This is a genomic window from Streptomyces aculeolatus, assembly GCF_020400605.1.
Taxonomy (GTDB): Bacteria; Actinomycetota; Actinomycetes; order Streptomycetales; family Streptomycetaceae; genus Streptomyces; species Streptomyces aculeolatus.
Genome location: NZ_JAINRD010000010.1, coordinates 1 through 115,343, shown reverse-complemented (window position 1 = coordinate 115,343; position 115,343 = coordinate 1). Strand labels below are relative to the sequence as shown.

Sequence of the window (115,343 nt, the reverse complement as noted above, 5' to 3'; positions counted from 1 at the left end):
TCGACGGGGTCGAGCTGGGCACGGTCGTCACCACCACGGCGCTGTCCGCCGCCAACGCCCGGCGCAAGTTCGGCTTCGCCGAGGCCACCACGGATCTCGACGCCGTGCTCGGCGACCCGTCCGTGGACGCGGTGTTCGTGGTCACCCGGCACAGCTCGCACGCGGAACTGACCCGCAGGGCGCTGCTGGCCGGCAAGGCCGTGTTCGTGGAGAAGCCCCTGGCCCTCACCGGGGACGAGCTGGCCGGGGTGCTCGCGGCGGTGGAGGAGTCCGGCAACGACCGGCTCCAGGTGGGCTTCAACCGCCGGTTCGCGCCCCTGCTGCGGGAGGCCAGAGAGCAGTTCGGGGCCCGGAAGGGCCCGGCGAGCCTCCGCTACCTGGTCAACGCCGGCCGCCTGGAGAACGGCAGCTGGTACCTCCGGCAGGACACCGAGGGCACGCGGTTCGCCGGCGAGGGCGGGCACTTCGTCGACACGGCGAGCTGGCTGCTCGCCGCCGACCCCGTCTCGGTGCACGCGGCCGGCCCGCCCGGCGGCGAACACCTCCGGGTCCTGCTGCGGTACCCGGACGACTCCACCGCCGGCATCGACTACGTCACCACGGGACCGCCCGGCTTCCCCAAGGAGACGCTGGACCTGGTCGCCGACGGCAAGGTGCTGCGGCTCGACGACTTCGTCCGCGCCGCCGTGTACGAGGGCCGCCGCAGGCGGTGGGTCGGCTCGCGGCTGCCCAGGACCCGCGACAAGGGCCAGCGCGCCGAACTGGAGGCGTTCCTCACGGCCGTACGGACCGGTGGCCCGATGCCCGTACCGCTCCAGTCGCTCGTCGCCACCACGGCGGCCACCCTCGCGGTGCGGACCGCCCTGGCCGCCGGCGCGGCCGTGTCCCTGGCGGGGGCGCGATGACCATGAGCGCGGGCTGGTACCTGCGCCGGCTGTCCCGGATGGGGCCGCGGGAAGTCGGCAGCCGGGCGGTCGACGGAGTCCGCAGACGGCGATGGCGGTCCGCGCTGCCGGACTGCCCGAGCGTGACCGGCGCCCGGTTCACGGCCGTACTGCCCGGAGGGGCGATCGCCGCCGTGCCGCCGGACGCCGCGAAACGCCTCGTCGCGGAGGCGGACCGGCTGATGGACGGGCACGGCGGGTACTTCGGGGTGGCCCGCGACGACCTCGCCGAGCCGGACTGGTCGTACGACCCGAGGACCGGGCGCAGGGCCGCCCCGGGCCACGCCTTCGACGTGCCGTACCGCGACGAGGACGCGGTCGGGGACGTCAAGCAGCTCTGGGAGCTGTCCCGGCACCAGTACCTGACGGTGCTCGCCGCCGCGTACGCGGTCACCGGCGACGACCGGTACGCGGTGCGGGTGGCCGCCCATCTGCGGTCGTGGTGGGCGGCCAACCCGCCGCTGCGCGGCGTGCACTGGACCAGCGGCATCGAGCTGGGCATCCGGCTGCTGTCCTGGGTGTGGACGCGCCGCCTGCTCGACGGCTGGCCGGGCGCGGCAGGGCTGTTCGAGGACGACCCGGTGGCGCGGCGCCAGATCTGGTACCACCAGCGCTGGCTGGCCGCCTTCCCCAGCCGGGGGTCCTCGGCGAACAACCACGTCATCGCCGAGGCCGCCGGGCAGTTCGCCGCGGCCTGCGCGTTCGGCTGGTTCCCCGACTCCGCGCGCTGGCGGACCGGCGCGCTCGCGTCGCTGGCGCGACACCTGCGCGCCAACACCTTCGACTCCGGCCTCAACCGCGAGCTGGCCACCGAATACCACGGGCTGGTGCTGGAACTCGGCCTGGCCGCGGTGGCCGAGGCGGATGCCGCGGGCGTACCCGTGCCCGCATCGATACGGCTGGTGCTGCTGCGCATGACCGACGCGCTCGCGGCCGTCGTGGACGGCCGGCTGCGGCCGCCCCGCCAGGGGGACGCCGACGACGGGCACGGGCTCGTCGTCGACGGGGCGGGGACCGACCGCTGGGCGTCCCTGCTGGCCACCGGCGACGCCCTGTTCGGCCGGCTCGCCTGGTGGCCGGCGGTGCCCGCGGCCGACGTCCGCACCCCGCTGCTGGCCGCGCTCGTCCGCCCGTACGCGACGAAGGAGGCCGGTCCTGCCCCGGCCCGCCCGGCGAGCCGCCCGGACCACTTCGCCGACGCCGGGCTCACCATCCTGCGCGGGCCCGGCGGGATCTGGTGCCGCTGCGACGGCGGCCCGCACGGGTTCCTGTCCATCGCGGCGCACGCCCACGCGGACGCGCTGTCCTTGGAGGTCCGGCACGACGGGGTCGACGTGCTCGCCGACCCGGGGACGTTCTGCTACCACGGGCAGCCCGAGTGGCGGCAGTACTTCCGGTCCACCCTGGCCCACAACACCCTGCGGCTGGACGGCGCCGACCAGTCCGTCTCCGGCGGGCCGTTCCTGTGGACCCGGCACGCCCGCAGCCGCGTGCTGGCCGCGGACACCTCCCGCGCGGACGCGGCCCGCTGGTGCGCCGAGCACGACGGCTACCGGCGGTCCGTGCACCGCCGCCGGGTCGAGCTGACCGCCGCCGGCCGGGAGTTGCGGGTGGTCGACGAGGTGCGCGGGCCGCGCCGGGACGTGCAGCTGGCGTTCCACCTCGGCCCGGCGATCGCCGCGGACCTGGCGGGGGACCGGGCGGTGCTCACCTGGACCGCGGACGGCGAGGACCGCTCCGCGGTGCTCGACCTGCCCGGGCGGCTGCGCTGGCGTGCGCACCGCGGCGAGAGCGACCCGCCGCTGGGCTGGTACTCCGCCGGATTCGGGCGCAAGGAACCCGCCACCACGCTGATCGGCTCCGGCACCTGCGGCGGTGCGGTGGCGGGGGAGTTCACCACCGTACTCGGATTCCGCGGCTAGGGAGGAAGCGTGGTGATCAAGCGGCGACGGGGGACGTGGGCGGCGGCGCTGCTGGCGCTGGCGCTGGCGGCGACCGGCTGCGAGGACGGGACGGACGCCCGGCAGGAGCCGGACGCCGCGCCGCCCGCGCCGCCGGTGGCCCGGGTGTGCGACCGGCCCGCGTCCGGGCCGGCGAAGGCGCCGGCGGGCGCGGTGACGGTCGACCCCGCCGTGGTCGGCGACCTGGCGGCGAAGACCAGGAGCAGCCCGCCGGACACCACGTTCTGGCTGCGGCCCGGCAAGCACCTGCTGGAGCCGGACCGCTACGCCCAGGTCGTCCCCAAGGAGGGGAACAGCTACCTCGGCGCGCCCGGCGCGGTGCTCGACGGCTGGCGGACCAACCAGTACGCGTTCGGCGGCACGGCCCCCGGCGTCGCCGTCCGCCACCTGACCGTGCAGCGTTTCGTCGCGCCGCACGACGAGGGCGTGGTCAACCACGACTCGGCCGACGGGTGGGTGATCGAGCACGCACGGATCCAGCACAACTCGGGCGCCGGGCTGATGGCCGGGGCCGGCCAGCAGGTCCGTGCCAGCTGCCTGCGCGGCAACGGCCAGTACGGCATGAACGCCTACCAGGCCGGCGACGGCATCCGCGACCTGGTGGTCGAGGGCAACGAGATCACGGGCAACAACACCGGCGACTGGGAGCGGCGCAGGCCCGGCTGCGGCTGCACCGGAGGCGTCAAGTTCTGGGCCGTCGACGGCGCCGACATACGCGGCAACTGGGTGCACGACAACCGCGGAGCCGGGCTGTGGGCGGACAACAACAACAACGACTTCCGCATCGAGGACAACGTCCTCGAAGCCAACGACGGTGCCGCGCTGATGTACGAGACCAGCTACAACGCCGTCATCCGCGACAACACGATCCGGCGGAACAACTGGGTCGAGGGCCGCGCGTCCGCCGACCGCGGCGACGACTTCCCGTACGCGACGGTCTACGTGTCCGAGTCCGGCGGCGAACCGCGGATCCCGGCCCGTACCGACAAGATCGAGATCTACCGGAACGTGCTGGAGGACAACTGGTCCGGGATCACCCTGTGGGAGAACGCCGACCGGTTCTGCAACAGCCCGGCCAACACCTCGACCGGCGAGTGCACGCTGCTGGTGCCGGACACCGGCCGCTGCGAACGGCCGGCGATCGCCACCGCACCGCTCTACGACGACTGCCGGTGGAAGACCCAGCGCGTGGACATCCACGACAACCGCTTCGAACTGGACACGTCCGTCGTCATGTGCACCGCGGCGTGCGGGCGCATGGGCGTCCTGGCCAACTACGGCACGTACCCGGACTGGTCGCCGTACAAGGGCGAGCGGGTGGCCGAGGCGATCACCGCCGAGCAGGGCAACCGCTGGCACCACAACACCTACCGCGGGCCGTGGACCTTCGTGGCCCGGGACCAGAGCAGGACGCTCGACGTCACCCAGTGGCAGAGCATCCCCTACGCCCAGGACGAAGGCAGCACCTTCGCCCCGCGGGCCGGTGGCTGACGTGGGCGGGGACACGGCGCACGGCGGGCCGGACGCGACGGGCGCGCCGCCCGCCGCCGCACCGCGCCGCGCCGGCACTCCGAGGACCGTGGGGATCGTCTGGGGGCTGCTGGGCCTCAACACCCTCGGCTCCGCCGGGGCGGAGACCATCGTCGTGCTGCCCCGCTCCCTCATCCAGACGGTCACCATGGGCGCGCTGGCCGCCGCGTTCGCGCTGGCGCTGGCGGTCAACCCCCGGCTGCGCATCCGGCCCAGCGCCTTCGTACTCCTGCTCACCCTGCTGCTGGTGCCGAGCGTGATCTCCAGCGTGGGCCTCGACGCCGGTTTCGGGGCGCTGTTCCGCTGCACCCGGCTGGCGCTCTTCGTCGGCACGCTGTGGCTGCTGACCCGCTGGTGGGACGGCGGCCTCGGGTTCGTCAGGAGCCACATCCGGATGTACTACGCGGTGCTCGGATCGGTCGCCGCCGGGCTGGCCGTCTCGCCGGGGACGGCCATGCCCGACCTCTACGGCGGGCGGCTGGTCGGCGCGCTGTGGCCGCTCACGCCGCCGCAGATCGGCCAGTACGCCGCGGTGATCACCGGCCTCACCGTGCTGCTCCTGCTGGGCCGCCACACCACCGGCGCGAGCGCGGCCGCGGTCATCGTGCCCGCCCTCGTCCTGCTCGCGCTCACCCACACCCGGACGGCGACGGTCGGCCTGCTCGCCGGGCTGGCGCTGGCGATCTGCTCGCTCGTCCTGACCAGCGCCCCCGCCCGCCGGTTCTTCGCCTGGACGGTGCTGTGCGCCGCGGTGGCCGCCGTCTGGTTCGCCCCGATGGTGCAGGCGTGGTTCCTGCGCGGCCAGAGCCGGGAGAACTTCTCCAGCCTCACCGGCCGGGCCAAGGTCTGGGACGCCCTGCTGGCGGCGCCCCGGACCACCTCGGAGCGGCTGTTCGGCACGGGGCTGGGGGACAAGTCGTACGACGGGCTGCCCATCGACAACAGCTGGCTCGCCGTCTACCACGAACAGGGCCTGACCGGCGCCGCGATCGTGGCGGCGCTCGTCGCCGTGCTGGGCGGCGTCGCGCTGCTGCGGCCGCCGTCGGTGCCGCGGGCCTGCGCGATCTTCCTGATCGCCTACTGCGCGATCTCGTCGTACACCGAGGCCGGGCTCGGCGACGCCTCGCCGTACCTGCTGCATCTGGCCGTGGCCGCCTCGCTGCTGGCCGCACCCGCCCGGGCCGGCCCGGCCGCCCCGGCCGCGGCGCCCGCGGCCTCCCGACGACGCGTCCCGCGCTGGGCCAGGGAGGGGAGATGACCTGACATGCACGTCTTCGTGGTGCACAACCGCTACGTGTCGGCACAGCCGAGCGGCGAGAACAGAGTGGTCGACCAGGAGGTCGGGCTGCTGCGCGCGGCCGGGCACCGGGTCGAGGTGTTCGAACGGCGCAGCGACGACATCGCCGCGCGGTCCCTGCTGGGCAAGGCCGCGGTGCCGCTGCTGGTGCCGTGGAACCCGGCGGTCCGCGCGGAGCTGGCCGCCCGGCTGCGTACCGAGCGGCCGGACGTGGTGCACGTCCACAACGTCTTCCCCCTGCTGTCGCCCGCCGTGCTGGCCGCCTGCGCCGACGCCGGCGTGCCCGCCGTCGCCACACTGCACAACTACACGCAGATCTGCCCGCCCGGCACGCTGCGCCGCGACGGCCGGCAGTGCACCGAGTGCGTCGGATCCGCGCCGCTTCCCGCCGTCCGGCACGGCTGCTACCGCGACTCCCGGCTGGCCACCGTGCCGCTCGCGGTCAGCCTGGCGGTCAACCGGCGCCGCTGGTGGTCCGGCGTGGCGCGGTTCCTGTGCATCTCCGCGGCACAGCGCGACGTCCTGGTGCGCTCCGGCATGCCCCGCGAACGGCTCGCGGTGAAGCACAACTTCGTGCCCGACCCGGGCGCCTGCCGGGCGGCCGGGGGCGAGCAGTTGCTCTTCCTCGGCCGCCTCGCCGAGGCCAAGGGCGTACGGCTGCTCATGGCCGCCTGGGACGAGATCGCGGCCGGCGGCGGTGTGGGCGTGCCGCTCGTGCTCGCCGGCGCGGGCCCGCTCCAGGGCGAGGTGGCCGCCTGGGCGGCGGGCCGGGACGACGTGCGGTTCGCCGGCCTGTACGACGCCGAGGAGTGCCGGCAGGCCGTCGCGCGGTCGGTCGCCGTGGTGGCGCCCTCCCTGGCCCTGGAGACCTTCGGCCTGGTGGTCGTGGAGGCGATGGCGGCGGGGGTGCCGGCCGTCGCCGCCGGGCACGCCGCCTTCGTCGAACTCGTCGAGGACGGGGTGACCGGCCTGCTGCACCGGCCGGGCGACCCCGCCTCGCTCGCGTCGTGCCTGCGCCGGATCACCGCGGACCCGGCCCGCGGCCGGGAGATGGGCCGCGCGGCCCGGCGCCGCTACGAGCGGGGCTTCAGCCCGGCCGTCGGGCTGAAGCGGCTGGTGGAGGAGTACGGCACCGCGATCGCGGGCCGGTCAGCACCGACTCAGGGCGGGGACACCCGCCCGTTCAGGGGGGATGGGGACAGCAGATGACACGATGCCGACTCTGCGGCTCGGAAGCGATGGAGAGCGTCGTCGACCTCGGGGCGACGCCGCCGTGCGAGAGCTTCCTCGCCGCGGACCGACTCGACCGGCCGGAACCGGCGTACCCGCTGCACCTGCGGGTCTGCACCGACTGCTGGCTGGCGCAGATTCCGCCGCTGATCACGCCGGAGGAGACGTTCGGGGAGTACGCGTACTTCTCGTCGTACTCGACCTCCTGGGTGGAGCACGCGCGCACGTTCGTCGCCGATGCCGTACGGCGGCTGGGCCTGGCCTCCGGGGACGGGGGCACCTTCGTGGTCGAGGTCGCCAGCAACGACGGGTACCTGCTCAAGCACGTGGTGGACCGCGGCATCCGCTGCCTGGGGATCGAGCCGTCCGTGAACGTCGGCGCCGCGGCGCGGGACGCCGGCGTGCCCACGCTCACGGCGTTCCTCGACCCCGCCACGGGCGCCGCCGTCCGCGCCGAGCACGGCCCCGCGGACCTGGTCGCGGCCAACAACGTGTACGCGCACATCCCCGACGTCACCGGGTTCACCCGCGGGCTGCGCGCCCTGGTCGCCGACGACGGCTGGGTCACCATCGAGGTGCAGCACCTGCTGACCCTCATCGAGCAGAACCAGTACGACACGATCTACCACGAGCACTTCCAGTACTACACGGTCGCCTCCGCGATCCGGGCGCTGGCCAGCGGCGGACTCGCCCTCGTGGACGTCGAGTTGCTGCCCACCCACGGCGGCTCCCTGCGGCTGTGGGCCCGCCCCGCCGAGGCGGCAGGCGAGCCGACCCGCCGGGTGGCCGACGTACTGGCCCGGGAGAAGGCCGCCGGGCTGCAGGAGCTGTCCGGGTACGCCGACTTCTCCGCCCGCGTGGCCAAGGTGCGCCGGGACCTGCTGCGGTTCCTCATCGACGCGGCGGAGCGGGGCGAGACGGTGGTCGGCTACGGCGCCCCGGGCAAGGGCAACACGCTGCTCAACCACTGCGGCATCCGGCCCGACCTGCTCCCGTACACGGTCGACCGCAACCCCTACAAGCACGGCAGGTTCACCCCGGGCACCCGCATCCCCGTCCTGCCGCCCGAGCGGATCGGCGCCGACCGGCCCGACTACGTGCTCGTCCTCCCGTGGAACCTGCGCGCCGAACTGGTGGAGCAGCTGTCCTTCGTGCACGCCTGGGGCGGCCGGCTCGTCTTCCCCATCCCGGAACTGAGTGTTGTCGAGGTCAAGCCATGAAGGTCGTACTGTTCTGCGGCGGCTACGGGCTGCGCATGCGCAGCGGCGCCGCCGACGACATGCCCAAGCCGATGGCGATGGTCGGTCCCCGCCCGCTGATCTGGCACGTCATGCGCTACTACGCGCACTACGGGCACACCGAGTTCATCCTGTGCCTCGGCTACGGGGCGCACCACATCAAGGACTTCTTCCTCCACTACGAGGAGACGACGTCCAACGACTTCGTGCTGCGGGGCGGGCGGACGGAGCTGCTGTCCACCGACATCGCCTCCTGGACCATCACGTTCGCCCAGACCGGCATCGAGTCGCCCATCGGCGAGCGGCTGCGCCGGGTGCGCCACCACCTGGACGGCGACGAGATGTTCCTCGCCAACTACGCCGACGTGCTCACCGACGCCCCGCTGCCGGAGATGATCGACAGGTTCGCCCGGCGCGACGCCGGCGCGTCGATGCTGGTGGTGCCGCCCCAGTCCTCCTTCCACTGCGTGGACCTGGGCGAGGACGGCCTGGTGGGCGGCATCACCGCGGTGAGCGAACTGCCGCTGTGGGAGAACGGCGGCTACTTCGTGCTCCGCCAGGAGGTCTTCGACCACATCCCGGAGAACGGGGACCTGGTCGCGGACGGCTGCGCCCGGCTGGCCAAGCGCGGCCGGCTGGTGGCGTACCGGCACCGCGGCTTCTGGAAGCCGACCGACACCGTGAAGGAGCGGGCGGCGCTCGACGCCGCCTACGCCCGCGGCGACCGCTCGTGGGCGGTGTGGGAACGCGGCGGCACGGACCCGGCGGACCCGGTCGGCGAAGGCGCCGGAAAAGACGCCGGCAAGGGCGCCGGCGTCGGCGCCGGGGCGGGGACCGCGTGATCCGGCTCGGGGCCGGGCCCCCGGACCGGATCGTCGCCGTGGGCGCGCACTGCGACGACATCGCCATCGGCGCCGGCGGCACCCTGCTGACGATGTGCCGCGCGCGGCCGGGCGTCCGTGTCGACGCCCTCGTGCTCACCGGCGGTGGCGGCGAGCGGGAGCAGGAGGAACTGGGCGCGCTCGCCGCCTTCTGCCCGGGCGCCGACCTGCGGGCGGCCGTGCTCAAGCTGCCGGACGGGCGGGTGCCCGCGTCCTGGGCGGAGGCCAAGGCCGCGGTCGAGGAACTGCGCGGGCGGACCGAGCCGGAGGTGGTTCTCGCGCCGCGTACCGACGACGCGCACCAGGACCACCGCGGCCTGGCGAAGCTGGTCACCACCGCGTTCCGCGACCACCTCGTGCTCGGCTACGAGATCGTCAAGTGGGACGGCGACCTCGGCCGCCCGGTCGCGTACCAGCCGCTGTCGCCGGAGACCGCCGAAAGCAAGGTGCGGCTGCTGCAGCGGCACTACCCCTCGCAGCGGCACCGGCCCTGGTACGACCGGGAGGCCTTCCTCGGCCTTGCCCGGATCCGCGGCATCGAGTGCCACGCGCACTACGCCGAGGCGTTCGCCGTCACCAAACTCACTCTCAACCTGGGGGGTTGAACCGTGCGCGTACTGCTGACCGGGCATCAGGGATACCTGGGGACCGTCATGGCCCCGCTGCTCCGCGCCGCCGGGCACGAGGTCGCCGGCCTCGACGCCGGGCTGTTCGCCGACTGCGTGCTGGGCCCGCCGCCCGCGGACCCGCCGGGCCGGCAGGTGGACCTGCGCGACGTCACGGCCGAGCACGTCGCCGGGGTGGACGCCGTGGTCCACCTGGCCGCGCTCTCCAACGACCCGCTGGGATCCCTGGCGCCGCAACTGACCTACGACATCAACCACCACGCGTCCGTACGACTCGCGCGGCTGGCCCGCGACGCCGGAGTGCGCCGCTTCCTGTACGCCTCGACCTGCTCGGTCTACGGCGCCGCCGGCGGCGGCGAACTCGTCGCCGAGGAGGCGCCGCTGCGCCCCGTGACCCCGTACGCGGAGTCCAAGGTGCGGGTGGAGGACGACCTGCACGCGCTGGCCGACGGCGACTTCAGCCCGGTGTACATGCGCAACGCCACCGCCTTCGGCTACTCGCCCCGGCTGCGCGCCGACATCGTGCTGAACAACCTGGTGGGCCACGCGCTGCTCTCCGGCGAGGTGCTGGTGCTCTCCGACGGGACCCCCTGGCGCCCGCTGGTGCACGCCGCCGACATCGCGCGGGCCTTCACGGCCGCGCTGACCGCACCCCGGGACGCCGTACACGACCGGGCGTTCAACATCGGCAGCGAGACCAACAACGTCACCGTCGCCGAGATCGCCGAGCAGGTCGCCGCGGCGGTCCCCGGCTCGCGGGTGGTCATCACCGGCGAGACGGGCGCCGACCCGCGCTCGTACCGGGTGGACTTCTCCCGCTTCCGCACCGCCCTGCCGGGCTTCGACTGCGAGTGGACGGTGAAGCAGGGCGCGCTCGAACTCGCCGACGCCTACCGGGCACACGGGCTGACCCGCCAGGACTTCGAGCGGCGCTTCACCCGGCTCGCCGTGCTGCGCGCGGCGTCCGAGGCGGGAGCCGTGGACGACACCCTGCGGCGGCGCCGGTGACCGCGGCGGGCGAGGAGATGCACGCGCTGGTGGAGCGGCTGTACCCGATCTGCCGGAGCATCACGGGCGACGGCGTGCGCGCCACCCTGGAGATCGTCGGCGAGTACGTCCCGCTCCGGGTGCACGAGGTGCCGACCGGCACCCGGGTGCTCGACTGGACGGTGCCGCAGGAGTGGAACGTCCGGGACGCCTGGATCGCCGACGCCGCCGGGCGGCGGGTCGTCGACTTCGCCGCCTCCAGCCTGCACGTCCTCGGCTACAGCGTGCCGGTGTCGGCGACCCTGCCGCTGTCGGAGCTGCGCGGGCACCTGCACACCCTGCCGGACCAGCCGACGCTGGTGCCCTACCGCACCAGCTACTACGAGCCGCGCTGGGGCTTCTGCCTCGCCCAGGACACCCTGGACGCGCTGCCGGACGGCGAGTACGAGGTACGCATCGACTCGACGCTCGCCGACGGCCACCTCACCTACGCCGAGCACGTGGTCCTCGGGCAGACCGCCGACGAGGTGATCGTCTCCTGCCACACCTGCCACCCGTCGCTGGCCAACGACAACCTGGCCGGCATCGCCGTGGCGGTGCACCTGGCCCGCGCGCTGGGGGAGGGGGAGCCGTACTACACCTACCGGTTCATCTTCGCGCCCGGCACCATCGGGGCGATCACCTGGCTGGCCCGCAACGCGGAGCGGGTGGAGCGCGTCAAGCACGGCCTCGTGCTCGCCTGCGCCGGCGACCGGGGACAACTGACGTACAAGCAGAGCAGACGCGGCGACGCGGAGATCGACCGGGTGCTGCGCCACGTGCTGGCCGCCTCGGAACGCCCGCACCGCGTCACCGAGTTCACGCCCTACGGCTACGACGAGCGGCAGTACTGCTCGCCGGGATTCGACCTCGGCGTGGGCTCGCTCACCCGGACCCCGTACGCCGGCTATCCCGAGTACCACACCTCCGCGGACGACCTGGACTTCGTCTCGCCCGAGGCGATGGCGGACACCCTCGCCGTGTGCCGCGAGGCGTTCGCCGTGCTGGACCGCAACCGGCGCTACGTCAACCTCAGCCCGTACGGCGAACCGCAGCTCGGCAGGCGCGGGCTGTACGACTCGCTCGGCGGGCGCAGCGACGCCCGGCAGGCGCAGCTGGCCATGCTCTGGGTCCTCAGCCTCTCCGGCGGCGAGCACAGCCTGCTCGACGTCGCCGAGCGGTCGGGGCTGCCGTTCGACGCCGTCGCCGCCGCGGCCCGCGCCCTGGAGGGCGCGGGGCTGATCAAGGCGTGACGGCGATGGCCGCGGGGGAGGGGCGGACGCCGGCAACGGCGGGGCGGGCCGGACGCGTCCGGCCGGACGGCCGGCGGGCGATCGCCGGCCGGCTGTCCTGGGGGCTGGCCGACCAGGCGGCCTCCAGCGCGTCCAACTTCCTGGTGGGGATGTACGTGGCCCGCTCGCTCGGACTGGCCTCCTTCGGCGTGTTCAGCCTGGCCTGGGTGACGTACGGCGTGGTGCTCGGCGTCTCCCGCGGGCTGGCCACCGACCCGCTCGTGGTGCGCTTCAGCGGCGCGCCGGACGCCTCCTGGCGGGTGGCGACGGCCCGGTCGTCGGGCACCGCGCTCGGTGTCGGCGCCGCCCTCGGCGCGGTGTGCGCGGCGGGCGGGCTGGCCGCCGGCGGCGACGTGGGAACCGCCTTCCTCTGCCTCGGCGCCGTGCTGCCGGGGCTGCTGCTCCAGGACGCCTGGCGGTTCGCGTTCTTCGCCGCCGGCACCGGGCGCAAGGCGTTCGCCAACGACGTCGTCTGGGGCGTCGTGTGCATCCCGGCCCTGGTGCTGGCGGCCCGCGCGGGCAGCGTCGCCGGCTTCGTGCTCGCCTGGGGCGGGTCGGCCGCGGTGGCCGCGGGATACGGCTGCCTTCAGTCCGGCATCCGGCCCCGGCCGTCCCGGGCGCGCGCGTGGCTGCGCGGGCACCGCGACCTGGGCTACCGGTACCTCGTCGAGAACGTCGGCGTCAGCGGCGCGGCCCAACTGCGGACGTACGGGCTCGGCGCCATCGTCGGGGTCGGCGCGGTGGGCGTGGTCCGGGGCGCCGAACTCCTGCTCGGCCCGTTCCTCGCGGTGCTGATGGGCCTGTCGCTCGTCACCGTCGCGGAGGCGGCGCGGGTGCTGCGGCAGGTCCCGCACCGGCTGGCCGGGTTCTGCCTCCTGCTCGGCGCCGGGCAGGCCGCCGCCGCGCTGCTCTGGGGCGCGGCGCTGCTGCTGGTGCCCGACCACCTCGGCGAGCACGTGCTCGGCACCGTCTGGTACCCGGCCTCGGAGCTGATCGTCCCCGCCACCCTCGGCGTCGCGGGCGCGGGACTCGGCGCCGGCGCGGCGGCCGGGCTGCGCGCGCTCGCCGCCGCCCGGCGCAGCCTGCGCTGCCAGATGTTCGCCTCCGCCTGCTACGCGGGCGGCGGGCTCGGCGGCGCGGCCGCAGCCGGCGCGGTCGGCTCCGCCTGGGGCGTCGCCGCCGCGACCGCCGCCGGCTCGGCCGTGTGGTGGCTACAACTCCGCTCCGCCCTGCGCGCCCGCCCGCGCGACCCGATCCCCGAAGTGAGGACACCATGACCGCCCGACCCCGGCTGAGCATCGGCCTGCCCGTCCACAACGGCGAGGAGTACCTCGCCGAAGCGCTCGACGCCCTGCTGGGCCAGACCTACGAGGACTTCGAGCTGGTCGTCTCCGACAACGCCTCCACCGACGGCACCCGGGACATCTGCCGCCGCTACGCGGCGCGGGACTCGCGCATCCGCTACCTCCGGCTGCCCCGGAACATCGGCGCCGCGCCGAACCACAACCACGTCTTCACCGAGTGCCGCGGCGAGTTGTTCAAGTGGGCGTCGCACGACGACCTGTACGCCCGCGACCTGCTGCGGCGCTGCGTCGAGGCGCTGGACGAACGGCCGGACGTGATCCTCGCGCACGCCGACCAGGCCGTCGTGGACGGCGCCGGCCGGGTGAAGGTCCCGTACGAGTACACGCTCGCCACCGCCTCGCCGCACCCCCCGGAGCGCTTCCGCAGCATGCTCTTCGAGCCCGGCGGCGACGACTTCTACGGGGTGGTGCGTGCCGACGTGCTGCGCCGGGTGAAGCCGCACGACAGCTACCACCACGCGGACCGCACGTTCGTCGCCGAACTCGGCCTGCACGGGCCCTTCCACCAGGTGCCGGAGCTGCTGTACTTCCGCCGCGACCACCCCGGCCGCGCCGAGCGGGCGAACCCGTCCAAGCGCTCCCGGTGCGTCAACCTGGACCCGCGCCGCGCGGGCCCGCTGCACCCGACGCCCCGGCTGCTCGCCGAGTACGTCTGGGGCTTCGCCGCGGCGGTCCGGCGGGCACCGCTGTCCCCGGCCGACCGGCGCGCGTGCTTCCGCCACCTGGCCGCCTGGCTGGCCAGCCGGGCCCGGCCCGGCGCCGGCGAGCGGGTCGAGGACCGCCCGCCCGTCGACCCGGGCCGGTCCGCCGTCTCCGTCGACGCCCTCGTCGCCGGCCGGGAGGGGAGGCAGCGGTGACGGCGGTACGGGTCGGGGTCTTCGGCCTGCTCGGCTCCGGGAACTCCGGCAACGACGGATCTCTGGAGGCCGTGCTCCGCTACCTCCGCGCAGAGCACCCGGAGGCGGTCGTGGACGCGCTGTGCGGCGGCCCCGAGGCCGTCACGGCCCGCTACGGGATCCCCGCGAGCCGCCTGCACTGGTACCGCGGCGAGTACCGGACCGCGTCCGGCGCGGGCGCGGTCGCGGGCAAGGCCCTCGGCAAGCTCGTCGACGCGGTCCGCACCGCCGCCTGGGTGCGCCGCCACGACGTGGTGATCGTGCCGGGCATGGGCGTCCTGGAGGCCACGCTTCCGCTGCGCCCGTGGGGCTTCCCGTACTCGCTGTTCCTGCTCTGCGCGAGCGGCCGGCTGACCGGCACCCCGGTCGCGCTCGTCGGCGTCGGCGCCGCCCCGATCGGGGACCGGGCGACGCGGGCCCTGGTGCGCTGGTCGGCGAAGCTCGCCGCGTACCGCTCGTACCGGGACGCCCTGTCCCGCGACGCCCTGCGGGCGATGGGCGTGGACACCGCAGACGACGAGGTCCACCCGGACCTCGCGTTCGCCCTGCCGGCACCAGCCGCAGGCCCGCCCTCGGGCACGGTCTGCGTCGGCGTGATGGACTTCCACGGCGGCAACGACGACCGCGCCCGGGCCGCGGAGATCCACCGGCGCTACGTCCACGGCGTGACCCGGTTCGTCCGCACCCTGGCCGAGGAGGGCAGGCCGGTCCGCCTGCTCACCGGCGACGCCTGCGACGCGAAGGTGGCCGCCGCCATCCGCGACGCGGTCGGCCTCCCGCTGGTCACCGCCGCCGAAACGGCCTCGCTCGCCGGCCTGATGAAGGAGGCGGCGGCCGCCGACGCCGTGGTGGCGACCAGGTACCACAACCTGGTCTGCGCACTGAAAGCCGGCACCCCCGCCCTCGCCCTGAGCTACGCGGCGAAGAACGACGCGCTCATGGAACGGATGGGGCTCGGCGCGTACTGCCACCCGGCGCGCGAGATCGACGCCGACAGGCTGCTCGCCCAGTTCCGGGCGCTGGAACGGCGGTCGGCGCAGCTGCGGGGGGTTCTCGCGGAGCGGAACGCGGCCGCGGCCCGGCGCCTCGACGAGCAGTTCACCGCCTTGACCGCGGCCTTGTTCCCGGCGGCCGACCACACACTGCGGGAGGCTTCATGAAAGCGACGGACGTCCCGGCGATCGCGGGCGCGTACCTCTTCGAACCGACGCCCCACACCGACGAACGCGGCTTCTTCTGCCGCACCTTCGACGCCGGCGTGCTCCGCTCGGTCGGCCTCGACGCGGCCGCCTTCGTCCAGGACAGCGTCTCGCGCTCGGCCCGGGGCGTGGTGCGCGGCCTGCACCTGCGCTCCGGCGCCGGCGAGGCCAAGCTGGTGCGCTGCTCGTACGGGCGGATCTTCGACGTCGTCGTCGACCTGCGGCCCGACTCGCCGACCTACCTGGGCCGGAGCTTCCTGGAACTGTCCGGCGAGACCCAGGCGACGCTGTACGTGCCGGCGGGATGCGCGCACGGCTTCCAGGCGCTGACCGGAACCGCCGACACCTCGTACCGGATCGACCGGCCGCACGATCCGGCCGAGGACGTGGCGATCGCCTTCGACGACCCGGGGCTCGCCATCCCCTGGCCGCTGCCGGCGACGTCGGTGTCCCGGCGCGACCGGGAGGCGCCTCGCCTCGCCGAGGTCCTCGAGCGGCGGGGGAGTTGAGGCCGGCGTGGACACCGCGGATCCCGCAGGGGCCGAGAAGCCCGGAGAGCCCGAAGGGCCCTTCCTGCCCCGGTCGCGGCAGGCGAACGAGCGGCTGCACGCAGTGATCCCCGGCGGCGCGCACACGTACGCGAAGGGCGACGACCAGTACCCCGAGGACCTGGCCCCGGTCATCAGCCACGGCCGCGGCGCCCACGTCTGGGACGTCGACGGCAACCGCTACCTCGAATACGGCTCCGGCCTGCGGTCGGTCAGCCTCGGCCACGCCCACCCGCGCGTGCTCCAAGCCGTGCGGCGGGAACTCGGCCGCGGCGGCAACTTCGTCCGGCCGTCCCTCGTGGAGGCCGAGGCCGCGGAACGCTTCCTGGCCACGGTGCCGACCGCCGAGATGGTCAAGTTCGCGAAGAACGGCTCCGACGCCACCACCGCCGCGGTGCGCCTGGCCCGCGCCGTCACCGGGCGCCCGCGGGTGGCCGTCTGCGCCGACCACCCGTTCTTCTCCGCCGACGACTGGTTCATCGCCACCACGCCGATGTCCGCGGGCATCCCGGCCGCGGCCGCCGCGCTCACCGCGACCTTCCCGTACGGGGACCTGGCCGCCACCGAGGCGCTGCTGACCCGGTACGCGGACGAGGTCGCCTGCCTGGTCCTCGAACCGGCCGGCCACACGGAACCCCCGCCCGGCTACCTCGCCGGCCTGCGGGAACTGGCCGACCGGCACGGCTGCGTGCTGGTCTTCGACGAGATGATCACCGGCTTCCGCTGGTCCGAGGCAGGCGCCCAGGGCCTGTACGGCGTCGTCCCCGACCTCTCCGCCTTCGGCAAGGCCCTCGGCAACGGGTTCGCCGTCTCCGCGCTGGCCGGACGCCGCGAGCTGATGGAACGGGGCGGGCTGCGGCACCCCGGCGACCGGGTGTTCCTGCTGTCCACGACCCACGGGGCGGAGACGCACTCCCTCGCCGCCGCGATGGCCGTACAGACCACCTACGCCGAGGAGGGCGTCACCGCGCAACTGCACGCACTCGGCGAGCGGTTGGCCGCGGGCGTCCGCGCCGCCGCGGCCGGCGCGGGCGTCGGCGACCACGTCGTCGTCCGGGGCCGGGCCAGCAACCTGGTCTTCGCCACCCTCGACGAGAACCGGCAGCCGTCGCAGCCGTACCGCACCCTGTTCCTGCGCCGGCTCCTCGCCGGCGGGGTGCTGGCGCCGTCGTTCGTCGTCAGCAGCGCGCTCACCGACGCCGACGTCGACCGCACGGTGGACGTGGTCGCCCAGGCGTGCGCGGTGTACCGGAAGGCGCTGGAAGCCGGAGACCCCACCCCCTGGCTGGGCGGGCGACCCGTGCGGCCGGTGTTCCGCCGCCGGGCGTGACGCGACGTCAGCGGCGCCCGCGCCCGCCCCGTACGATGTCGGCCGAGCGGTCGGTCAGCCACGCCGTCGCCGGCACCACCGCCAGCGCGGTGAACCAGCCGCCCACGGCGTCGGTCGGATAGTGCGCGTCCAGGGCGACCTGCGCCCAGCCCATGGCGGCCCCGGCGACCAGCGCCGCGCCGAGTACGAGTGACGTACCGGCCGCCCTGCCGAGGCCGAGCCGGCCGGTCGCGAGCATCGCCGCCACGAGGGCGAGCGCGGTGGCGAAGGCGGTGTGCCCGCTCGGGTAGGACAGGTGCCCGCCGTGGATGGTGCGTCCCACCAGGGGCTTGAGCACCATCGTCGCCCCCACGGCGATGCCCGCGCCGGCGACGAGGAGCACCGCCGCGCGCGGCCGCCGCAGCACCAGGCAGACGGCCACGGAGACCAGGACCAGCGCCGCCGCGCCGACGGGCTCCCCCCAGAAGTCCGCGGCCAGCGCCACGTTCCGCCACGGCTGCCCGGCGACGTGCTCCGCCGGCCGCAGCCAGCCGTCCACCGTGCCGGGCCTGCTCTCGCCGGCGGCCAGCACCCCGAACACCGCGACCGCCAGTGCCGCGAGGACCGCGACCGCTCCCAACCCCGCGCGCAGCGGCGGGTGCAGCACCCCGGGCGCGCGCCGACCCGTCACGGGCCCACCGCGCCGGGCGCCGTGCTCTGCCCCGTTCATGCGCCGCCCTTCGTGCGGGGGACCCCCGATCCGGTGAGGGTAGTGCCGATGGTCAGGTAGTACCCCCACCGCTTCGGCACCGAACGCCTGCTGCGCGGGGGACGGCCATGCGCGCTCCTGCGGCACCTGCCGCGGTGCCGGACAGTTCGAGCCAAGTCGCCGACCGCTCAACCCCGGCGATCCGCCTGTCGCTCCGCAAGCAGTTCCTCCCGGCTCCGTACCAGGCCACCGGCCGCCTTCGCGGAGCCGGTGCCCGGCGCCGGACGGCAGCTCGGAATGTCCGGATCCCGGCCCCGCAGCCGCCTGATTGTCAGTGGCCTGCTCGATGGTTCCCTTCCGCAGGACCCGTCACCCCCACCGAGGAGACCAGTGCTCTCGACGCCCGCACGCAATCCCCCGCCCGGGTCACGCCTTCGCCGCTGTCCTCCCGACGAGTGAATCGAACGCGGGGGAGGGCCGCCCCCGCCTGAACGGCGTGGCCCGCCTCGAACCTGTGCCCGACCCGTCGCCCGCCCCGGCCCGTATCGGCGCCGTGGCCACCCCCGTTGTCCGAGTGCTCGACCCGAACCCGATCCGAGGAGCAAACCGTGAATCCCGTACGTCCTGGTCCCGCCGCCCGCACCGCGTTCGAGAATCCTCCCGCCCGGCCCGGCGAGCCCGCGGTGCTCCGGCGCCCGGCCGCCGCACGCCGCGCCCCGTTCGCAGCCGCATCACGACCGTCACCGAGGTGGGGGGCATGAGCGACACCACCGCACGGTTCCCGGCGGACGGCGCGGCCGCCGTCCCCCCGGCGCGTCCGGCCGCTCCTCAGCCCTCGGTTCCGCACGATCTGGACTTCCACGGCCGCAAGCACCGCCGGGCCATGGACGACGCGAGCCTGGCGGACATGGCCCGCCGGATCCCGACCGCCCTGGTCCAGACAGCCCGGCTGGCATGGTCCGTCGACCGCCGCATGACGCTCACGATCCTCGTGTGCCAGGTGCTCTCAGGACTGGGCACCGCCGCCATGCTCACCGCGGTCGCCGAGGCGATGCCCCACCTCGCCACCTCCGACGCCCGTACCGGACTCGGGAAGGCATGGCCGGCGCTGGTAGTCGCGGTCGTCGCGATGGCGCTCGGCGCCGGCATGTGGATCCTCGCGGACTGGGCCACGCGCCGCCTGAACCCGCGGATCGCCTCCGCCGTCGACCTCACCCTGGTCGACCTCCACATGAAGGCCGAACTCTCCGCCTACGACACCGAGGGGTTCACCGACCGGAGCCGGGCCGCGGAGATCGGCGCCCTGCGCGCGGTCGACCTCGCGGACGACGCCAAGACGCTGACCAACGGCCTGGTCCAGCTGGTGTCCGCCGCGACCGTCCTGACCTCCCTCCACCCGCTCCTCCTGGGCGTGCTGCTGCTGTCCGTCATCCCCAGGGGCATGGGCGGGGTGATCGCCGCGCGCATCGACTACCGGGTGCACGACCGCACCATCTCCGCCCGCAACGTGCGCGGAATGATGCGCTGGTGGGTGACCACCCCCGATCTCGCCGACGAACTGCGCGCCAACGGAATGCGCCCCTACCTGCACTCCTGGTACCGGGTGATGTGCGACAGGGTCGAAGGCCGCGAACTCCAGGGTGCGCGCCCGTACCTGCTCGTGACACTCCTCGCGGCGTCCCTGGCGGGCGTGTTCACGCTCGGCATGTGGGCGGCACTGGCCGCGCTCGCCCTCTCGGGAGCGATGTCCACCGCGATCGCCGGTACCGCCATCGTCGCCTCGCAGACGGCCGGACGCGCCCTCAACTCGATCATCAGGTACGGGGCGGTGATGTTCCACCACGGCCTCTACCTGCACGACTACCACGAGTTCACCGAAGAGGTGCGCTCCATGGCCGCCGCCCGCGGGACCGCTCAGGTCGGGGCGCCGCAGCGGATCCGTTTGCGCGAGGCCGCGTTCACCTACCCCGACAAGGACACCCCCGCGCTGCACCCGATCACCCTCACCCTCAACCGCGGCGAAGTCGTCGCCCTGGTCGGCGAGAACGGCGCCGGCAAGTCGACCCTGATCCGGCTGCTCACCGGGCTGACCCTGCCGACCGGCGGGACCGTCTGCTGGGACGACACCGACCTCGCCACCGCCGACCCGGAGTCCGTCTGGCGGCACGTCGGCCTGGTCCCGCAGAAGAACGGGCACTGGCCACTGCGCGCGCGGGAGAACATCACCCTCGGCCAGCCCCGCGAGCACACCGACGACCGCATCTGGGACGCCGCCGAACGCGTCGGGATGACCCGGGCCCTGCGAAAGCTCCCGGACCAGCTCGACACGCTGCTGGCCCGCTCGGTGTGGGGCGGGCACGAGCTGTCCGGAGGCCAGTGGCAGCGCCTGGCATGCGCGCGGGCGCTCTACCGGGAGCCGGCCGTGCTCATCCTGGACGAGCCCACCAGCCAGATGGACGCCCGTGGCGAGCACCTCATCTTCCGGGAACTGCGCGCGATGGCGCCCGGCCGGATCACCGTGGTGGTCACGCACCGCCTGGACAGCGCCCGGATGGCCGACCGCGTCATCGTCCTCGACCGGGGACGCCTGCGCGAGGAGGGCACCTTCGACGCCCTCGTCGCCGCGGAGGACGGCCTCCTGCGCGAGCTGAACGCCCTCGCCCAGGACCGCTGACTCTCCTCAGGGCGGGGCCGCACATCCGCGCGGCCCCGCCCTGCCCTGCCCCCGGTGGCCGGTCCGTTCCGGTCACCGGGGACCCGGTGGTCACCGCCCGGTCAGTCCCGCCATTCGGGCGACGGCTCGCCCGGCGCGAGAGGCGTGGGGGTGCCGGGTTCCGACGGGACGACCGTGGGCTCGCGGGGCTCCTCGGTCGGGGTGGCGGGGTCGGACGGGGCGAGCGACGGTTCGCCGGGCATCTCGGTCGGGGCGGTGGACTCCGTGGGCGCGGGCGACGGTTCGCCCGGCTGCTGGGTCGGGGCGGTGGACTCCGTGGGGACGGGCGACGGTTCGCCCGGATCCTCGGTCGGGGCGGCCGACTCCTGCGAGCCGGCGTTGCCGGCCGGGTTGTCCGTGCCGGTGGTGGCGTGGGCGAGCGCGCCCAGGCCGCCGATGGTCAGGACACCCGCGGCGGTCGCCGCGAGGATCAGTGGGCGCGGACGCCTGCGGTGGCGGCTGGTCAAGGTCACTCCTGATGCGAGATGGCGGAACGGCCCCGGCGTGCCGAAGCCCTTGCATGAGAGGAGTACGGGACCGGGGGCGCGCCGGGTTGCACCGCCCGTCCAGGAGAAATTCCCACCGGGCAGCATGCAACCTCCCGGCGCCCGCCCACGTAGAGCACTGTGAGGGACGTAGGTGAGCCGAAGGGCGGGGTGGGTGAGGGAAGCGGTACGGGAGCGGGAGTTCCGGGAGTTCGCCGAGGCGCGGCAGGCGGACCTCAGACGGAGCGCCTACCTGCTCTGCGGCGACTGGCACCAGGCCCAGGACCTGACCCAGACGGCGCTGATGAGGCTCTACGCGGCCTGGGGGCGGGTCCGCCGGGACGGCAACGTGGACGCGTACGCCCGCACCATCCTCACCCGCGTCTTCATCGACCAGTACCGCCGCCGGGCCTGGCGCGAGGAGTTGGTGGAGGCGGTGCCCGAGGCGCAGGCGGCGCCCCCGGCCACCCGGGAGCTGCGGCTGGTGATGCAGTCGGCGCTGATGGAACTGCCGCCCCGGTACCGGGCGGTGCTGGTGTTGCGGTACTGGGAGGACTGGAGTGTGGAGCAGACCGCCGAGGCGCTGCGGGTGACCCCGGGAACGGTCAAGAGCCAGAGCGCGCGGGGACTGCGCCGGCTGCGCCAACTCCTCGGATCGCTCGCCCACGAGGTGAACGGAAGGTGAGCCGGGACATGAGCGAGCGCGACGCCGCCGACCTGCGCGACGCCTTTGCGGCCGTGGCGGACGACGCGACGGCGCCGCCGATGCCCAGCGTCACCGACGCGGCCGTCGCCGGCGGGACCCGTATCCGCCGCCGCCGTGCGGCAGCCGCGGCGGGCGGCGCGCTCGCGGTGGTGGCCCTCGGCGTCACACTCGCCGCCGGGCTGCCCGGCATGGGCGCCGAGGAGCGCTCCAGGCCCGCCACCCCGCCCAGCGGCCCACCGGCGTCGTCCACACCGACCGAGTCCCCGGCCCCGTCGGAGGTCCCCAGTTGGGGCCCCACACCGACGCGGAGCGTCGACCGCCCCGGGAGCCCGGCCGTGCCGTCCAACGAGGGCCCCCGCTCCTCCGACTCCGGCTGACGGGCCGCCGGCCGGGGCACGTTGCCCCCGGCGCCGCGGGTATCGCCCGGCGGCGGGGAACCGGCGCCGGATACAGTTCGGGCGTACGAACCTGCCCCGCGAGGAGGAGCGGATGCTGCAGGCGCTGGGACTGGGGCCGGCCGAGGAGGCCGTCTATACGGCGCTGATGGCCCAGCCGGTCGCCTGCGCATACGACCTCGCGCGGCAGACCGGAACGGCGGCGGCCGAGACCGCGCGTGTGCTGGCGGGGATGGAGAAGCGGGGCCTGGTGTCGGTCGCCGACCCGCCGGGCGGCGAGGAGTCCGGGCCGGCCGGGCGGCTTTCGGACGCCGCCCTGTCCGTACGCTACCGGCTCGCCCCGCCCTCCGTGGCTCTGGCGCCGTACCTGGTCGAGCAGCGCAGTGCGCTGCATCGGGCCGAGAGCGCGTTCTCCATGCTCATCGAGCAGTACCGCAACACGGCCGTGAACTCCGCGGGCGCCGTCGTGGAGGTGGTCGTCGGTGTGGAGCAGGTGGCGCACCGGTTCCACCAACTGCAGTTCGGCGCCCAGCGGGAGCTGCTCGTCTTCCTCGTCGGCGCGCCCGTCGCGGTGCCGCGCGAGGACGCCGATCTGGCGGAGAACTCCGCGCTGGAGCGTGGAGTCGACTTCCGGGTCGTGGCGGCCAGGGACTATCTGGACGGCCCCGGCGTGATAGCGGACGTGCGCGGAGCCCTCACGGCCGGGCTGGAGTTGCGCCTGGTCGAATCGCTGCCGCTGAAGATGGTGGTGTCGGACCGGGAACGCGCCATGGTGCCGCTGGACCTGGCGGACTCCGGCGCGGAACCGAGCGCCATCGTGATTCACCGCAGCGGCCTGCTGACAGCGCTCGTCCATCTCTTCGAGCGGGAGTGGGACCGGGCCCGGCCGCTGCACCCCACCCCCTCGGGCGTGCACGCGGAGCCGGCGGCGGACGAGCAGCCGACCGGCGGGGAGCTCGAAGTCCTCGCCCTGCTGCTGGCCGGCTTCTCCGACCGGCGGGTGGCGTCCCGGCTCGGCCTGTCCCTCCGCACGGTGGAGCGGCGGACGCGCCGTCTGATGGACCTGGCCGGCGTGGATTCACGCCTGCAGCTCGGGTGGCATGCCGCCCGGGCCGGCTGGCTGTGACCCCGTCGCCCGGAGGGGCGGAAGCCCCGACCTGCCGCCGCGCTGCCTGAGAAGGCCCGCGGTGACGGGGACCCGTCACGCGGGGAACCCGCCATGCGCCACACCCCCCGCGCATTCCGCTTCTCTGCCAGGCTGCGGCCCCGACATGGCATGTTCAGCGCGTCGAGTTGGGAGATTCATGCGTCCCACAATCCGTATAGCCCTGGGCGCGGCCACCGCCGCCGTCCTGGCCGCCACCGCGGTCACGCCGTCCGGAGCGGCGGACACACGGCCCGGCGGTGCTCCCGGGGAGAGACCCGTCGTCGGCAGCGGAACCGCGGCGGAGGACGGCAGCCGGACGACGGTCACACTCGTCACCGGCGACAAGGTGCTGGTGACCACGGACCCCGCGGGCCGCAGTTCCGCGGCCGTGCTGCCCCGCGAGGACGGTACGCAGCCGACGGCCCAGACATACCAGATGGGCAAGGACCTCTACGTCTACCCGGAGAGCGCCTCGCAGGCCGTCGCCGAGGGCCGGGTCGACGAGCAGCTGTTCAACGTCACCGGGCTCATCCGCGAGGGATACGACGACGAGAGCACCGACACCCTGCCCCTCATCGCCACCTACGCGGACGGCGTGGACGTCGCCGCCCGCACCCCCGCGGCACCCCGCGGGGCCGAGCGGAGCCTGAGCCTCCCGTCGGTGAACGGCGTGGCGCTCAAGGCGGCCAAGGACAGCGCCGCCGCCTTCTGGCAGGACGTCGCCGGCCCCCGCTCCCGTTCCGGCGCCGCGGTGGCCGGGCTGTGGCTCGACGGCAAGGTGGAGGCCACCCTCGACCGGTCCACCGCGCAGGCGAACGCACCGCGGGCGTGGGAGGCCGGCTACGACGGCACGGGCACCAAGGTGGCGGTGCTGGACACGGGCGTGGACGCCGGACACCCCGACCTGGCGGACCGGATCGTCGCCTCCGAGAACTTCACCGACTCCGCCTCCACCGACGACCGGGTGGGCCACGGCACCCACACCGCCTCCACCGTCGGCGGATCGGGAGCCGCCGGTGACGGCAGCAAGAAGGGCGTGGCCCCCGGTACGTCCCTGGCCGTCGGGAAGGTCCTCAACGACCAGGGCTACGGCCTGGACTCCTGGATCATCGCGGGCATGGAGTGGGCCGTCGCCGAGCAGGCCGACGTCGTGTCCATGAGCCTGGGCAACCCCACCGTCGGCGACTGCACCGACCCCATGGCCGAGGCCGCGAAGCGGCTCTCGCAGAACACCGACACCCTGTTCGTCGTCGCCGCCGGCAACGCCGGTTCGAACAACGAGACGGTCTCCTCGCCCGGCTGCGTACCCGGCGTGCTGACCGTCGGTGCCGTCGACCGCGACGACACCACGGCGTGGTTCTCCAGCCGCGGCCCCGTGGCCGTCACCCACACCCTCAAGCCCGAGATCGCCGCCCCCGGCGTCGACATCTCGGCGGCGAGCGCGGGCGGCCGCGGCGTCTACGCGTACCGCACGATGTCCGGCACCTCCATGGCCACGCCGCACGTCGCGGGAGCCGCGGCCATCGTCCGCCAGGCGCACCCCGACTGGACCGCGCAGCAGATCAAGGCCGCCCTGGTCGCCTCGGCCCGGACCGGCGGCAGGGTCGCCGGCGCCGACCAGACCGGCGGCGGCGTCCTCGACGTGGCCGGCGCCGTCGACCAGCAGGTGCTGTCCGCGCCCGCCGTCCAGGCCGGCAGCTACAACTGGCCCCAGGACGACTCGGACCGCAGCACCGTGCAGGTGCCCTTCACCAACACCGGCGACCGCGACCTCACCCTGGACCTGAAGCTCGGCGGCCTGCACGGCAACGACGGCAGCGACGTCCGCTCCGGTATCGCCAGGCTGACGGACGGCAAGGTGCGGGTCCCCGCCGGGGCCACCGCCGAGGTGCCGCTGCGGATCGACCCGACCGCCCGGCTGACGGACGGCCAGTACGGCGCGGTCACCGGCCGGATCACGGCCACCGGCGGCGGCGTGCGCGTCTCCGTGCCGGTCACGCTCTACGTCGAGCCGGAGACCGTCACCCTCCGGGTCAAGGCCGTCGACCGCGACGGCCGGCCCGCCGACGGCCCCTCCTCCCTGGACCTCGTCAGCCTCGACGTCAACAAGGGCGAGCGCCGGACCAACGCGGGCGCCACCGACCAGACGTACCGCGTACGCCCCGGCGACTACTCCCTGAGCGGCTTCGTGGCGACGGACGACGCGAACGGCGACGTCGAGTCGCTCAGCTACCTCGCCCGGCCGCAGCTCCGGCTCACCCGCGACACCACGGTCGTCCTCGACGCCCGCAGGGCCCACCGGCTGAGCCTGCGCACCCCGCGGCCCTCGACGGTGGGCAGCACCTCGTTCAGCTACTCCCGCACGTGGGACGACACCTGGCAGATCAGCGGCTCGATGCTGGCCGCCGGCACCGTCCAGGAGTTCTACGCCGACGTCGACGGCAAGGCGCAGGACGGCACCTTCGAATTCCGGCCCACGTGGCGCGCGACGGGCACCGAGGGCGGCGAGTCCTACGTCTACAACGTGTCGTTCCCGACCGGCGGCCCGCTGCGGTCCGACCGCGTCTACCGGCCCAGGGACTCCGGGCTCGCCCGGGTCGACGAGACGTGGAACGCGATGGGCAAGGAGGGCGACTACATCGACGCGCTGTTCCTGCGCCCCGCCGGCAGCGGTGGCGCGTACGTCTCCGTGAGCCCGTTCGGCCAGGTCACGGTGCCCGGCACCCGCACCGCCTACTACACGCCCGGCGACGACGCCTGGTACCACGGCGCGATGACCAGCTTCCCGTTCGCCGCCTTCATGGGCGACCGGGAGCGCACCTACCGTGCCGGCCAGCGCACGGCCGAGGAGTGGTACGGCGGCCCGCTGCGGCCGGCCGCGGCACGCGACACGGACGGCGAGCCGATGCTGGCAGCCGAGCGGCAGGGCGACCTGATCGGCTTCCAGACCGCGCTCTGGCTCGACGGCTCCGGCGACCACTGGTCCTCGGGCGGCTCGTTCGGCGACCTCGGCAACCTGGTGCTGAAGCGCAACGGCGAGCAGATCGCCACCAGCGCCTGGCCGTACGACGTGTTCAGGGTGCCGGACGAGGACTCCGCGTACGAACTCACCCAGAACCTGGAGAAGATCCCGTCCTCCGACCGCGCCTGGCTGCGCTCCACCGCCGTCACCACCACCTGGAGCTTCCGCTCCCACCGCGAGCCGGACGTGTACTCGCGCGGCCTGCCGATCCTCTTCCCGGCGTACGACCTGCCGGCGGACGGCATGAACACCCTGCCCGCGAAGGAGGGCATCAGGGTCGGTCTGTCGGTCGAGGGCCATGCCGGCTACACCCCGGGCGCGATCGAGGAGGCCGCCCTGTCCTACTCCTACGACGAGGGCGCCACCTGGACCGAAGCCCCCGTCGAGGAGCAGGACGGACGATGGACGGCCGTCCTCGACCACACCGGCGCCTCGGCGGAGCAGGTCATGCTGAAGGCCGCGTTCACCGACGCCAACGGCAACGCGGTCACCCAGACCGTCAAGCGCGCCTACGACGTCCGCTGACCGCACCCGGGCCGGGCGGGTCCCCGCGGGGGACCCGCCCGGCTCCCGCCCGCCGGTGGGGAGGCGGCGGGCCCGCTACGTACCGGCGGCCGGTGCCGGGACCCGCGTCACCCCCGGATCCGCACCCGGTACGTGATCCGGGCGTCCGCGGTGCTGCCGCCGTTGCGGGCGGTGAGGGTGAACTTGCTGGTGCCCGGGCTCCCGGGCACGCCGGTGATGCCGCCGGTGTCCTCGTTGAGGGTGAGCCCGCGCGGAAGGCTGCCGGAGGTGACCTCGTAGCGGAGGGTCTGCGGGGTACGCGACGTGACCTTGAACGCGTAGAGCCGGCCGATCCGGCCGTCCGGCGGTTCCGGCGTGCTGAAGCCGGGCGCCGGCGCCGTCACCGGCCGGGGCTCGCCGACCGGCGCACCGGCGGAGTCCGTCTCCTGCAGCGACCACTCCTCGTCCGGGGTGACCTCGGTCAGGTGCCAATACCTGTCCGGGTCGCCCAGTTCCTTCCGCTGGGCGGGGGTGAAGGCACCGCAGACGCGCGCGGCGTCCCAGATCCTGACGGCGTCGAGCAGCACGGCGGTGTGGGAGCCGGACGCGAGGCTGCCCACGTTGGTCTCGAAGTTGATGCCGGCGTTCAGCGACGCGGCGCGCGCCATGGTGACTTCGATCTTCTGCAGGCTGTCGTTCCCGGAGAGCCCCTGCTGGCCCATCATCCCGGGCATGTAGTTGGCCCGGTAGAACGTGTTGCTCCGCAGGATCTGGGCGTAGTCCGTGATGCCGATCTCGCCCCAGCTGGCCCGCGACTGGGCGTCCCAGGTGTTGGACGAGAGGTTGCTGCACTCGGTGAGGAAGTCCGTGGAGTCGAGCTGCCGGTAGACGCCGTTGACCAGGCGGGCGAAGCCGTAGCCGCCCCAGCCGGTGTAGCCCGCCGCCTCCAGCCCGTCGTAGGACGTGGCGAGGATGCCGGTGCCGTTGTACGCGGTCGCCAGCCGGGTCGCTATCTCGTCGATGATCGGGAGTCCGCCGATCGCGCCGCCGTAGCCGTTCTGGATGAGCCGGGCGGCGGCGGTGCCCGCCGGGTACGACTGCGCGGCCGATCCCCACTGCGCCCGCTTCAGGCCGCTGACCTCCCACTCGCCGGCGCCGGTCTTCGAGACGGCGTCGTAGGTGAGGAACTCGTCCCCGATCCGCAGTCTTCGGCCGTCCACACCGGGCGCCAGCGGGCGGTCGCCGTCCGCGTACAGCGTGGTGTCGGACGGGCCGAGCGGTCGGGTCAGCTTGAAGGCACCGCCCAGGGCCAGCCGTTCGTCGGCCGGCGGGGTGACGTAGGGGTCGCCGGGGTCGACGAAGTTGGACAGGGTGTGCACGCCGACCTCGATGCCTTCTGCGGCCGCCGTCGCCACCACCTGGGCCGCCGCCTCGTCCGAGCCGCCGAACGAGCTGTTGAACTCGTAGTGGCCGTGCGACTTCCACGGCCCGTTGCCGGAGATCGCGTAGATGTTCCTGACGCCGGCCTGCTTGGCGAACCGGCTGGCGGCGGTCACGTTGGCCGCGTCGAGGCCGTGGACCCAGAAGTGGGACTGAGAGGTCCGCTGCGCGGCCTTCTGCCACTGGCCGTCGATGGTCGGGTAGGCGAGGCCGTGCTCCCTGGCGATGTGGCTGAGTACGGTCAGGGCGAGGTCCGGGGCGCTGCCGAACAGGGCGATCTTCGACCCGGCGATCCGGCCCTCCGGCGCCGGCAGCGGGCCGAGCGGGATCTCGTACCCGTTGGTGCGCTGCCGGACTCGGGGCCGGCTGTAGTCGTACGTGGTGGCGCGCAGGACGCTGCCCCAGCGGGTCCTGGCCGCCGCGTTGTTCGCCAGCCACTCGTCCTTCTCGCCGGTCTGCAGGCCGTACGGGTTCCAGACGAGGTCGTCGCCGTACCCGAGGGCCAGGTGCTCGTTGGGCCACCCGCCCACCGTCTTGTCGTTGAGCGGGCGCAGCCCCAGGACGACGTCGCCGTCGGCGACCACGCCCGCGGTCTCCCCGACCGTCTCGCCGATCCGCGTCGGCAGCGGCCCCCACAGCAGCGTCTGCACGTCCACGCCGGGAGCGGCGGTCAGCCCGACGACCTCCAGGGTGGCGTGGGTCGGGAACCCGGCGACCTGCACACGGATGGTCACCTTCTCGCCGGCGAACTCCAATATCTGCCGGTGGTCCGGGGCGACCCGCACCGTGCGGGGGACCTCGTGCGTGCCGTCCGCCACCACGCTGACCAGCGGCACCGGGGAGCCGCCCGCCAGGTGGTCGGTGCCGCTGCGCAGGTCCACCAGGCTGTCGACGCGACCGGAGTCGTCCAGACCGACCGCGAGGAAGCCCGCGGTGATCCCCCGCGGCCGGGACGCCCCCGCCTCGGCCGCCTGGTCCGCGCGTGCGGGGCCGATGGTGATCCCCATCGCGGTGATGGATGTCAGGCCACCGGCGACCAGGAAGCGACGTCTGTCCATGTTTCCTCCTCAGTGGAGCGAACCTCGGTGAAGTACACGGCTGGCGGCCGTCTGCCGCAGAGCGGCGCCGCCCATAGTTCGGATCCTTGAGTGGAGGATGAAAGGGGCAGAGAAGAGAAGATCGGTTGATCTCGCCAGCACCCGGCTCCTCGTGCCGCACCTTTCCCGGCCAACCGTGCTGTATAAGTCCGATCTAGCGTGCCGGTGGTCCGCAGGGGAGTCAATACTTAGTTAGGATCTATCTGCCTCGGGCGAGGTCACCGCTGCCCGCCGGAGAAGTAGGCCGCCAGGTCCGGCGCCACGGGGGCCACGTCGACGGGCCTGCCGCCGTCCCGCAGCGACACGGTGGCCGCGTAGCCGGCGGCGACCGCTTCGCGGGCCGCCAGCGGCGAGGTGACCGTGGCCCCGCCCTCCCGTACGAACCCCAGGAACTCCGCGGCCAGCAGCGGGTCGGCGCCGCCGTGGGAGCCCGCCGCGGCCTCGACGGGGACCACCAGGTCGGCGTCGGCGCGGTAGTCGGAGCGGCGGTTCCACACCCGGATCTCGGCCCCGTCGGCGTCGCCGAAGTTCTCCATGCGCCCCTCGGTGCCGATGACCGTGTAGTTGCGCCAGTAGTCCGGCGTGTAGTGGCACTGCTGGTAGCTGGCGAAGACGCCGTTGTCCAACCGCATGAGCATCATGGAGAGGTCCTCCACGTCCACCACGGGGTTGAGGCCGGTCAGGCTGAGGGGAGGCCAGTTGTCCTCCGACAGCCAGTCGGTCATCCGCTGCCCGTCGCGCTCCCCGCGCGAGTCGATGCCGCCGTAGACCGTCAGCCCGCCCATGGCGTTCACCCGCCGGGTGTAGCCGCCGGCGAGCCAGTGGATGACGTCGATGTCATGGGCGCCCTTCTGCAGCAGCAGCCCGGTGGTGTTGCGCCGGTCCGCGTGCCAGTCCTTGAAGTAGAAGTCCCCGCCGTGGCCGACGAAGTGGCGGCACCAGACGGCCTTGACCTCGCCGACCGTCCCGTTCCCGACTATCTCCCGCATCGCCGCCACGACCGGCAGGTGCCGCATGTTGTGGCCGACGTACAGCCTGGTCCGGTGCGTGCGGGCGGCGGCGAGCAGCCGGTCGCACCCCTCGGTGCTGATCGCCATGGGCTTGTCCAGGAAGACCGGGACGCCCCGGGAGAGGAGGTCCAGGCCGATCCGTTCGTGGGTGTGGTCCGGGGTCAGCACGAACACGCCGTCGAGGCCCGCGTCCAGCAGCTCCCGGTGGTCCTGGGCGGTCCGCACCCCGGTGCCGAAGCGGTCCCCGGCGAGCGCGAGCATCCGCGGGTCGCGGTCGCATGCGGCGGCCACCACGGAGCCCGAGCCCGGCCGGTGGACGAGGTCGGCCAGATTGCTGCGGATGCCCAGGCCGATGACGCCGATCCTGATGTCGTTCAACGTGGTTGCCCTTCGTGGGTCTCATGGGTGCGCCGGCCGTCCCGGGGGGCGGTGGCGGGACGATAAACCGGATACATGCCGGGGCCGGTCGGCGGACGCGGTACGGTCTCTCCGCGGGGACGCGCGCGGTGCGAGGGCGCGCCGGGGGCGGGCCCGTACGGCGGCGCGGGCTGACCTGGGGCCGAGGGCCGAGCAGGGGCATGGTGGAGCGCCGCGGCTACGATGAGGGAGGTGCCGGCGCGGCCGGCACCTGGAGTCAGTGATTTACATGTGATTCACTTACCATGGGCAGCACAATACATCAGAACTATGCACTGGTGTCGAGGTGAGCGACTGCTCCGGTCGGCTGCACACGAGGGAAGCGAGGGAAGGCCGTTGACCCAGCCAGAGAAGGGCTCCGCGCCGGCGTCCGCGGGCGCCGCCCGCGGTTACCGCCCCGGGTACGAGCTGGCGGCCGAACGCATCCTGGAGTACGTCATCCGGGCGGGCCTGCAGCCCGGCGACCGGCTGCCCACGGAGAAGGACCTGGCCGACCACGTGGAGATGAGCCGGACCGTGGTGCGGGAGGCGGTGAAGATCCTCTCCGCCCTGGGCCGGCTGTCCGTGCAGAAGGGCCGCGGCATCTACGTGGCCGAGCCGGAGCAGTCCTCCTGGCAGCAGTCGTTGACGAACTTCCTGCCCGCGGACCTGCGGCAGGTGGACGAACTCTTCGAGTTCCGCCGCCACCTGGAGACCACCACCGCCGGCCTGGCCGCACAGCGCGCCACCCCGGCGCAGGTCAAGGCCGTGCGGGAGACCGCGCGGGAGTCCGCCGACGCGGCGGCGGGGGACGACATCGAGGCGTTCACCCTCGCCGACGAAGCCTTCCACGGCGGCATCGCGGCTGCCGCGGCCAACATGTTCTACGTCTCCACCATCGAGGCGATGCGCCGCCTCCAGCGCCAGGTCATGACCATTGGACTGGCGGGGGTCGCGGGCGGATCCCTGCGCGTGGCCGCCGACCAGCACAAGGCCATCGCCGAGGCCATCGCCGCCGGCGAGTCGGGCCGTGCCGAGGAACTGATGGCAGAGCACGTCGACATGACGGCCCAGCAGTTCCAGCAGGAGATCTGGCGCCGTATCGCCCCCGGCGAGGACGCCTCGTCGTGATACCTGCCCGGTGGCCGCGGACCGGTCCTCCGGTCCGCGGCCACCGGCAGCGCCGTGCCCGCCTCACCCCTTCGTCGCTCCGCCGGTCAGGCCCTTGACGAAGTGCTTCTGGAAGGCCAGGTAGAAGACGAGGATCGGCAGCGTGGACAGCAGCATGAGGGCGAACACCGAGCCGTAGTCCGCCTGGTGCTCGCCGATCGCCCGGTAGATGCCGACGGTCACGGTGGTGCCCGTGGCGGGTCCCAGGATGATCAGGGGGTTGAGGAAGTCGTTCCAGATCCACACGCCCAGGAAGATCAGCACGCTCGCCGACGCCGGCCGCATCAGCGGGAAGACCACCTGCCAGAAGACGCGGAACGGGCCCGCCCCGTCGAGCTCCGCGGCCTCTTCGAGTTCGCGCGGGATCGTCTTGACGAAGCCGGCGAAGACGAGCACGCCGAACGGGACGTAGTAGCCGACGTACGCCAGGACCAGCCCGGGCACGCTGCTCATGAGGCCCAGCGACCGGAGCACGTCGGTGATCGGGGTGAGGATCACCGCCGGCGGCACCATCAGGCCGCACAGCAGCGCGACCATCGCGACCTTGCCCAGCGCACCGGTCGAGCGGGCGAGGTAGTGGCCGAGCATGGCGGATACCGCGGTGATGAGCAGGATGGAGATCGCCGTGACCTCGACGCTGTTGACCAGCCCGTACCAGAAGAGGCGGTCCGAACGGGTCAGGACGCCCTCGATGTTGTCCAGGGTCGGCGGCAGCGGCAGGCCCATCGGGTTCGACACGATGGCCGAGCCGTCCTTGAAGACGTTGACCAGCACGAGGTAGATCGGCAGAAAGAACAGGGCGCCCGTCAGGAGCGCGAGGAAGGGCCGCAGCCGGGTCCGGATTCTTCTCATGATCAGGAGGACACCTCGCGTTTTTGCAGGAGCCGGAGCGCGACCACCGAGATCGCCGCGACCATGGCCAGCATCACGGCCGCCATCGCCGAGGCGTAGCCGATGTGGTTGCCGCTGAAGGCCGTCTGGACCACATGGAAGGCGAGCGTGGACGTCGTGCCCGGTCCCGGGCCGCCGTTGGTGAGGACCTGGACCTGGTCGTACGCCTTGAAGCCGCCGATCAGCGACATCACCGTGTTGATCGTGACGGCCGGCGCGAGCATCGGCCAGGTGACGTGGCGAAAGCGCATCAGCGGCCCGCAGCCGTCGATGGCCGCCGCCTCGTGCAGTTCCTGCGGGATGCCCTGGAGGCCGGCGAGGTAGATCACCACGCAGAATCCCAGCCCCTGCCAGGCGATGACCCACGAGACCGTGTACAGCGCGAGGCCGGGATCGGAGAGCCACCCCGGCGGGTCGGCCACCCCCACTTGCCGCAGCATGGAGTTGAGCAGGCCGTCGTCGACGAGGATGGTCTGCCAGATGACGCTGACGACGACCGCGCTGAGCACGACCGGGACGAAGAACACGCTGCGCAGCGCGTTGTACAGCCAGCCGCGCCGGTCGAGGAGCAGGGCGATGGCCAGGCCGCCCGCGTTGGTGGCGAGGGTCACGATGGCGGTGATGACGACGGTGTTCTTCAGCGCCGTGCGGAACTCGTCGTCGGACGACAGGTCGGTGAAGTTCTCCAGGCCCACGAACTCGGTGGGCGGGTCGAACGGGTTCTTGTCGGTCAGGCCGTAGCCGACCGCGATGCCGATCGGCACGAGGACGAGGGCCGCGTAGACGAGCAGGCCGGGGGCCGCGAACAGGGCGAAGCGGCGCAGCCCGGCCCGCGAGCGCGCCCGCCGGGACGGGGCGGGCCGCCGCTTCGCCCGTACGTCCCGCTGCCCGCCTGCCGCCGCCCCCGTGCCCGGGGGCGCGGCAGCCGGCGGGCGTACGCGGCGTCGAGTCTTGATCTCCACTATCGCGTGGCCTTGTCCCACTGCGAGTCCATGTACTCGCCGAACTCCTCGGCCGTCATGCTGCCGCTGAGCAGTTTCTGCACCCCGGCCGCGGCCTTGTCGGCCAGGCCCGGGGGCAGGGAGCCGTCGCCGGTCTCCTGGGAGAAGGAGTTGACGACCCCGTCGGCGTCGAGTGCCTCCTCGTAGGCGTCGACCGTCGCCCGGTAGACGGGGCCCATGCCGGGCGGCGGTGAGTAGCCCTTGATGTCGATGATGAGGCCGTCGGCCTCGACGGCGGCGTCGAGGTTCTTCTCGTCCTCCATGAAGGCGCGCGCCCACTTCTTCGCCAGCTCCACGTCCGCCGCCTGGGAGCTGACGGACATGCCGCCGCCGGTGACGCCCGGCAGGGCCGCCGAGCCGTCGTCCGTGGGCCAGGCGAAGACGCCGGTCTCGAAGCCGGGCTTCTTCGTGTCGGCGGATGCCGAGAACCAGGTGCCCATCGGGTACATGGCGCCCTTGCCGTCGCGGAAGGCCTGCTCGGTGTCCGCGTACGTACGCGACAGCCCGGCCCGGTCGATGTAGCCCTCGTCGGCCAGGTCGGCGACCTTTTGCGCGGCGGAGACGAAGGCCGGATCGGTGAACTTCACCTTCCCCTCGTTGCGCTGCGACAGCCAGTCCGGCGTCTGCTTGTAGATGTCCGTGGCCACGGTGCAGATCAGCGGGAACATGTCGGCCCAGGTGTCCTTGCCGCCGCCGCCGACCACGAAGGGGTTGATCCCCTCGGCCCTGAGGTCGGCGGCGGCGTCGAGCAGCTCGCCGTACGTGCGCGGCGGCGCGTCGACGCCCGCCCGGGCGAAGGCTTCCTTGTTGTAGTAGACGAGCGTGGCCTGGGTGGAGTACGGCAGTTGGTAGACCTTGCCGTCATAGGTGTTGGCCTCCGGCTGCGCGTAGTTCGCCAGCTCGGCGTCCGACCACTCGGCCAGCTTGCCCGCCTCCGCGAAGCCGGCCGGGTTCAGGCCGATCATCATGTCCGGGAACTGGCCGGTGCTGTCCAACTGCTTCGCGTAGCCGGTGCGGTCGGCGCTGGGGGACACCAGCTTCTTGACGGTCACGCCCGGCACCTCGGCGGAGGCGCGCTCGATCGCCGCGTCCCAGTACTCGGCGTCGAGGTTCGGGGTTTCGAAGGTGAGGAAGGTCAGGGCGACCTTGCCGTCCTCGGACGTGTCGCCGCCGCTGCCGCCTGCCGTACAACCGGCCAGTACGAGGGCGCCTGCGAGGGCGCCGGCTCTCAGGAACGTCGGATTGCGTGTGGTGAGTCTCATTGCTCTGCCCGTCGGTGTCGGTGGCGGTGATGGGTGGCGGCGCTGCCGGCGGTGTTCCGGATCGCCCGCGGACAGCAGCGCATGGTTCGTACTCTTGTGGGCGCTAGGGCCGTCAAGGTAGGCCGTGCTTGGTGTACATACGGCCAGCTGAGTGCTGAGAGTATGAGCCGCTGCTTCTGATCGCGTCAAGAGATGAAACAGAACCATCGCCCTGGCGTGGACAGATAGATGTGATACATATGGTCGACCGTGCAGGACTGATGCGTGGAGCGCAGCCGCCGTCCGCGGCCGACGCCCGGCTGCGCCCCCACCGAAGGTGCCGTGCCGGTATCGAGCGGCTGCAGGCGGATGCGGCAGCCGTCCCATGTCTGCCTATGCGAGGGGCGAGCGATGCGTATCACCGACGTGACCGTGGAACTGGTCGACCTGCCTGCCCAGCCGGACTTCAGATGGCGCGCCGGGCTGCCCGGGGCGGAGGGCCCCGCCGTCGGCGGGATCCTGCGCATCCGTACGGACGACGGGATCTGCGGCGAGGCCCACACCCGGCGCGGCGCCATCCTCGCCGACCTGGTCGACCGCCGTATCCGGGAGGACCTGGTGGGCCGCGATCCGTCCCACCGCGAGTTCCTGTGGCACCGGCTGTGGGAGCTGGACCGCATCGAGGAGTTTCCCATCTATGCCCTCGGGCTCGTCGACGTCGCTCTGTGGGACCTCGCGGGCAAGGCCGCCGGGCTCCCCGTCCACAAGCTGCTCGGCACGTACCGCGAAGCCATGCCCGCCTACGCGAGCACGGTGACCTTCGCCAGCACGGCGGAGTACCTCGACGTGGCGGACCAGTGCGTGGAGGCCGGCTTCGCCGCCATCAAGCTGCACGCCTGGGGCGACGTACGGGCCGACGCCAGGCTGTGCCAGGAGCTGCGCGACCACGTCGGCGACGACGTCCCGCTGATGTACGACGGCTCCGCGGCCTTCGACCTCGCGGACGCGCTCTACCTCGGTGAGGCCCTGTCCGAGGCCGGATACACCTGGTACGAGGAGCCGATGCGGGAGTTCAGCGTCACCGCGTACCGGCGGCTCGCCGAGCGCGTCGCCGTCCCCCTGCTCGTCGCCGAGACCTCGGACGGCGCCCACATGAACGCCGCCGACTTCATCACCTCCGGTGCGGCGGGGAGGGTGCGTACCAGCGCGCAGTACAAGGCGGGCATCACCGGCGCCATGCGCGTGGCCCACCTCGCCGACAGCTTCCTGCTCAGGGCCGAGGTCCATGGCGCCGGGATCGTCAACGCCCATCTGTGCATGGCCATCTCCAACGCGACGTACTACGAATCCTTCGTCTACACCAACCCCGTCGTGCGCGAACCCTCGGTCGGCCCCGACGGGCTGCTGCGGGCGCCGACCGCACCCGGCATCGGCTACGACCAGGACGGCTGGTCGGCCGGCGTCGCATCCGCCCGGGTCTGAACCGGGCCGGCCCGGCCGTCCGGCGGGGGCGACGGCCGCCACGGCCGCCGCCCGCTCGCTGCCGGGCCGGGGGTCAGTGCGTGATGCTGATGCGGTAGCGCTCGGTGGCCACGGGCAATCCGTCCGTCTGGTGCGCCGCCGGCGTGTTCGTCGCGACCTTCGTCTCGTACAGCTCGCCGAGCGGTGCCTCGGGCAACTCGCCGGCCGTCAGCCGCGGCCGCGGTGCCACCACGCGCTGCGCCTCGGTGAACGCGCCGAGATTGCGGGCAGTCTCCCCCTGCTTGATCGCGTCGAGGATCCGCGCCGCGTTCTCACCGCCGCCGTCGAGGCCGGCCACGGAGGACTGGAAGCCGACGCCCGCGTTGAGGCCGGCTCCCCGCGCGAGCTTGCCCTCGATGATCGCGAGGTCCTCCGATCCGGACAGGCTGATCCAGCCGAGCATGCAGGGCAGGAAGTCGGCGCGGTAGAACTCGTTGTTGATGAACACCTGGTCCATGCTGGTGACGCCGACCTCGCCCCAACCGGCGCCGGTCAGCGCATCCGCGGCGTACAGGGCACGCAGGACGGCGGCCTGGTTCACCCGGCGCAGCAGTGAGGGATCGCCTCCGGTGGTGATCATGATCGGCTCTCCACGGGCGGGTTACTTGTGCAGCAATCAGAATTATTGCGCCCGACCGGGCCGGAGAGCCTCGGCGCCCCGGCCCGACGCGTCCTGCCCCGCGGGTGGTTCGTCAGAGCAGCAAGCGCAGGTCGGTCCTCTTCTCGGTGCACCCGGCGGGGCCGGCGAGGTGGGTGCGGATGGCGGCCGTGGTGGTCTCCTCGTCGTCGGTCTCGTCTATGCCGACGCCGGCGAGGATGGTCAGGGCGTGCTGCCAGTGGCCGCGCGCCTGCTTGCGCCGGCCGAGGGCCTGGTGGGCCCGGGCGAGGCCGCCGTGGGCCCGTGCCTGGTCCACGGGCTGGCCCAGCTCGCCCGCCAGCGCGAGCGCCTGGTCGTGGTGCGCGAGGGCCCCGGCCGGGTCGCCGGTGGCGTAGCGCAGCCGGCCCAGTCCCTGGTGGGCCTCGAACTGCCAGTTGCGGTTGCCGGTCTCCCGGGCCAGGTCGAGGAGTCGCCGGTAGTGGACGATGGCCTGTGCGTACCGGCCGCGCAGCCGGTGGATCAGCCCGGCGAGCGCGTCCAGTTCGCCGGGGCGGTGGCCGGCGGCGCTCGCGACGCGCAGTGCCTGCTCGAACAGGCCGGTGGCCTGCGTACGCCTGCCCTGCAGCCGGTGGATGTGGCCGAGGCCGGTCAGCGCGTCGAGTTCGCCGTGGTGGTGGCCGGTGGCGCGGGCGATGCGCAGGGCCCGCTGGTAGTGGTCGCCCGCCTGCGCGCGCCTGCCCTGCAGCAGATAGATCTGGCCGAGGCCGCTGAGCGCGTCGAGTTCGCCGTGGTGGTGGCCGGTGGCGCGGGCGATGCGCAGGGCCCGCTGGTAGTGGTCGCCCGCCTGCGCGTACCGGCCCTGCCGCCGGTGTATGTGGCCGAGCCCGGTCAGCGCCTCCAACTCGGTCACGTGCTGGCCGGTGGCGCGGGCCGCCGACACCGCCTGGTCGTGCAGGACCAGAGCGTCGTGGTAGCGGCCGCGGGTGCGCAGGTGCCGGTGCAGGATGGACGACAGGTTCGAGACGTACTCCGGCCTGCCGCGCTCGGTGGCGTGCTTCGCGGCGGCCAGCAGGTTGGGCAGCTCGCCGTCCAGCCAGCCGAGGGCGGTCGCCGCGTCGGGCAGGTCGGGGCGGGGAGTGCGCACCACCGGTACGTCCGGGCGGCGTTCGCTCCGGTACGGGTACGCCGCGTCCGCCGCGCGGGCGGCGGTGTGCCGGTAGTAGTCGAACAGCCGGGTCAGCGCCGCACGCGCGGCGTGCTCCGCCGGCCCGCCCGCGGCGGTGCGCGCCGCGTGGGCGCGTACCAGGTCGTGGAACCGGTACCGGCCGGGTGTGGGCTCGTGCAGCAGGTGGACGTCGAGGAGTTGCTCGACCATCCGCCCCGCGTGCGGCACCGTCGAGTCGAGCAGGGCCGCGGTGGCGTAGGCGTCGATGTCGGGGCCCGGGTGCAGGCCGAGCAGCCGGTACGTGCGCTGCTGGTCGGGGCTCAGGTGCCGGTACGACATGTCGAGGGCGGCAGCGACGCTGCGGTGCCCCGCTTCCAGCTCGTGCAGCCGCTGGTGCTGGTCCCGCAACCGGTCCACCAGGAGCGCCACATCCCAGGCGGGGTGCGACCTGAGCCGGGCCGCCGAGATCCGGATCGCCATCGGCAGCCGCCCGCACAGCTCGACGAGTTCCGCCAGCAGCGCGGGCGGCTCGTCGCGCACGCGTTGCCCGCCGACGGTCCGTACGAAGAGCCCCACCCCGTCCGGGAGCGGCAGGGTGTCCAGCGAGACCGCGCCCGTGCTGTCGAGCCCGGCGAGCCGGCGCCGGCTGGTGACCAGCACCAGGCAGCCCGGTGCTCCGGGCAGCAGCGGCGCCACCTGGGTCTCGGCGGCGGCGTTGTCCAGGACGATCAGCATCCGCCGGTCGGCGAGCCGGGTCCGGAACAGCGCCGCCCGCTCCTCGACGCCGTCCGGGATCTGCGGCGGGGGAGTGCCCAGCGCCCGCAGCACCTGATCGAGCGCCTCGTCCGGAGCGACGGGGGCGACGCCGGGCGTGTAGCCGTGGAGGTCGATGAAGAGCTGCCCGTCGGGGAAGCGGCCGGCGATCCGGTGGGCGACGTGGACGGCGAGCGCGGTCTTGCCGATCCCCGCCATCCCGTCGATGGCGCTGATCACCACCGCGGACGCGTCCTCCACCAGCTCCAGCGCGGCCACCTCGCGGAGCCGGCCGGTGAACATCTGCGGTGGCGGCGGCAGTTGCCGCGGCACCAGCCGGGCGATCCGCACCTCCGCGGGCGGCGGGGTCAGCACCGGGTCGGCGGAGAGGATCTGCCGGTGCAGCTTCTGCAGCATCCGGCCGGGCCGGACACCGAGTTCCTGGTCGAGCAGCCGGTGGACGCGGCGGTACGCGGCGAGGGCGTCGGCCTGCCGCCCGGCGCGGTAGAGGGCGAGCATGAGTTGCGCCCATAACCGCTCGCGCAGGGGGTGGCGCGCGGTCAGCGCCGCCAACTCGGCGGCGAGCGGCGCGGGCTCGGCGATCTCCAGCCGCGCCTGGACGCAGTCCTCCATCACCACCGAGCGCAGCTCCTCCAGCCGCTCGGCCTCGGGTTGCAGCGCGGCGGGCAGCGGCACGTCCTCCAGCACGGCTCCCCGCCACTGGGCGAGAGCGCCGCTGAGCCGTTCGACTGCGCACGAGTACCGCTGCTCGCCGAGCGCCCGCCGGCCCTCGACGGCCAGCTCCTCGAAGACGGCGGCGTCCAACTCGGCGGGTCCGGTGCGAAGCGCGTACCCGTTGTTCGCCCGGTACAGGCGGGGCGCCTCGGCCGGTTCGCCGCACTGGAGCAGACGCCTCAGATCGCTGACGTAGGACTGCAGATTGGCCCGTGCCGACGGCGGCGCCGCGTCCGACCAGAGCAGGTCGAGCAGCGTCTCCGTCGACACCGGCGTGTTGGCCCGCAGGAGCAGCACGGCCAGCAGCAGCCGCTGCTTGCGCCGGGACGGCTTCAGCAGCGATCCCGCGCCGTCCCTCGTCTCCAGGGCTCCCAAGATCCGAAAATCCATGATCCCCCGTTCCCCCGTTTCCCGATCCGCCGGCACGGCCCCCCTGTGAGTGAGGGTGGCCGCTCCCACTCACGCCGGCGATCGGGTCTGACATGAAGGCGCCGATTCCGGCGGGCACTCCACATCACCTACACAACTGTGTATAGCGCCTTGTATAGCACGAATCGGCAGCATCTCCTCACCTGCGGGCCGGACCCGCACACCACGAGAGAGAGGCTCCTCTTGATCAAGAATCAACGGATTCTCGTCGCGTCCCTGGCGGCGGCGATCACGCTTCTTCTGAGCCTGGTCGCAGGCTCCACGGCGGCGGCGCAGCCTCCGCCCGACCGGGACATGGGCGTGACGGCGGGTCAGCCGCACGCGTACAAGATCAACGGCAGTCAGACCGCGCGCGTGGAACACTCGGACCACATGTGGCGTGACGACCGGGCCGCTGCCGGCCGCAGTGCCAGAAAGCAGGTGCACGATCCGAACGGCTACTGCGCAAGGAGCGGATCCCTCTGCACCATCCAGATCTTCAACGGCGACCGGTACCGGGTGTACCACTTCCGTGGGTGCGCGCTCTTCGGTCTCGACAACTTCACGGGTCTGTGGGACAGCCACAACTGGCAATCGCGTACGGCGTTCTTCCTGGACCAGAACGGCGCCAAGCACGCCGAATACTGGTCAGGAAGGGCCAGTAACGTGAACTGGTCTCCGGTGTGGCGGATCCGTACGTGTGCCCGCTGAGGTGCCCCGGGCCGCGGTAGCGGCTGATCCGGGGGCGGACCGAAGACCGGCCCCGGAGCACTGAAGCAGTTCGCACCTGCACGACAGCGGCTCGGCGTGGTTCCCGGCGCCGGGCCGCTGTCGCGAGCCGAGCCGGGACTCCCCTTCACCGCCGGCAAGCGGCCGTTTCAGCCCGGAGGCAGCTTCCTCCTGGGGCCCGGCGGGAGGTAGTCCCTCGTCGTCTCGGCGATGCTCCTGCGGTGGCGGGGCGTGCGGGCGCGGCTGATGCCCCCCTTGCCCCTGGCGTACGGGTACGTGCCGAACCACAGGTCGCCGTCGCGGTCCTGGACGATGGTCCGCACCAGGTTCTCCACCAGTCCGCGGCCGCGCGTGAACGTCTCCCAGTTCGTGCCGTCGAAGCGGCTGACGCCGCCCTCGGTGCCGAACCACATCCTGTGCTCCGCGTCGATGAACATGGCGTAGACCCGGTCGTGCACCAGGCCGTCCGCCGTGGTCATGCGGTGCCATGTGCCGTTGCCGTAGACGGAGACGCCCTTGAGGGTGCCGAACCACATCCGCCCCTCGGGGTCCTCGAACATCGAGTACACGCAGTCGTCGAGGAGCCCGTCCCGGCGCGTGAACTGCTGCCACGACGAGCCGTCCCAGCAGCCGACCCCGGCGCCGCGGCCGTGCTCGTAGGTGCCCACCCAGATGCGGCCGCGCGAGTCCTCGAAGACCTTCAGGACCTCCAGGCTCGGCAGGCCCTCCTTCTTGGAGAACGCGTGCCAGCGCCGCCCGTCGAACCGGTGCAGGCCGCCGCCGGTCCGGGTGGCGCGCCAGCAGCCGGCCCACAGGTTCCGGTCGCGGTCGAAGTGGATGTTCAGGATGCTCACGCCGGTCAGGCCGGCGGCGACGAACCGGTCGGCCGCCTCGTCGAAGCGGTTGAGACCCGCGTCCGTGGCGGCCCAGATGTCGCCGTGCGCGTCCTGCCTGATGCAGGTCACCGCATCGCTGACCAGTCCGTGCCGGCGGCCGTAGGCCCGCCACCTCCCGCCTTCGCGGACCGCGAGGCCGCCGCCCCAGGTACCGACCCACATGCGTCCCGCGGAGTCCTGGAAGACGTCGTAGATCCAGTTGTGCGGGAGGCCGTTCGCCGTGGTGAACGAGTCCCACTCCAGCGGCTCGCTCCGCTCGTCCTCCTCCAGGAACCGCCGCATCAGGTCCCGTACCTCGCTGCGGGCCGTCGGTCCGCGGGACGTCCGCCGGCGCAGTGCTCCCTCGCTCACAGACCTGCTCCGTCCTCGTCGCGTGCGCTGCCGGCCAGGGTCTCCAGACGGCGGCGGAGCAGTTGCACCCGCTCGGCCTCGGTGTCGATCGCCCGGCGGATCTGCTCGTTCCGCTCCCGCATCCGCTCCCGGGTCTGCTCCGGGTGGTCCCGCTCGTCCTGCGTGATCTCCCGCCGGAGCGCCCGCAGGCGGTCGTCCAGCCGCCAGGCGGCCGCCCGGTACTCGCGCAGGCGGGCCTCGGCCTGCTCCCGGGTGATCGTCCGGCCGTCGGCCTCCGCCGCGCCGACCGGGCCCCGGTACTGCAGGACGAGGGCCTCCATGAGGACGAAGTCCCTTGACCGGTACGCCGAGTACGCCATGTCGAAGTCCGAGAAGGACGTGTCCGAGGTGTCGGCGTGGACGGACGGCAGGACGATGCGCTTGAAGTCCCGGAGGATCCGCTTGCGTGCGGCCTCGTCCAGCCCGTCGCCGGTCGCGTCGCCGGGTTCCTCCGCGTCGCCGGGCGCGCCGGCGGCGGCATCGGCGCCGTCCTCGTCGGCGCGCGCGGCGTCCAGGACGGCGCGCACGTCGTCCTCGATCTCGCCTGCGCTGCCGTAGCCGCCCCGGTCGATCCGCGCGCGGATGCGCTCCAGCTCCGCTTCGAGGCGCTTTCGCCGGCCGATGACCTCGTGCAACTGCTGCGCGGCATGCAGCACCTGGGCGCTGAACGCGTCCTCGAACTCGCGCATGCGCGCCGCAAGTCCCACGTACTCCGCGAGTCCGCGCACCACCCCCTCGCGCACCTCCTCGGTCGCCTCGACGAGGTCCGCGATCGTCCGGAACCGGGGCACCAGCCTGCTCACCTGTCCACCTCACCGCCGCCCGCTCCCGGCACTGCCGGGGGCGGTCCGCTACGGGCCGTTGCGTTGCGGCAGCATTGTGGCCCGCGGCGCCCGGGACCCCTCCCGCGGCGCCGGGGACCCGGCCGGGCGCCGGTCGGCGCGGCCGTTCCCCGTGTGTCCGTGCGCCCTCGGGTGAGCCTGTCGTGCGCCGGTGCGCGCGGCCCGGCGGTGTCAGTGGCGGCTGCGAGGATCGGGTCATGACGAACTCCACCGCCATCGGCGCTTACTGGGACGGTCAGGCAGCGGTCTTCGACGACGAGGCCGACCACGGCCTGCGGGACGACGCCACGCGGGCGGCGTGGGCGGCCCGGCTGGAGTCGTGGATCGGAAGGCCCGCAGCCGACGTGCTCGACGTCGGCTGCGGGACCGGCTCGCTGACCTGCCTGCTGGCCGCCGCCGGCCACCGGGTCACCGGTGTCGACCTGGCCCCGCGGATGGTCGAGCGGGCCCGGGCCAAGGCGGCGGCCGCCGGACTGGAGGCCAGGCTGTTCGTGGGCGACGCCGCGGTTCCGCCCACGGGGGACGACAGGTTCGACGTCGTCCTCTCGCGGCACCTGGTGTGGACGCTGCCGGAGCCCGAGGCCGCGCTGCGGGAATGGGTGGCCCGGCTGCGGCCGGGCGGCGTGCTCGTGCTGGTCGAGGGGCGGTGGGGGGCCGCAGCGCCGGTCGCCGAGCCGTACGGGGCGGGCACCGGCGTGCTGCCGTGGAGCGGTGGCGTCGGGGCCGAAGCGCTGGCCGGCGCGGTGCGGCCGCTGGTGGCCGACGTGCGGGTCGAAGACCTCGGCGGCGACGAGCAGTTGTGGGGCCGGCCGGTCACCGACGAGCGCTACGTCCTGATGGGCCGGGTGTGAACGGGCCGCCGCGGGCGGCCTGCCCGACGCGTTAAACCTCAGTGCTCCCGGGAGCACCCTTCGTGTGATCTCCATGCTTGTGGGATCTAAGTGGCAGGCGGGGAGGGGACACCGACGTTGGTGCAGTGAGCCGGATGGGTGACCACCGGCCGCACCCGTCGCGCTCGTCACTGCGCGGCGCAGTCACTCCCTCCCGTCGCAAACCGCGAGGGGACGACTCTTGGAGGCAAGATGTCCGTACAGACGACCCCGGCTCTCTCCCCCGTCCGGGCCGGTGTGGCAGAGAGGGCCGCACTCACGGCGCTGGTCGACGAGCCGGAGGCTCCGTTCTCCGACGCGCCCGTGTACTCCCCGCAGGGCACCGGTGTCCTGCTGCTGCTCGCCCTCCTGTCCCCGAAGACCCCCAAGGAGTCGCGCCCCTCGTAACGGTCCGCGGACCGGAAACCGAACGACGACGTCCGTGACCGACAGCAGAAGGTGAGCGCCCGATGTCGAATGCCGCACTGGGGGCCGACTACGCCCAAGCGGTGGAGCGATTGGCCGGGCGCGTCCTGGGTGCCCTTCGGGGCACCCAGGTGCCGCTGCCGGCCGTGTCCGACGCGGACCGGCCGGCAGACACCACCGCGCTGGCGGCCGTGCGCGTCATGGGGCCCGACCTCTTCGCGCCGGCGCTCTTCTGCCGGCAGCCGCTGCCGCAGCCCGACCGCGACACCCTGGACACCGCCCTGCGGGTCTTCCCGCCGCGTCCCGGGGACAGCGTCGAGGCACGCTGGCGCGATCGCACCACGGCCGCGCTGCTCGCCCGCGGTGCGGCCGGGGCCGACCCGGCGGGCCCGTACGCGGGCGGGGAACCGTACGCGGACGAGGACTCCGAGCGCGCCGCGCTCGCCGAAGCGGCCGGGATCGCCGGCATCGTCGAGGACGCGGAGGACACCGAACTGACGTGGCAGGAGCGGTCGCAGCGCATGGCGCGGCTCGCCCCGCTGGCGCTTCCGGAGGTGGACGGGCCCTACCAGCAGCGGGCCTGTCTGCATGTCCGCGCGCTCAGCAGGGGCGCCACCCGCTCCCTGATGCGCCGCGACCACCCCACCGCCGCCCGGCTCGTCCGCTGGCTCGCCCTGGCCCAGAGCCGGGGCGCGTCCCCCGCCCTCGACGTGCCGACGGTGCTGGACCACCTGCGGCTCTGGGGCGCCCCCAGCGCCCGTACCGCGCTCGACCTCGCCATCGCCAGAAGACTTCTGGCCGCAACCGAAGGAGGCCCCCGATGAGCGCCTACGGGCCGGCCGCGGAGGAGGTGCGCACCACGGCGCTCCGCACGGGCACGAGGGCGCTGGACTGGCTGCACCGCAACCACGTGCAGGGCACGTTCGCCGACGGCGCGACGGCCGAACTGGCCGAGCCCGACAGCGTCTACAAGCCGCTGGCCGAGCTGTCCCTCGCCGCGTCGCTGGTGATGCGCGACGCCGCGTTCCCCGCGGCCCAGCGCGACACCGCAGGCGAACTGCTCGACTTCGCCTGGGACCAGCTCCGCGGCGGCGACCTGCTCTACGAACGGCAGCTGCGGTTCCCGGCCATGACCGACCCGCTGGAGACCTACGTCCACTTCCACCGCGCCGGCTACCGCCACGAGCGGCTCCAGGAACTGCTCGCCCACCTGGCGTCCCTCACGTCGTACCGCGAGTACGAGCACGTGCCCAACCGCCGCATGGCGGTGGCCAACGCGACCCGCGTCGTCGGTGGAGCCGACCCGACCGACTGGCCCGCGCGCACCGCGGCCACCTGGCTCGGGTCGACGCCCGAGCCGTGGACGATGGACTGGATGACGGCGTACCACGTGACCCACACCGTCTTCCATCTCACCGACTGGGGCGCCCAGCCGCACGCCCTGCCGCCCCACCTGCGCGACTACCTGGCCACCTGGCTGCCGGTGTGGACGGACGTGTGGGCGGAGATCGAGGAGTGGGACCTCGTCGCCGAACTCGTCATCGTCGACGCCTGCATGCCGCAGCCGGCCTTCGAACCGGATGCCTGGCGGCGGCTGGCCGCCGCGCAGCACGACGACGGGCTCCTCCCGCGCGACGGCAGGACCGGCGGGGACGGGGACGGCCGGCGGTTCGAGGACCATTACCACACCGCCGTGGTCGCCACGGTCGCCGCCTCCCTTGTGCTCTCGCGCCTGGGCGCCTAGCCGGGCGGCGGGCGACGTGAACATCCGCGACCAACCCCTCAAAGCCGTGGCCGCCGCCGCGGAACCGCGGGCGGCGGTGGCCGTCGCCGTCTCCGTGACCGGTGCGTACCGCACCCTGTGCCGCGGCGGCATCGACCGCACCGGCACCGCGTCCGTCACCGACCGCACCCGCTTCGAGGTCGGCTCGGTGACCAAGACCTTCACCGCGCTGCTGCTCGCCGACACCGCCGCGCGCGGCGAGGTCGGCCTGACCGGCCGGATCGCCGAACGCCTCCCGTACGCGGCCCTCCCGCGCGGACACGGCCGGTCCATCACCTACGAGCACCTGGCGACCCACACCTCCGGCCTGCCCCGGCTCCCGCCCGGGCTGCTGCTGAAGGGGCTGCCGTCGTGGTTCGCCAACCCGTACCGGTCGTTCACCCCCGACATGCTGCTGCCGGCGCTCGGCCGCGCCGTCGTGCACCACCCGCCCGGCACCGTCACGCGCTACTCCAACCTCGGCGTCGGACTGCTCGGCCGGCTGCTGGCGGACGGCGCCGGCACGGACTACGGGTCGATGCTCCGCACGCGCATCCTCGACCCCCTCGAACTCAAGGACACCGGCACCGTGGCCCCGGCCCGCCCGGACCCCGACTACGCCGTCGGCTACTGGCACGGCCGCCGCCGCCCGCCCTGGGTCATCCCGGCCCTCCCCGGCGCGGGCGCGGTCCGCTCCAGCGCCCGCGACCTGATCCGCTTCCTGCGCGCCCACCTCGATCCGGAGGACTCCGACGTCCCCGGGGCGCTGCGGATCCCGCTGGCGGAGGTCGTCCGCATCCGTGCACTGCCCGCGCAGGACGAGGAGAAGTCGGGGCTCGGATGGAGCGCGCGGACCCTCGCGGGGGCGACGCTGTACTTCCACAGCGGCGCGACCCGCGGCTGCACGGCGTTCGTGGGCCTGAGTCCGGAGCGGGAGGTGTGCGTGGCGGCGCTGACCAACTCGGGGGTCACGCTGCGCAGCCGGTTCGTGCAGTCGGCGTACCTGCTGCTGCGGGGGCTGGCGCTGGGGGAGGCGAAGTGACCTCAGGGGATGCGCGGGCGGGGGGTCCGGGTGACGGTGCCCTCGGGGAAGTGCTCGGCTCCGGTGACGGTGGTGGCCTTGTGCAGCGAGATGGAGGCGAGGTCGGGCATGCCGCGCAGTGGGGTGAGGTCGATGTGCCGGTGGTCGGCGTGGCAGGAGATGGACAGCGTCGTGAGCCCCGGGAGCCTGCTGCGTACCAGGTCGAGGTCGTCTCCGGGACGCCACGAGTACAGGCGCAGGATGCGGACCTGCGGCGACGGCGGCAGCAGCGCGAGCATGGACAGGTGGGCGTCGAGCTGCAGCACGAGGTACTGGAGCCGGGACAGCTCGCCGGCCTGCGCGAAGCCCTCGATGGGACCGCAGAGGTTGAGCCGGGTGAGGCGGGGCCAGCGGCCGATGCCGTCCAGCCTCAGGTGGTGGTGGGCGGTCGGGCCCAGCCTGATGTCGACGAGGTCCGCGGCGACGGGTAGTGAGCCCAGGTCCGGGTAGGGCAGCGCGCCGTCCAGCATGAGCTGCCGGATTTCGTGCAGGTGGGCCAGCCCGGCGATGACCTCGGGATCGCACTCCCACAGGTCGAGCGCGGTCACCCGGGAGCCCGCCAGCGGGGTGATGTCCGTGAGGCGCCGGCAGCGGACGAGGCTCACCCGTCGCAGCTCCGTGTACGGGGCGAGGAAGGCCAGGTCGCGCAGCGTGCGGTTCTCGGCGAGGGAGAGCCGCCGCAGCCGCGCGGGGTCGAGGGCGTCGGTGAGGGCGTCGGCGGGGAAGTCCCCCCGGACGGTGACCGCCCGCGGAGTGTCCAGCGTGCGCAGCGCGGAGAGCTGTTCTGCCGAACTCACGTCGATGAACCGCAGGTCGGGGATGTGGGTGAGGATGTCGCGGACGTAGTCGCCGGTGTCGTAGCGGTCCCAGACGTGCTGCAGCTGCCAGGCCACGACCCGGGCGGCGGAGCTGCGGAACCGCTTCAGCACCGTCAGGGCGGCGTCGCCGCCGATACGGCCGGCGGTGAGCACGACCGCTTCCGCTTCGTCCTCCTCCAGGCCCTCCGGCCCGGGCAGCAGATCGAGGACCACGGGTCCGGCGGCGGCGAGGACCGCGGCCTCGTCCCGGTGCCGGGGCGGCAGCAGCGCCCGGGTGCGGGACTGGACCGCCTCCCGGACGGCGGGGTCGAGTTCGGTGGCGTGCTCCAGGCAGGCGGTGGCGAGCAGGTGCAGGCGGGTGCGGTGGGCGGGGGTGCGGTCGCCGCGGGCGATGAGCCGGGTGAGGAAGCGGGCGCGTTCATGGGGGCGGGCGTGGGCGGTGGCCATGCGCAGCACGTCCTCCCACTGGTCGTCGTGGGCGTGCCGGACCAGGAGCGGGATGTCGCGGGCCTCGACGGCCGCCTTGGCGCCCAGGTAGTCCTGGAACGTGCGGTGGACGAAGTCGACGGTGTCGGCGGCCGGGGTGCGCAGCAGCCCGCTGCGGGCCAGCAGGTGCGCGAGGACCTGCTCGGCGTCCGCCTGCTCGGCGACGGCGGGCATCGCCGGCAGGGCGTCGGCGATGAGTTCGGTGGCCAGGTCGCGGTCCAGCTCGGTCTGGCCGTTGCGGATCAGCCAGTACGCCAGGCGCTGGAGCAGCTGGATGCTCTGCCGCTCGCTCAGCACCACGTCCTCCGGCGCGGTGATGTCGCGTTCGTCGTCACGGCGGTGCAGCAGCATCGACAGCGCCGCCTGGTACAACTCCATCCGTCCGTGCGGCAGATGTCCGCGGCGGTCCCGGTGCAGTGCGCACACCAGCGCGCACAGCAGCGGCGTGCTCACCAGCCGGGCCAGGTCGCGCTGGGCGCGCACCGTGTCCTTCAGGCTCTCGCCCAGGCCGTCGATGTCGGCGCGTTCCGCGTCGCTGCCCGCCGTGGCGGCGACCGCGCGGTGCCAGCGGTCGACGAAGACGGCCACGTCCCGGTTGTTCATCGGCCGGATCGTCAGATCGGTGAAGTCGCTGTCGGCCAGCCAGCCTTCGGGCACGGCGGACGGCCGGGTGGTGACCACGTACGTCGCCCGGGGGTAGGCGGCGAGCAGGTCGTACAGCCATTGGCGGGCCACGTGCCGCTGGGCCTGCGGGATCTCGTCCACGCCGTCGACCAGCAGCACCGCGCGCCCCGCCGTCAGCAGCCCGTCCGCCCAACCGGGCGGCTGCGCCGCCGCGAGCGGGCAGCGGACCGCGGCCAGGTACTCCTCCGGGGCCGGCAGTTCGCCCCGGCGCACCAGGGTGCGCAGCGGCAGCCAGAACGGCACGCCCCCGCCGAGCTGGGCCAGCCCTTCGGGCAGCGTGCCGCCGGCGGTCGACACCGCCAGCCACTGCAGCAGCGCCGTCTTGCCGCAGCCGGCCAGCCCGCGGACCAGGACCCGCCGCAGCCCCGCGAGCGCGTGCTCGGCGCGCTCCACCGTCACCTCGGTCCGGTGCCCCTGGGCGGCGGCCCTGCCCCCGCCGTCGGTCACGGCGCGGAACGTCGGGGTGGCCAGCTCCAGGCTGAGGTAGGCCGCGTCCAGCGGCCAGCGGGCCCGGTCGGGCCGCGACAGGTCCAGGCCGATCACCGAGAGCATGCCGTGGCGCTCGGCCACGTACCGCCGGTAGCGCTCCTCGAACGGCACCGTCCCGCCGCCGCCCGGACCCGTCCCGGCCGCGGGGCCCGCGGGAGCGGGCTGCGGGACGTCCGGCCGGGCCCTGGCGCGCAACCGCAGCAGCTCCTCGGCATCCGCACCGAGCGCCCGGGCCAGCGCCACCACCGTGGCCTCGCTCGGCACCCCGGACCCGTTCAGCGCGCGGCTGACCGTGGTGTGCCCCAACTCCGCGCGGCGCTCCAGCCCGGACACCGACAGCCGCCGCTCGACCCGTAATCGCCGCAGCCGGCCCGCCAGTTCCGCGAGCGCCTCTTCCCGGTCGCCGTCGCCGTCCGCCCGCACCCCCGGTCCTTTCCCGCCTGCGCCGTCCCCCATACGTGAGCGTTCATCTTCGTACGCCCCGAACGCCCGCGTACGCCTCTCCGGCCATTTTCGTTGCGGACCGTATGCCCGCGCCGGAAGGGAACAGTCACATGACCGCATCGCCGACCATCCTGACGATCCTTGCGCTCGCCCTGCTCGCCGCCGCGCTCCTCGCCCTCCTGGCCGCCGTCGCCACCGGGCTGCTGGCCCGCGCCGACGGCGCCTCCGCCCCCGCCGCTCTGCTGCGCGCCGGGGCCGCCTTCGGCGCGACGCTCACCGTGGCGGCCGCGCTGCTCGCCCTCGTCGTCGGCGCCCTGACGTGACCCGCTCCTCCTACGCCTCCGGCGCCCCCGGCTCCGACGCGGCCGTCAGCCGCGCCGCCAGCGCCGCGACCGCCGCGCGCAGTTCCGGGCCGCCCTCCACGCGGAAGGCGAACGGCATCCGCGCCAGCCAGTCCCGCGCGTACATCACCGGCGTGCTCGTGCTGCCGGTCAGCACGCAGCCGTCGCCCGCCGCCTCCAGGCGCCCCATCGGCGGCCGCACCCACCGCGCGACCTCCGCCACCGGCGCGTCGAACACCACGCGGGCCGGGTACTCCCAGCCGGTGCCGAGGTTCTCCTCCAGCACCGCGACCGGGTCGAGGCCGGCGGGCGGCGTGAAGGCGCGGGTGGTCCGGTGGACCCCGCCGATGCGGTCGACGCGGTAGGTGCGGATCGCGTCCGCGCGGTGCGAGCGGCACAGCAGGTACCAGCGCCCGTGGCGTACGACCACCGCCCACGGGTCGACCAGCCCCTCCGACTCCCGTCCCGCCTCGCTGCGGTACGCGATCCGCACGCTGCGCCGCTCCGCGCACGCCGCGACCAGCGCGCCGGTGGTGCCCGGGTCGGGGCGGGCGGCGTTCGGGTCGGGTGCGGCGGAGGCGTGGTCGCGGAGCGTCGCCGCCTGCCGGCCGACGCTCTCCGGCAGCGCCCGGACCACCTTGTCCAGCGCCTTGCCCACCAGCTCGTCCGCGTCGTCGAGCGCCGCCATGACCAGCGCCAGCGCCTCGGCCTCGGTGAAGACCACCGGAGGCAGCCGCGCGCCGCGCCCCAGCCGGTAGCCGCCGTACGGGCCGCGGGCCGACTCGACCGGGACGCCGGCCTCCCGGAGGATCCCGACGTACCGGCGCGCCGCCCGCTCGGTGACGCCCAGTTCCCCGGCGAGTTCGTCCGCGGTCGCGCCGGGCCGCGCCCGGAGGATCTCCATCGTGCGCAGGGCCCGCGCGGTGGGGCTGAGGTCGTTCGGCACCCGGGCAGGTTAGGCGGCCGTCGCATATTCCGGAAGTGGATTGTCCGGAACCGGTCGTAGCGTGTCGGGCGATCCCACCGCACGGAAGAGGGAAGCGATCATGGACACCGCACAGCCGCCGGCCCCTGCGCGCCCCCGCGTGCTCGTCGTCGGAGGCACGCTCGCGCAGGTGCGCAAGGCCCGGGAGCTCGGGCTGGACGTCGTGCACGTCCAGTACCCCGACGCCTACGACCGCGGCCACTGGCCGTACGTCGACCAGGCCCTGCTGCTCGACTACGGGGACGCCGGCCGCCTGCTGCCGCTGGTGCGGGCGCTGCACGCGGCGTACCCGCTGCGGGCGGCGGTGTCGCTCTTCGAACTCGGGCTCCTGCCCGCGGCGCGGATCAACGAGGCGCTCGGGCTCGGCGGCGAGTCCGTCGAGACCGTGGAACTCCTGCTGGACAAGGGCCGGATGCGCGGGCGCCTCGCCGCGCGCGGCGTCAGCCCGGTGGCCGCTGCGGTGGGCCGGACGGCGGCGGACGTACGGGAGTTCGCAGCCGCGCACGGGCTGCCGATGATCGTCAAGCCGGTCCGCGAGTCGGGCAGCCTGGGCGTGTTCCACGTACGGGACCGGGAGGACGTGGAATCCGTCGCCGCGCGGTTCCGGTCGCTCGACGGCGCGTGGAGCGCACGCGACCTCGCCGACGCCGGCTCCTTCGAGGAGTTCCTGATGGAGGAGTACCTCGAAGGCCCTGAGATCAGCGTGGAGACCCTCAGCTTCGACGGCCGGCACGTGGTGGTCGCGGTGACCGACAAGGAGACGGGCGGCGCTGGCTTCGTGGAGGTCGGCCACACGCAGCCCAGCGCGGCTCCGCCCGGCGTGCTGGGCGACGCCGCGCGGCTGGTCGCGGAGTTCCTCGACGCCGTCGGGCTGCGCAACGGCCCCGGGCACACCGAGGTCAAGCTGACCGCCCGCGGCCCGCGGATCGTCGAGTCGCACAACCGCGTCGGCGGCGACCGCATCGCCGAGCTGACCCGGATCGCCTACGGCGTCGACATGGAGCGGTACGCCCTGGCCGCCGGGCTCGGCATCCTCGAACCGCCGGCCGCGGCTCCCGAACCGCGGGGCGGTGCGGCCGTACGGTTCCTCACGCCGGAGCCCGGCCGCGTGGTGGAGGTGACCGGCGCCGACGAGGTGCGCGCGGACCCGGCCTGCGTCGAACTCCACCTGGGCGTGCGCGCCGGCTCCGTGGTGTCCCCGCTGACCTGGAACGAGGACAAGGCCGGCCACGTCCTGGCCCGCGGCGCCACCGCCGCTGAGGCCGCCGCCCACGCCCGCCGCCTCGCCGCGGCGGTCGGGATACGCACCGGGCCCGTCGGGTGAGGGCGCCCGCCGGGGGCGCCGGGGTCAGGGGCTGCGCGGTGCGAACTCCGTCGTGGTGAACGCCACCGCGTCCCGCGCCGAGGCGCCGTCGGTGATCCACCAATACGTGGGGGACTCCCCGTACGTCGCGAAGAGCGGGTCCGGCGCCCAGTTGAGGATCAGTTCGTCGGTGCCGTCCCCGTCGAAGTCCGCGGCGCCCGCGGGCCGGGCGTTGCGGTCCTTCGCGGGCGTCCGCTTGCCCTCGGGGGTGCGCGCCGGACCCTCGCGCAGCACGGACGTGCGCTCGTCGCCGTCGATGAGCGTGGCGTCCTCGTACGTCGAGACGACCAGCGCGTCGCGGCCGTCGCCGTCCGGGTCGGCGGCGGTGAAGCCGCCGGGGCCGTAGTACGAGTCGCCCTCGCCGGCCGGCGGCTCCGGCAGGTCGAGGACGACGGGGTCGCCGCCGTCGCCGGGGTAGAGCGTGGCCTTGCCGTCGACCTCCGGCGCCTCCGTCTCGTAGCCGGGCTCGTTGTTGCGCCCGCCGTCGTCGCCCACGGCGACGTCGCGCCGCCCGTCGCCGTCGAAGTCCCCGAAGGCGTGGGCGCTGCCGGCCACCAGCTCGCGGCCGTCGGCGGACAGGCCGGATCCGGGGCTCGCCGGGAAGAGGGTGTTCGCGGACTGCTCGCCGTCGTTGACGCCCTGGAGCAGCAGTGAGGTCGCGCGCGGCTCGCCGGTGGGGTCGATCTCGTCGGCGATGAGCGTGCCCTCCTCGTTCGGCAGACCGGTGTCGGTGCGCGCGGGCTCGCCGGCCCGGGTGAACGGCCCGTACATCACCACGAGCACTCCGCCCGCGGGGCCGAGTCCCTCCAGGGCCAGGTCGTGGTGGCCGTCGGCGTCGAAGTCCCCGCGCTCCAGCGAGCCCCAGGTGGCGCCGGCCACGTCCGCGGGCAGCCGGAGTGCAGCCGTCTCGGGGTCGGGCACGGGCTGCCGCGGGCCGCCGAAACTCACGTAGGGCACGGTCTCCGACTCCTCGGCCGCCGCCACGGTCGTGACGAAGTCGGGGAAGCCGTCGTCGTCCAGATCGGCGTTGACCAGGTGGTTCACCGAGAGGCGGGCGTCTCCGGGGGCGGCGGGCGAGGCGTCCGGCAGACCGAGTTCGGCGCGCCGCAGGACGGTGTGCGCAGCCGGGTCGAGGCCGTCGGCCGAGCCGTAGACGACGCCGACGCACTCCTCGGCGGTCTGCGGATCGTCGCCGAGGTACACGGGTACGAGCAGGTCGCGGTGGCCGTCGCCGTTGATGTCGTCCGGATCCTGCGAGCCCTCGCCGGGCGCCGGGGAGCGGGTCGCATCCGGGGGCGCGGGCACGCCGGGCTCGGACGGGCCGTCCGCCGAGGGCGACGTCCCGCCGCCCCCGTCGTCGTCACCGCAGGCGGTGAGGACGAGCAGGGGGCACAGGGCGAGCGCGGGGAGCGCGGTACGGCGGATCATGTGCGCCACTGTCGCAGCGCGCGGAGCGCCGCCTCTGCGGCGAACGGGCGATCGTTGCACGTTCGTTGGCAACCGGCGGCCGCGCGCCGCGGGGGTCAGCGCGGCAGGACGGACTCGACGGCCGCGATCAGCGCGGCGTCGTCCGGCGCGGTCCGCGGGCGGAACCGGGCGACCGGCTTGCCCGCGGCGTCCAGCAGGAACTTCTCGAAGTTCCACTGCACGTCGCCCGCCGCCCCGTCGGCGTCCGGCAGCTGCACCAGCTCCCGGTACAGCGGGTGCCGGTCCGGGCCGTTGACCTCCAGCTTCTCGAACATCGGGAAGGTCACGCCGTACGTCGCCGAGCAGAACGTCGCGATCTCCTCGGCCGTGCCCGGCTCCTGGCCGCCGAACTGGTTGCACGGGAAGCCGGCGACCGCGAAGCCCCGGTCCGCGTACTGCGCGTGCAGCTTCTCCAGGCCCGCGTACTGGGGGGTCAGTCCGCACTTCGAGGCCACGTTGACGGCGAGCACCGCGGTACCGCGGAACTGCCCCAGCGAGGCGGGTGCACCGGCCAGGGTGCGCAGCTCGACGTCGTAGACGCTCATGGGCAGCAGGTCCTCTCCGCGTGTGGTCGTCGCTTCGGTACGGCATCACCCGTACCCGCCGCAAGTCTGCCATCCGGGGATCTTCGGGAGGCCACCCGGTGGGCCTACGCTTCGGCTGGTCGGCACGGCGGCCCGGGCGCGGAGGGGAGGAGGGGCGCGTTGGAGGAGCTGGAGCGCGGCGATCCGCGGGAGGTCGGCGGCTACCGCGTGCTGGGGCGGCTCGGCGCCGGCGGCATGGGCGTCGTCTACCTCGGCCGCTCGCCCGCCGGGACGCTCGTGGCGGTGAAGGTCGTCAGTCCCCGGCTGGTCGGCGACGGCCGGTACCGTGCCCGCTTCCGCCGCGAGGTCGCCGCCGCCCGCACGGTCACCCGCGCCTACACCGCGCCGCTCGTCGACGCCGACCCGGACGCCGAGCCCCCGTGGCTGGCGACCGCGTACCTCCCGGGGCTCTCCCTCGACGAGGCGGTCGGCACGTTCGGCGCGCTGCCCACCGCCGTGGTGCGGCTGCTGGCCTCCGCGCTCGCGGAGGCGCTCGCCGCGATTCACGGCGCCGGCCTGGTGCACCGCGACTTCAAACCGGGCAACATCATGCTCACCCCCGGCGGCCCGCGTGTCATCGACTTCGGCATCGCCCGGCCCGAGGACTCCGCGACCCTCACCCAGGACGGCGCGCTGCTCGGCACGCCCGGGTTCATGTCGCCGGAGCAGGCCGCGGGCGGACGCGCCGGGCCGCCGGCCGATGTGTTCGCCCTCGGCTCGGTGCTCGCGTACGCGACGGCGGGCAAGGCGCCCTTCGACGCCGGCAACCGGATCGACACGCTGCAGCGGATCCGGCGCGGGCAGGCCGACCTCGCCGGCGTGACGGACCGCCGGCTGCGCTCGGTCGTCGCGGCCTGCCTGCGCCGGGACCCGCGCCACCGGCCGGCCCCGGACGCGTTGCTGGACCTGCTGGGGGAGCCCGCGGCCAGCGTGCACGGCACGCGCTGGCTGCCCGCCGCGCTCGCGGAGGAGATCGACGCCCGCACCGCCCGCACGCCGTGGCCGCAAGCAGGGGCGGTCGCGCCGGTACGGCCCGGGGAGGCGACCGCGGACCCGTTCGCCGAGACGGCCGCGACCGGCACGACGGGCGAGGCGGGCGCGCCCGGGCCGGGCGGGCCCCGCGGTGCGCCCGGCCCGGCCGGCACCCCCGGCGGCGGCACGCCCCGTACCCGCCGCCGCGCCCTCCTCCTCGGGCTGGGCGCCGCCGCCGTCGCCGGCGCGGCGGCCCTCGCCCGCCCGCTGCTCGACGGGTCCGACGGCGCCCCGCCCGCCGACGGCCGCGGCCGGGACCCGGGTACGCGGACCACGCCGCCGCCCCCCGAGGCCGGGGCCGTCTGGCGGAAACGGGCCCGCTACCGCGGCGACAGCCCCACCGGCCTCCACACCGCCGGCGGCGTGCTCTTCGCCCACGGCGGCGACAGGCCCGGCGTGCAGGCCCTCGACCCCCGTACGGGCGACGAGCTGTGGCGGCACCGCTGGGACGACGACGGCGGCGGCGGCGAGTTCGCCACCGGAGACGGAACGGCCTACCTCGTGGGCCCGGCGGGGGACGGGGCCGAGCGCGTCGTGGCGGTCGACCCCGCCACCGGCGGCGAACGCTGGACGTACGAGGAGGAGTTCGGCTTCATCCAGTCCGTGGTCGCCGCCGGCGGGCTCACGTACGTCGCCACCGACCGCCTCGTCGCGCTGGACAGCCGCGGCGGCGGCGAACGCTGGTCCCACGCGGCCAACGTCTTCTCCCTCACGGTCGGCTCCGGACTCCTCCTCGCCGACGACGGCGAGGAGGTCACCGCGCTCGGCGCCGCCGACGGCAAGAGGCGCTGGAGCCACCCCGCCGAGGACACCACCGCCGTACTCGCCGCGGACGGCCTCGTCTTCGTCTGCGACGCCTTCCTCCACCTCGTCGTGCGCACCGCGGACGGCCGCACGGCATGGAAGCGGCAACTGGACTACCCCAGCACCGTGCACGCCGCCGCCGGCGGCCTGCTCTACGTCGAGCAGAAGCGCCGGCTCCAGGCGTGGCGCGCGGCCACCGGCGACCACGTCGGGTCGTTTCCCGGCCAGGGCTTCGTCGCACTCGCCGGCGGCGCCGTCCACGTCCGGGGGAGCGGTACCGAAGACGCCGCCACCGGCGGGGGCGAGCGGCTGTACGCTCTGGACCCGGCCGACCGGAGCGTCCTGTGGACGTACGGCGGCGCCGAGTACGTCCACGACCTCACCGCCACCGCCGGGCTGGTGTTCGCCGGCCTCCCCGACGGGTACGTACAAGCCCTCAGACCCCCCACCGCACGCCGGCCGAACGGAGGCACGAGTGGAGCCCCTTGAGCCCGACGACCCCCGCTCCCTGGGCGGGCACCGCATCCTGGCGCGCCTCGGCAGCGGCGCCACGGCCGTCGTCTACCTCGGCCGCTCCCGCGGCGGGCGCCTGGTGGCCGTCAAGGTCGTGCACGCCGAGCGGCTGCGCCGGCCGGACGCGGTGGACCACTTCGTACGGGAGGTCGCCGCCACCGCCGCCGCGGGCGGCGTGCACAGCCCGCCGGTCGTCGCGGCCGACCCCGGCGGCCGGGTGCCGTGGATGGCGACGGAGTTCGTGCCGTCGGTCTCGCTGCACGAGGCGGTGGAGCGGTTCGGGCCGCTGCCCGCCCACTCGGTGCGCCGGCTGGCCGCCGGGCTCGCGGAGGCGCTGGCCGCGGTGCACCGCGCCGGCGTCGTCCACCGCGACGTCAAGCCCGCCAACGTGCTGCTCACCGCCGAGGGGCCCAAGCTCGTCGACTTCGGCATCGCCGCCGCCGCGCAGCCCGCGGAACTCGCGGGCACCCCCGGCTTCATGTCGCCCGAGCAGGTCGCCGGCGCCGTGGCAGGGCCGGCCACCGACGTGTACTCGCTCGGCTCCACGCTCGCCTACGCCTGTGCCCGCGGCGGCACGGAAGGCGGCGGGCCGCCAGGGCCCGAGGACGACGCCCCCCTGCGCGAGTTGATCGCCGACTGCCGCCGCCCGGAGCCCGAGGAACGCCCCGCGCCCGCCGCGCTCGGCGCCCGCCTCGCCGCGGCCGAGGGTCCGCACCCCCCGCCCCCCGGCGCCGGCTGGCTGCCCGCGCCCGTCCTCGCGGCGATCGACGCGCACGCCGGCGAGGCCGCCAACCCCCCGCTGGCGCCGGCCGGTTCCCCGCGCCGCCGCCTGCTGCTCGGCGGCGCGGCCGCGCTTGCGGCCGCCGCCGTCGCGGGCGCCGCCGTCCTGTTCGCCGTGCGCGGGGACGAGCCGCGGCCGAAGGCGCCGGAGCACGCGGGCTCCGGGGCCGAGGACTCCGCGCCGCCCGTCAGGAAGCCCGAACCGCCGCCGCCGCTCGAACCGGTGCCGGTCGAGATCGTCCTCACCGGCGACGGACCCGTCCAGGAGATGACGTACTCCGTCAACCGCAAGCCGGTGACGCTGAAGGACGTCGCGCTGCCCTGGCGCAAGACCGCCGAGGTCCCCCGGGAGAACGGCTCCGCCGCCTGGAGCCTGGACATGTCCCACTACGGCGAGGTCACCTACGAGATCCACGTCGACGGCCGCAAGCAGATGTCGCAGCGCTCGCCCAACGCGGGTATCCCCGCCGCGATGCGCGGCCCCGGCCCGTACAGCGCGGAGGCCGCCGGCGAGGTGGCCTTCGCCGTCCCGCCCGCCGACTCGCGCGCGTAGTCCGGCCCGCTTAGTCTCCCGGGCCCGGGACCCCTCCGGGCCGGGGGTGGCTACGGTGAGGCGCAGTCACCCGGAGAAGGGGGTACCCGCCATGGCGAGTAAGATCATTCTGCTGCCGAAGGAAGTCGGCAGCCTCAGCCGAGGGCTGCCGCCCGCCGACGTGCCGCCGCAGCCGGAGACGCTGTTCGTGCTCGGCTCGAACGGCGGGATGAGCGTGGCCCCGGACGCGGGCTTCACCCTGCTGTTCGGGCGCAACGAGCCCGAGGTGCACGTCTGCGTGGGCGGCGGCGACAAGCGCGTCAGCCGCCGGCAGGGGATGGTCACCCGCCAGTACGCGCGCTGGGTGCTGACCAACACCGGGAAGCGGCCGATCCGTTTCCCCGACTCCCGGTTGGTGCACCGCGGCGACCAGGCCTTCCTGCCCACCGGCTACACCCCGCTGTTCGTCGTCTCGTCCCCCGAGGACCACCTGCTCGAGGTGCGGATCTCCGCGGCCAGGCCCGGCGGCACGGCCGGGGGCCCGACCGTGCAGGAGGAGTCGACCCTCGGCGAGGAGCGCGACCTCGACGAGGACGAGATGCTGGTGCTCGTCTGCCTCGCCCAGCGCTATCTGCAGGGCGACCCGCAGCCGCAGCCGCTGACGTGGGCCCAGGTCGCGTACGAGCTGGCGCGGCTGCAGCCCGGGCGCAACTGGACGGAGAAGACCGCCGCGCACATCGTCGCCGGCGTGCGCAAGAAGCTGAGCCGCGACGGGGTGCCGGGGCTGCTGGCGAAGGACGTGCCGTCGCCCGTGGGCAACGCGCTCAACCACAACCTCATCACCGACCTGCTGATCACCGCGACGATCCGCAAGGAGGACCTGCGGAAACTGGGGGAGTGAGGCGGCCCCGGCCCCCCGCTACGGCGCGCCGGGATCGAACGGGATGCCCGCGGGCAGGGCCTTCTCCAGGTGCGAGACGAAGGAGGAGTCCTTCAGGCCGAAGTTGGCGCTGCCGAAGTCCGTGGTGGCGAGCAGGTCGCGCAGCCCCGGCGGATAGCCGTTCCAGCCCACCAGGCCGGGGAACTGCCAGGCGCCCCGGTGGTTCTCCGGCGGCTCGTCGTTGCCGGTGGCGGGGCGGAAGGCGTGGGTGCCGATGCCGTCCTTGTGGTAGACGACCTTGGGGTGGGTGCCGTCCCACCGGATCTGGTCGCGGGGGTACGTGTCGAAGTCGCCGTGCGCCGACGTCGATACGTACTGCGCCTCGTCGCCACGGGTCCACACCACGACGTGCTCCCAGTCGTGCCGGTGCCCGAAGAGGGCGGTGCCGGGCAGGGCCTGGTCCTTCTCGAAGTACAGGCCGTAGACCACGGCGCACCAGCCGTTGTTGCACTTCGCGCGCGAGTAGCCGTTGGTGTTGTCCAGGTCCGCGGCGTCGCGGCAGTCGCCGTTGAGCGCGCCGCCCGGCTCCAGGCCCGGGTTGACCGTGCCGTCGGGGCCGATGGCGGGCGTGGGGTAGCAGCCGTCGGTGTCGTAGTCGTACGCGGGCTGGAAGGTCTGCTCCAGGCCGTCCGCGTTCGCCGGCAGCGCCTGCGGCGGCGCGGCGGCCGCCGAGGCGGCGTGCGGCAGGGCGACGACGAGCGCGAACGCGCCACCCAGGACGGCCGATACGCGACGGATCCGGCTGCTCGACCTCATGCGGCCTCCCCAGGCGGCTTCGTGGAGCCCCGACGCCCGCCATCCTCCGGCCGCGGCCGCCGGCCGGGCAACGGTGCAAAGCCGCCCATGGGCGACATGTGCAGCGGCGGTCCGGTGAAGAGGCGGCGGCCGGGCGGTGGCCCGGCGCCGTCGCCGCGGGGCGGCCCGGGTCAGCCGGCCAGCCGGATCAGGCCCGCGGGCGTCGGCCGGAACCCGCAGCCCTCGACGTAGAACGGGCCCAACTCCTCGTCGAAGTCGACGTGCAGCCACTCGCACCCGGCCGCGCGGGCCCGGGCCTCCGCCGCCGCGACCAGGGCCGTGCCGATGCCCTCGTGCCGGCGCGCCGCCGGCACCGCGGTGTCCAGGAGGAAGGCGTGCACGCCGCCGTCCCAGGCGACGTTGACGAAGCCGGCGAGCGCCGCGCCGTCGCGGGCGCACACCCAGCCGAGGCTGTGGCGGTCCAACTGCGCGCGCCAGTCGATGTCCAGGACCCGGTGCCGGAAGCCCTCGGCGTGCAGGGCGTTGACCTCCGCGTTGCCGAACCCGCCGCGCCACTCGTACGTGATCGCCATCGCGCGATCGTACGTCCCCGGGCGGGCACCGGCCGCCGCGGGGCGCGGACTACTCCAGGACCGCCGGGATCTCGTGGCGCGAGGTGATCCCGAGCTTGGCGAATATGTGCTCCACGTGCGCGTCCGCCGTCCGCTTGGAGATCACCAGCCGCTCCGCGACCTCCCGGTTCGACAGCCCCTGCGCCACCAGCGCCGCCACCTCGCGCTCCCGCCGCGTCAGGGCGGGCGCCGCGGGCCGGCCGTCCGCCGGCGGACCCACCGCCGCTCCGGGGACGCCGGGCGGCTCGTCCGTGCCGGCCCGGACCGCCGCCAGGACCGCCGCACCCTGCATCCGCGCCCCGCGCCCGCGCCAGCGGCCGAACTCCTCGGCGCCCAGCGCCTCCGCCGCCGCCTTCTCCACCGACTCCTGCTGCTCCAGCATCGACGGCAGCATGCCCACCGGGTCGCCGCTGAGGCTCCGGGTGTTCTCCGCGTAGCCCAGGAGCCAGGCGGCCTTGACGTACCGCTCCTCCCGGGCCGCGTGCCAGGACAGTGCCAGGCACGCCAGCGCGACCACCAGCGCCTCACCGATCTCGCCCGCCGCCTCCAGCCCCCGGTGCAGCGGCTCCGCGCTGGTCTCGTACTCCCCGGCGAGCCACTGGATGGTGCCCTGGACCACCAGCGTCGAGGCGAACAACTGCCGGTCGCCCGTGCCCTCCAGATACGCGAGCCCCGCCTCGCACAGCCGCAGCGCCTGGGCGGTGTCGCCCAGGACGGCGCGCAGCAGCGCCTCCTCGTAGTGCACGACGCCGATGCCCAGCCCGTCCTCGGCCGCCACGATCCGGTCCCGCGCCTCCGCCAGCGCCGCGAGGCCCTCGTCGACCTCGCCGCCCAGCGCCGCGAGCGCCCCCAGGTACGCGTCGGCGAACCGCGCCACCCGCTCCGTCCCCACCCGGTCCGCGGCTTCCCGCGCCAGCGGGAAGCGCTCCGACGCCGTCCCCAGGTCCGCGGTCCAGATGCCGAAGATCCCGGTCATCAGCAGGCCCCAGGCCCGCTCCTCGCAGACCGCGGGTGCCAGGTCGAGCCCCTTGTCGATCCAGTGCCGGCCCTCGGACAGGGTGCCCGCCGCCCGCCAGTACGGCGCGAGCTGGGCCGCCAGCCACAGGCCGTCGCGGGCCCGCTCGGGGGCGTCGTACGCGTAGGCCATGGCGACCCTGAGGTCGGCGATCCGGTCCCGTACGGCCGCGTGCAGCCCGGGCTGCGCCGGGGTCAGCAGCTCGTCCCAGAAGCGCTGGCCCAGCTCCCGCATGGACGCCAGGTGCCGTTCGCGCACGGCCTCGACGTCGCCGGCGCGGGCCAGCCAGTCGGCGCCGTACTCGCGGATGGAGTCCAGCAGCCGGTAGCGGTCGCCGTCCTCGCCGGTGCGCTGGACGACGGACTTGTCGACGAGCCCGATCAGTGCCGGCAGCACGTCCTCGCGCGCCAGCTTCCCGCCCGCGCACACCCGCTCCGCGGCCGAGACGTCGAAGGAGCCGGCGAAGACCGACAGCCGGGCCCACAGCAGCCGCTCCTGCGCGGTGCACAGCTCATGGGACCAGCCGATGGCGGTACGGAGCGTCTGGTGCCGGGTGTGCGCGGTGCGCCGGCCGCCGGTGAGCACCTCGAAGCGGCGGTCCAGCCGGGTGGCCAGCTCCGCGAGCGGCACCGCCCGCAGCCGGACCGCGGCCAGCTCCAGCGCCAGCGGCATCCCGTCGAGCCGGCCGACGAGCGCGAGCAGCTGCGCGCGGTTGGCGTCGGTCACGGCGAACCCCGGGACCACGGACGCCGCGCGCTGCACGAACAGCTCCAGCGACTCGGCGGGGTCCAGCGGCGCTATCGTCAGGCAGCGCTCGCCCGGCACGTCGAGCGGCTGCCGGCTGGTGGCGAGCACGCTGACGCCCGGGGCCTCGCGCAGCAGCACGTCGGAGAGCATCGCGCAGGCGTCGAGCAGGTGCTCGCAGGTGTCGAGGAGGATCAGCAGCCGGCGCTCGCGCAGGTGCGCCACCATCGCGTCCAGCGTGCCCATGCCCGGCTGCTCGGGCAGCTCCAGCACCGCGGCGAGCGAGGTGAGCAGCAGCTCCGGGTCCCGCAGACCCGACAGCTCCGCCAGCCAGACGCCGTCCGGGAAGCGGGCGGTGAGCCCGGCGGCGGCGCGCATCGCCGTGCGGCTCTTGCCGACCCCGCCGGGGCCGGCCAGCGTGACGAGCCGCGACCGCGCCAACTCGGCGCGGATGAGGGCGATCTCCTCCGTCCTGCCGACGAAGCCGGTGAGCTCCACGGGGAGTTCCCCGCCGCGCCGCTGGCCGAAGCCGAATCCCATGGCACCCCCGGGGCAGTCCGTCCACGTCGTGGTCGCGATCCCACCACAGCGTACGCAGATAACTGCACAGCGTGTAGGCCGCACGGCCACCCTCACCCGTTCGGGACGACGGCGCCGGTGGAGGTGGTGGGGAGGCCGGTACGGGGCCGGGGGAGGGGCCCCCGGGGCGCGGTCGTAGGCTGCACGGGTGAATGGGAAGCTGTGGCAGATCGAGCCGTCCGGACCGCTGCGCGGCGACGTCACCGTGCGCGGGGCCAAGAACGCGGTCAGCAAGCACATGGTGGCGGCGATGCTCGGCTCCGGGCCGAGCACCATACGCAACGCGCCGGACGTCGGCGAGGTCGGCATCACCGCCCGGATGCTGGAGCACGTGGGCATGAAGGTCGAGCGCACCGACGGCGAGGTCACCGTCGTGCCGGGACCGGTGGCGGACCCGAGCGTCGACAAGGCGTTCACCGGGCTCAACCGCATTCCGATCCTGCTGCTCGGGCCGCTGCTGCACCTGACCGGCGAGGCCTTCGTGCCGATGGTCGGCGGCGACCCCATCGGCCGCCGGCCGGTCGACTTCCACCTCGACGCGCTGCGCCGCTTCGGCGCCGAGGTGGAGCTGGCCGAGGACGGCATCCACGCCCGCGCCGCGCGGCTGCGCGGGACCCGCGTCGACCTGCCGTACCCCAGCGTCGGCGCCACCGAGACGGTGCTGCTGACCGCCGTGCGGGCCGAGGGCCGCACCGTCATCCGCAACGCCGCCACCGAGCCGGAGATCGTCGAGCTGGCGCTCTTCCTCCAGCGGATGGGAGCGCGGATCTCCCTCTACCCGGACCGCCGCATCGTCGTCGAGGGCGTCGACGCGCTGGGCGGCGCCACCACCCGGCTGGGCGGCGACCGGATCGAGGCCTTTTCCTACCTGGTCGCCGGGCTGGTCACCGGGGGAGAGGTGCGGGTGCACGGCTGCCCGCAGGACCGGCTGGTGACGCCCATCACCACGCTGGCGCGGATGGGCGCCCGGTTCGAGATCACCGACGACTGGATCACCGCGTCGGCCCCCCGCGCGCTGCGCGCGGCCGCCGTGCAGACGGACACCCACCCGGGCTTCGCCACCGACTGGCAGACCCCGCTGATGGTGCTCTTCACACAGGCCGAGGGGATGTCGGTGCTGCACGAGACGGTGTACGAGAACCGGCTCGCGTACGTCTCCGCGCTGCAGGGCATGGGCGCCGAGATCGAGGTCTACGACACCTGCCTGGGCGGCCCCGCCTGCCGCTACCACGACACGGGCGCGCTGCACTCCGCCGTCGTGCGCGGCGTCAGCAGCCTGCGCGGCGGCGACGTCACGATGCCCGACATCCGCGCCGGGTTCTCCGCCGTGCTGGCCGCGGCGGTCGCCACCGGCGGCTCGACGCTGCGCGGGGTGCACCACATCGAGCGCGGCTACCACCGGCCCGTCGAGCAGTTCCGTGCGCTCGGCCTGGAGCTGACCAGCCGCGAGGAGTAGCGCACCGGGGGTGTGCGGGGCCGGGCGTACGGCGTACGGCACAGGGGTCACGGAATCCGGGACGGGAACCGGGAGGGGACGGACGTGGAGTGGTGGTGGGTGGCCGCCGCCGTGCTGCTGGGCGGAGCAGGGGTGGCGGCCGCGGGCTTCCGGCAGGCGGACGACTCGCCGCGGCGGCTGTCGGGGCGCTCGCAGCGCGCGGCACGCGGCGTGTCCGTGGTGCTGATCGGCGTCGCGGTCTTCTTCGGGCTGCTGGTGGCGGTGGGCAAGTTCCTGCTCACGACGGGGAACGGCGGGCTCTGAGGTCGGCCAGCACCCGGCGCTGGTGCCGGTGGCCGACGGTCTCGTAGCCGACGACGGTGACGAACGGCGCGAGTATCACGACCAGCAGGCACACCGCGACCGGCGCCCCGGCCGCGGACAGCAGCACCGCCACGCCCAGCACGGCCAGCGTGAGCGCGATCAGCAGCGCGTGGAAGCGGTCCCGGTCGGACAGCAGCAGGGTGTGCAGCAGGTAGACGACGAGCAGGTACAGGCCGACGGGCAGGGCCAGGGACAGCACCACGGCGAGTTCGCCGACGGCCGCGTCGTGCTCCAGGTACAGCCCGGCGACGTGCAGCCCGGCGCCGGCGCCCGCGATGCCGGCGAACACCGGGATGTGGCCGTAGCCGAAGAGGTACCCGCGGGCGCGCCGGTGCACGAGGATGTCGCCGAAGGGCGTCGTGAAGTACACCCACCACATGCCGAAGGTCAGCCCGACGCCGGCGACGACGACGGCCACGGCGTTCGCCGTCCACTCGGTGCCCTCCGGGCCGCCGAGGAGGCCGCCCGAGGAGGCGACGGTGCCGACGACGCCCTCGCCGAGGGTGATGATCGCGAAGAGGCCGTACCGCTCGGCGACGTGGTGCGGGTGCCACGGCGTCCCGCCCGCGCCGCCCTGCGTCAGGACCGGCAGCAGCAGCTCCAGCGCCGTGAACACCACGTAGGCGACGGCCACCTGTGCGAACGACAGCCTGGTGAACCCCACCACGAGCCAGCCGGCCTGGGCGATCACGGTCCAGCGGATGTTGGCCATGCACACGTCGCGGTACTCGGGCGACTCCCGGGCGGCCCGCCACCACTGCGCCACCATCGCGATCCGCATCACGACGTAGCCGATGACGATCGCGCGGATCTCCAGGTGGTCGCCGTCCTCGACGGAGTGGAACATCGCCGGCAGGCCGAGGGCGAAGACGACGACGCCGATCATCTGCAGCATGGTCAGCGAGCGGTAGAGCCAGTCGTCGGTGCCGAACGCGGACGAGAACCAGCTGAAGCTGATCCACGCGATGCTGATCGCGAACATGGCCATCGCGAACGCCACGACCGCCCGCGCGGCGTGGTCCCCGGCGGCCATCTCGGCGAGGAACGAGGCGGCGGTGCCGACGGCGACCACGAAGGTCAGGTCGAAGAGCAGCTCCAGCGGGGTCGCGGTCCGGCCGCGCTCGCCGGGGTCGCGGCCGGACATCCGCACCCGGCTGTGCGCCACCCGCCCGCCGCCGGCCGCCGCGGGTTCGGAGTCGGTCATGGCCAGAGATGATGCCCCATCAGGCGGCGGTCGCCGCGGGGGCTCGCGCGGGGTGCGGGGGGCCCGTACGCCCGCTGCCGTACGGACCGGTGCGGCCCACCCGGCGCCCGCGGCGGGAACGGTACGGGGACCGGCCCCGGGACGCGTCCCGGGGGTCCCGCGACACTCCGCGGGCACCATTGACACCGTCCCGAGCGCCGCTAGCCTCGATTCACGACCGCACGTGACAACGATGTCAGGCGCGTCGGGGGGCGCGTCCACACCGCGAAGGGGCAGCATCGATGGGCACCGCCGCACACCACCGCACCCCTCTCTCCCGCCGCCGGCTGCTGGCAGCCGCCGCCGCGACGTCCGCCGCCGGCGCCGGCGGCCTGGCGCAGGCCGCGCCCGCACGGGCGCTCGCGGGGGAGGCCGCGCACCCCGCGGCCGCCGTCCGCGTACCCGCGGGGCCGCACGCCGCACGCGAGATCCGCACCGAGTTCCTGCACGCCTGGAACGGCTACCGCGCCGCCGCCTGGGGCCACGACGAGGTACGGCCCGTCTCCGGCACGTCGAGCGAGTTCTTCGCCCAGGGCCACCCCGTGGGCCTGTCCGTGATCGAGGCGCTGGACACGCTGTACGTGATGGAGCTGGACGAGGACCTGAAGGAGTCCGCCGACTGGCTGGAGCAGAACCTCGACTTCGACATCGACGCCGACTTCCACGTCTTCGAAGCCATCATCCGCGTCGTCGGCGGGCTGCTCGCCGGCCACCTCGTCACCGGCCGGCAGTCGCTGCTCGACCTGTGCGTCGACTTCACCGACCGGCTGCTGCCCGCGTTCACCAAGTCGCCCACCGGCATGCCGTACACCCGCGCCAACCTGCGCACCGGCGAGGTCCACGGCACCACCCCGCCGCTCGCCGAGATCGGCACGAACATCCTGGAGTTCGGGATGCTCTCCCGGCTCACCGGCGACGGCAAGTACTACGAGGCGGCCAAGCGCGCCTACCGCGCCGTGCTCGACCGGCGCTCCTCGCTCGACCTCCTCGGCACCCGGCTCGACGTCGAGACCGGCCGCTGGACCGACCCCACGGACCAGGGCCCCAACCCGCCCGTCGACTCCTTCTACGAGTACCTGTGGGGCGCCTGGGAGCTGTTCGGCGACCGGGACTGCCTGCGCTGGTGGCGGCTGCTCAACGGCGCCATGACCGAGCACCTGGTGGAGGAGTGGGACGGCCACGTCTGGTACCGCCAGGTCGACTTCGCCACCGGCGAGACCACCGGCCGGCGCCAGTCCGAACTGGCGTCGTTCTGGGGCGGCCTGGTCGCCAAGGGCGGCGACCGGCGCCTCGGCGAGCGCTACCACCGCTCGTGGGAGTCGGTCCTGCAGCGCTGGCCCGTGCTCCCCGAGGAGATCGACTACGGCACGATGACCCCCACCTCGCGGGGCAACCAGTTCCGGCCCGAGTACGTCAACGGCGCCTTCGACCTCTACTGGCTGACGCGGGACGACTTCTACCGCCGCACGGCGTGGCAGTACTTCGAGGGCATGAAGGCCCACGCCCGCGTCCCCGGCGGCTACACGATCCTGGAGGACGTGACGACCTCGCCGATGCGCCAGGGCGACCTGTTCCCGGCGTACGCCTTCGCGGAGAACTTCAAGTACCTGTACCTGATGTTCGCCCGCACCCGCCGCTTCGACGGCGGCGACTACGTGCTGTCGACGGAGGGCAAGATCCTGCGCGGCCTGCCCCGCCGCCGGTGAGAGCGGCCGGGGCCCGCCCTCCCGCGGACGGGCCCCGGTGCTCCCCGGGGGGCCTCAGGCGGCGTAGCCCTTCGGCGGGATGAGCGTGGCGAGCTGGTCGAAGGAGAGCCAGTAGATCTGGTTGCCGCCGAAGGACGCCGGGTCGGCGATGAGGACGGTGCCCTGGGCCTCGTCGTAGCCGATCACGGTGAAGTAGTGGTAGATCGTCTGGTCCGGCGGGTAGCCGGGCGGCTGGTTGCCGGGCGGGGCGACGATGTTCGCGACGACCGGGTAACCGTTGTCGATGTCGAGGACGACGTCCTGCCACAGCAGGTCGCGCTGGGCCTGCGTGGGCGGGTCGTTCGGCATCTCCTTCGTCTCGTACCAGCCGGTGCCCAGGTTGGCGTTGAGCACGCCGGTGACCTGGCTGATGTGGTCGGTCCCGGCCTCGGTGGTGCCGAGCTGGGCGGCCAGCGCCCCCTGGCTGGGCGGCGCGATGCGTGCGGACAGCGCGATGCGGGTGGCTGCCGGGCCGCACCAGTAACCGGTCTCCTGGACCTGGTAGTCGACGTCCAGGGTGCGGGCCGCGGCGGTCCGCTCGCCCTCGACGTGCAGCCGGGTGCCGGGCTGGTTCTGCCCGCTGACGACGGCGGTGCCGGAGGCCGTGCCGCCCTCCAGTACGGAGGCCACCGTGGGGCCCGCGCCGGGGCCGGGTGCGGCGGTGGCGGGGGCGGCGAGCACGGCGCAGGCGGCGGTCGCCGCGAGCGCGGTGGCGATGGCCGTCGGGACGAGGCGGGCGCGGGGCGGGCGTGGCGTGCGGGGTATGTGCATCGGGGCTCCTGACGTGGGGGGTTTGCGTGGGGGGTTTGCCCGGCGGGGCGTACGGCCGCACTGCCCGTACGCCCCCCGGCTACGCCTTGCGCAGCCGGGCGAGGATGCCGTCGAGGTCCTGGCGGAACATCTCGGGGCGGAAGACGTGCCCGCCGGGCTCCTCGCGCCACTCGTGCGGGATGCCGGCGCCGGCCAGCGCGCCGCGGAACTCCCGCTGGCCGGCGAGCACCTGGGTCTCGTTGGCGGTGTCGAACCAGTTCACCGGGTCGGGGCTGGTGCCGGCGACGAGGAACACCCGCTTGTTGCGGTAGCTGGGAAGCCGCTCCATCGGGTTGTCGGCGCTGACCCGCGCCTCGTTCCACAGCGGCGCGCCGTAGACGGTGCCGCCCGCCAGTTCCACGGCCGCCGACGACACGTTCGCCCAGTGCACGACCAGCCCGGCGTCCCGGCGCAGGCTCGCGGGGCCGGAGTGCGAGCTGACGGAGGCGAAGTGCCCGTAGTACTTGGCCGCGTACTTCAGCGCGCCGAAGCCGCCCATCGAGAAACCGCCGACCGCGCGGCCGTCGTACTCCGCGTAGGTACGGAAGTTGGCGTCGATCCACGGCAGCAGCTGGGCGATGTGGAACGTCTCCCAGTTGCGCGGCCCGGCGTTGGAGGAGACGGGGTTGGAGTACCAGCCGGCGTGGCCGCCGTCCGGCATGACGACGATGACGCGCCTGCCGGCGGTCAGCGCGCGGATGCCGAGCCGGTCGAACTGGATGAAGTCCGCGTCGGTGCCGCCCCCGTGCAGCAGGTAGAGCACCGGGTAGCGCAGCCCGCTGTCGTGGTAGCCGTCGGGGAGCAGGACGTTGACGCCGGGGTCCCAGCCGATCGCGTCGGTCGCGAACCGGTAGTACCACATGCGCGGGTCGGACTCGTTGCGGTCGGTGATCCGCAGGCCGAAGCCGTCGTTCGCGGCGGCGGCGGGCGCCGCCGCCGCGAGGGCGCCGGCGCCCCCGGCGGCCAGCGCCGCCGTGAGGCCGCCCGCGGCCTTCAGCACGCGTCGGCGGTTGGGACGGGTCTCGCTCACCATGACCTCCTGGGCCGTGTCGCTGCCTGGCCCCGGGCCGGGGTCCGCCGGCCCGGGCTCGTACGCTCCCGTGTCAGGCCACGGATCGTAGGCGGCGGTCCGACGCGCGCCGGGCGGGGCTTTTCCGGCTCGGTCGAAAAGCCCACGGTCCGGCGGAGGCCGGGGTCCTAGCGTTACGGGAATGGCCGGCATGCTGCGCATCCACTTCGGCGACCGCGACTTCCGGCACGTGCAGCTGACCGGGACCGCCGATCCCATGTGGGAGGCGATCCTCGGGCTGCACGTGCTGAGCACGCCCGCGGCCCGCCTGCCCGCCCGGCTGCGCCCGTGGCGGCGGCGCGCCGCCGCGCGGCTGGACGGCGGCGAACTGCGCGCCGCCTGCCGGCTGCTGCGCGACGTGGCGCCCGCCGACGCCCCGTACTTCCCCGACTTCCTCACCCCCGTCGAGTCCGAGGAGGGGCTGTCCGCGGCGCTGGAGACGCTGCTGGCCACGCCGGGCCGGCGGCTCGCCCGCGAGCTGCGCGAGGCCGCACGGCACCGGCCGCTGCCCGCGTGGACCCGGCGGCTCGCGGCGGGGGACCGGGCGCAGCTCGAACGGATCGCGGACGCCGTACGGCAGTTCCACGCGCGGCTGATCGTGCCGGAGTGGAGCGAGGTGGAGGCCACGATCGCCGCGGACCGCAAGTGGCGTACGGCCGCGCTCGACGGCGGGATGCCGGCGGTGCTGGGCACGCTGCGGCCCTTCCGGTGGCGCGACGGGGTGCTGGCCGCGCCGTACCCGGTCGACTACGACCTGCGGCTGCGGGGCCGGGGCGTACGGCTCATCCCGTCGTTCTTCTGCCACACCGCGCCGATCGCGATCGCCGACCCCAGCCTGCCGCCTGTGGTGGTCTATCCGGTGCGCCGCCACCCGGCGGTGCCCGGCCCCGGCCGGCCGCCCGCCGCGCTCACCGCGCTGCTCGGCACCGCCCGCGCCCGGGTCCTCGACGCGCTCGCCGCCACCGCCACCACCGGGTCCGTCGCCGCCCGCCTCGGCATGCCCGCGTCGACCGTCAGCGGCCACCTGACGGTGCTGCGCGGCGCCGGGCTGGTGGCCAGCGAGCGCGCGGGCGCGCACGTCGTGCACCGGCTCACCGCCCGCGGGCGGCACCTCCTCGACCGCTGAGCCGGCCCGCTCCCGGTCGTGCTACCCGGCTCCCCGGAGGAAGTGGAAGCCGGGGCGCGGGTGCATGAGGAAGCCGTGGTGCGAGATGTTCCAGGCGTACGCGCCCGCCAGCGAGAACACCACCAGGTCCCCGGCACGCAGCCCCGCCGCCGGAACGCCCCGTGCCAGCACGTCCTTCGGCGTGCACAGCTGCCCGGCGACCGTGACCGACGCCCCGCGCGCCGCCGGCCGCGGCCACGGGTGCGGCCACGGCCGGGGCGCCGGGTGGACGGTGCACGGCTGGTCGTGGCCCTTGGTCGCGGGGGTGCGCAGATGGTGGGTGCCACCGCGGACGACGGCGAACTCCTCGCCGTGGCTGCGCTTGACGTCCAGCACCTCGGTCGCGTACCAGCCGCAGTACGCGGTCAGCGCCCGGCCCGGTTCGACGCGGAGCGTCAGCCCGGGGTGCTCGGCGGCCAGCCGGCCCAGCCCCGCGCCGTAGCCGCGCCAGTCGAACCGGCTGTCGGGGGCGGTGTAGTCGACGGCCATGCCGCCCCCCACGCATACCTCCAGCCCGTACGGACCGAGCCCGGCCCGCGCCGCGAGCCGCAGCGCGCCGGCCACCACCGAGCGTGCCACGTCCAGCAGTTGCGGCGCGTCGAGGCCGCTGGCCAGGTGCGCGTGGACGCCGCGCAGCCGCAGCCGCGGGTACGCGCCCGCGGTGAGCAGCCGCGCGGCCTCCTCGGCGTCGGCGGGGTCCAGGCCGAAGGGGGAGGGGCGGCCGCCCATCGCGAGCGCGCTGCCCGCCAGCGAGCCGTCGGCGGCGGGCATGTTGACGCGCAGCAGCACGTCCAGGCCCGCGTCCGGCGCGTCGTCCGCGGTCTGCGCGCCCAGCATGCGCAGCTCGTGCAGGCTCTCGACGTGCACGCGGTGCACCCCCGCGGCGCGGGCGGCGGCCAGCTCCGCGGGCGTCTTGCCGGGCGCCCCGAAGGCGAGGCGCCGGCCGGGCACGGCGGCGGCGACGTGGGCGAGTTCGCCGGCGGAGGAGACCTCGTAGCCGTCGGTGTGCGGCGCTAGGGCGGTCAGGACCGCGGGTTCGGGGTTGGCCTTGGCCGCGTAGTACAGCTCGACGGACGCCGGGAGGGCGGCGCGTACGGACGCCGCGTGGGTGTGCAGGGCGGCCAGGTCGTAGACGTAGGCGGGCAGCTCCTCGGGTGCGAGGGAGCCGAGCAGGTCCAGCACGGCGGGGGTCGGGGCGGTCAACGGGCACTCCGGCGGGGCGAGTCGGGCTCGGATGCGGCCAGCGGGTTCGGCAGGTGGACGTAGCCCGCCTCGCGGTCCGCGCGGCGGCCCCAGCGGGTGAGCAGGTTGGCCTTGGCGGGCAGCGGCGCCCCGCCGAGCAGGGCGCGCAGCCGGGGCGGGTCGCCGAGGTCGCGGGCGCAGTCCAGCAGCACCGCGCGCACCCGCGCCCACAGCGCGGCCTCGGCCCGCGGGTGCAGGTCGGCGAGGGCGGCGAGCATGTCGGCGACGTGGTTGACCAGCAGGCAGTACACCACCCGGTGCCAGCCGCGCACCGCGTCGTACGTCATCGGCCCCGCCACGTCCGCGGGCAGCGCGGCCAGCGCCGCGGCGTGCCGGTCCGGCAGCAGCTTGGTGCCCTCCAGGTCGCGGAAGACCACCTGCGCCGGCATGCCCCCGGCGTCGACGCCCAGCAGGACGTTCTGCAGGTGCGGCTCCAGCACCACGCCGTGGTCGAAGTAGGCGGCGAGGACCGGCGGGACGAGCAGCTCCAGATAGGCCGACCACCAGTCGAGCGCGCTGTCCCGGCGGGCGGTGGCGGGCAGCCGGGACAGCTGCGCGGGACCCGTCGGGTACTCGTCGGCGACGGCCCCGGCGAGCAGCGGGGTGACGCCGGGGCGCAGCACGCCGCCCAGCCCGTCGCGGACGATCACCCCGAAGCCCTCCAGCAGCTCCGGGTCCGCGGTGCCGGCCGGGCCGGGCAGCGCCAGGCTGCGGTACGCCGGCTCGCCCAGCAGCGCGGCGGCGGGGTGGCGGGCGGCCAGGGAGTCGAGCACGGGGCCGAGCAGCCGGGTCAGGGCGACCGCGCCGGCCAGCTCGTAACGGGAGTTCTTGCGCACGCAGTTGGTGATGCGCACGTTGAGGCTGAACTTCAGGAACCCGTCCCCGGTGTGCAGGGTGCGCACGGAGGCGGTCGGGGTGCATGGCGGGCCGCCGGTGCCCAGGTCGAGCACGTCCCGGCGGTCGAGGGCGGCGCGCAGAGCCGGGTGGCCGGCCAGGAGTTCGTACTGCCAGGGGTGGACGGGCAATAGACGGTAGCCGTCGGGGACCGGGCGGAGCCGGTCGAGCGGGGCGGTGGCGCCGGGCCGCGCACTCTCCTCGGCGGCCAGGCGGGCACGTACCGCGAGATGGCGCAGCGGGAAGGCGGCGCCGGCCTCGGGGGCGTAGGCGGCCCAGGCGGCCGTGCCGCCGTCGCGGGCCTTGGGCGTGGGGTGGAAGCGGTGGCCCAGGGGCAGCGACTGCTCCGAGTCCAGGTACGCCGCGAGCGGCCCGCCGCCGGCCGCGGGCGCCGGCCGTGCGCGTACGGCGGCGAGCGCCGCCTCCGTACCCCGGTGGCTGGCGGCGACCTGCTCCGCGAACTCCTCGTTGCGCACGCCCGTGCGCGCCGACAACTCGTCCTGCACGTGCTCGGCGAGCCGCCGCCAGCCGACCTCCGCCCAGTCGCCGTCGCGCCGCTCGGAGACCGGCCCGTCGAAGCGGTGCGCGCCCAGCAGCGAGGCGCGGCGCAGCGCCACGCGCAGCAGCACGCTCGAGCGGGACAGCCGCAGCAGCAGCCGGCCGCCGTCGACGGTGGCCTGCCGCTCGGGTCCGCAGACCTCGCGCAGCAGGCAGTTGAGCAGGGTGTGCGCCACCGCCTCGTCGGCGGTGGGGAGCCGGGCGGGTGAGGCGGTGGCGGACGGGGTGGCGGGTGAGGCGGTGAGGGGCATCAACGGTTCCAGCCGGGGCGGGGTGAGGGGATGGACGGGTACGGGGCGGCGCCGGCGGGCGGCGCGTGGGCGGGCGCGGCGCGGAGGTAGTTCGGGCCGGTGGTGTAGTGCTTGTTGACGTCGGCCGCGCCCGAGCGCTCCTTGGACTGCAGCGTCCCGGCGGTGACCATCGCCTTGACCGGCAGGTGCGCGGCGCGCAGCACGTGGGCGCGCAGCACGTCACCCGGTTCGCCGGGCCCCGTGCCGAGCCGGCCGACGGCCTCGGCGAGCCGGTCGCGTACGAGGCCGAGCAGCGCGGCGAGCGGGGCGCGGCCGTGCCGGGCGAGGCCGAACGCGTAGGCCCCGGCGCACAGGTGGACGGTGATCGTGGCGAAGACGTCGGCCACCGGACCGTCGCCGTCGCACAGGGTGCGGGCGTCGGCGAAGTCGCCCGGGGCCGGCGCGTCGGGTCCCAGGGCGGCGCGCAGCCGGGCGTGGTGGATGCGCGGGCCGTCGTCGTCCTTGAGGAGCAGCCGCATGCGCGGGCGGCCGTCCGCGGTACCCCCTGGCGGGTCGAGGACGAGCGAGACGTTCTGCTGGTGCGACTCCAGCGCGATGCCGTAGCCGAACAGCGTGGTCTGGAAGTCGAAGAGGAGCGCGAGGAGGTCGTCGAGGAGGGCGAGGGGGTCGCCGCCGTGGCAGCGGTCGGCGAGGTGGTCGACGACGAGCCGGCCGCCGGGGGCGGGCGCGAGCAGGGCGGCCAGCGGCACGACGAGCGCGCCGTCGAGCCCGGCGGGCTGGCGGCGGCAGAGCGCGGCGAGCAGGTCGTGGCCGGCGTGCGCGTAGGACGTCTCGTCGGCGTGCAGCACGGTGCCGCGAAAGCGCGGTTCGCGCCGGATCACGGTCTGGAGCAGCCGCTGCACGGCAGCGCCGTCGGCGAGGGTCGCGGGCTTGACGGTGCGCCGGTTGCGCAGTCCCAGGGTGGCGGTGGCCAGCGGCAGCTTCAGGTGCAGCCGGGGGTCGGCGGCCGCGGCGACGGTACGCATCGACAGCGTCGGCACCACGTCGAGGTACGGCTCCGGGGCGAGCGCCGCCCGGTCGGCGAGGCCGGCGGCGCGCAGCGCGCCGGCCAGCGGACCGGCGGCGGTCAGCGGGTGCACGGGCAGGGCGAGATGGGTGCGGTCGAGCGCGGCCGGCAGGCCGAGCGCGGAGGGCGCGGGCCAGGCGACGGGCGGATCCGGGGCGGTGGCGGGGTCGAGGGCGCCGGCGAGGGTGAGGGCGTCGTAGGGCAGGGCGAGCCAGCGCAGGGCGAAGCGGGGGTGGAACTCCGGTGCGTAGGCGCGCAGATCGGCCTCGCCGAGGCCGGCGCGCCCGCGCGAGGCGGGGTGGACGGGGTGGTCGAGGCGGGCGGCGAGGGTGTCGTACGCGAGGGTGCCGGCGTGGCCGGTCCAGCGCGCCGGGTCCGGTCCGTACCGCCCGGTGAGCGCCGCGGCCGCGGCGTCCCGGGTGGCGGTGTGGAGCCGCGCCGCGGCCAGCGCCCGGCGGCACTCCGCGGCGAAGTCGGCGAAGCCGCCGCGGTCCTCGGCCTCCGCGCGGTCCGCCAGGGCGGCGAGGACGGCGTCGAGCCCGGTGACCTCGGCGGTCCCGCCGCCGGTCTCGCGGAGCAGCAGCGGGAGGCGGGCGCCGTACACGGCCTGGAAGCCGTCCGGCGCGACGGGCAGCAGCAGCGCGCCGGGACCGGCGGGGTCGGAGAGGCGCAGCCAGCGCCCGTCCGCCCGGTCGTGCGCCGTCGTACGGGTGCGCAGCCCCGCCACGTCCTCGCGCAGCAGCGCGCTCAGCACCCGGAGCACCAGCGCGGCCTCCTCGCCCCCGGTGCCGTCCCCGGACTCCGGCGCGGCCCGGCTCACGGCGTGATCTCCCAGCGCTGCGCGGCCAGGAAGTCCGCCACCACCCGGTCCACCCGCCGCTGGTCGGTGCCGATGCCGCGGGCCACGCCGAGGAAGTCGCGGTTGGTGCGGTGCAGTCCGTGCCGCTCGCCCACCGCGCGCAGCGGCCGGTACGCCAGCTCGACCCCGTCGACCACCAGGTCCGCCGGCCCCGGGGCGGCGGTCAGCGTCCCGGCGGTGCGGGCGCACGGGTACGACAGCCGGGCCCGCCCGTCCGTGTGCGCCCCGAGGTCCGCGGGCAGCGGCTCGCCCAGGTGTGTACGGAGGATGTGCGCGAAGAGCGGGATGCCGAGCAGCCGGGCGAGCAGCAGGTCGCACTGGTCGCCGATGGCGCGGTAGTTGACCTCCACGACCCGGGCCCGGCCCGCGCTCACCGTGAACTCGGTGTGGCAGGCGCCGAACCCGACGCCGAGCGCGTCGAGCTGCCCGAGCACCTGGGCCGTGACGGGCGCGGGGTGCGCGGGCACGTAGGACATGCGCTCCTCGACGAAGTGCGGCGGCGGCGACAGCTCGGTGTGGAAGCCGCCGAGGAGGTGGCGTACGCGGCCGTCCCCCAGCGTCTCCAGCGTGTACAGCTCCCCCTCCAGGAACTCCTCGACCACCAGCGCCTCGCCCGGCCGCCGCGCCCGTATCTCCGCGACCCGGCGCACGAGTTCCGCCGGGTCCGCGGCCAGCACCACGTCCTCGCTGGCGACGCCCTCGCGCGGCTTGACCACGCACGGGTACGGCACGTCCAGCGCGGCCGGGTCCGCACCGGGGGGCAGCTCCGCGGCCCGCACCGGGTCCGCGCCGGCGGCGGCGAGCCGGCGGCGCATCTCGGCCTTGTCCTTGGTGGCGTGGGCGGCCCGCCAGCTCTTGGCGGGCAGGCCGAAGTAGTCGGCGGCGAGCGCGGCCTGCGTCTGCAGGTGGTCGCTGTTGGTGAAGACCGCGTCGGGCCGGCGGTGGGCGGAGATGCGGCCGATCACGGCGCGGAAGTCGCGTACGTCGCAGCCCAGGGTCTCCGGCTCCGGGGCGCGCCGCCGGTGGGCGCCGGGCTGGTCGGTGAGGACGGTGACGTCGAGGCCCAGACGGCGCGCGGCGGGGAGGAAGCCGTCCGTGACCGAGTCGGTGGGGTTGCGCGCCAGCAGATATAACCGCACGGAATCCTGACCTGACACCTTCCTGGATGCACCCGCCGGCGGCGGCAGAGGTAAGGCTTACCTTACTCTGTCGATCACCCGCCGGTGCACGGGGCGCGAAATCCGGCCGGGCCCCCGCGGCCCCGGCGCCGGGCGGCCTCGGGACGCCGGCGGCAGTCCACGTGCCGAAACGGGTTTGAGCCGGAGGCGGGGTCGGAACGACACTGCGGGAGGAGCCGTGCCGCGACGCGGTTCCCCCGCTATGCCCGCACGGCCGTCGCCCCGGTGCTGACGAGTCACCGTTTCGAAAGAGAGCCCCCGATGGCCACCGCCTCGCGCCGCCGGCGCCTGTCGCTGTCCCTGATGTTCCTCATACCCGGGCTGTCGCTCTCGTCGTGGGTGACGCGCACCCCCGACGTCCGCGACGAGCTGGGGGCGTCCACAGCCGAGATGGGGCTGATCCTCTTCGGCCTGTCCGTCGGCTCCACCATCGGCATCGCCAGCTCGGGGGCGCTGGTGGCCCGGATGGGCACCCGGCCGGTGATCGGCGGCGGCACGGTGCTCATCGCGCTCGGGGTCGCGGGGGTCGGCACGGGGGCGCTCGCCTCGTCGGCGGCCCTCGTCACCGCCGGTCTCTTCGTGTTCGGCCTCGGCGGCGGCTCCGGCGAGGTCGCGCTGAACGTGGAGGGCGCGGAGGTCGAGCGGCTGCTCGCGCGGTCCGTGATGACGACGCTGCACGGGTTCTTCAGCCTCGGCACCGTGCTCGGCGCGAGCCTCGGCATGCTGGCCACGGCAGCCGGCTTCCCCGTGCAGTGGCACCTGCTCATCATGTCCGGCGTCGCACTCGCCGTGTTCCTGGCCGCCTTCGGCGACGTACCCGGCGGCGTCGGCAAACGGGCCGCCGCGGACGAGGCGGCGGACGCCGCCGAGGACGGCGACGGCACGGCGGCGGGCCGGCCGCTGTGGAAGGACGCCCGGCTGCTGCTGATCGGCGCGGTCGTCCTGGCCATGGCGCTGGCGGAAGGCGCGGCGACCGACTGGCTGCCGCTGCTGATGGTCGACGGCCACGACCTGGACGCCGCGCTGGGCTCGCTGGTGTACGTGGGCTTCGCCGCCGCCATGACCGTCGGCCGCTTCTGCGGCGCCTTCTTCATCGACCGCTTCGGGCGCTACCTCGTGATCCGCACCAGCGCGGTCTCCGCGGCGCTCGGGCTGGTCGTGGTGATCTTCGTCGACCACCCGGTGGCCGCCGGTGCCGCGGTCCTCTTCTGGGGCCTGGGCGCCTCGCTGGGCTTCCCGGTCGCCATCTCGGCCGCCGGCGACTCCGGTCCCAACCCCACCGCCCGGGTGAGCCTCGTGGCGATGATCGCGTACGGGGCCTTCCTGGTCGGCCCGCCCGGCCTCGGCTTCCTCGGCGACCACTACGGGCTGCGCTCCGCGATGATCGCCGTCCTCGCGCTGGTCGCCACGGCGATCTTCCTCGCCCCCGCGGTCGGCGAGCGCCGGCCCGCGGTGGCGGACGTCAAGAACGACCCGGAGAACGCGCGGAAGTCCGGGGCGGAGAACGCCCCGCGGCCCGGCGCCGCGCCCGCGGACGAGGCCGTGGACGAAGCCGCGGGCGCCGACCGCGACCGGTGAACCGGCGCCCGGCGGGGGAGTTCAGCCCCGGCCGAGCAGCCGGAGCAGCCGGTCCGCCGGCAGCGCGTACCGGGTGCGCCCCCCGGGGCCCGTCGTCGTGGTGGCGGCGAGCAGCGAGTCGAGCACCGCCTCCTCGACGGCGTCCATGACGCCCTCGAAGAGCGGGTCGAGACCGGCGTCCGGCGGCGGCGGGCCGCCGGGCCGGACGCCGAAGGCGATCGCGTAGTCGCCGCTCCCGTGCCCGTACGCCGCGCCCGTCCTGGCCAGCGCGAAGACCGCCCGCCGCGCGACCCGGGCCAACTGCCTGGCGTCCAGCGGCGCGTCGGTGGCCGCGACGACCATGCACGAGCCCGCCTGCGGTGTGTCCCGCGGGCCGGGAACGCCGACGTCGGCGGGGGACACGGTGCGGCCGAGGACGCGCAGCGTGCCGCCGAAGTTCGCCTGTACGAGCACGCCGACGCACGCGCCCTGCCCGCCGGCCTCGACCAGCCGCGACGCCGTGCCCACCCCCGCCTTGAAGCCCAGCGCCGCCACCCCCGTGCCCGCGCCCACGCACCCCTGCGCGACCGGCCCGCCGGCCGCCCCGTCGAGTGCGGCGCGCACGTGCCCTTCCCGTACCGGCCGGGCGCGGATGTCCGACAGGGCGCCGTCGTTGCACTCGCCGACTACCGGGTTCAGGCTCGTCACCTCCGCGCACGCGGGCCGCTCCAGCATCCAGCCGACGAGCGCGTCGGCCGCCCGGAACGCCGACAGCGTCGAGGTCAGCAGCACCGGTGTCTCCAGCGCGCCCAGCTCGGCGAGCTGCGTGCTGCCGATCAGCTTCCCGTACCCGTTCCCGGCGAACACCCCGGCGGGCAGCGGCGCCCCCGGGTGCACGTCGCCGGGCACGATCGCGGTGACGCCGCTGTGCACCAGCGGGGGCTCGCGCAGCGTCACGTGCCCCACGCGCACCCCCGGCACGTCGGTGATCGCACCGTACGGGCCGGGCGCGAACCGGCCCGTCACCAGCCCCAGGTCCCGGGCGCGGCGGGAGGGCGCTGTCGCGAGTTCGTCCATGGGGCCGCAGGCTACGCCCCCGGCGCCGGCGGCAGGTTCCACACCTGGAGCACCCCCGTGTTGCGGGACGCGGTCACGAAGCGCCGGCCGTCCGGGGAGACGGCCACCGCGGACAGGTAGCGCGACTCCGTACGGAACGTGCGGGCCGCGGCCGGCGGCGTGGCCGGGTCCCAGACGTGGGCGACGCCGCCGCTGCCGACGCTGACGATCCGGGAGTCGGGGGCGACGGCGATGCCCGACACCGTCTCCCCGTGCGCGGCGACGTCGACACCGGTCGTCGTGCCGCTGCCGTCCAGCTCCGTGAACTGCATCCGCCCGTCGACGCCGCCGCTGACCGCGCGGGCGCCGTCCGGGGTGACCGCCAGCCCCTGGACGAAGCACCGGTGGGCCGCCACCGGGCCGCCGACCGGGCTGCCGTCGGCCAGGTCCCAGACGCGCAGGACGCCGTCCCTGCCGTCCTCGTGCCCGGTGCTGACGATCTTCTTGCCGTCCGGGGTGACCGCGACCGCGGCGACCAGTCGGTGCGCCTGGAACGACCGCCCGGCCGGCCTGCCGCTCTCCACGGAGAGCACGTGCACCTTCCCCTCGCCGCCGCCGGTGACGATCCGCCCGCCGTCGGGCGTCAGCGCGGCGGACACCGACATCGCGACGCCCCACTCGCCCATGTACCGGTGCACGTCCAGCGGCCCGGTGACCGGCTCGCCGGTCCGCAGGCTCCACACGCCGACCGTGCCGTGGCCGCTGGCCACGACGCGCTCGCCGTCCGGTGTCACCGCGACCGACCTGACCACGTTCGCGTACGTGTCGATCTCCGCCAGCAGCTTCCACGGCGCCAGGCGCCAGATCCGCAGCAGCCCGTCGCCGCCTCCGGTGATCACGTGGCGCCCGTCCGGCGTCATCGCCAGCGACTGGATCCCGCCGCGCTGCTGCGCGCGGGCACCCGGCCTCGACAACAGCCGTTCCCGCCACCCTGCCACGCCGTACTCCCCTCCGCGGGCACCGCCGGATCACCGAAGGCCGCGACGGACCACCGCGGTCCGGTCGCCGGCGCCCCAGGCTGCCACGCGGGTCCGGGGACCCCTCCCGCGACCGTACGGGGACGGAACAGGGCCCGGCGGCGCGGACTGCACGGCACCGGGCCCGTACGGTCAGTGGGCGAAGAGGAGTTCGGCGGCGATCACCACGTCCACGACCCCGCACCACTCCGCGAACGTCGGCGCCACGACCCCCTCCAGCCTGCGCATCCGCAGGTGGACGAAGTCCCATACGCCGTGGAGGAACCAGCCCGCCGCGACCAGGTAGCGGCCCAGCTCCGGGTCGGCCGCGAGCCCCGCCACCGCGAGCCCGCAGAACAGCACCGCGCCCGCGCTCTGCAGCCCGGAGACCGCCGCGCCGTGCGGCGTGCCGCGGACGGCGGCCCACAGCAGCAGCCCCAGCGCGGCCGCCACCAGGACGGTCGACGGCGCCACGACCCCCGCTGCGCGCAGCGCGACCATCGACGCGACGCCGGCGCCCAGGACCGGCCAGGTCCAGCGCGGGCGGCCGATCCGGGTGACGACGAGGTAGAGCAGCGGCAGCAGGGGCAGCGCCTCGCCGAAGGCGTCGACCGCGCCGCCGGGGTCGCCGCCGCCGCCGGAGAACAGGCCGGGCAGCGTCAGCGCGAGCGCCAGCGCCGTCGGCCACCGGCGCAGCAGCGCCCGGGCGGGGCCGGCCCCGGCGGGGCGGGTGCGGCCGGCGGAGGTCTTCGGGTACGTCGTGACCGACATGGCAACTCCTCGGTACGCCGGGGCGATCGGGCGGGGATCAGGCGCCGTACTCGGCGCGGCGGCGCAGCATGGCCAGCAGCATCAGCGGCAGCATCGCCAGGTGTTCCAGCACCGTCAGCGAGTCCGGCGACACCGCGCCCAGCCACAGCAGCGGGAACAGCACGGCCGCCGGGACGAACATCACGCCGCACATCTCGGCCGTGCTCCGCACGCCGTGGCCGCGGACGCGCATCCACAGCGCCATGCCCGCGGACATGCTGAACGCCATCTCCAGGCTCACCAGTTCGGGGTGGCGCGCCGCGGACAGCTCGAATCCGGCCAGCGCCAGCCCGCCGCGGACCGCCGCGCCGAGCACGAGCATGCCGGCGGCCATCGCCACCACCATCTCCACGTAGTGGCGGGCGAAGTGCCACCAGCCGTGGCCGTGGCGTGCCCCGGGGGATGTACGGGGGGCGGGGGTCTCGGTGGGTGTCCGCACGGCGGTCTCCTTCGGGATACGGGGCCGGGGTATCCCGGCGCCGTCCCAGAGTGGGCCCTCGCCGGGGTGCGCCAGTAGTGCCGAAGCCGCATGTCCGCGCGTGCCGCCGTCACGTACCCGCATGACATCCGTCATGCGGAGAGGGGCGTTACGGCACGGGCCGCCGGCGCGTCCCTGCTGCCACAATGTCGGCGTGCGCGACGGGGTGAGCGAACGCGGGACCGGGCTGACCGGCTTCCGCCGGTACACGTGGTGGGCGGTGCCCGGCACCGCGGTGCTGTGCCTGCTGCCGCTGTACGGCGGCTGGCTGCTGGACGGTGACGTGCCGCGGTGGACCCGCGCCCCGGCCGTCGCAGCCCTCGTCGTCGCGGCGGTGGCCAGCGCCGTGCTGCTCAGCGCCCGGCTGACGCCGCCGGCGCCGGACGGCTCCGGCCCCGTACGCCCGCCGCGCGGCTGGGTGTTCGCCGCGGTCGCGGCCACGGCCGTGCTCGCGGTGCTGCCGCTGCTGCGGCAGAACTACGGGCTGTGGGGCCTCGCCCCCGCGGTCACCGTGGCGATCGGCGCCACGTACCTGACCGGCCGCCGCCGGCTGCTGCTGGTGGCCGGGGCCGTCGCGCTGGCGGTGGTGCCGGGCGGCGCGGTCAGCCTCGCCGCCGGGGACGGGGAGTTCGCGTACGCCGCGCTCTTCCCGGCGGGGCTCGTCGCGTTCACCGTCTGGATGCTCCTCGGGCCGCTCTGGGCGTGGGACGTCGCCGGGCGGCTGGACCGGGCGCGGCGGCTGGAGGCGGAGGTCGCGGTCAAGGACGAGCGGCTGCGGTTCGCGGCCGACCTGCACGACATCCAGGGGCACCACCTCCAGGTCATCGCGCTCAAGAGCGAGCTGGCCGCCCGGCTCGCCGAGCGCGACCCGGCGCGTGCCGCCGCCGAGATGCGCGACGTACGGCAGTTGTCCGCCGACGCGCTGCGCGACACCCGCGCCGTGGTGCACGGCTACCGCACCACCACCCTCGACGACGAGATCGCCAACGCCACCCGGGTGCTCGCCGCGGCCGGCATCGACGCCCGGATGACCCTCGACCCCGCGGCGGTCACCGCCGGCCGTGCCGCGCCCGCGCGGCACCTGCTGGGCCTGGTCGTCCGCGAGGCCACGACCAACGTGCTCCGGCACAGCAGCGCCCGCAGCGCCGAGGTCGACTACCGGCTGGCCGGCGGGGCGGCGCGGCTGCGGTTCAGCAACGACGGCGCCGCCGCGGCCGGTCCGGCCGCGGCCCCCGCCCACGCGCTCTCCGGCGGCTCCGGCCTGCCCGGTCTCGCCGAGCGGCTGCGCGCCGCGGGCGGCGAGCTGACCTGGGGCCGGGACGGCGACCGCTTCGAAGTCGTCGCCTCGCTGCCGGGCCCGGCGGACGGAGCCGCGCGGTGATCCGGCTGCTCCTCGCCGACGACGAGGACCTGCTGCGCAGTGCGCTCGCCGCGCTGCTCGCGCTGGAGGACGACCTCGACGTGGTCGCCGAGGCGGCCACCGCCACCGACGCGGTGCTGCGCGCCCGCGAACACCGCCCCGACATCGCCGTGCTGGACCTGGAGATGCCGCCCACCGACGGGCTGCGGGCCGCCGAGGAGATCCGCGCGGAGCTGCCCACCCAGATCGTCATCGTCACCCGGCACGCCCGGCCCGCCGTGCTGCGCCGTGCGCTGGCCGCGGGCGTCCGCGGCTTCGTGCCCAAGACGACCCCGGCGGCCCGGCTCGCGGAGATCGTCCGGGACGTCGCCGCCGGCCGCCGCTACGTCGACCCTGACATCGCCGCCGCCGCGCTCACCGAGGACGACTGCCCGCTCAGCGACCGCGAGCTCCAGGTGCTGCGCGCGGCACGTACGGGCGCGTCGGTCGCGGAGATCGCCGCCGAGGTGCACCTCGCGCCCGGCACCGTACGCAACTACCTCTCCGCCGCGATGGGGAAGCTCGGCGTCTCCTCGCGGCACGCCGCAGCACACCGGGCCTGGCAGCAGGGCTGGATCTGAGGACCGCGCAACAGCCTCTGGCCGCCCGCGGGACGGGTCCGCAGCGGGTCAAGGGACGGTAAAATTTACGGGGATTGGTCCAGTCCTTTCTGCCCCGCCGGAGCGTGGGGGACCCGCCCGGGCGCCCGGATTGGTACGGTCCGCCGCCCTCACCCCTCACATTGACATGTCCGCGACCCGGGGCTGTCTTAGAGGTCTATACCGCACGATTCGCGTCCGACCACCCGAGCCCTCGGACGACCCGGCGCGCGGGTGGACGTCGTCTTCCCCACAAGGAGAGCCGTGTCCGTGCAGAGAGCCGCACCCTTACGCCTCAGATCGTTTTCCGCGTCCAGACGCCTGCTCGCCGTCCTCGCCGTGCTGGCGCTGGCGCTCACCGGACTCACCACCCTCGCCCCGCCCGCGAACGCCCAGGCGGGGCTGACCGCGACGTTCAGCAGCTCCGGCAGCGGCTCGTCGTGGACGGGCAAGTTCGTGGTCGCCAACGCCGGCACCGCCGCGGTGGAGAACTGGTCGCTGGAGTTCGACCTGCCGGCCGGCGTGTCGATCAGCAACCACACCCACGGCACCGCGCAGGTCGACGGCCGCCACGTCACCGTCACACCCGCGTACTACAACGCCCGCGTACCGGCGGGCCGCGACACCGAGCCGTACAGCTACACCTTCACCGGCAGCGGCCCGATGACCGCGCCCACCGGCTGCCTGATCAACGGGGACAAGTGCGACGGCAGTCCGGCCGTGCCCCCGCAGGCGCCCGGCGGCGTCGCCGTCGCCGACACCACCGCCCGCACGGTGACGCTGAAGTGGAACGCGGCGACCCAGGGCGACTTCCCCGTGACCTCGTACGAGGTCCTGCGCGGCGGCGCCGTCGTGGCGGCCAGCGCGACCACCCAGGCCACCGTCCGCGACCTGACCCCCGCCACCTCCTACGAGTTCGCCGTCCGGGCCAAGGACTCCCGCGGCAACGAGGGCCCGCCCAGCGCCCCCGTGACCGCGACGACCGTGGACCCGGCCACCGACACGGTGCCGCCCACGGCGCCCCGCAACCTGCGGTCCACGGCGGTGACCTCCAGCACCGTGGAGCTGAAGTGGGACGCGGCGACCGACGACAAGCGCGTCGCCGCCTACGACGTGTACCGCGGTACGGCGCTGGTCGCGAGCGTCCCCGCGGACACCCTGACCAGCACGCTGACCGGGCTCACGCCCGCCACGCAGTACGACTTCACGGTCAGGGCCCGCGACGCCGCCGACAACCCCTCGCCCGCCAGCAACACCCTGACCGTCACCACCGACGAGGCCGTCGGCCAGGGCGGCTACGCGAAGGTCGGCTACTTCGTGCAGTGGGGCATCTACGGCCGCCAGTACTTCGTGAAGGACCTGGACACCTCCGGCGCCGCGGCCAAGCTGGACGTCATCAACTACGCCTTCGCCAACATCGACCCGAAGAACCTCACCTGCCTCAACGGCGTCACCAAGGGCACCACACAGGACCCGCAGGACCCGAACCAGGGCGACGGCGCCGGCGACGCCGAGGCCGACTACGGCCGCGCCTTCCCCGCCGGCCAGTCGGTCGACGGCGTCGCGGACGACGGCTGGGGCAAGCTGCGCGGCAACTTCAACCAGCTCAAGAAGCTCAAGGCCAAGCACCCGCACCTGAAGATCCTCGTCTCACTGGGCGGCTGGACCTACTCCAAGTACTTCTCCGACGTCGCCAAGACGCCCGCCTCCCGGGAGAAGTTCGTCAAGTCGTGCATCGACATGTACATCAAGGGCGACCTGCCCGCGTACAACGGCGCCGGCGGCCCCGGCGTGGGCGCCGGCATCTTCGACGGCATCGACCTGGACTGGGAGTGGCCGGGCTCGCCCGACGGGCACCCGGGCAACCACTGGTCCACCGACGACAAGGCCAACAACACCGCGCTGATCGCCGAGTTCCGGCGGCAGCTCGACGCGCTGGGCGGCGACCACAAGCTGCTGACCGCCTTCACCCCCGCCGACCCCAAGAAGATCGACGCCGGCTGGGACCTGAAGGAGATCTTCAAGTACATGGACTTCGCCAACGTCCAGGGCTACGACTTCCACGGCTCCGGCAGCGACAACTCGTGGGAGCCCAACCGCACCGGCCACCAGGCCAACCTGTACCCGGACGCGCAGTCGCCGTACCCGAACGACTTCAGCATCGACGGCGCCGTGCAGCACTACCTTGACGCGGGCGTCAAACCGCGCAAGCTGACCATCGGCTTCCCGTTCTACGGGCGCGGCTGGCAGCAGGTGGCCGACGGCGGCGCGAACGGCGAGTGGCAGAGCGCCAACGGGGCCGCGCCCGGCCAGTTCCAGGAGGAGGCCGGCACCCGCGGCTACGACAACCTGGTCGCCATGGTGCCCAGCATGACCGTGCACCACGACACCCAGTCCGTGGCCACGTACGGATACACCGGCGCGAACGGCCAGTGGTGGTCGTTCGACGACACCTGGGCCATCGACCAGAAGACGGCCTACATCAGGGAGAGGGGGCTGCTCGGCGGGATGGTCTGGGAGATGTCCGGAGACCTGTCGAACGGCACCTTGTTCAACGCGCTGGACCGCGGACTCCCGTAGACCGGGGAGGGGCCGTGCGGCACGCCACCACCGTACGGGCAGGGCCCGGCCGCGGTCTTGCGGCCGGGCCCGACCGCCCCGCCCGCGGCGCGCCGTCCGGGCGCCGCGGGCACCCGCGCGCACCCGGGGCGTCCGCCGGCCCCCGGGTGCGCGTGTGGTCCGCGGGTGCCCGGCGGGTGTCCGCCGGGCGCTCCCGGGGGCCGGTGGCGGCGGGCGGGGCAGACGCGTCAGCGGGCCAGTTGCGCGCAGTGCCGGCAGGCGCGGGCGGAGGCCGCGAGCCGGGTGTGCGCGACGAGGGTGGCCGCGCCGGCCAGCGCGCCCGCCGGCCAGTGCTGCGCCAGCACCGCCCCGGCGGTCAGCGTCAGCGCACTGACCGCGAGCGCCACGGCCGCGGTGGTGCCGGTCCAGGCGACCACGAGCGGCAGTTGCCGCGGGGTGGCCGGGCGCCGGGAGAAGGCACCGGTGGCGGCCAGCGACCCGGCGGCGAGCAGCGCGGCCACCGCGGCCAGGCCGCCCAGGTTGGCGGCGAGCACGTGCACGGCCGCGGGCAGTTGCCCGCCCGCGTCCTCGGCGGTGGCGCCGACCAGGTACCAGCAGGCCATCAGGAACGGGACGATGAGCGCGACGATCCGGGCGGTCTGCCGGGCCTGTGCGATCGTCAGCTCGCGCTGGAACGCGGGGCCGACCTCCGCCACCGTGCCGAAGTCCCGCACCGCGCGGGCCGCCGCGGCGGGGCGGGACGGCGCGCCGGCCGCGGTGTGCGCGTCGGTGGCGTCGGCGAGCCCGTCGCGCACCTCCGCCAGCATCCGGGACTTGACGCGGGCGGGGCCGTGCAGCGCGGCGGCCAGGGCGGCCAGGTGGTCCTCGACGGCGCCGTGTTCCGCTGCGCCGTGCTCCGCGGCGCCGGGGGCGGCGCCGGGGGCGGCGCCGGGGGCGGCGCCGGTGTCGTCCGCGGTCATGTCGCCGGCCTCGGGGCCCGGCCCGGGTCCAGGACCGAGCCGATCGCGCTGGTGAACTCCCGCCAGGCGGTGCGCTCGTCGGCCAGCGCGCGCCGGCCCGCGTCGGTCAGCTCGTAGCAGCGCCGCCGCCGCTCGCCCACCGACTCCCAGGTGCTGCGCAGCAGGCCCGTGCGCTCCAGCCGGTTCAGCGCCGGATAGACCGTGCCTGTACGCAGCTCCAGCGCGCCCGCACTGCGCTGCTGCACCGCGGTGATGATCGCGTAGCCGTGCAGCGGCCCGCCCTCGAGCGCGGCGAGCAGCAGCCCGTCCAAGTGTCCGCGTACCGGATCGCCTCTCATGGGCGCCCACCCTACCTCCTGTTGTTGGTGTGCTATGTATTGGCAACCAACATATTGAACCTCTGGGAGGGTGCGGTGACGAAGTTCCTGCTGTCCGTACACGTGCTCGCGGCGATCCTGGCCGTCGGGCCGATCGCCGTGGCGGCGTCGGTGTTCCCCCGGATCGCCCGGGAGCAGGCCGCCGCCGATCCCGCGCACCGCGGTGGGACCGCCGCGTTCCTGCACCGCATCTGCCGCGCGTACGCGGTTGTCGGCCTGGCGGTCCCCGCCTTCGGCGTGGCCACCGGCGCGCAGCTCGGGGTGCTGACCGACGCCTGGCTGCTCGCCTCGATCGCGCTGACGGCCGGCGCCGCGGGCCTGCTGGCGTTCGCGATACTGCCCGGACAGCAGCGCCTCCTGACCCGGGTGAGCGGCGACGCCCCGGCCGTGGAGGACGACGGGCTGCGCTCCGCCGCGAGCCGGCTGGCCATGCTCACCGGGGTCTTCAACCTGCTGTGGGCGGTCGTCGTCGTGCTGATGATCGTCCGCCCCGGCTCCACCACGGGGGCCTGAGCCGTGCGCGCGCTGCGGATCGCCGCCGCCGTCGAACTGGCCACGCTCGCGGCCCTGCTGGTCAACCTGGCCACCGTCCACACCGGTGCCGTCGCCGCCCTCGGCGGCCCCGTGCACGGCACCGCCTACCTCGCGGTCATCGCCCTCACCTGGGCCACGACCCCGGCGGGCACCGCCCGCGGCACCCGGTCGCGGGCACTCGTCCCCGGCGTCGGCGGGCTGCTGGTGCTGCGCCGGCTGCGCGGCGGGCGCCCGCCGGTCAGCTGACGGCCCCGCCGGGCCGCGCGAGATAGCGGCGGCGGCGGTCGGCGAAGCCGTGCGCGGTGAGGTCGGTGCTGTCCGCGTACTGGTCGACCGACCCCACCGGCGGCAGCGCCGCCAGCTCCGGTTCGGCGACCGTCGCCATCAGTGCGGCGCAGAAGCGCTCGGCGCCCAGGACGAGGAAGGGCCGCTCGTGGAACGGGCGTACCGCCGGGTCCTGCGGCTCCGTCAGCCCCAGCGCGTTGTGCATGCGCGCCACCCGCTCGTACGCGGGCGACAACTGCCGCTCCCGCTCCCGCCAGCCGCGCGCCGCCAGCGCCCCGGACAGCAGCGGCGCCAGCTCCGCCGCCTCCGGCAGGGCGGCGAAGGCGGTGCCGAGCCACTTGCCGTACGGCGGATAGACCCGGTGCATCAGCAGGCACAGCCGCATCAGCTCGCGCACCTGCCGGGCGGCGGTCACCGCGGACCCCAGGTCGTCCCCGACCTCCCCGCAGCGCCCCACGAACGGCTCCTCCTGGTGCAGCCGCTGCCACTGGCACGCCAGCACGTAGCGCCACACCTGGTCCGGGTAGCGGGCGAGGCCCTCCCGGTACGACGTGAGCACCCCGGCGCCGTCGTGGAACACCGCGCCGCCCGTCAGCTCCCGCAGCACCTGCCACGGCGCCGCCAGCCAGCCGCCCACCGAGAGGCCGCCGTCCGGCACCTCGCCGAGCTGCTCCGCGAAGTGCCCGGTGACGTCGAGCACGTCGACCCAGTGCCGCGGCGGTGTATCGCCGGGGAACGCGAAGCGCACCGGGTGGCCGCCGAACTGCTCCGGCAGCTCCCGGTCGAGCAGCGCGGTGAGCCCCGCGGCGTGCTCCCGGTGCGCGGCCGGCGCGAGGAACACCTGGAGCCGCGGTCCCCAGGCGTGGTCCGTCGAGCGCGGGGTGTCGAAGCCCTGCACCTCCGAGCCCCAGCCCAGGAGCGCGGCGGCGTACGGCGTCCCGGCCGGCAACGCGTCCAGCAGCGGCGCGACGACCTCGGCGTGGAAGTCCCGGGCGAGGTCGAGGCCGGGGCGGAATGCGGTGCTCATCGCCGTCACCCTGGCAGACGGCGAGGCCCCCGGGCCACCGTGTTTCTTCGGCCGCACCAGCCCTTAGAGTGCCCGGATGATCCCCCCGGAGTCCGCCGCCGCGGCCGGTGCCGTGGCCGAGAGCGTACGGGCCCTGCAGGAGCGGGCCGCGCGGGCGCTGCCCGCGGAGCTGGTCGAGCACGCGGACGGCTGGTGGCTGCGGCACGACTCCGGCAGTTCGTGGTGGGTGGCCTCGGTGCTGCCGCACGGCCCCGACGCACTCGCCGCGCCGGCGGAGCTGGCGCGGCGGGTCGCCCGCGCCGAGGAGTTCTACGCCCGCCACGGCGGCGCCGCACGGTTCCAGATCACCCCCTCCGCCTGCCCCGCCGGGCTCGACGGCCTGCTGGCCGGGCGCGGCTACCGCCGCTCGCACCCGGTCTCCCTCCAGGCCGCCGCGGTCGCCGGGGTGCCGGGGCCGCGGGCCGGGGACCGGCTGCGGGTGCGGGTCGACGAGCGCCCGGACGAGGCGTGGTTCGGCGTCTGGCACGCCGTCCGCGGAACGGGCGCGGGACCCGCCGCGTGGGGCCTGCTCGACCGGGTCGCCGGCCCGTCCGCGTACGCCCGCGTCCTGGACGGCGACGAGACGGTGGCCGTGGGCCGCGCGGTCGCCGACACCGGCTGGGCCGGCGTCTTCGCCATGGCCACCCTCCCCGAGGCGCGGGGGAGGGGCGCCGGCGGGCGGGTGCTCGGCGCACTGGCGGGCTGGGCCCGCGCGCACGGGGCGGCGCACCTGTACCTCCAGGTGGAGCGCGACAACCCGGCCGCGCTGCGGCTCTACGCCCGCGCCGGCTTCCGCGAGCTGTGCGTGTACCACTACCGCACCGCCGGAGCACAGCCCTGATCCGGCCGTGTGGCGACTCGCCCGGCGGGCACCGCATCGCCTGACAGCGGACCCGGGGGCACTGGACAATGGTGCCCGCGGTGTCAGGCAGGTCGACGAAGGAGCCGGCGATGAGCAGCGAGTACGACGGGGCACAGGGGAAGCAGGGCAACACGGAGTACGGCAGGAAGCGCTTCAAGCGCTCCCGCAGCCACTTCGCCGACCGGATCACCGCCGCCGGCGAGGACGGCTGGCCCGTCGAGGCCGGGCGCTACCGGCTCGTGGTCAACCGCGCCTGCCCGTGGGCCAACCGCACGCTGATCTCCCGGCGGCTGCTCGGACTGGAGCCGGCGATCTCCATCGGCGTCACCGACCCGATCCAGGACGACCGGAGCTGGCGCTTCACCCTCGACCCGGGCGACCGCGACCCGGTGCTGGGCATCCGCTTCCTCAGCGAGGCGTACGACGCGCGCGAGACCGGCTACCCGGGCGGCGTCAGCGTGCCCGCGATCGTCGACGTGCCCAGCGGCAAGCTCGTCACCAACGACTTCCAGCAGATCACCCTGGACTTCGCCACCGAGTGGACGGCGCTGCACCGCGACGGCGCCCCCGACCTCTACCCCGAGGCGCTGCGCGACGAGATCGACGAGGTGATGGACGGCGTCTACCGGAACGTCAACAACGGCGTCTACCGGGCCGGCTTCGCCACCACCCAGGACGAGTACGAGGCCGCGTACCACGACGTGTTCCGGGAGCTGGACGAGCTGTCCGCGCGGCTGTCCGGCCGCCGCTACCTGGTCGGCGAGAGCATCACCGAGGCCGACATCCGGCTGTTCACCACCCTGGTCCGCTTCGACCCCGTCTACCAGGGCCACTTCAAGTGCAACCGCAACAAGATCGCGGAGGACGCGGTGCTGTGGGCGTACGCCCGCGACCTGTACCAGACGCCGGGCTTCGGCGACACGGTCGACTTCGACCACATCAAGCGGCACTACTACGAGGTCCACACGGGCATCAACCCCACCGGCGTCGTCCCCGCCGGGCCCGACCTGTCCGGCTGGCTGACCCCGCACCACCGCGAGCAGTTGGGCGGGCACCCCTTCGGCGACGGCACCCCGCCGGCCCCGCCGCCCGAGTCGGAGCGCGTCCCGGCCACCGGCCGCCCCTGACTCCGGCGGTCCCCGGCCCGGCCGGACCCTGCCCCTGATCGCCGGTCCCCGCCCCGGCCTGCCGGCCCGCTCCGGCCGCCGCGCCATCCGCCCGCCCGGGAAATGGCGTTGGCGGCCGCGGGCCGTCTCCGCCATCCTGGGCGGATGAGATTCCGGCTGGCGGACGAGGTGGTGGCCACGGGGCAGGCGGCGTGGGCCGCCCGCTCCGGCGCGCCCGTGCGGCTGGCCGAGCAGGCCGACGCGCCCGCGGGCGCACCCGTCGCGCTCGGCCCGCCGGAGGCGGGGGAGGAGCGGGCCCGGGCCGCGGTCGCCGAGCTGGAGCGGCTGGTCGCGGCCGGCGGTGTGGTCGCCGCCGGTGCGGGTGTCGACCTCGGCGGCGGCTTCCGCTCCGCACGCCTCGCGGGGGCCCGCGGCGAGAAGCGCGACGCGGTCCTCGCCGCGCTGCGCGCGCTGGGCCCCGAGGACGCCGGCCGGCTCGGCGACCGGGCCGCGACCACGGTGGCGCTCTTCGGCCCCGCCGCGACCAAGCGCGTCGGTGCCGCTGCCGCCCGTGCCGTGGCCGAGGGGCGCTGGGCCGCCGTGCGGTTCGCGTCCGCCGCCAGCGACGTGCTGGGCCCCGAGCAGGTCGAGCGGATCCTCGCCCTCGAAGCGCCCGCCGGCGTCGACCCCGTGGACGGCGGCGCCCCCTCCGTGCTCGCCGAGCACCTGGGCCGGGTGCTCGCGCCGCTGCCGCGGCCCCGCCGCCCGGCGGTGCTGACCGACCTGTGGGACCGGGTGCTCGACGGCCACGCCCGGCAGGCCCGCCGCGAGCGGCTGCTCGCCACCCAGGGCCGCCAGGACCGCCTGGCCGAACTGCGCACCCGCCGCGCCAGGTTCGAGGAGGAGCTGGTCCTCCCCTGGTTTCCGTACGACGCCCGGTCCGGCCGGACGCCGCTGCTGGCGGCGGCGCAGTGGACGCCGTCCGAGGGCTACTGGCACGCCGTCCTGCACCGGATCGTCGCCGACGCCCAGGCCGCCACGGTGCTGCTGCGCACCGCCGTCGCCGTCGGCGACCACGGTCCCGCCGTCGGACTCGCCCACATGGAGCCGCAGTTGGCCGCGGCCGTGGCGACCACCGGCGACACCGCCGCGACCCGCGCCGCCCGCCGCGTCCCGGGCCTGACCGGCCTGCCGGCCCGGCCCGGCAGCCACGTCCGCGAGCTGCACCGGCAGGTCCTCAAGCACGGCCCGGCGAAGGTCCCGTACGACACGCAGGTGCGCCCGCGCCTGGCGCGCGCCCGCGATTACGCGCTGGTCGTCACCGGGGAGTTCGACCGCCTGCTCCACGGGGAGCTGCCCGTCCCGGAGGAGGCGCTGCACGCCTGGGCCGCGGAGGGCCTGGAGGGCTGGCGGCGCAAGACGGGGTACAGCCCCGCCCGGCCGCCCGAGGAGTGGGCGGAGAACCCGCCGTGGGCGCTGGAGCGCTTCGGCACCCGCGACACCCTCGCCGCCCGGCTGCGCGACCTGCGCGGCAGGGGCGAGCCGGCGGCGCCCCGCGATGTCGAGGTGCTGGGCGACCTGCTGTGGTACGCCGATATGGCCGACGCGCTCGCCCAGTTGTACGGCCACGAGGCCGCGGCCGTCACCCCGGCCGGCGGCCCGCTCGGCCTGGACCACGATCCGCCGCCGGCCGCGGCCCCGCTCGTGCCGCGGCTGGACTCGGTGAGCCTCGCGGTCTCCGGCGCCGCACAGCTCGTCGCCCTCGGCGGCACCGCCGGCAAGGGCGTGAAGACCTGGGCCGGGCTGGTCGACAGCCTGCGCGCGGACGTCGACGTGTCCGAGGCGCTGAGCGGCGAGTTCCCCGTGCCGCCGCCGCTGGCGGCCGTCGACGCCGCGCTCGTCCCCGGCACCCGCGCCCGCTTCCTGCTGGCCCGCAGCGCCCGCACGCTCGCCGAGTGGGCGGACTACATGGGCAACTGCATCGCCACCCCCTACTACGTCGACGCCGGGCTGAAGGGCCGCAGCGCGCTCGCCGCGCTCCTCGACGACAAGGGCCGCATCCTCGCCAACGCCGAGCTGCGCCGGGCCCGCCCGGCCGAGCGCGGCTGGGTCGTCGGCGAACTCGCCGGCCGCTTCAACGGCGCCCCCGACGAGGTGCTGGAGGAGCGCTTCCGCCGCTGGGTCGCGACCCTCCCCGGCACCGCGCCGCAGGAGCCGCCCGCGGCGCCCGGCGAAGAGGCGCCCGCCGCACCCCTGCGCCGCGGCCGGACCGCGCCGCGGCTCGTGGCGGACGCCGGGCCGGAGCTGGCCCGGCTCGCGCAGGCCGCATGGACGGAGCAGGTCACGGCCCGGACGGCCGCGGTCTACGCCGCGCTGGCCGCCACGGTGCCCGCCGCCCCCGCCGCCGCACGCCGCGCGGGCACCCCCGCCGACGCCCGCACCGGGGCGGCCGCCGGTGCGCGGGGCGGCGCCGGCGCCACGGCCGCCCTGACCCGGCTGCGCCGCCTCGGTCCCGCGTCGCTGGCCCACGCCTGCCGCGGCGTCCTGGCCGACGGTGCGGTGAGCCCGGCGGACCTGTGGGCCGCCACCGGCGTCCGCCCGCTGGCCGCTGCGGTCGCGGCCCTGGACCCGGCGCTGCGCGGCCGCTTCGAGCAGCTCGAACTCCTCGACGGCGCGGGGCCGCTGCCCAGGGCGCTGCGCGCCCTGGTGCGGCGTCCCGCGGTGGCGCCCGCCTACGCGATCGGGCTCATGGGCCTGCGCGTGCGGGCGGCGCTCGGGGACCTCGTCCACGCCGACGACGCCGCCCTCGCCCGCGCGGTCTCCCGGCGCCCGCCGGCCCCGCTGCTGTGCGCGGCGGCCGTCGCCGTCACCTGCCGCGCCCCGGCGATACCCCTGGCCGTCGTCGCCGAGCCGCGCGCCGTCACCGTGCCGGGGTTCCCGGCGACCGGCCTCGACGACCCCGGGGGTCCCTGGCAGCGCGCCTTTCCCGCCGCCCGCGAACTGGGCGCGGACACCGCCGCGTTCTGGGACGGCGTGGCGGCCGACGGCCTGCGGGTTCCCGCCTCCTGGCTCACCTCCGCCGGGTGGCCCGTCCTCTGGGCCCGCGCCCACCGCTGACCGGCCACCGCTGACCGCCCGCGCTCACGGCATCCGCCCGGCCCCGGGCGCGGCCTGCGCCTCCTGCTTCCCGGGGCCGTCCTCCGGCGTCCCGCCGGCCACCACGCGCTCCGTCCCCCGCGGCAGCGCCAGCGCCGCCAGCACCGCCGGCAGCAGCGCCACCGCCAGCACGAACGTCGCGTCGCGCATCCCGTCGGCCGTCGCCTCCCGCAGCGCCTGCCCGACCCGCCCGTCGACGCCCCGGTTCGCGACGGCGACGAGCACGGCGATGCCGGTGGCCGTACCGATCTGCAGTGCGGTGGACGCCACCCCCGAGGCGAGGCCCTGCTCCTCCTCGGCGACGCCGGTGCCTGCGGCTATCCACATGCACTCGTAGGTGACGCCCATACCCAGCCCCACGACCACGATCCCGGCGAGCACGGTGAGGAACGAGCCGTCCGCCCGGAAGCCCGGCGCCAGCAGCGCCGCGCCGGCCGCGTTGAGCAGGATGCCGCCGGTCAGCGAGGCGCGGTTGCCGAAGCGGTGGACCAGCTTCTCGCTGAGGGCGTTGCCCGCGGTGATGGCCAGCGTGGGGCCGAGGAAGGCGAGCCCGGTCTCCAGCGCGCTGAAGCCCAGCACGCCCTGGAAGTGGATCGTCAGGAAGTACGGCACGGCCTGCGTGGTGAACCCGAAGAGCAGGATCACGACGGTCGCCGCGCTCAGCGCCCGGTTGCGGAACACCCGCAGCGGCATGAGCGGATTGCGCCCGCGCGCCTGGGTGCGCAGGAACGCGCCCAGCAGCAGCGGCGCCAGCGCGGCCGCGGCCACCACCTCGCCCGCCGTCCAGCCGGCCTCGGAGCCGTGCGCGACGGCGAAGATCAGCAGGGTCACCCCGGCGGTGCCGGTCAGCGCGCCCGGCACGTCGATGCCGCCCCGGGTGGCGCGGCCGTCGGCCGGCAGCAGGGCGAACGCGGCCGCCGCGCCGAGCGCCGCCATCGGGACGTTGACGAAGAAGACGGCCTCCCAGCCGAACGCCTGCGTCAGCACCCCGCCGGCCAGCGATCCGGCCGTGAGGCCGCCGGCACCGGCCATCGCCCACACCGTCAGCGCCCGGGTGCGCTCCCTGCCCTGCGGGAAGGCGGTGTTGACCAGAGACAGCACCGCGGGGAACAGCACCGCGCCGCCCAGCCCCTGCAGCCCGCGGGCCGCGAGCAGCACGCCCGGCGCGGTGGCCAGGCCGCCGAGCACGGACGCCGCCCCGTACAGCACCATGCCCGTGACGAACATCCGGCGCCGCCCCAGGAGGTCGGAGAGCCGGCCGCCGAGCAGCAGGAAGCCGCCGTAGAGGACCGCGTAGACGCTGACCACCCACTGCTGGGTGTGCGCGGTGAAGCCGACGTCCGCCGCGATGTGCGGCAGCGCCACGAAGACGATGGTGAGGTCCAGGCTGATGATGAGGTGGCCGAGCGCCAGCAGCGCCAGGGCGGGGCCCGGCCGCCGGAGGCGGGCGGGGGAGGGTGCGTACGACATCGGTGTGCTCCGTCGCGGTGTGGTCCGGCGCAGCCGGCAGCGGGCCGCGCGGCGGGCTGCGCGATCGCCGGCGCGGTGCTCGTGACGCTAGGCCGGGGGGTCTACGTATCCGCATCAGCAAGTCTTCGGAATGCGTACGCGGCAGCCGTGCGTTGCCCAGGGGACCGGGGAGGACAGGGCGTGCTGTTGGGGAGATCCGCCGCACAGGCGGCGCTGAAGGACCTGCTCGCGGGTGCCGGGGACGGCCGCAGCGGCGTGCTCGTCCTGCGCGGCGAGGCCGGCATCGGCAAGTCCGCGCTGCTGGACTGGACGGCGGCGGAGGCCGGGGGGATCGGGCTGCCGGTGCTGCGCGTGACCGGCTCCGAGCGCGAGGCGGAGCTGGCCTTCGCGGGTCTGGTGCAGCTGCTGTGGCCGGTACGGGACCGCATCGACGCGCTGCCCGAACCGCAGCGCGCCGCGCTGCGCGCGGTGCTGGACGCCGGCCAGGACCGCGGCCCCGACCGGTTCCTGACCGGGCTCGCCGTGCTCACGCTGCTGGCCGGCCTCGCCGAGCGCGGCCCGCTGCTGTGCCTCGTCGACGACGCCCAGTGGGTCGACCGGTCGTCCGCGGAGGCGCTGCTGTTCGCCGCCCGGCGGCTGGCCGCCGAGGGCGTCGCGATGGTGTTCGCGGTACGGGACGAAGGGCTCGACGGCCACGGCCTCGACGAGCTGCGGCTCCCGCGGCTCGGCGCCGGGGACGCCGCGGACCTGCTCGCGGACCGCGGGTTCGCCCCGGAGCTGCGCGACCGGATCGTGGCCGAGTCGGCGGGGAACCCGCTGGCGGTGCTGGAGTTCGCCGCCGCGGCCGGGACGGGGCCGGACGGCGCGCCCGGGGCGCGGGAGCCGCTGCCGGTCGCCGACCGGGTGCTCGCCGGTTTCCGGGCCCGGATCGACGGCCTGCCGGAACGGGCCCGGCTGATGGCCGTGCTCGCCGCCGCGGAGGGCCGCGGCGACCTGCCGGTGCTGCTGCGCGCCGCGCGGGACCTCGGCACCGGCCTCGACGAACTCGACCGCTCCGGCCTGCTGCACACCACCGGCGCCGCCGTCGCCTTCCGCCACCCGCTGATCGCCACCGCCGCCTACCGGGGCGCCCCGCTGACCGCCCGGATCGCCGCACACCGGGCGCTGGCCGACGCCACCGGCGACCCCGACTGCCGCGCCCACCACCTCGCCGCCGCCGCGACGGCCCCGGACGCGGAAGCCGCCGCCGAGATCGCCGCGGCGGCCGGACGCGCCCTGCGCCGTACCGCGTACACCGCCGCGGCCGGGCAGTTCCGGCGCGCGGCGCAGCTCGCCCCGGCCCCCGCCGAGCAGGCGGGCTGGCTCGTCGCGGCGGTGAGCGCCGCGGCGTCCGCCGGGCAGCTGGACTGGGCCGCGGAGCTCGCGGAGGAAGCGGAGCCGCGGGCCGGGGACGGCGCACTGCGCGCGGAACTGGCGCGGGTGCGGGCGGTGGTGGAGTTCGAGCGGGGCGCGCCGGACCGGGCCGCGGCCCTGCTGGTGCGGGGGGCGGCCGGGGCGGCGCCGGACGACGCGGCGGCGATGCTGCGCACGGCCGCCGGCTTCGGGTGGTTCGCCGGCAGTCCGGAGCCGGTCGGCGTCGCCGCCCGCAGGCTGCGCGAGCTGGGCCGGCCCGACGAGGCGGCGGAGGCCATGGCGTACCTCCTGCAGGAGGACTACGCGCGCGGCGTGCCGCTGCTCGCGGCGTACGTCGCGCGGGTACGCCGGGCCTCACGGGAGGCCGCGTACGAGACAGCCTACGAAACCGGCACCCGGGACGGCCCCCGGCGGGCCGACGGCGACGAACGCATGCAGGCGCTCTACGGCAGCATCATCCTCGGCGACGACGAGGCCGCCCTGGACCTGGCCGCCGACGAGGTCGAGCGCTGCCGCGCGGAGGGCCTGATCGGCCGGCTGCCCAAGGTGCTCCAGGCGCAGGCCATGGCGCAGCGGACGGCCGGGCGCCACCGCGCCGCCGCGGCGTCAGTGGCCGAGGCGGCGGCGATCGCCCGGGACACCGGGCTGCACCGCAGGACCGTGGAGCTGGACGTCGTACGGGCGTGGCTGGCCGCGGCCGAGGGCGACGAGGAGCGCTGCGCCGAGCTGGCCGGCCGCGCCAGCGACACCGGCCGGGTCGCGGCCGACTGCGCGCTGAGCATGCTCGACCTGAGCCGGGGCCGGCACGCCGCCGCCCTGGACCGGCTCCAGGCGGCCTGGCGCGGCCCCGGCCGGCACACGACGGTGCTCATGGCCGCCACCGCCGACCTCGTCGAGGCCGCCGTGCGGCTGGGGCGCCCGGAGCACGCGCACGCACCGCTCGACCGGTTCCGCCGCTGGGCCGAAGCCGGCGGCCGCCCCTGGGCGCTGGCGGTCGCCGCCCGCTGCGCGGCCCTGCTGGGCGGCGGCGAGGAGGCGTACCTGCGGGCCCTGCGGCTGCACGAGCAGGGCGGGCGGCCCTTCGAACGCGCCCGCACCGAGCTGCTCTACGGCGAGTGGCTGCGCCGCGAGCGCCGCCGCAGCGAGGCCCGCGCGCCGCTGCGCAGCGCGCTGGAGTCCTTCGAGCGGCTGGACGCCGCCCCGTGGGCCGACCGCGCCCGCGCCGAACTGCGCGCGACGGGCACCGCCGTACGCGCCGCGCCGCCCGCCGCCCGTACGCGGCCGGCCGACCGGCTCACGCCGCAGGAGCTGCAGGCGGCCCGGCTGGCGGCGCAGGGGCTGAGCAGCCGGCAGATCGGCGCGCGGCTCTTCCTGAGCCCGCGCACTGTCGAGCACCACCTGTACAAGGCGTATCCCAAGCTGGGCGTGGCGTCCCGCGCCGAACTGGCCCGGCTGGACCTCGACGGCCCGGCGGACGGCTGAGCGCGTGCGGCCCGCGCCCGCCGGGACGCTGGCCCCGCGCGCTCAGGACGAGACGTACCCCACGTGCGCGAGCGCCTGCTTGAGCAGGTGGCCCTGACCGCCGGGCATCTCCTGCTGCACCACCGGCGAGCCCGCCTCCTGCGGCGTGAACCAGACGAAGTCCAGCGCGTCCTGCCGCGGCCGGCAGTCGCCCGCCACCGGCACGATGTACGCCAGGGACACCGCGTGCTGCCGCGGGTCGTGGTACGGCGTGATGCCCTGCGTCGGGAAGTACTCGGCGATCGTGAACGGCTGCGGCGACGACGGCACCCGCGGCAGCGCCACCGGGCCGAGATCCTTCTCCAAGTGCCGCAGCAGCGCGTCCCTGACCCGCTCGTGGTGGAGCACCCGGCCGGAGACCAGCGCCCGGCTCACCGCGCCGTCCGGGCCGATCCGCAGCAGCAGGCCGACGTGCGTGACCTCGCCCCTGTCGTCGACGCGGACGGGCACCGCGTCGACGTAGAGGACCGGCATCCGTGCGCGTGCCGACTCCAGCTCCTCGGGAGCCAGCCAGCCGGGTGTGGTTTCGGTCAAGTCAGCCATTGGCCGATCTTACGCCGAACCCTCACCCGGCATGCACGCCGACCTCGTAGAGCGAATAGCCGTGCTGCGTGCCCCGCTGCACTCCGGCGATACGGACATAGCGCGCTTCTGCGGCGTCGAACACCGCGGTGTCGAGCCCTCCGTCGCCGTCCTGTGTCGCCCACACCGTGCGCCAGGAACTCCCGTCCGCGGAGACCTCGACGCGGTACGCCTTCGCGTACGCCCGCTCCCAGTCGAGCGTGACCCGGCCGATGGTGCGGGGCTCGCCGAGGTCGAGCCGCAGCCACTGGTCGTCGCTCCACTTGCTGGCCCAGCGGGTGGAGCGGTCGCCGTCGACGGCGCGCTCGGGGGCGTAGCTCGTCAGCAGGCTGAACTCGGTGGAGCTGGCGGTGGCGGCGGCGCCCGTGGCGAGGTTCGCCGGCTTCTCGTGGCCCTGGGTGGCGCCCCAGGTCGTCAGGTAGGACTCGGCGCCGGCCATCAGGTCCTCGACCACGTCGCCGCCGCCGTGCAGCCGCATCTGCTCGATCCAGTCGGGCACGAGGCCCGCGTGCGCACCGCCGTCGGTGTTGAAGTCCCAGGTGCGCTCGCCGGTGACCTGCCGGTCGAGGACCGAGCCGCCGTCGGCGCTCGTGAACGGGTACTCGACCTTGTCGGGGGCGTCCGCGCCGCGGGGCGCGGGCCAGCCGCCGACGCCGTTCATGTCGGTGCCGTAGCCGTACCCGGCCCCGTACTTGTCGCGCAGCTCCGCACCGCGCCGGCCCTGCTCGACGAAGTCCTCGGCCGCGTTCATGTACTGCGCGGAGAAGCCGCCGAGGCGGTAGAGCCGCTCGGTCCAGTCCAGGTCCATCCAGCTGTGGCTGGAGATGACGCCCGGATACGACTCCGACTCCAGGATGTCCAGCGCCCGGCCGGCGGCCTTGACGCTCATGTGGTCCAGCTCCAGCATCATGTTGCGTTCCATCATCCCGCGCACCGCGTACTCGCCCAGCCCGCTCAGCCCGCGGGTGTTGCACCGGGCCTCCTGGTCGTACGACGGCACGGACGTGCCCGCGGGCAGCAGCTTCGCCACCTCGGCGGGCGCCTCGGCCAGGCCGATGGGGTTGTCCTGCTGCCGGCCGGTGCACTTCTCGGTGGTCCAGAACGTGCCGGTGGACAGGAACTGCCCGATGTTGACCGCCGCGCCGATCGTGCCGGAGTCGAAGCGCACGCCGCACAGCGCGTTGTCGAACTTGTGGCACAGGAACATGCTGCGCACGCCCATGCCGTACAGCTCGTCCAGGCCGCGGTCGATGTCGCCCTTGTCGCACTGCGCGACGCCCAGCACCTGCTTGCAGCCGAACGGCTCGGAGGTCTCCACGCCCAGCACCACGGCGAGCTTGCCCTGTTCGACCACCGCGCGGGCCTGCTCGGCGTCGGTGACGATGCGGAACCAGCCGCGGCCGGCGCCGCCGTACATGGCGTCGACGTAGTCCTGCATCTCGTAGGTCTTCTCGGCCTGCAGCCGGATCGAGTCCATCTCGTCGCAGCCGCGGTCCTTGGCCGGATAGATGGAGCAGAGCAGGCCGTTGGTGACCAGGTCCTGCACGAGGACGCGCTGTCCGCCGCGCCAGGCGCGCTCCAGCCAGGCGTAGTAGTTCTGCTGGTGGCTGAGGGAGTCGTTGGCGGGCCAGTGCTCGAACGTGGGCCAGCCGACCGGGTCGTGGTGGCCGTCGGCGCCGCCGGTGACGTTCTCGAAGAGGGCGAGCGCGCCGTCCGGGTAGTGCTCGGGGCAGTCCTTCAGCGCCTCGGTGACGCCCTGCCGGTCGAACGGCTTGCCGCAGATGATCCGGCCGCCGAAGCCCTCGTTGGACATCACGTGGTTGTGCGCGTCGACGAACCCGCGCACGTCGCCCTGGGCGTCGGTGCCGCGGAACGGCTCGCCGGCGACGTTCACCCCGGAATCCGGGGCGGGCCGCGCGACGGGGTCCCACCAGTCGTTCGCCGCCGCGGCGGTGCCCGGCCCGGTGCCGAGCGCCGTCAGGACGGCGAAGAGGACCGTGACGAGGGTGATCAGGCCGGCCTTGCGCAGGTACGGCTGTCGGGTCATGGGGGTCCCGCCTCCGGTGGCGCGAAATCAAGAAAAGGTGAGGAACTTTTCTACGACTGAGTAACCAGAGGATCGCCGCGGATTGACACCCCGTCAAGACGCGGGGGAGCGCTTTCCCGCGCGCGGCCGGAAAGGGGCCGGAGAAGATCCGTGCCAGCCGGCCCCAGCACAGCAAGGCGGCCGGCGCAGCCTCAGCGTGCTGGATTCAGGCGGACTCAGCACACCCCGAAGCGCTCGGCCCAGCTGCGTACGTCCTTCGTGGTCGCATTGCCTCCGCAGATCACCAGGCCGAGTCTGGCCCCCTCACCTACGCGCTGCAGTACCCGGCGGGCCCCGGGCAGCAGGCATCCGGCGGCAGGCTCGGCCCAGACCTTGCCGCACTCGGCGAGGTCGAGAGTGCCCTGGACGGCCTCGGCGTCGGTCACCGTGAGCACGTCGGTGACCAGTGCCGAGGTGTGCGCGTAGGTGCGCCGGGAGGCGCTGGGCGCGCTGAGCGTCGAGACGATCGAGGACAACTCGACGGGGACCGGCCGTCCGGCGGTGAGGGCAGCCGACATGGCCCGAGCACCGTCGGTCTCCACGCCCCACACGCGGACTCCCGGACGACGTGCGTGAAGTGCGGTGGCAACACCGGAGATCAGTGCGCCGCCGCCGATGCTGACGAGTACGTCGGTGAACTCCCCGGCGTCCTGCGCGAACTCCAGGCCGACGGTGCCCTGGCCGGCGATGACGACGGGATCGTCATAGGGGTGGACCAGGGTGAGCCCTGCGTCCCTGAACTCGTCGACGAGAGCGAAAGCCGCGTCCATGGTGTCGGCCGTGTGGACACTCGCCCCGGCGGACTGCGCGATCTCCCTGGCTCTGTCGGGGGCGGATCGCGGCATCACCACGGTCGCCTTGATGTCCAGCACGCCGGCCATGACGGCCAGAGCGATGCCGTGGTTGCCGCCACTGACCGTGACGACTCCTGCGGCCCGCTCGGACTCGCTGAGCGTGAGCAGCTTCGCGGTCGCGCCTCGCGGCTTGAACGAGCCTGTGCGCTGCAGCAGCTCCAGCTTCACGGTGGTCGGCACGCCCAGGAGTCCGGACAACCCGGGACTCGCCACGGTCGGGGTCCGGACGACGTACCCGGCGATCCGCTCGGCCGCATCTTCCACATCCGCGACAGTGATGAGCGCCTCGGTCTCCATCGCACTATCCAAGCAGCACGGCCTTCGCAGCTGCCACCCCCATCCGCTGCCGGACACGCGGTGGTGTCGAGCACGCACCCCAACACCGCGTGGACGACGCGGATCCGGAGGCGGTGGGCGACACGGATGTTCCGCAACCCCCGGAAACGGGTGGAGCCGCGCCGCCGCGGGCCGGGGAGGTGGGCCCCGGGTGCCGCGACGGCGCGGGTCCTGGTGCGGCCGGACCGGATCAGGGCCGGGCCGCGGTCCTTCAGACGGCCTGCCAGAGGGCGGGCACGTTCGGCGGCTCCCAGCCCGGGGAGGCCGTGTGCGCCTGGAGGCAGCGGTAGGTGACGTCGCCGTACGTGACGGTGTCGCCCGCCCGGTACGAGGTGCCCGACGCCCAGGTGCCCCCGGGCGGGTCCGGCGGGTCCGGGTTCTGCCGGACGTTGAGCACGAAGTCGAACGTGCCCTCCTTGCCGCCGGCCACGTCCCGCACCGTCATGAGCAGGGACGGGTGGAAGATCGTGTCGGTGTTGTTCCGCGGCTCGTTCGGGAAGTAGAGCTGCGTCGTCAGGATCGGGTTGTTCGGCGCCTGCACCTTGACGTGGATGTGCCGGGTACGGCCCGGGTACAGGCCCGGCACGATCGTTTGCAGGCTGAACCGGCCCTGCGCGTCGCTGTACTGGTGGCCGCGGAAGCGGTAGCCGGAGTTGTCGTACGCGCCGTTCACGTCCGCCTGCCAGAAGTCCAGCAGCGCGTTCGGGATCGGCTGGCAGGTGAGCCCGAAGACGTAGCCGCTCACGGTCAGCCGGGTGCCCGGCGTGCCGGGTTCCACCAGCGAGGTGCGCTGCGGGGAGTTGGGCTTGAAGTACGGGCCCTCGGTCTGCTGCATGGTCGGCGGGTCGCCGGGGTCGCACGCCTCCGGCGTCGGGGTCAGCTCCTGGCCCTGCCGCGCCTGGTCGCGGGCGAGGACCGGCGCGGCGCCGCCGACGAGCAGCGGCAGCGGGGCGGCGACGAGCGCGGCCTTGAGCAGGGACTTGCGGCGGATCCCGGACTTCTCCTGCGGCTGTGCGGCCTGGTCCGGAGCGGACTTGTCCTGGTCTGTCACGGCATCACGGCTCCTCGGTCGGGGGAGTGGGGGCGTGAACCCCGCCTCCCGGGCGGCGCGGTGACGCCGCTCAGCGGGGCGCCAGTGACGCTATTCGGACGTGCCGGGGCAGTCGATGGACAGAATCCGGCGATCGTGGTGATCCGCACGGGTGCCGCGGCGGAAGTCGCCGGGGCTGCTGCCGGTCTCCCGGCGGAAGAACCGGCTGAAGTACGCGGGGTCGGAGAACCCGGCCAGCCGGGCCACCTGGCGCACGGTCAGATCCGTCGCGGCCAGCAGCCGCTTGGCCTCGCGGGCCTGCGCCTGCCGGATCAGGTGGCCGGGGGTGAGCCCGGTGACGCGCTTGACCGCCTCGTTCAGGTAGCCCACGGACACGCCCACGCTCGCCGCGCAGCCCCGCACGGACAACTCGGCCACCGCGGGCCCGGGTTCGGCCAGCAGCCGGTCGAAGCGCCGGGCGATCTCCGCCGCCCGGCCCGCCGCCGGCTCCGCCGCGCCCCCGCCGCCCTCCGGTGCCGTGCGCGCGGTCCGGGACAGCCGGTCCGCGCGGATCAGCAGGACGTGCAGGTACGACTGGAGCACGCTGATGAAGCCGGGGGCACGGCCGGCGTACTCCCGCACCATCTCCGCGAAGAGCGCCCCGAGGATCCCCGCGGAGCGCGGGTCGGGGCTGAGCCACGAGACCCGGGACAGCTCGCGCAGCCGGTGCCGGTCCTCGGGGGTGGGCAGCAGGAAGTCCTCGGTGAAGATCATCACCCAGCCGTCGAGGCCGGCCGCCCCCTCCCAGTGGTGGACCTGGCCCGGGGTGACGATGCCCAGGTGCGGCGGGGCGATCGGCCACCTGCGCTGGTCGACCACGTGGTGGCCGGTGCCGGCGCGGACGTAGACGATCTCGTGGAACGTGTGCCGGTGCGGGAACCCGGCGCGCGACAGGGGCCCGATCGAGTCGAAGGACCCGAGGGCGAAGGGGAGGACCTCCGGGGCGGGGACCTCCAGCCGGTGCATGGGGACGGGGTCAGCGGACACCTCGTGTTCACCCTCCTCGACATTGGTCCGGACCAAAAGGTTGCCGGGGCCGCCGCAGGACCGCAAGCTGACCGCATGGACCTGGAGTTGCGGCACCTGAAGACCATTCGGGCCATTGCCGAGGAAGGCAGCCTCACCCGGGCCGCCACCGCGCTCGGGCTCGCCCAGCCCGCGCTCAGCGCACAGTTGAAGCGCATCGAACGCGCACTCGGCGGCCCGCTCTTCGACCGGGGCAGGCACGGCGTACGCCCCACGGCACTCGGCGAGCTCGTCCTCGACCGCGCCCGGGTGCTGCTGCCCGGCGTGCTCGAACTGCAGCAGGACGCGGTGCGGTTCGCCCGCGCGTGGGGCGGGATGCCGCGCTTCCGGCTGGGCGGCACCCACGGCCCGCTGCTCGGCGGCCTCATCGACCGGGTCGCGACCGCGCACCCGGCCACCCCCGTGACGACGTACACCCGCTGGTCGGTGCGCGAGCTGGCCGGCATGGTCGCCGAAGGGCGGCTGGACTTCGCCCTGATCGGCGTCTGCGGCGACAGCCGCCCGCCGCTGACCGACCGGCTCGTGTGGCAGAACGTCGGCACCGACCCCGTCTTCGTCATGCTCGCCGCGGAGCACCGGCTCGCCGGGAACCGCCAGATCGAACTGCGCGACCTGGCCGGGGAGAGCTGGACCGACGTGCCCGGCGACGGCTGCTTCGGCGACTGCTTCGCCGCGGCGTGCATCCGCGCCGGGTTCACGCCCGCCTCCGTGTACGAGACGGACAGCGCCTCCTGCGTCCATCTGGCCCAGGTGGGGCGGGCGGTGGGGCTGTGCCGCGCGACGTTCCCGCCGACCCCGGGGCTGGCCACCCGGCCGCTGGTGGGGCACCCGCTGAGCTGGCGGCACCTCATCGGCTGGCACCCCCAGTCGCCCGCCGCCGGCACCGCCGCCGCCGTCACCGGCTACGCCCGCGCCGCGCACGCCGAGGCGGCGCGGCGCAGCCGCAGCTACCGCGAATGGCTCCAGGCCCACCCGGACTTCGGCACGGCTCCCGCTCCGGTCGCCGTCTGAGGGACCGGGCCGGCGCCCGTCGCGCCCCCGCCGCCGCGGGTTCCATAACGCGGTGGCGGGGGCGGACTGATATCTGCCGACCTGACGTGCCCATGGCTACGGTTTCGCGGTAATCACGAAACCAAGGAGACTTCCATGCTCCACAAACGGGTCATGGGCGCGGCCGGCGCCACCGTCGCCATCGGCGCGCTCGTCCTCGCCGGGCTCCAGGGATCGGCCTTCGGGTCCGACTCCCCGGGTACGCCCGACTCGGCCTCGGGGCAGTACTCCCCGGGCCTGCTCAAGGCGATGCAGCGGGATCTCGGCCTCACCGCGGACCAGGCGGAGAGACGCCTGGCCAACGAGAGCGAGGCCGGCGCCGTCGCCGGCACGCTGCGGCTCTCGCTGGGCCGCAGCTACGGGGGAGCGTGGGTGTCGGGCAAGACCTCCGCCGACGTTGTGGTGGCGACGACCGACGCCACCGAAGCGCCGAGGATCGCCGACGAAGGAGCCCGGGCGAAGGTCGTCGACCACAGCCTCGCCGAACTGGACGCGGCCAAGGCCGACCTGGACCGGATCGCCGAGCGCTCCTCGCCCGCCCACGTACCCGTCTGGTACGTGGACACCACCGCCAACCGCGTGGTCCTGCACACCTCCAGGCCCGCCGCGGCCGAGCGCTTCGCCGCCGCGGCCGGGGTGGACGCGAGCCTGCTGAAGGTCCAGCGGTCCGACGAGAAGCCCCGTACCTACGCCGACATCGTCGGCGGCGACGCCTACTACATCGGCTCCGGCAGCCGCTGTTCCGTCGGCTTCGCCGTGACCCGCGGCGGCGGCCAGAACGGCTTCGTCACCGCGGGCCACTGCGGCACCGCGGGCGCCACCACCAGGGGGGTCAACCAGCAGGCCCAGGGCAGCTTCCAGGGCTCGACCTTCCCCGGCCGCGACTACGCCTGGGTCGGCACCAACAGCCAGTGGACCCCGACCCCCACGGTCAACGGCTACGGCACCGGCACCAAGCGGGTCGAGGGCTCCACCGAAGCCGTCGAACGCGCCGCGGTGTGCCGCTCCGGCTCCACCACCGGCTGGCACTGCGGCACGATCCAGCAGCGCAACTCCAGCGTCACCTACCCGCAGGGCACGGTCAGCCCGGTGACCCGGACCAACGTGTGCGCCGAACCCGGCGACTCCGGCGGCTCGTTCATCTCCGGCACCCAGGCCCAGGGCATGACCTCCGGCGGCTCCGGCAACTGCAGCAGCGGCGGCACCACGTACTTCCAGCCCGTCAACGCCGCCCTCCAGGTCTACGGGCTGACCCTGACCACCGAGGACGGCGGGCCGACCGACCCGCCCACCGACCCGCCCGGCGGCACCTGGGCGACCGGCACCGTCTACCAGGCAGGTGACACCGTCACGTACGGCGACACCACCTACCGGTGCCTCCAGGGCCATCAGGCCATGCCGGGCTGGGAGCCGCCGAACGTGCCGGCGCTGTGGCAGGCCGTCTGACTGAGGGCAGGACGGCACCACCGCAGCACCGCGCGGACCGGCTGAAAAGGGGATGAAAGACGCCGCGGCGGCAATGCGGCCGGAGGGCCCCTGGGGGTGTGCTCTCCGGCCGTGCCGCGTCCCGCGGCCGGCCTCCTCGACGGTGCCGACCCGCCTGCCCGGACCGGCCGTTGGCGCCGGACCGGGCTTTCCGGGTCCCCGGGTGAACGCCGCCGTCCGAGCCTCTACGATGGGGCGCCGATCGGCGGGGGACGCGGGGCGACACAGGGCCTGGGGGGACACAGCATGGCTGACGAGTACGGGCAGGGCGGGCAACCGGGCGGCTTCGGGCCGCCCCCGCCGAACGGCCCCGGCGTGCCACCCGGCACGCCCGCCCCGCCGCCCGGGCCCCCGCCCGCGGGACCTGCGCCCGCCGGGCCTCCGCAGGTCCCGCAGCAGCCGGCCGGCGGGCCGTACGCACCGCAGGGACACCCCGGGCCGATGGCTGCCCCGGGCATGCCCGGGCAGCCCGGACCCGCGGCCCCGCAGCATGCCCACTACGCGCCGCCCCCGCCGCCCCCGCCGGGGTCCGGCGGCGGCAAGGCCCTCGCCGTCGTGCTCTCCGTGGTCGTCGTCCTCGCCGTGCTCGTCGGCGGCGGCGCGATCGTCCTCCTCTCCGACGACGACGGTGGCAGCGGCAGCGGCGGCAGCGCACAGGACGAACTGCCCGGCAACGCGCTGGAACAACTGTGGTCGACTCCGCTGCAGGGGACCCACGTCGCCGCCGGCGACTCCAGCAGCCTGCCCGGCCTCTGGCCGGCCGGCGACCACGTCGTCTACGGCGACGAGGACGGCGGCATGCGCGCGTACGACGTACGCTCCGGCAAGGAGAAGTGGAAGGTGAAGCCGCCGAAGCGCGCCGGCGAGCTGTGCGCCATGTCCCGGCGGATCAGCCCCGGCGGCATCGGCGCCGTCGCCTTCGACGCCGGCGGCGACGACTGCGCGTACCTCGCGGCCATCGAGGTCGACACCGGCACCGTGCTGTGGTCGGAGAACCTCGCCGAGGACATCGGCACCAGCAACCCTGTGCTCACCGTCAACGACTCCACCATCAGCACCAACATCGGCACCTACGTCAACAACTGGAACGCCAAGGGCGGCGGCCAGGGCCTCGACTTCACCTCCCGCGGCCGGGAGTGCGACTCCTCCCTCGTCCTCGGCGACGAGCACGCCGTCGGCAGCAGCGAGTGCACCGACGTCTCCCCGCGCAACCAGCTCACCGTCCTGGACACCCGCGGCGGCGACGACCCGTGGCGCTTCCCCGGCGTCGACCTCGACGTCCAGCGCATCCTGGGCGAGAACCCGCTGACCGTGCTCCTCCAGGACGACGAGGAGAACCGGTTCGTGCAGTCCTTCACCGACGACGGCAAGCAGGGCAAGCTCATCCCGCTCGCCGGCGACCTCGCCGAGCTGCAGTTCGAGGAGCACACCACGTTCGTGACCGAGGACGGGGTGCTCGTCGCCGAGTACAGGGACAACGTGCACTTCGCCGCCGTGGACCTGAAGTCGGGCGGGCTGCTGTGGAAGACGCCGGAGAGCGCCTACCTCCAGATGATCGGCTACGACTCCGCCGACGGCCGGCTCATCGCCAGCGCGAAGCCCGAGGAGGGCTTCCACCTGGAGCTGACGGAGTACGCCGTGCGCACCGGCAAGACGAAGATCGTCGGCGCGCTCGCGGCAAAGGGCCAGTCGATGGGCTCGCCGTCCACCGCCACGTACGCCTGGGACGGCAGCACGGTCTACGTCATCGCGGACAACGCCAAGGGCCAGGCGGTGCTGCGCGCGTTCCGCGGCACCGCCTGACCCCGCCCGCCGGGTCCGCCCCTACGGCGCGCCCGCGGTGACCTCGGCCGCGGAGGCGTAGCTCCCGCCGCTGGCCGTGTGCGCCTCCAGGCGTACGTACCGGGCGTCGGCCGCCGCGAAGGAGGCGGTCTTCAGCCGCGCGTCGCGCTCCCAGATGCCGGCCGCGACCTCGGTGAACTCCCTGCCGTCGGCGGAGACGTACACCTTGTACTGCAGGATCGTGCCGTTGAGGTTGCCGTCGACGCGCGGCTGGTACGTCACCTCCGTCACCGGCCGCACCTCGCCCAGGTTCAGCGTGAGCGACTGCGGCAGCGGCGTGACCGGGACGTACTCCGAGTGCCAGAAGGTGTTCGGGTCGCCGTCCACCGCGCGCTCCGGCTCGGAGCCGGAGTGCCAGCTGGTGGCGTACACCCGCGGCTCCGTGCACTCGGGGGTGACGGTGACCGGCACGGTGAACGCCTCCTCCCCGACGCGGACGTGCACCGGGTAGGTGCCGGGCGGGGTGTCCGCGGCGGCGGTCAGCGAGATCCGCGCGGCCCGCGCCTGCTGCGCGGGCACCTCCAGCGTCGCGGTGGCCGGGGCGACGGCGAGCGGCGCGCCGGCCTCCGCGGCGACCTCCCGGGTGACCGGCTCCGCGGTGTAGTTGGCGACCCGGGCGACCGCGTCGCCCACCCGCTCACCCAGCTCGCAGCGCGACATCTCGGCCCGGCCGGGGACCACGGCGGTCGCAACCGGCGGCGGGGCCGCGAGCCGGGCGAAGGAGAAGGGCTGGTCCGCGTAGTACGTGCCCCGGCACCCGGCCGGCGCGCTCGCGCCCTCGCCGCGGTCGAACGCCTCCTTGCACGCCTGCGCGTCGGGGAGCGCCTGCCGGTAGGCGGTGTCGACGTGGCCGGCGCGCACGTCGCCGCGGGCGAAGAGGTAGTTGCGGTACGCCGACCAGGGCTCGGCGCCGCGCTCGTACCCCGTGTCCCGGTACGCCCGCCCGGCGGTCAGGCCCTCCCAGAAGGGGGCGGGCGCGCAGCCGATCGCCAGGTAGGCCACCGGCTCCGCGCAGCGGCCGGCGCGGAAGTCGCCGCCGAGCACCTCGACCTGGGGCGTGCCCTCCGGCGCCGGGTGGCGCTCGGCGAGGAACCCGGCGAGCGCCTCGGCGGCCGGCGCCGGGCTGCCGGCGACGTGCGCGCTGACCAGCGGCGCCCGCAGCGCCGGACGGGCCCGGGTCTCGACGACGGCGTAGGCCTGGTCCTCGCTCTGCACCCGGTGGAAGCCGGGGGTGCCCACGGTCCGCACGGTGTCGGCGTTGACGACGATCGCCGACTCCCGCACCGCGCCGTCCGGCAGGTACGGGCTGTCGCCGGGGGCGACGGCGACGCGGTAGCGCTGCCCGGTCGCGCGGCCGAGCTGCGCGGCGACGTGCCGGGCACCGGGGCCGAGTACCTCGGTGAGCAGCAGCGCGTCCGGCGGCGCGGGTGCGGCGGCGGTGAGCCGGGTGACGAAGTTGTCGAGGTCCGCGGTCTCGGCGGCGTCAGCGGGACGTACCGCCTCCTGGAGGTTGGCCTGGACGACCAGCAACTCCCCGGCCGCCGCCTTGTTTCCCGCGGCTGCCGTGGCGGCCGGGGCCGCGGGGGCCGCCGGGGCGGTGAGCGCCGACACGGCGGCGACGGCGGCGAGCGCGGCGACGGCGGCGCCGGCCCTGCTGCGGATCCGGTGCATGCTCACGCCTCCTGCAGATCGGGCCGGCCGGCTTCCACGACGAACGAGCGACGGGTGCTCACCGAGCCGTCCGGGACGGAGACCCGGTCGACCACGAGGTAGTCGGCGCGCCACTCGCCGGGGGAGACGGTGCAGCGGACGTAGCCGCGCTGGCCGTTGTAGAACGCCAGGTGCGGGTTGGCCGCCAGCCACTCCTCGGCCTGCGGGGAGCTGTCGGCCCCGTTGCCGCCGGAGGTGACCGAGGTGGTGACGAACTCCGGTGCCACGGCGGGGGAGGAGGGGTCGGCGAAGTCCCGCGTGACGGTGCCGGCCATGTTGACGTGCATGTCGCCGGTGAGCACCACCGGGTTGGCCACACGCCGCTCCGCGATCCCGTCGAGGAGGCGGGCCCGGGTGGCGGTGTAACCGTCCCAGGCGTCGCCGTTGAGCTGCTGCAGCCCGGGGTCGGTGAGCCGGTCGAGCTGCATCATCAGGACCTGCTGGGTGAGGACGTTCCAGGTGGCGCCGGAGTCCGCGAGGCCGTCCAGCAGCCAGCGCTCCTGCGCGGCGCCGAGCATGGAGCGGGCCGGGTCGTCGCGGCGGGTGATGTCGATGGGGTCGCGGAACTGCCGGGCGTCCAGGACGTGGAAGCGGGCGAGCCGGCCGTAGTCGAGGGTGCGGTGCAGTCGCATGTCGGGGCCCTGCGGCAGCGCGGAGGCGCGCAGCGGCAGGTGCTCGTAGTACGCCCGGAAGGCGGCGGCGCGGCGGCGCAGCAGGTCCTCGGGGGAGGCGCCGCTGAACGACGTCTCGCCGGCCCAGTTGTCCTCCACGTCGTGGTCGTCGACGGTGGCGATCCACGGGGCGGCGGCGTGCGCGGCCTGCAGGTCGGGGTCGGTGCGGTAGAGCGCGTAGCGCAGCCGGTACTGGTCCAGCGTCAGGGTCTCGGCGTTGTGCGCGGCGGACAGGTCGGTCCCGCGCGGGCCGCTGGTGCGGCTCACCGGGTACTCGTAGATGTAGTCCCCGAGGTGCGCGACCAGGTCGAGGTCCTGGTCCGCGAGGTGGCGGTAGGCGGTGTAGAAACCGTCCGACCAGCTCTGGCAGGTGGCGAACGCCAGCGTCATGGGCGTCAGCGAGCCGGCCGGCGGCGCGGTCTTCGTACGGCCCACGGCGCTCAGCTCGCCGCCGGAGCGGAACCGGTACCAGTACTCGCGCCCGGGCCGCAGCCCGGTCACCTCGACGTGGACGGAGTGGGCGAAGTCCCGCTTGGCGGCGGCCGAACCGCGGCGCACCACCCGGCGCATCCCGGGGTCCTCCGCGACCTCCCAGTGCACCGCGACGTCGCTCGGCGGCATCCCGCCGAGGCCGTCCTCGGCCAGCGGCACCGGCGCCAGCCGGGTCCACAGCACGACGCCGTCCGGCAGCGGCTCGCCGGAGGCGACGCCGAGGGTGAAGGGGTTGTCGCTGTACCGGGGCGCAGCGGTCGCGGGCGCCGGCGTGAACTGGGCGGCGGCGGCCATCCCGGCGAGGGCGCCGGTGAGCCGGAGCACGTTGCGCCTGCTGGGGCGGGTGGGCCGCCCGGGTCTGCCGGGGCGACCGGAACGGGGGTGCAGGGGTGAGGTGGAAGACACCCGTGCAGTGTTCGCGCGCTCTGGATCAAGGTCAAGACCCCTGCGGCGAACGCGTGTTGAACCCCCGGTGCGTACGGGCCGGGCAGCGCGGAGCCCCGGAGGGCGTCCCGGCTCGGGCCGGCCGGGACGCCCTCCGGGGCGGGGAGGGATGGTTCCTTACTGGTGCTCGTGGTCCTCTTCCGCGCTGGCCTTCGGGGGGTTCGCCCCCGGGTACCACTCGTTCGCGGCCTTGCCGTTGAGGTCCCAGACGGCCTTGCCCTCGCGGAAGGTGGTCTCGGCGACCAGCTTCTGCTTGCCGTCGATCCGCCAGCCGAAGCTGTCGACGTAGCCGAACTTGCCCTTCTCCAGCGCGAAGACCGCGATGTCCGCGGGCGCACCGACCGACAGGTTGCCCAGGTCGGGACGCTGGATGGTCTGGGCCGGGGTCCAGGTGGACGCCTCGATGACGTCCTCCAGCGGCATGCCGAGCGTCAGGAACTTCGACATGACGTTGGACATGTCCTTCATGCCGCTGTTCATGCTGGAGATGTGCAGGTCGGTGGAGATGACGTCGGGCGTGAAGCCCTCCTTCATCCCCGGCACCGCCACGTCCCAGGAGAAGCTGCCGCCGCCGTGGCCGACCTCGAAGACCACGCCGCGGTCGCGGCCCTGCTGCATCGCCGGGTTGAGCTTGCCGTCCTTGCCCAGCTCGCCGCGGAGCCCGGAGAACATGTGCGAGTAGACGTCGCCGGGCCGCAGCTTCTCGTTGAGGAGCTGCGACAGCGGACGCTCCGGCGTGTTGGCGCCGAAGTCGACCATGACCGGGACGCCTGCCTCCTCGCCGGCCTTGACGGAGTTGTCCACCGGGTCCCACTCGGGGCCGTTGTAGTGGGCCGTCTTGATGCCGACGACGGTGCCCGGGTTCGCCTTGGCCACTTCGGCGGCGGGCCCCGGCTCCATGTCCGAGAGGTCCTGCTCGAACGGGTGGCCGGCCATGCCCTTGCCGACGATGTTCAGGAAGGCCAGCACCCGGGTGTTCGACTTGTCGATGACCTCGGTCTTGAACTGGTCGAAGTTGCTGGCGCCCGACGAGCCGGTGTCCACGGCCGTGGTGACGCCCGCCCGCAGCGTGAAGCCGTCGGGGGCCACGCCGTGCCAGCCGTTGGCGTAGTCCTGCTTCGGCCCCGGGAACATGTGCGCGTGCATGTCGATCAGACCGGGCGTGACGTAGTCGCCCTTGGCGTCGACGGTCTTCTCCGCCCCCGAGGCGTCGATGCTCCGCGCCACCTTGGCGATCTTGCCGTCCTTGACGGCGACGTCGCGGACGCCGTCGATGCCGTTCTTCGGGTCGATGACGTGTCCCCGCCGGATGACGAGGTCGTACGCGGCGCCCTTGTCGTCCTTCCCCTCGGCCTGGGCGTCCGAAGGCGCCGTGGCGCCGACGGTGGAGGCGCCCAGTACGAGGGTCAGCGCCGCGGGAAGTACCGTCCAGGAAACTCGCGATCTCACGTGCATGCCGTCTTGATTCCCCATCTCTGTGTGTCAGGTGGTGGTGGCGCGTGCACTACGGAATGTCAGATGACGGCGATGCAGTCGATCTCGACCAGGGAGTCGCCGGGGATGCCGGCGGCGGCGGCGATGGTGGTGCGGACGCCCGGCTCCTTGCCCCAGCGGCCGAGGAAGACCTCGTTCATCCCGGCGTAGTCGTCCAGGGTGTTGAGGTAGACGTTGACCTTGAGGACCTTCTCCATGGAGGAGCCGACCGACTCGAGGTAGCGCTCGATCTCGTTGAGCACGTGGTCGGTGTGGGCGCGGATGTCGCCCTCGAAGTGCGCGCCGATACCCGAGATGAAGACCATGTTGCCGTAGGTCACGATCGGGCTGAACAGGGGGTTCTCCGGCGGCTCGCCGCCACCGGGGTAGTGGACCTCCTTGCGCGGCGGGCGGCCGTGGCCCTTGCCCTGGCTGCTGCTCTCGTTGTCGCTGGCCATCGCCTGGCCGCCCGCGACCACCGGCACGGCGGCCACCGCGGCCACCGGGGCCGCCTTGCGGATGAAGTCCCTGCGGTTGGAGGACATGCGTTTACTCCTCGATGAATGTTCGGTGCATGACACGTGGGGGTACGGGGCCGCGGGGGCCCGCCCGGGGGGGGCGCGCCCCCCCCCCCCCCCCGCCGCGGGCC

92 protein-coding genes (1 of these 92 running past the window's edge) are annotated in these 115,343 nt (G+C 74.9%); 50 read left to right on the top strand and 42 right to left on the bottom strand.

The window, feature by feature from the left end:
- The 15 genes in view from LG396_RS18815 to LG396_RS18745 are tightly spaced (at most 17 nt apart) and all read left to right on the top strand, a layout consistent with a single transcriptional unit that may run on beyond the window.
- Positions 1 to 905, top strand: the 3' end of a protein-coding gene (locus LG396_RS18815; RefSeq protein ID WP_225795627.1) for a bi-domain-containing oxidoreductase. Its footprint begins 1,288 nt before the window's first position; 905 of the gene's 2,193 nt are visible here — the last part of the coding sequence; the start codon falls outside the window, past its left edge; the stop codon is at positions 903 to 905.
- Positions 902 to 2,866 (top strand): heparinase II/III family protein, encoded by a 1,965-nt coding sequence (locus LG396_RS18810; protein ID WP_225795626.1) that lies wholly within the window; start codon positions 902 to 904, stop codon positions 2,864 to 2,866. Before LG396_RS18815 ends, LG396_RS18810 begins: the two co-directional genes overlap by 4 nt.
- A 12-nt stretch (positions 2,867 to 2,878) precedes the next feature.
- A complete protein-coding gene (locus tag LG396_RS18805; protein ID WP_225795625.1) occupies positions 2,879 to 4,396 on the top strand; it encodes a right-handed parallel beta-helix repeat-containing protein in 1,518 nt (505 codons plus the stop codon).
- Entirely contained in the window at positions 4,389 to 5,693 is a 1,305-nt protein-coding gene (locus LG396_RS18800; protein WP_225795624.1) for an O-antigen ligase family protein, read from the top strand. The genes LG396_RS18805 and LG396_RS18800 overlap by 8 nt, the downstream gene beginning before the upstream one ends.
- A gap of 6 nt (positions 5,694 to 5,699) precedes the next feature.
- On the top strand, positions 5,700 to 6,941 hold the full coding sequence (locus LG396_RS18795; RefSeq protein WP_225795623.1) for a glycosyltransferase: 1,242 nt from the start codon (positions 5,700 to 5,702) through the stop codon (positions 6,939 to 6,941).
- Entirely contained in the window at positions 6,938 to 8,182 is a 1,245-nt protein-coding gene (locus LG396_RS18790) for a class I SAM-dependent methyltransferase (protein WP_225795622.1), read from the top strand. The genes LG396_RS18795 and LG396_RS18790 overlap by 4 nt, the downstream gene beginning before the upstream one ends.
- Positions 8,179 to 9,042, top strand: a complete 864-nt coding sequence (locus tag LG396_RS18785; RefSeq protein ID WP_037744385.1) for a glycosyltransferase family protein — start codon at positions 8,179 to 8,181, stop codon at positions 9,040 to 9,042. The genes LG396_RS18790 and LG396_RS18785 overlap by 4 nt, the downstream gene beginning before the upstream one ends.
- Complete coding sequence (locus LG396_RS18780; RefSeq protein ID WP_225795621.1) at positions 9,039 to 9,686, top strand: PIG-L deacetylase family protein; 648 nt, start codon at positions 9,039 to 9,041, stop codon at positions 9,684 to 9,686. The genes LG396_RS18785 and LG396_RS18780 overlap by 4 nt, the downstream gene beginning before the upstream one ends.
- Before the next feature lie 3 nt (positions 9,687 to 9,689).
- Positions 9,690 to 10,715, top strand: coding sequence for an NAD-dependent epimerase/dehydratase family protein (locus tag LG396_RS18775; RefSeq protein WP_037744392.1), 1,026 nt, complete (start codon positions 9,690 to 9,692; stop codon positions 10,713 to 10,715).
- Positions 10,716 to 10,732: 17 nt separating this feature from the next.
- Positions 10,733 to 11,986: a DUF4910 domain-containing protein gene (locus LG396_RS18770; RefSeq protein WP_225795715.1), complete on the top strand. Its 1,254-nt coding sequence runs from the start codon at positions 10,733 to 10,735 to the stop codon at positions 11,984 to 11,986.
- 5 nt (positions 11,987 to 11,991) lie between these two features.
- Positions 11,992 to 13,302 carry an MATE family efflux transporter gene (locus LG396_RS18765; RefSeq protein ID WP_225795620.1) on the top strand — a complete coding sequence of 437 codons (1,311 nt, stop codon included), beginning with the start codon at positions 11,992 to 11,994 and terminating at the stop codon, positions 13,300 to 13,302.
- Entirely contained in the window at positions 13,299 to 14,246 is a 948-nt protein-coding gene (locus tag LG396_RS18760; RefSeq protein WP_018842491.1) for a glycosyltransferase family 2 protein, read from the top strand. The genes LG396_RS18765 and LG396_RS18760 overlap by 4 nt, the downstream gene beginning before the upstream one ends.
- Positions 14,243 to 15,445, top strand: a complete 1,203-nt coding sequence (locus tag LG396_RS18755; RefSeq protein WP_225795619.1) for a polysaccharide pyruvyl transferase family protein — start codon at positions 14,243 to 14,245, stop codon at positions 15,443 to 15,445. The genes LG396_RS18760 and LG396_RS18755 overlap by 4 nt, the downstream gene beginning before the upstream one ends.
- Positions 15,442 to 15,993, top strand: a complete 552-nt coding sequence (locus LG396_RS18750) for a dTDP-4-dehydrorhamnose 3,5-epimerase family protein (RefSeq protein ID WP_225795618.1) — start codon at positions 15,442 to 15,444, stop codon at positions 15,991 to 15,993. Before LG396_RS18755 ends, LG396_RS18750 begins: the two co-directional genes overlap by 4 nt.
- A gap of 7 nt (positions 15,994 to 16,000) precedes the next feature.
- Complete coding sequence (locus tag LG396_RS18745; RefSeq protein WP_225795617.1) at positions 16,001 to 17,362, top strand: glutamate-1-semialdehyde 2,1-aminomutase; 1,362 nt, start codon at positions 16,001 to 16,003, stop codon at positions 17,360 to 17,362.
- 7 nt (positions 17,363 to 17,369) lie between these two features.
- Here the strand turns inward: LG396_RS18745 and LG396_RS18740 are convergent, their stop codons facing one another.
- Entirely contained in the window at positions 17,370 to 18,032 is a 663-nt protein-coding gene (locus LG396_RS18740) for a phosphatase PAP2 family protein (protein WP_225795616.1), read from the bottom strand.
- Between the two features lie 775 nt (positions 18,033 to 18,807).
- On the opposite strand from LG396_RS18740, the gene LG396_RS18735 reads away from it, so the two are divergent.
- Complete coding sequence (locus LG396_RS18735) at positions 18,808 to 20,724, top strand: ATP-binding cassette domain-containing protein (RefSeq protein ID WP_225795615.1); 1,917 nt, start codon at positions 18,808 to 18,810, stop codon at positions 20,722 to 20,724.
- Positions 20,725 to 20,825: 101 nt separating this feature from the next.
- On the opposite strand, the gene LG396_RS18730 is transcribed toward LG396_RS18735, so the two are convergent.
- On the bottom strand, positions 20,826 to 21,236 hold the full coding sequence (locus LG396_RS18730) for a hypothetical protein (RefSeq protein WP_225795614.1): 411 nt from the start codon (positions 21,234 to 21,236) through the stop codon (positions 20,826 to 20,828).
- Positions 21,237 to 21,423: 187 nt separating this feature from the next.
- Between LG396_RS18730 and LG396_RS18725 the strand changes: the two genes are divergently transcribed.
- The 4 genes from LG396_RS18725 (at position 21,424) to LG396_RS18710 (ending at position 27,043) form a co-directional block, all read left to right on the top strand.
- Positions 21,424 to 21,933 carry a SigE family RNA polymerase sigma factor gene (locus LG396_RS18725; protein ID WP_225795613.1) on the top strand — a complete coding sequence of 170 codons (510 nt, stop codon included), beginning with the start codon at positions 21,424 to 21,426 and terminating at the stop codon, positions 21,931 to 21,933.
- A gap of 8 nt (positions 21,934 to 21,941) precedes the next feature.
- Complete coding sequence (locus tag LG396_RS18720) at positions 21,942 to 22,331, top strand: hypothetical protein (RefSeq protein WP_018835371.1); 390 nt, start codon at positions 21,942 to 21,944, stop codon at positions 22,329 to 22,331.
- A 112-nt stretch (positions 22,332 to 22,443) separates the two neighbouring features.
- On the top strand, positions 22,444 to 23,475 hold the full coding sequence (locus LG396_RS18715) for a helix-turn-helix domain-containing protein (RefSeq protein ID WP_225795612.1): 1,032 nt from the start codon (positions 22,444 to 22,446) through the stop codon (positions 23,473 to 23,475).
- Positions 23,476 to 23,653: 178 nt separating this feature from the next.
- Positions 23,654 to 27,043: a S8 family peptidase gene (locus LG396_RS18710; protein WP_225795611.1), complete on the top strand. Its 3,390-nt coding sequence runs from the start codon at positions 23,654 to 23,656 to the stop codon at positions 27,041 to 27,043.
- 107 nt (positions 27,044 to 27,150) lie between these two features.
- Here LG396_RS18710 and LG396_RS18705 read toward each other — a convergent pair whose 3' ends face one another.
- Together LG396_RS18705 and LG396_RS18700 are read right to left on the bottom strand one after the other, a co-directional pair.
- Positions 27,151 to 29,520, bottom strand: a complete 2,370-nt coding sequence (locus LG396_RS18705) for an Ig domain-containing protein (RefSeq protein ID WP_225795610.1) — start codon at positions 29,518 to 29,520, stop codon at positions 27,151 to 27,153.
- A gap of 257 nt (positions 29,521 to 29,777) precedes the next feature.
- On the bottom strand, positions 29,778 to 30,947 hold the full coding sequence (locus LG396_RS18700) for a Gfo/Idh/MocA family protein (protein WP_225795609.1): 1,170 nt from the start codon (positions 30,945 to 30,947) through the stop codon (positions 29,778 to 29,780).
- A 375-nt stretch (positions 30,948 to 31,322) separates the two neighbouring features.
- Between LG396_RS18700 and LG396_RS18695 the strand changes: the two genes are divergently transcribed.
- Positions 31,323 to 32,096: a FadR/GntR family transcriptional regulator gene (locus tag LG396_RS18695; protein ID WP_225795608.1), complete on the top strand. Its 774-nt coding sequence runs from the start codon at positions 31,323 to 31,325 to the stop codon at positions 32,094 to 32,096.
- Positions 32,097 to 32,159: 63 nt separating this feature from the next.
- Here LG396_RS18695 and LG396_RS18690 read toward each other — a convergent pair whose 3' ends face one another.
- The 3 genes from LG396_RS18690 to LG396_RS18680 are packed head-to-tail and all read right to left on the bottom strand — an operon-like array spanning position 32,160 to position 35,289.
- On the bottom strand, positions 32,160 to 32,987 hold the full coding sequence (locus LG396_RS18690) for a carbohydrate ABC transporter permease (protein WP_225795607.1): 828 nt from the start codon (positions 32,985 to 32,987) through the stop codon (positions 32,160 to 32,162).
- Between the two features lie 2 nt (positions 32,988 to 32,989).
- Positions 32,990 to 33,988 (bottom strand): carbohydrate ABC transporter permease, encoded by a 999-nt coding sequence (locus LG396_RS18685; protein WP_225795606.1) that lies wholly within the window; start codon positions 33,986 to 33,988, stop codon positions 32,990 to 32,992.
- Positions 33,988 to 35,289, bottom strand: coding sequence for an ABC transporter substrate-binding protein (locus LG396_RS18680; RefSeq protein ID WP_225795605.1), 1,302 nt, complete (start codon positions 35,287 to 35,289; stop codon positions 33,988 to 33,990). The genes LG396_RS18685 and LG396_RS18680 overlap by 1 nt, the downstream gene beginning before the upstream one ends.
- A gap of 390 nt (positions 35,290 to 35,679) precedes the next feature.
- Here LG396_RS18680 and LG396_RS18675 point away from each other — a divergent pair, with 390 nt between their 5' ends.
- Positions 35,680 to 36,750 (top strand): enolase C-terminal domain-like protein, encoded by a 1,071-nt coding sequence (locus LG396_RS18675; protein ID WP_225795604.1) that lies wholly within the window; start codon positions 35,680 to 35,682, stop codon positions 36,748 to 36,750.
- A gap of 73 nt (positions 36,751 to 36,823) precedes the next feature.
- Here the strand turns inward: LG396_RS18675 and LG396_RS18670 are convergent, their stop codons facing one another.
- Positions 36,824 to 37,369 carry a hypothetical protein gene (locus tag LG396_RS18670; RefSeq protein WP_225795603.1) on the bottom strand — a complete coding sequence of 182 codons (546 nt, stop codon included), beginning with the start codon at positions 37,367 to 37,369 and terminating at the stop codon, positions 36,824 to 36,826.
- A gap of 112 nt (positions 37,370 to 37,481) precedes the next feature.
- Positions 37,482 to 40,430: an AfsR/SARP family transcriptional regulator gene (locus LG396_RS18665; RefSeq protein ID WP_225795602.1), complete on the bottom strand. Its 2,949-nt coding sequence runs from the start codon at positions 40,428 to 40,430 to the stop codon at positions 37,482 to 37,484.
- A 222-nt stretch (positions 40,431 to 40,652) separates the two neighbouring features.
- On the opposite strand from LG396_RS18665, the gene LG396_RS18660 reads away from it, so the two are divergent.
- On the top strand, positions 40,653 to 41,159 hold the full coding sequence (locus LG396_RS18660) for a hypothetical protein (RefSeq protein WP_037744812.1): 507 nt from the start codon (positions 40,653 to 40,655) through the stop codon (positions 41,157 to 41,159).
- A gap of 167 nt (positions 41,160 to 41,326) precedes the next feature.
- Here LG396_RS18660 and LG396_RS18655 read toward each other — a convergent pair whose 3' ends face one another.
- Positions 41,327 to 42,424 (bottom strand): ligand-binding sensor domain-containing protein, encoded by a 1,098-nt coding sequence (locus LG396_RS18655; RefSeq protein ID WP_225795601.1) that lies wholly within the window; start codon positions 42,422 to 42,424, stop codon positions 41,327 to 41,329.
- The gene (locus LG396_RS18650) at positions 42,421 to 43,266 is read right to left on the bottom strand and encodes a hypothetical protein (RefSeq protein ID WP_225795600.1); all 846 of its coding nucleotides are present in this window, start codon (positions 43,264 to 43,266) and stop codon (positions 42,421 to 42,423) included. The genes LG396_RS18655 and LG396_RS18650 overlap by 4 nt, the downstream gene beginning before the upstream one ends.
- Positions 43,267 to 43,502: 236 nt before the next feature.
- Here LG396_RS18650 and LG396_RS18645 point away from each other — a divergent pair, with 236 nt between their 5' ends.
- From LG396_RS18645 to LG396_RS18625, 5 genes are all read left to right on the top strand, one after another.
- Entirely contained in the window at positions 43,503 to 44,156 is a 654-nt protein-coding gene (locus LG396_RS18645; RefSeq protein WP_225795599.1) for a class I SAM-dependent methyltransferase, read from the top strand.
- Positions 44,157 to 44,387: 231 nt separating this feature from the next.
- Positions 44,388 to 44,582 (top strand): hypothetical protein, encoded by a 195-nt coding sequence (locus LG396_RS18640; RefSeq protein ID WP_018842507.1) that lies wholly within the window; start codon positions 44,388 to 44,390, stop codon positions 44,580 to 44,582.
- A 62-nt stretch (positions 44,583 to 44,644) separates the two neighbouring features.
- Entirely contained in the window at positions 44,645 to 45,424 is a 780-nt protein-coding gene (locus tag LG396_RS18635) for a hypothetical protein (protein ID WP_225795598.1), read from the top strand.
- A complete protein-coding gene (locus LG396_RS18630; RefSeq protein ID WP_225795597.1) occupies positions 45,421 to 46,344 on the top strand; it encodes a DUF6895 family protein in 924 nt (307 codons plus the stop codon). The genes LG396_RS18635 and LG396_RS18630 overlap by 4 nt, the downstream gene beginning before the upstream one ends.
- A gap of 16 nt (positions 46,345 to 46,360) precedes the next feature.
- Positions 46,361 to 47,404, top strand: a complete 1,044-nt coding sequence (locus LG396_RS18625) for a serine hydrolase domain-containing protein (protein WP_225795596.1) — start codon at positions 46,361 to 46,363, stop codon at positions 47,402 to 47,404.
- 2 nt (positions 47,405 to 47,406) lie between these two features.
- Here LG396_RS18625 and LG396_RS39295 read toward each other — a convergent pair whose 3' ends face one another.
- Positions 47,407 to 50,376, bottom strand: a complete 2,970-nt coding sequence (locus LG396_RS39295; RefSeq protein ID WP_263979302.1) for an NACHT domain-containing protein — start codon at positions 50,374 to 50,376, stop codon at positions 47,407 to 47,409.
- 98 nt (positions 50,377 to 50,474) lie between these two features.
- On the opposite strand from LG396_RS39295, the gene LG396_RS18610 reads away from it, so the two are divergent.
- Positions 50,475 to 50,687 carry a hypothetical protein gene (locus tag LG396_RS18610; RefSeq protein ID WP_225795595.1) on the top strand — a complete coding sequence of 71 codons (213 nt, stop codon included), beginning with the start codon at positions 50,475 to 50,477 and terminating at the stop codon, positions 50,685 to 50,687.
- A 10-nt stretch (positions 50,688 to 50,697) separates the two neighbouring features.
- On the opposite strand, the gene LG396_RS18605 is transcribed toward LG396_RS18610, so the two are convergent.
- Positions 50,698 to 51,651: a helix-turn-helix transcriptional regulator gene (locus LG396_RS18605; protein ID WP_225795594.1), complete on the bottom strand. Its 954-nt coding sequence runs from the start codon at positions 51,649 to 51,651 to the stop codon at positions 50,698 to 50,700.
- Positions 51,652 to 51,751: 100 nt separating this feature from the next.
- Between LG396_RS18605 and LG396_RS18600 the strand changes: the two genes are divergently transcribed.
- Positions 51,752 to 53,014 carry an ATP-grasp domain-containing protein gene (locus tag LG396_RS18600; RefSeq protein ID WP_225795593.1) on the top strand — a complete coding sequence of 421 codons (1,263 nt, stop codon included), beginning with the start codon at positions 51,752 to 51,754 and terminating at the stop codon, positions 53,012 to 53,014.
- Positions 53,015 to 53,038: 24 nt separating this feature from the next.
- Here LG396_RS18600 and LG396_RS18595 read toward each other — a convergent pair whose 3' ends face one another.
- A complete protein-coding gene (locus LG396_RS18595; protein WP_225795592.1) occupies positions 53,039 to 54,481 on the bottom strand; it encodes a hypothetical protein in 1,443 nt (480 codons plus the stop codon).
- A gap of 95 nt (positions 54,482 to 54,576) precedes the next feature.
- Positions 54,577 to 55,065: a glutathione peroxidase gene (locus tag LG396_RS18590; protein WP_100302004.1), complete on the bottom strand. Its 489-nt coding sequence runs from the start codon at positions 55,063 to 55,065 to the stop codon at positions 54,577 to 54,579.
- Positions 55,066 to 55,224: 159 nt separating this feature from the next.
- Here LG396_RS18590 and LG396_RS18585 point away from each other — a divergent pair, with 159 nt between their 5' ends.
- The 3 genes from LG396_RS18585 to LG396_RS18575 all read left to right on the top strand — a co-directional run bounded on the left by LG396_RS18585 (position 55,225) and on the right by LG396_RS18575 (position 59,666).
- Complete coding sequence (locus LG396_RS18585) at positions 55,225 to 57,429, top strand: serine/threonine-protein kinase (protein WP_225795591.1); 2,205 nt, start codon at positions 55,225 to 55,227, stop codon at positions 57,427 to 57,429.
- The gene (locus LG396_RS18580) at positions 57,416 to 58,786 is read left to right on the top strand and encodes a protein kinase domain-containing protein (protein WP_225795590.1); all 1,371 of its coding nucleotides are present in this window, start codon (positions 57,416 to 57,418) and stop codon (positions 58,784 to 58,786) included. Before LG396_RS18585 ends, LG396_RS18580 begins: the two co-directional genes overlap by 14 nt.
- Positions 58,787 to 58,877: 91 nt before the next feature.
- Positions 58,878 to 59,666 carry a hypothetical protein gene (locus LG396_RS18575; protein WP_037744458.1) on the top strand — a complete coding sequence of 263 codons (789 nt, stop codon included), beginning with the start codon at positions 58,878 to 58,880 and terminating at the stop codon, positions 59,664 to 59,666.
- 18 nt (positions 59,667 to 59,684) lie between these two features.
- Here LG396_RS18575 and LG396_RS18570 read toward each other — a convergent pair whose 3' ends face one another.
- The 3 genes from LG396_RS18570 to LG396_RS18560 form a co-directional block, all read right to left on the bottom strand.
- The gene (locus LG396_RS18570) at positions 59,685 to 60,461 is read right to left on the bottom strand and encodes an NPP1 family protein (protein WP_225795589.1); all 777 of its coding nucleotides are present in this window, start codon (positions 60,459 to 60,461) and stop codon (positions 59,685 to 59,687) included.
- 170 nt (positions 60,462 to 60,631) lie between these two features.
- On the bottom strand, positions 60,632 to 61,033 hold the full coding sequence (locus LG396_RS18565; RefSeq protein WP_225795588.1) for a GNAT family N-acetyltransferase: 402 nt from the start codon (positions 61,031 to 61,033) through the stop codon (positions 60,632 to 60,634).
- 49 nt (positions 61,034 to 61,082) lie between these two features.
- Positions 61,083 to 63,371 (bottom strand): ATP-binding protein, encoded by a 2,289-nt coding sequence (locus tag LG396_RS18560; protein ID WP_225795587.1) that lies wholly within the window; start codon positions 63,369 to 63,371, stop codon positions 61,083 to 61,085.
- A 187-nt stretch (positions 63,372 to 63,558) separates the two neighbouring features.
- Between LG396_RS18560 and murA the strand changes: the two genes are divergently transcribed.
- A complete protein-coding gene (gene murA, locus LG396_RS18555) occupies positions 63,559 to 64,866 on the top strand; it encodes a UDP-N-acetylglucosamine 1-carboxyvinyltransferase (RefSeq protein WP_225795586.1) in 1,308 nt (435 codons plus the stop codon).
- A gap of 84 nt (positions 64,867 to 64,950) precedes the next feature.
- The gene (locus tag LG396_RS18550; protein WP_225795585.1) at positions 64,951 to 65,169 is read left to right on the top strand and encodes a hypothetical protein; all 219 of its coding nucleotides are present in this window, start codon (positions 64,951 to 64,953) and stop codon (positions 65,167 to 65,169) included.
- On the opposite strand, the gene LG396_RS18545 is transcribed toward LG396_RS18550, so the two are convergent.
- Entirely contained in the window at positions 65,144 to 66,433 is a 1,290-nt protein-coding gene (locus LG396_RS18545; protein WP_225795584.1) for a low temperature requirement protein A, read from the bottom strand. The two genes, LG396_RS18550 and LG396_RS18545, sit on opposite strands and share 26 nt — an antisense overlap.
- A 281-nt stretch (positions 66,434 to 66,714) precedes the next feature.
- On the opposite strand from LG396_RS18545, the gene LG396_RS18540 reads away from it, so the two are divergent.
- Positions 66,715 to 68,178 (top strand): glycoside hydrolase family 47 protein, encoded by a 1,464-nt coding sequence (locus tag LG396_RS18540; RefSeq protein WP_225795583.1) that lies wholly within the window; start codon positions 66,715 to 66,717, stop codon positions 68,176 to 68,178.
- Positions 68,179 to 68,232: 54 nt separating this feature from the next.
- Here the strand turns inward: LG396_RS18540 and LG396_RS18535 are convergent, their stop codons facing one another.
- Both LG396_RS18535 and LG396_RS18530 read right to left on the bottom strand, forming a co-directional pair.
- Positions 68,233 to 68,988: a C39 family peptidase gene (locus LG396_RS18535; protein WP_100302012.1), complete on the bottom strand. Its 756-nt coding sequence runs from the start codon at positions 68,986 to 68,988 to the stop codon at positions 68,233 to 68,235.
- A gap of 79 nt (positions 68,989 to 69,067) precedes the next feature.
- Entirely contained in the window at positions 69,068 to 70,060 is a 993-nt protein-coding gene (locus tag LG396_RS18530) for an alpha/beta hydrolase (protein ID WP_018835405.1), read from the bottom strand.
- A 178-nt stretch (positions 70,061 to 70,238) separates the two neighbouring features.
- On the opposite strand from LG396_RS18530, the gene LG396_RS18525 reads away from it, so the two are divergent.
- Positions 70,239 to 71,222 (top strand): ArsR/SmtB family transcription factor, encoded by a 984-nt coding sequence (locus LG396_RS18525; RefSeq protein WP_225795582.1) that lies wholly within the window; start codon positions 70,239 to 70,241, stop codon positions 71,220 to 71,222.
- A 21-nt stretch (positions 71,223 to 71,243) separates the two neighbouring features.
- Here LG396_RS18525 and LG396_RS18520 read toward each other — a convergent pair whose 3' ends face one another.
- From LG396_RS18520 to LG396_RS18505, 4 genes are read right to left on the bottom strand one after another with little or no spacing between them, the layout of a single operon-like run.
- Entirely contained in the window at positions 71,244 to 72,464 is a 1,221-nt protein-coding gene (locus tag LG396_RS18520) for a type III PLP-dependent enzyme domain-containing protein (protein ID WP_225795581.1), read from the bottom strand.
- Complete coding sequence (locus LG396_RS18515) at positions 72,461 to 74,206, bottom strand: IucA/IucC family protein (RefSeq protein WP_225795580.1); 1,746 nt, start codon at positions 74,204 to 74,206, stop codon at positions 72,461 to 72,463. The genes LG396_RS18520 and LG396_RS18515 overlap by 4 nt, the downstream gene beginning before the upstream one ends.
- Positions 74,206 to 76,092: an IucA/IucC family protein gene (locus tag LG396_RS18510; RefSeq protein WP_225795579.1), complete on the bottom strand. Its 1,887-nt coding sequence runs from the start codon at positions 76,090 to 76,092 to the stop codon at positions 74,206 to 74,208. The genes LG396_RS18515 and LG396_RS18510 overlap by 1 nt, the downstream gene beginning before the upstream one ends.
- Positions 76,089 to 77,270: an ATP-grasp domain-containing protein gene (locus LG396_RS18505; RefSeq protein WP_225795714.1), complete on the bottom strand. Its 1,182-nt coding sequence runs from the start codon at positions 77,268 to 77,270 to the stop codon at positions 76,089 to 76,091. Before LG396_RS18505 ends, LG396_RS18510 begins: the two co-directional genes overlap by 4 nt.
- A 300-nt stretch (positions 77,271 to 77,570) precedes the next feature.
- On the opposite strand from LG396_RS18505, the gene LG396_RS18500 reads away from it, so the two are divergent.
- Positions 77,571 to 78,887 (top strand): MFS transporter, encoded by a 1,317-nt coding sequence (locus LG396_RS18500; protein WP_225795578.1) that lies wholly within the window; start codon positions 77,571 to 77,573, stop codon positions 78,885 to 78,887.
- A gap of 21 nt (positions 78,888 to 78,908) precedes the next feature.
- On the opposite strand, the gene LG396_RS18495 is transcribed toward LG396_RS18500, so the two are convergent.
- The 4 genes from LG396_RS18495 to LG396_RS18480 form a co-directional block, all read right to left on the bottom strand.
- Positions 78,909 to 79,943 (bottom strand): P1 family peptidase, encoded by a 1,035-nt coding sequence (locus tag LG396_RS18495; protein ID WP_225795577.1) that lies wholly within the window; start codon positions 79,941 to 79,943, stop codon positions 78,909 to 78,911.
- A gap of 11 nt (positions 79,944 to 79,954) precedes the next feature.
- On the bottom strand, positions 79,955 to 80,920 hold the full coding sequence (locus LG396_RS18490; protein ID WP_225795576.1) for a WD40 repeat domain-containing protein: 966 nt from the start codon (positions 80,918 to 80,920) through the stop codon (positions 79,955 to 79,957).
- A 171-nt stretch (positions 80,921 to 81,091) separates the two neighbouring features.
- A complete protein-coding gene (locus LG396_RS18485; RefSeq protein WP_225795575.1) occupies positions 81,092 to 81,709 on the bottom strand; it encodes a hypothetical protein in 618 nt (205 codons plus the stop codon).
- 37 nt (positions 81,710 to 81,746) lie between these two features.
- Positions 81,747 to 82,187 carry a hypothetical protein gene (locus LG396_RS18480; protein ID WP_225795574.1) on the bottom strand — a complete coding sequence of 147 codons (441 nt, stop codon included), beginning with the start codon at positions 82,185 to 82,187 and terminating at the stop codon, positions 81,747 to 81,749.
- 193 nt (positions 82,188 to 82,380) lie between these two features.
- On the opposite strand from LG396_RS18480, the gene LG396_RS18475 reads away from it, so the two are divergent.
- From LG396_RS18475 to LG396_RS18465, 3 genes are all read left to right on the top strand, one after another.
- The gene (locus LG396_RS18475; protein WP_225795573.1) at positions 82,381 to 83,607 is read left to right on the top strand and encodes a sensor histidine kinase; all 1,227 of its coding nucleotides are present in this window, start codon (positions 82,381 to 82,383) and stop codon (positions 83,605 to 83,607) included.
- The gene (locus LG396_RS18470) at positions 83,604 to 84,206 is read left to right on the top strand and encodes a response regulator transcription factor (RefSeq protein WP_027742640.1); all 603 of its coding nucleotides are present in this window, start codon (positions 83,604 to 83,606) and stop codon (positions 84,204 to 84,206) included. Before LG396_RS18475 ends, LG396_RS18470 begins: the two co-directional genes overlap by 4 nt.
- A gap of 282 nt (positions 84,207 to 84,488) precedes the next feature.
- A complete protein-coding gene (locus tag LG396_RS18465; RefSeq protein WP_225795572.1) occupies positions 84,489 to 86,804 on the top strand; it encodes a glycosyl hydrolase family 18 protein in 2,316 nt (771 codons plus the stop codon).
- 227 nt (positions 86,805 to 87,031) lie between these two features.
- Here LG396_RS18465 and LG396_RS18460 read toward each other — a convergent pair whose 3' ends face one another.
- Positions 87,032 to 87,763: a permease prefix domain 1-containing protein gene (locus tag LG396_RS18460; protein ID WP_263979301.1), complete on the bottom strand. Its 732-nt coding sequence runs from the start codon at positions 87,761 to 87,763 to the stop codon at positions 87,032 to 87,034.
- Positions 87,760 to 88,101 carry a PadR family transcriptional regulator gene (locus LG396_RS18450; protein ID WP_027742643.1) on the bottom strand — a complete coding sequence of 114 codons (342 nt, stop codon included), beginning with the start codon at positions 88,099 to 88,101 and terminating at the stop codon, positions 87,760 to 87,762. Before LG396_RS18450 ends, LG396_RS18460 begins: the two co-directional genes overlap by 4 nt.
- A gap of 75 nt (positions 88,102 to 88,176) precedes the next feature.
- Here LG396_RS18450 and LG396_RS18445 point away from each other — a divergent pair, with 75 nt between their 5' ends.
- Both LG396_RS18445 and LG396_RS18440 read left to right on the top strand, forming a co-directional pair.
- Positions 88,177 to 88,653 (top strand): hypothetical protein, encoded by a 477-nt coding sequence (locus LG396_RS18445; protein WP_225795571.1) that lies wholly within the window; start codon positions 88,177 to 88,179, stop codon positions 88,651 to 88,653.
- A 3-nt stretch (positions 88,654 to 88,656) separates the two neighbouring features.
- A complete protein-coding gene (locus LG396_RS18440) occupies positions 88,657 to 88,920 on the top strand; it encodes a hypothetical protein (protein ID WP_037744531.1) in 264 nt (87 codons plus the stop codon).
- On the opposite strand, the gene LG396_RS18435 is transcribed toward LG396_RS18440, so the two are convergent.
- Entirely contained in the window at positions 88,913 to 89,986 is a 1,074-nt protein-coding gene (locus LG396_RS18435) for a DUF4037 domain-containing protein (protein ID WP_225795570.1), read from the bottom strand. The two genes, LG396_RS18440 and LG396_RS18435, sit on opposite strands and share 8 nt — an antisense overlap.
- A gap of 76 nt (positions 89,987 to 90,062) precedes the next feature.
- Here LG396_RS18435 and LG396_RS18430 point away from each other — a divergent pair, with 76 nt between their 5' ends.
- From LG396_RS18430 to LG396_RS18420, 3 genes are all read left to right on the top strand, one after another.
- Positions 90,063 to 90,866: a GNAT family N-acetyltransferase gene (locus LG396_RS18430; RefSeq protein ID WP_225795569.1), complete on the top strand. Its 804-nt coding sequence runs from the start codon at positions 90,063 to 90,065 to the stop codon at positions 90,864 to 90,866.
- A 110-nt stretch (positions 90,867 to 90,976) separates the two neighbouring features.
- Entirely contained in the window at positions 90,977 to 92,014 is a 1,038-nt protein-coding gene (locus LG396_RS18425) for a glutathione S-transferase family protein (RefSeq protein WP_018835425.1), read from the top strand.
- 144 nt (positions 92,015 to 92,158) lie between these two features.
- The gene (locus LG396_RS18420) at positions 92,159 to 95,110 is read left to right on the top strand and encodes a hypothetical protein (protein ID WP_225795568.1); all 2,952 of its coding nucleotides are present in this window, start codon (positions 92,159 to 92,161) and stop codon (positions 95,108 to 95,110) included.
- A 24-nt stretch (positions 95,111 to 95,134) separates the two neighbouring features.
- Here LG396_RS18420 and LG396_RS18415 read toward each other — a convergent pair whose 3' ends face one another.
- The gene (locus tag LG396_RS18415) at positions 95,135 to 96,619 is read right to left on the bottom strand and encodes an MFS transporter (RefSeq protein ID WP_037744542.1); all 1,485 of its coding nucleotides are present in this window, start codon (positions 96,617 to 96,619) and stop codon (positions 95,135 to 95,137) included.
- A 180-nt stretch (positions 96,620 to 96,799) separates the two neighbouring features.
- Between LG396_RS18415 and LG396_RS18410 the strand changes: the two genes are divergently transcribed.
- Positions 96,800 to 99,514 carry an ATP-binding protein gene (locus LG396_RS18410; protein WP_225795567.1) on the top strand — a complete coding sequence of 905 codons (2,715 nt, stop codon included), beginning with the start codon at positions 96,800 to 96,802 and terminating at the stop codon, positions 99,512 to 99,514.
- Between the two features lie 42 nt (positions 99,515 to 99,556).
- On the opposite strand, the gene LG396_RS18405 is transcribed toward LG396_RS18410, so the two are convergent.
- The 5 genes from LG396_RS18405 to LG396_RS18385 form a co-directional block, all read right to left on the bottom strand.
- Positions 99,557 to 100,096 carry an NUDIX hydrolase family protein gene (locus tag LG396_RS18405; RefSeq protein ID WP_186543319.1) on the bottom strand — a complete coding sequence of 180 codons (540 nt, stop codon included), beginning with the start codon at positions 100,094 to 100,096 and terminating at the stop codon, positions 99,557 to 99,559.
- A 22-nt stretch (positions 100,097 to 100,118) separates the two neighbouring features.
- Positions 100,119 to 102,182 (bottom strand): discoidin domain-containing protein, encoded by a 2,064-nt coding sequence (locus LG396_RS18400; RefSeq protein WP_225795566.1) that lies wholly within the window; start codon positions 102,180 to 102,182, stop codon positions 100,119 to 100,121.
- A 215-nt stretch (positions 102,183 to 102,397) separates the two neighbouring features.
- Positions 102,398 to 103,372, bottom strand: a complete 975-nt coding sequence (locus LG396_RS18395) for a threonine ammonia-lyase (RefSeq protein WP_225795565.1) — start codon at positions 103,370 to 103,372, stop codon at positions 102,398 to 102,400.
- A 250-nt stretch (positions 103,373 to 103,622) separates the two neighbouring features.
- The gene (locus LG396_RS18390; protein ID WP_018835431.1) at positions 103,623 to 104,462 is read right to left on the bottom strand and encodes a dioxygenase family protein; all 840 of its coding nucleotides are present in this window, start codon (positions 104,460 to 104,462) and stop codon (positions 103,623 to 103,625) included.
- A 90-nt stretch (positions 104,463 to 104,552) separates the two neighbouring features.
- Entirely contained in the window at positions 104,553 to 105,467 is a 915-nt protein-coding gene (locus tag LG396_RS18385) for a helix-turn-helix transcriptional regulator (RefSeq protein ID WP_225795712.1), read from the bottom strand.
- Positions 105,468 to 105,563: 96 nt separating this feature from the next.
- Here LG396_RS18385 and LG396_RS18380 point away from each other — a divergent pair, with 96 nt between their 5' ends.
- From LG396_RS18380 to LG396_RS18370, 3 genes are all read left to right on the top strand, one after another.
- Positions 105,564 to 106,538 (top strand): LysR family transcriptional regulator, encoded by a 975-nt coding sequence (locus LG396_RS18380; protein ID WP_018835433.1) that lies wholly within the window; start codon positions 105,564 to 105,566, stop codon positions 106,536 to 106,538.
- Between the two features lie 135 nt (positions 106,539 to 106,673).
- Complete coding sequence (locus tag LG396_RS18375) at positions 106,674 to 108,023, top strand: carbohydrate-binding protein (RefSeq protein WP_225795564.1); 1,350 nt, start codon at positions 106,674 to 106,676, stop codon at positions 108,021 to 108,023.
- Between the two features lie 480 nt (positions 108,024 to 108,503).
- The gene (locus LG396_RS18370; RefSeq protein WP_225795563.1) at positions 108,504 to 109,865 is read left to right on the top strand and encodes an outer membrane protein assembly factor BamB family protein; all 1,362 of its coding nucleotides are present in this window, start codon (positions 108,504 to 108,506) and stop codon (positions 109,863 to 109,865) included.
- A gap of 21 nt (positions 109,866 to 109,886) precedes the next feature.
- Here LG396_RS18370 and LG396_RS18365 read toward each other — a convergent pair whose 3' ends face one another.
- The 4 genes from LG396_RS18365 to LG396_RS18350 all read right to left on the bottom strand — a co-directional run bounded on the left by LG396_RS18365 (position 109,887) and on the right by LG396_RS18350 (position 115,239).
- A complete protein-coding gene (locus LG396_RS18365) occupies positions 109,887 to 111,575 on the bottom strand; it encodes a discoidin domain-containing protein (RefSeq protein WP_225795711.1) in 1,689 nt (562 codons plus the stop codon).
- A 2-nt stretch (positions 111,576 to 111,577) separates the two neighbouring features.
- A complete protein-coding gene (locus tag LG396_RS18360) occupies positions 111,578 to 113,101 on the bottom strand; it encodes an alkaline phosphatase D family protein (RefSeq protein ID WP_225795562.1) in 1,524 nt (507 codons plus the stop codon).
- Between the two features lie 237 nt (positions 113,102 to 113,338).
- Positions 113,339 to 114,676 (bottom strand): amidohydrolase/deacetylase family metallohydrolase, encoded by a 1,338-nt coding sequence (locus LG396_RS18355; protein WP_225795561.1) that lies wholly within the window; start codon positions 114,674 to 114,676, stop codon positions 113,339 to 113,341.
- A 59-nt stretch (positions 114,677 to 114,735) separates the two neighbouring features.
- The gene (locus LG396_RS18350; protein ID WP_037744573.1) at positions 114,736 to 115,239 is read right to left on the bottom strand and encodes a RidA family protein; all 504 of its coding nucleotides are present in this window, start codon (positions 115,237 to 115,239) and stop codon (positions 114,736 to 114,738) included.
- Positions 115,240 to 115,343: the final 104 nt, after the last annotated feature.

What these genes read in the sequence shown, in the direction of transcription:
- LG396_RS18710 (WP_225795611.1), top strand. Translation starts at nt 23,654, where the DNA reads ATGCGTCCCACAATCCGTATAGCCCTGGGCGCGGCCACCGCCGCCGTC.
- LG396_RS18715 (WP_225795612.1), top strand. Translation starts at nt 22,444, where the DNA reads ATGCTGCAGGCGCTGGGACTGGGGCCGGCCGAGGAGGCCGTCTATACG.
- LG396_RS18595 (WP_225795592.1), bottom strand. Translation starts at nt 54,481, where the DNA reads ATGATCCGCCGTACCGCGCTCCCCGCGCTCGCCCTGTGCCCCCTGCTC.
- LG396_RS18630 (WP_225795597.1), top strand. Translation starts at nt 45,421, where the DNA reads ATGAGCGCCTACGGGCCGGCCGCGGAGGAGGTGCGCACCACGGCGCTC.
- LG396_RS18600 (WP_225795593.1), top strand. Translation starts at nt 51,752, where the DNA reads ATGGACACCGCACAGCCGCCGGCCCCTGCGCGCCCCCGCGTGCTCGTC.
- LG396_RS18515 (WP_225795580.1), bottom strand. Translation starts at nt 74,206, where the DNA reads ATGCCCCTCACCGCCTCACCCGCCACCCCGTCCGCCACCGCCTCACCC.
- LG396_RS18435 (WP_225795570.1), bottom strand. Translation starts at nt 89,986, where the DNA reads ATGAGCACCGCATTCCGCCCCGGCCTCGACCTCGCCCGGGACTTCCAC.
- LG396_RS18680 (WP_225795605.1), bottom strand. Translation starts at nt 35,289, where the DNA reads ATGAGACTCACCACACGCAATCCGACGTTCCTGAGAGCCGGCGCCCTC.
- LG396_RS18430 (WP_225795569.1), top strand. Translation starts at nt 90,063, where the DNA reads ATGATCCCCCCGGAGTCCGCCGCCGCGGCCGGTGCCGTGGCCGAGAGC.
- LG396_RS18370 (WP_225795563.1), top strand. Translation starts at nt 108,504, where the DNA reads ATGGCTGCCCCGGGCATGCCCGGGCAGCCCGGACCCGCGGCCCCGCAG.
- LG396_RS18770 (WP_225795715.1), top strand. Translation starts at nt 10,733, where the DNA reads ATGCACGCGCTGGTGGAGCGGCTGTACCCGATCTGCCGGAGCATCACG.
- LG396_RS18400 (WP_225795566.1), bottom strand. Translation starts at nt 102,182, where the DNA reads ATGACCCGACAGCCGTACCTGCGCAAGGCCGGCCTGATCACCCTCGTC.
- LG396_RS18760 (WP_018842491.1), top strand. Translation starts at nt 13,299, where the DNA reads ATGACCGCCCGACCCCGGCTGAGCATCGGCCTGCCCGTCCACAACGGC.
- LG396_RS18565 (WP_225795588.1), bottom strand. Translation starts at nt 61,033, where the DNA reads ATGGCGATCACGTACGAGTGGCGCGGCGGGTTCGGCAACGCGGAGGTC.
- LG396_RS18705 (WP_225795610.1), bottom strand. Translation starts at nt 29,520, where the DNA reads ATGGACAGACGTCGCTTCCTGGTCGCCGGTGGCCTGACATCCATCACC.
- LG396_RS18720 (WP_018835371.1), top strand. Translation starts at nt 21,942, where the DNA reads ATGAGCGAGCGCGACGCCGCCGACCTGCGCGACGCCTTTGCGGCCGTG.
- LG396_RS18575 (WP_037744458.1), top strand. Translation starts at nt 58,878, where the DNA reads ATGGCGAGTAAGATCATTCTGCTGCCGAAGGAAGTCGGCAGCCTCAGC.
- LG396_RS18645 (WP_225795599.1), top strand. Translation starts at nt 43,503, where the DNA reads ATGACGAACTCCACCGCCATCGGCGCTTACTGGGACGGTCAGGCAGCG.
- LG396_RS18525 (WP_225795582.1), top strand. Translation starts at nt 70,239, where the DNA reads ATGGCCGGCATGCTGCGCATCCACTTCGGCGACCGCGACTTCCGGCAC.
- LG396_RS18795 (WP_225795623.1), top strand. Translation starts at nt 5,700, where the DNA reads ATGCACGTCTTCGTGGTGCACAACCGCTACGTGTCGGCACAGCCGAGC.
- LG396_RS18790 (WP_225795622.1), top strand. Translation starts at nt 6,938, where the DNA reads ATGACACGATGCCGACTCTGCGGCTCGGAAGCGATGGAGAGCGTCGTC.
- LG396_RS18355 (WP_225795561.1), bottom strand. Translation starts at nt 114,676, where the DNA reads ATGCACGTGAGATCGCGAGTTTCCTGGACGGTACTTCCCGCGGCGCTG.
- LG396_RS18635 (WP_225795598.1), top strand. Translation starts at nt 44,645, where the DNA reads ATGTCGAATGCCGCACTGGGGGCCGACTACGCCCAAGCGGTGGAGCGA.
- LG396_RS18495 (WP_225795577.1), bottom strand. Translation starts at nt 79,943, where the DNA reads ATGGACGAACTCGCGACAGCGCCCTCCCGCCGCGCCCGGGACCTGGGG.
- LG396_RS18405 (WP_186543319.1), bottom strand. Translation starts at nt 100,096, where the DNA reads ATGGCTGACTTGACCGAAACCACACCCGGCTGGCTGGCTCCCGAGGAG.
- LG396_RS18380 (WP_018835433.1), top strand. Translation starts at nt 105,564, where the DNA reads ATGGACCTGGAGTTGCGGCACCTGAAGACCATTCGGGCCATTGCCGAG.
- LG396_RS18540 (WP_225795583.1), top strand. Translation starts at nt 66,715, where the DNA reads ATGGGCACCGCCGCACACCACCGCACCCCTCTCTCCCGCCGCCGGCTG.
- LG396_RS18375 (WP_225795564.1), top strand. Translation starts at nt 106,674, where the DNA reads ATGCTCCACAAACGGGTCATGGGCGCGGCCGGCGCCACCGTCGCCATC.
- LG396_RS18350 (WP_037744573.1), bottom strand. Translation starts at nt 115,239, where the DNA reads ATGTCCTCCAACCGCAGGGACTTCATCCGCAAGGCGGCCCCGGTGGCC.
- LG396_RS18450 (WP_027742643.1), bottom strand. Translation starts at nt 88,101, where the DNA reads ATGAGAGGCGATCCGGTACGCGGACACTTGGACGGGCTGCTGCTCGCC.
- LG396_RS18485 (WP_225795575.1), bottom strand. Translation starts at nt 81,709, where the DNA reads ATGTCGGTCACGACGTACCCGAAGACCTCCGCCGGCCGCACCCGCCCC.
- LG396_RS18365 (WP_225795711.1), bottom strand. Translation starts at nt 111,575, where the DNA reads ATGCACCGGATCCGCAGCAGGGCCGGCGCCGCCGTCGCCGCGCTCGCC.
- LG396_RS18670 (WP_225795603.1), bottom strand. Translation starts at nt 37,369, where the DNA reads ATGATCACCACCGGAGGCGATCCCTCACTGCTGCGCCGGGTGAACCAG.
- LG396_RS18675 (WP_225795604.1), top strand. Translation starts at nt 35,680, where the DNA reads ATGCGTATCACCGACGTGACCGTGGAACTGGTCGACCTGCCTGCCCAG.
- LG396_RS18460 (WP_263979301.1), bottom strand. Translation starts at nt 87,763, where the DNA reads ATGACCGCGGACGACACCGGCGCCGCCCCCGGCGCCGCCCCCGGCGCC.
- LG396_RS18425 (WP_018835425.1), top strand. Translation starts at nt 90,977, where the DNA reads ATGAGCAGCGAGTACGACGGGGCACAGGGGAAGCAGGGCAACACGGAG.
- LG396_RS39295 (WP_263979302.1), bottom strand. Translation starts at nt 50,376, where the DNA reads ATGGGGGACGGCGCAGGCGGGAAAGGACCGGGGGTGCGGGCGGACGGC.
- LG396_RS18665 (WP_225795602.1), bottom strand. Translation starts at nt 40,430, where the DNA reads ATGGATTTTCGGATCTTGGGAGCCCTGGAGACGAGGGACGGCGCGGGA.
- LG396_RS18420 (WP_225795568.1), top strand. Translation starts at nt 92,159, where the DNA reads ATGAGATTCCGGCTGGCGGACGAGGTGGTGGCCACGGGGCAGGCGGCG.
- LG396_RS18415 (WP_037744542.1), bottom strand. Translation starts at nt 96,619, where the DNA reads ATGTCGTACGCACCCTCCCCCGCCCGCCTCCGGCGGCCGGGCCCCGCC.
- LG396_RS18690 (WP_225795607.1), bottom strand. Translation starts at nt 32,987, where the DNA reads ATGAGAAGAATCCGGACCCGGCTGCGGCCCTTCCTCGCGCTCCTGACG.
- LG396_RS18640 (WP_018842507.1), top strand. Translation starts at nt 44,388, where the DNA reads ATGTCCGTACAGACGACCCCGGCTCTCTCCCCCGTCCGGGCCGGTGTG.
- LG396_RS18750 (WP_225795618.1), top strand. Translation starts at nt 15,442, where the DNA reads ATGAAAGCGACGGACGTCCCGGCGATCGCGGGCGCGTACCTCTTCGAA.
- LG396_RS18560 (WP_225795587.1), bottom strand. Translation starts at nt 63,371, where the DNA reads ATGGGATTCGGCTTCGGCCAGCGGCGCGGCGGGGAACTCCCCGTGGAG.
- LG396_RS18610 (WP_225795595.1), top strand. Translation starts at nt 50,475, where the DNA reads ATGACCGCATCGCCGACCATCCTGACGATCCTTGCGCTCGCCCTGCTC.
- LG396_RS18545 (WP_225795584.1), bottom strand. Translation starts at nt 66,433, where the DNA reads ATGACCGACTCCGAACCCGCGGCGGCCGGCGGCGGGCGGGTGGCGCAC.
- LG396_RS18785 (WP_037744385.1), top strand. Translation starts at nt 8,179, where the DNA reads ATGAAGGTCGTACTGTTCTGCGGCGGCTACGGGCTGCGCATGCGCAGC.
- LG396_RS18735 (WP_225795615.1), top strand. Translation starts at nt 18,808, where the DNA reads ATGAGCGACACCACCGCACGGTTCCCGGCGGACGGCGCGGCCGCCGTC.
- LG396_RS18570 (WP_225795589.1), bottom strand. Translation starts at nt 60,461, where the DNA reads ATGAGGTCGAGCAGCCGGATCCGTCGCGTATCGGCCGTCCTGGGTGGC.
- LG396_RS18530 (WP_018835405.1), bottom strand. Translation starts at nt 70,060, where the DNA reads ATGGTGAGCGAGACCCGTCCCAACCGCCGACGCGTGCTGAAGGCCGCG.
- LG396_RS18590 (WP_100302004.1), bottom strand. Translation starts at nt 55,065, where the DNA reads ATGAGCGTCTACGACGTCGAGCTGCGCACCCTGGCCGGTGCACCCGCC.
- LG396_RS18535 (WP_100302012.1), bottom strand. Translation starts at nt 68,988, where the DNA reads ATGCACATACCCCGCACGCCACGCCCGCCCCGCGCCCGCCTCGTCCCG.
- LG396_RS18765 (WP_225795620.1), top strand. Translation starts at nt 11,992, where the DNA reads ATGGCCGCGGGGGAGGGGCGGACGCCGGCAACGGCGGGGCGGGCCGGA.
- LG396_RS18500 (WP_225795578.1), top strand. Translation starts at nt 77,571, where the DNA reads ATGGCCACCGCCTCGCGCCGCCGGCGCCTGTCGCTGTCCCTGATGTTC.
- LG396_RS18810 (WP_225795626.1), top strand. Translation starts at nt 902, where the DNA reads ATGACCATGAGCGCGGGCTGGTACCTGCGCCGGCTGTCCCGGATGGGG.
- LG396_RS18385 (WP_225795712.1), bottom strand. Translation starts at nt 105,467, where the DNA reads ATGCACCGGCTGGAGGTCCCCGCCCCGGAGGTCCTCCCCTTCGCCCTC.
- LG396_RS18395 (WP_225795565.1), bottom strand. Translation starts at nt 103,372, where the DNA reads ATGGAGACCGAGGCGCTCATCACTGTCGCGGATGTGGAAGATGCGGCC.